A 111,667-nucleotide genomic window follows, 5' to 3' on the forward strand; every position below is an offset into this window, starting at 1 on the left:
ACGTTCACCGTCAACCGGATGAAACAGCTCGAGGAGCACATCACCGAAATCGCGCAACGGCAGCTCGACCATCTCGCCGCGTGCCCGAAGCCGGTCGATCTGGTGAAGGAATTCGCGCTTCCGGTTCCGTCGCTGGTGATCTGCGAAATGCTGGGCGTCCCGTATTCCGACCGGGAGACGTTCCAGAAGAACTCCGCACAGATGATGCTGCGGGACCAGAGCATCGAGGACAAAATGGCCGCCTGGACGGCGCTCACGTCGTATCTCGGGAAGCTGGCCGCCGAGAAGCGCGCGGTTCCCGGCTCCGACATCCTGTCCGATCTGGCGCGTGACGAGGACCTGAGCGTCGAGGAACTCGTCGGCATCGGCTTCCTGCTGCTGCTCGCCGGGCACGAAACGACGGCGAACATGCTGGCCCTCGGCACCTTCGCCCTGCTGGAGAACCCCGGGCAAATGGCCGCGCTGCGCGCCGATCCGGATCTGATCCCGGGCGCGGTCGAGGAACTGCTGCGGTATCTCGCGGTGGTCGACGTCCTGTTCCGTTATGCGTCCGAAGACCTCGAACTCGGCGGCGAGAAAATCAGCAAGGGATCGACCGTTCTCATTTCGATGCTGGCGGCCAATCGCGATCCTTCGCGGTTTCCCGAAGGCGACGACCTCGACGTCGAACGGAATGCGCGCACACATGTGTCGTTCGGGCACGGCGTGCACCAATGCCTCGGCCAGCAGCTCGCCCGGATCGAAATGCGCGCGGGATTCGCCGGGCTGCTGCGCCGCTTCCCGACGCTCGCGCTCGCGGTCCCGCCGGAAAAGGTCCCGCTGCGGACCGGCATGAACATCTACGGCGTGCACGAACTGCCCGTGACCTGGTGAGACCCAGACGTCAACGGATCAGTTGACGAACACTGGCGTCAACCTATACGTTGACGACCATGACCGACTCCGTGCAAGCAATGGCCACCCGCTACTTCCGGCAACGCGAGAACCCCTTCCTCGCCGAACTGGTCCGCGCGGCGAGATCCGGCCGCCAGCCCGGCGAGGACCTCAGCGCCGAGGACGCGGCGGAGGCGTTGCACCTGGTCCCGGACGTCCGGCAAGACCTGGACCGGGCCGAGGTCACGCTGATCGAATCGGTGCTCGACCGCGGCTGGACCTGGGAACAACTGGGGGCGGAGTACGGCGACCGGTCCAAACAGGCGATGCAGCAGCACTACCGGCGGCGCGGCGGGAACCGTTCCTGGCCCGGCAAGGAACGCCCGCCGCGCACCGGCTCGCCGCACCGGCTCGGCGACGAAGACTTGAATCCGGCCGACGTGGCGAAGGCGCGCGAGGCGATCAGCGCCTTGCTCGCCACCGCGCACGACGTCGCCGAAACCCACACCGTCGACGGGAAGTGGACCGCGGGCGAACCGATCCTGGAGGAGATCTCGGCAGTCGGCCTGGATCCGTTGCCCCGCTTGGAAGTCGCGTGCCGGACCGCGGCGAAGGCGATCGAAGACATGGTCGTCGCGGGCTGGGAACGCCGGGATCCGGGACGCGAGCAGCGGCGGCGCCGATCGTGGACGGTGCGGCTGGACGACGAGATGCGGGACATGGCGGCCTGGCTCGACCGGGAACCGCAAGGACGGCCCCTCCCCCGCGACGATCGCCCGCTGACCGTCGGGACGACCACCGCCGAACACGCGGATCACATCGAGATCGCCGCCGAGGACGTCGAACAGGTGCGGGAGTCGATCAGCCTGGCGCTCGCCCGGCTCGAAGCCCACCGCGCCGCGTTCGACCAGGTCATCGAGGAGCTGAAGCGGCATCAGGCCGAACTGCCCTGAGCAGGTTCACCGGGACTGCAGCCACCTGTCCCACGGCCGTTCCTTGTCCTTCGCGAACGGCGCCTCCGAGCGCAACCCACGCGGAATCAGCACCAGGGCTTCCCCGGCGAAGCTGACGCCGATCGCCAACTGGTACGGCCTCGCCTGTTCATGCATCCCTAATCTCACTGCCAGCACAGTGAATCCGGCCGACGCGGCGACACCGAGCACGAACAGCGCGAGGCTCGATTTCCGGTAACGCTGCCACAGTTCGCCTTTCTTCGGATACAGCCGGATCGTCGCGCCGCGCGCAGCACCGAAGGCGAGACCGATCACGCAGCTGCCGACGATCCACCACACATCGACACTGGTCAGCCCCTTGAAGCTGACGACCCCCGCGACGCCGATGGCGATCAGCACCACCGGCGGCGCCACGGTGTCGCGCCAGTTCAGCGGCTCCCCGAGCATCCGGAACACCAGCATCACCACGACGCCGACGGCCAAGCTCACGAGCACCCACCCGCTCATCGCGGTCCCCCTCACCCTGCGCCGGGGCCTCGTGCGCGGCAATACCGGTTCTCATCGGCATCACACTCACGAGCCCACCTATTTAGCACCTCCATGCCAAATCCATCGTGGCATCAGCGTGCTATAAACGCAACCATGCCGAAGATCGTGGTGCCGGAAGACCGGCGGAAGGCAGTCAGCGAGGCCGTGGTCCGGGTGGTCCGCCGCTGCGGCGTCGAAGGCGCGACCCTCGGCAATGTGGCCAAGGAAGCCGGCCTCGCGATCGGCTCGATCCGGCATTACTTCGCCGACCACGAGGCGATGATGATCTTCACGATGGACCAGCTCGGCCACCGGATCGGCGAGCGGGTCGCGGCGCGCGCGGACCGGCTGCTCGCCGCCGAAACCGGCCGCCGGACGCTGGTCGAAGACCTGCTCGCCGAGTTCCTCCCGCTCGATGACGAGCGCCGGGACGAGGCGATGGCGTGGCTGGCGTTCACCGTCGCCGCCCGCACCCGTCCGGCGTTCCGCGCCAGCGCCGACGCGCAGCACCAGTACCTGCGCGACCTGATCACGCGAATCCTGCGCGAAGCCGTCGCGCTCGGCCGGCTTCCGGAGGAACTCGACCTGACCGTCGAGTCCGTCCGGCTGTCCGCACTGCTCGACGGACTGACCATGCAAGCGGTGCTGCACCCGGAATCGATGCCGCCGGAACTGCTCCGCGACGCGCTGCGGCGAAGCCTGCCGTAACCCGGATCCCTTGTGGACCGACCCGCTTCAGCGCGATTCATCGCATGTGAACGCGCTGTGAATATTGCGAATTACCTGTCGCCGCGGTGAGCGAAACCGCGGCGGTGCCAGTCATTTTCCCGCAGAAGGCGCTGTGAACACTCACACCGCGTGCCGGAGCCGTTGCTCTGCGGGAGCGGGCGAGCACACAGTGATGCTCGGCCGGGTCACCCCGGCAAGCTCCCTTCCCCGTCTGGCACAAGGAGATTCGATGGATTACCGACCCACCCGGCGGACAGTCCGGATTACGGTGGCGACCGGGGCAGCCGCGCTTGCCGTGGCGCTGCTGCCGGGCACCGCGCTGGCCCAGTCGGCCAACGACGCGCACCAGCCGAACGGCCTCATCAAGACCGCCACGCACACCCAGGTGCGCGAGATCCAACCGGTCGGCGGCAGCATGCGCGCCGCGGCGCTGCCGGCGTCGAAGCAGCTCGAATACAACCAGCAGGTGCAGGAAAACGACCAGTGGTGCTGGGCGGCGGACGGCTCCAGCATCGAGCAGTCCCAGGGCGGCACCGCCTCGCAGGCCGATTTCTGCGCGGCGGGCAAGGGCACCCAGTCCGGGTACTGCCCGAACGAGGGCGGCCAGATCTACGAGATCGTGCAAGGCTTCCAGGGCACCGGGTTCTCCGCGCAGGACGCGAACGGGCCGATCAGCTACTCGTCGATCCAGAACCAGGTCAACTCCGGAATCCTGAACCTGACCGGCATCTACTGGACCTCCGGCGGCGGGCACGCCGAGGTGATCTACGGATACGACAGCTCGAACCAGTCGCTGATGGTCGGCGACCCGTGGCCGAGCTACGAGCGGTACCAGACCTGGGACTACAACTCCTACCGCAGCAACGCCCAGTTCACCTGGAACGACACCATCGTCAACATCAAGAAGGGCTGACGAGCCGCCATGGGTGAGATCTGCCGGAAGTTCGCCGCCGGCGCGGCGATCGCGGTCGCGGCGCTCCTGTCCGCCGGTCCCGCCGAGGCCGCCGGGGCCTCGTGGGTCGCGCCGCCGTCGGAGCAGGACGTCGCGGCCGCGGTCAAAGCCGCGGAAACGGCACGCGCGATCAGTTTCGCCAAGTCGAACTTCCGGCAGGTCGGGCACGCCGATCCGGGCCGGATCACCCTTGAGCACAAGGGTTTCCCGGTCTACACGCTCAATCCCGACTTCGTCTCCGCGAAGCCGGGAGCCCCCGCCGGGGTACTGCGGGCGATCGCGGTGACGGCTACCGCGGCCACCGGCGCGAAAGCCACCCTCCGCGCCGCGCCCGACCACACCGCGCCGACCGGCTGGTCGGTCGGGAACGTGTTGTCCGGCAACGACGAGGAGGCGCTCAGCGCCCGGCTGCGCCCGGGGTCGGTGCTGCTGAACGAGCCTCAGATCAACGGATGGTACGACCTCGGCCGCGACGGCGTCGTGCTGTTGCAGGCCAGTCTCCCGCAGTCCCCGGTCGGCCAGTTCACGCCGATCGCCGAGTACCAGCAGCAGGTGCGTTCCCGGTACGCCGACAAACAGCCCGGTTCGGATTACCAGCGCGGCGGCGGAATCGGGTTCAAGCAGACCGTCCTCCAGCAGCGCGACACCGGACCGGCCGGTTCGCTGGTCGTCGCGCTGATCGTGTTCGGTTCCGCGGTGGTGCTCGGCGGAGCGTTCCTGGTGTGGCGCTGGACGAAACGGCGGATCAGTCCCAAATGAGATCGACCCCGGCGATGCCTACGCCGAGTTCCTCGAAATAGGCGCTGACCGTGTTCCCCGGCCCGCAGAACAGCGGCTCGCGGACCAGCAGTTCCAGGTCTTCCCTCGGCCGGATGGTCCGCAGGCAGCGCGCGGGCAGCGCGGACGGGTCGAAGCGCAGCCGCAGCAGGTAAGCCGACATGCGGGAGCGTACGACCCGATGGAAATTCCCCGGCCGGACCGAGGCGGCGGGACGCAGCGTGAACCCGAACGTGTGCGTCTCCCCCTCGGCGAGGCCCCGGTCGAAGAGCAGCTCGAACACCATTCCCGCCGACCGCGTGCTGCGGCGCACCCGTCCGACCCGGCAGCCGTCGACCGCGATGATCTCGGTCGCCGTGACGTCGCTGCCCTCCTCGTCCTGGTGCGTCACCAGGAAGCTGTCCGGCCCGGATCTTCGGGCGCGCACCACCATGGTCGACGAGATCTCCGCGGTCCGGCCTTGCGGTCCGAGGGTCAGCACGTCGACCACCGTCGCGACGTCCAGATCCGCGTTCTCCTCGACGCCGGGCGTTCCGCTCAGCTCGTCGCGCAGTGCGAAGGTCTCCGCCCAGCTCTGCTGGAGTTCCGGCAGCGAGGGCCTGCGGTCGGCGTCCGCGGTCCGGTGCGGTCCGATCAGCACGACCAGACTGTCCGGCGGCAGGTTCAGCACCGACTCCAGAGCGCGCACGACATCGAGCGACCGGGGCGCGGACGGACTGCGCAGCCCGCGCTGCCAGTAGCTCAGCGTGGACTCGGCGACCGAAACCCCGTGCGCGGCGAGATGCGCGCGGAGTCGCGAAAGGGACAACCCGCGCCGGTCGACGGCCTCGGACAATGCGCGGTGAAACGGGCCGGACCGGACTGTTCGCGCCGACCACCGGACCGCCAAGCTCTGCTGCTGCATCTGGCTTCCCCTGCTCGTGCCGAATAGCTGTTCAGCATGAGCAGTTCGTGACCGGCCAACAACCGTCCATGGTCGAGAATCGGACAAATCCCCCCGCTTGTGCGGACTCAGCCGTCCCCGAGATCGCGCCAGACCGCGCCCAGTTGGCGCAGCTGCTCGTCGTCCAGCCGGTCGAAGAAGAGCGTCCGCAGGTCCTCGTGATGGCGCCGACGGGCTTTGCGCATCAGCGCGCGCCCCTGCGCGGTCAGCACCGCGTCGAAGCTGCGGGCGTCCACCTCCGATTGGCGGCGCGCGATCAGCCCGCGGCTGACGAGGCGGTCGGCCAGCCGGGTGAAGCCGCCAGTGGACATCAGGCGGCGCTGCGCGAGGTCGGTCATCCGCATGCCCGCGTCGCCCGCCTCGGCCAACAGGGCCAGCACGCCGTACTCCGCCATGCTCACGTTCAGCGGCGCGAGCCCGTCCGCCAGCGCGCGCCACAGCCGCTCGTGCGTGAAGAGGAACCCGCTCCACGCCTCCTGTTCCAGGTCTCGCAGACCGTCGCTCGCCATGCCGACACGGTAACCGGGCCCGGCAACCGGGTGAGCACGGCCTTCACCGGACATCATTGTCTGCACAGACAGGTTAATCCGGACAGGCTCGTCCGCGGCATGCGGCCGGGTGCAGGAAAAAAGCACCGACGATGGCTGAACCGCAGAATCCCCGACCGCCGGACCGCGGCCGTTCGAAATCGGCATCCTGACGTTCGCCGAACTCACCCGGGACCCGGTTTCCGGGGCCCTCCCCTCGCCGCACCAGCGGGCGCGCGAGTCGATCGAGCGGAAGAAGCTGACCTGCTGATCGCGGCGACGCCGGTGTTCCGCGGTTCGTACCAGGCATGTTCAAGCAGTTCTTCGATCCGGTCGGCCAGTACGCGCCAGCCGACAAACCCGTCCTGCTGGCCGCGACCGGCGGCGGGACCATCACGGCCTCGTGCTGGAACACGCGTTACGGCCGTTGTTCGGGTTCTTCCAAGCGTGCACGGGCGGATTCAGCCCGCGCTCTCGACCGCGGTCCGGTACCTGCCAGTGCTGAAGTAGGCAACCGCGAACTCCGTAAGGCGTTGTGCCGCAGCGGAAAGGTAGGCGTCCGCCCGCTGCACCACCGTCAAGGTCCGATGACAACCCGGAGCGTCCAGCTCCAGCCCGACGGCCGCCTCGTCCTTGGCGGCCCGTCGGGCCACCTCCGGGACCAGGCCGATCCCCAGCCCGCTCGCGATCAGCTGGCCGGTCGCGCCGGGTTCGTCGCTCTCGCAGGAGTAGTTCGGCGCCAACCCGGCCTCGGCGAAGAGGCGGTCGGCAAGGGCGCGCGGCCAGTAGCCGGGACGGGTGGTCACCATGGGCTCGTTCGCGAGGTCCGCCATCCGCACGCGTTTGCGCCGCGCGAGGCGATGCGTGCTGGGCACGGCGAGAATCACCTCCTCGCGCAGCAGTTCCCGCGCCTGGAGACCGGGTTGCCGCAGCGGCTGCGAGGCGAAGCACAGGTCCACCTCGCCCGCGCACAACTGCTGCGCCATGGTTTCCGCCGAAGATTGGTACAGCCGCAGCTCGATGCCGGGGTACTCCGTGCGGAAGGCGCTCATCAGGCCGGTCAGCGTGAGCAGCGTTTCCGACGCGACGGCGACCCGGCCGTGGTCCAGACCGGCCAGGTCGACGAGTTCCTGGCGGGCGTCGTCGAGCTCGCGCAGGGCCCGGTCGACGCGGCGCAGGAACGTCGTGCCGAAGTGGTTGAGCCGCAGTCCCCGCCCGGCCCGTTCGAACAGCGGCACGCCGAGATCCGCCTCCAGCCGCGCGATCGCCCGGCTCAGCGACGGCTGCGCGATGTGCAGTTCGGCCGCTGCCTGGCTGAGGTGGCCGCGGTAGGCGACCGCCTGGAAGTAACGCAGCTGAAGCAGGTCCATCTCATAGCTCCGAGGTCATGAGTACATGGCGATTTTGGTCTTGGACGGCATGAGAACTTCAGCTTAGCGTCGGAACGGGGGAATTCTTACGCGCACTAGGGGGAACGGTGGCCGAAGCGGCCCTGACACGCGGGCGGACGTTGCTGGTGGTGACGCGGGTCGTCGTGACGGTGCACGCCGTCGCGATCCTGGGTCAGCCAGTGTTCGCCGGACGGTATCTGATCGGCGATTACGGCATGCTCGCGATGCACGAACTCGGCGCGAACATCGTGTCGACGGTCGCGCTGGTGCAGCTCGTGCCTGCCGCGCTGTACTGGTGGCGAGGCGGGGTCCAGTGGCCGTTCTGGGCGAGCCTGCTGCTGGCCGGCGGCGAGACCGCGCAGTACTTCGCCGGCCAGGCCGGTGCTCTTGACCTGCACATTCCGCTCGGCGTCGCACTGGTCGCGATCGCGCTCGGGACGCTGTTCGGCATCTGGCGGACCGGGGCGCGGCGATGAGCGGGATGTCGCGCCGCCGGTTTCTCGGGCTGGCGGGCGGTGCCGGAGTGGTGCTCACGGCCGGGTTCGTCACCCCGCGGCTGTTCCGCCCGGCTGCCGCCACCGGCGAGCTGCTGACCAGCGAAGTGCCGCTGCCGCAACCGTTTCAGGTTCCGCTGCCATTGCCATCGGCGCTGAAACCGGTCTCTCGCGACGGCGGCGTCGACCGGTACGAGATCGTGCAGCGGGCGAGCACCGCGGAAATCCTGCCCGGACTGCGTACCCCGATCTGGGGCTACCAAGGCACGTTCCCCGGACCGACGATCGAGTCCCGCAGCGGCCGGACCACGATCGTCGCGCACCGCAACGAACTTCCGGTCCCGACCGTCGTGCACCTGCACGGCGGACGCACGCCGCCGGAGTCCGACGGCTACGCCACCGACCTCGTCCTGCCCGCCGACGGCCGGTATCTCGCCGGTGCCGGGCACGGGCACTCGGGGATGGCCGACCCGGACGCCGTCGTGACCACCGGCACCCGCGAGTACACGTATCCGTTGCGGCAGAAGGCCGCGATGCTCTGGTATCACGACCACCGGATGGATTTCACCGGCCCGGCCGTATACCGCGGACTCGCCGGACTGCACATCGTCCGCGACGACGAGGAAGACGCTCTCCCGCTGCCGCGCGGCGAGCGAGAGATCCCGCTGATGATCACCGACCGTGCGTTCGCCGAAGACGGATCGATGCGATACCCGTCGCTGGATCCTTCGCTGCGAACCGTTCCCGGAGTCGAAGCTGCTTACGCAGCAGGAGTTCTCGGCGACGTACTGCTGGTGAACGGCGCGCCGTGGCCGGTCGCGGAGGTGTCGGCGACCCGGTACCGCCTGCGATTCCTCAACGGTTCCAACGCCCGCCGGTACGACCTCGCCCTCAACCCACCGCCGCCGAGCGGGCCCGCGTTCACGCAGATCGGCTCGGATCAGGGTCTGCTGGACGCACCGCGCGGCCACGAACACCTGCCGATCGCGCCCGCCGAACGATACGACACGGTGGTCGACTTCGGCGCCTACCCGGTCGGCGCCGAGGTGACGCTGGTCAACCGCCTCGGAACCGGTACCACCGCACAGGTAATGCGTTTCCGCGTCACTCGCCGGGCGAAGGACGACAGCCGCGTTCCGGCAAAACTGTCCGAAGTGGAGCGTCTCGGCCGAGCACAAGCGACAGTGACACGCGAGTTCGCGTTCCGAAGTGGACAGTTCAACGGCAGGCACGGCTGGACCATCGGCGGCGAAGCCTTCACTCCGACGAAGATCGCGGCTGAGCCGAAACTCGGCGACGTCGAGATCTGGCGCTTCGTCGCGGATCTGCACCATCCGATCCACCTGCACCTGGTGCACTTCCAGATACTTTCCCGCGGCGGCAAGGACCCCGCCCCGCACGACGCGGGCCGGAAGGACACTGTGGACCTTCAGCCCGGCGAAGCGGTGGAGGTGATCGCGCGGTTCGACGGGTATCGCGGGCGGTACATGTTCCATTGCCACAATGCCGAGCACGAGGACATGGGGATGATGGCCACGTTCAAGACCGGCTAGGAAGGTGGTGCCGTCACCGCGTACCCCGGCGGTTGGGTGTTCCCGTCACCGTGACCTCGTGCGGGCGCATTCCTACGCTGGCCGCACGATTTCCCTTCCTTCCTGGAGGTGCGGCAATGGCGAATTCCGCAGGCCGGCTGGCCGGCGTGGCGCTGGGCCTTTCCGCGGTACTGGCGCTCACCGGCCAGACCGCCGCGACGGCCTCGCCCAGACCGGCGGCGGCTTCGGTGACCTGCAATTCCGGTCCGCTGCAGGTGAATTTCTCCGAATTCCCCGGTTCCCCGCCGAACGTGTTCTGGTCGCTCGGCGTCTTTTGTTCCGCTCCGGCGCAAATCTCCCTGTCCTCCCGGTTGACGACCGGGTTCGGCACACTGGCCTTCGGCACCAACCCCAGCGCGTTCACGCAGTTGCTCTTCACGACCTCGCCCGGCAACAAGTCGGTGTCGGTGCCGAAGGGCATTCCGGTGGAAGTGCTGGCCACCGCCACGATCGCCAACCGCACCGGCGGCGTCGTGACCATCGCGAGCCCCGCGGGCGGGAACTGCACCCGGAACAATTCCGTGCAGGTGACCTGCAACTACGTCAGCGGTTTCTTCCGGCCCTGACCGGAAGACCGGACGCCGGGCGCCGACGGCCGCGGCACCCGGCGTCATGGGCGGACAGACAGCGCGGCGAGAGCCAGATGCAGCAGATGCAGGTCGTGATAGCGGCTCACCGACAGCCCGGTGCGCTGCTCGATGTGCCGGAGCCTGCGGTCGAGAGTGTTGGGGTGGACGTGGAGCGCGGCGGCCACCCGCCGCCGGTCAGCGTTCCCGAGCACCCAGGCGCGCAAGGTATCCAGAAGTACCGGCGAATCGGCCAGCGGCGCGAGAATGCCGTGCAGTCTCGTCGCGATATCCGGTTCGCCCGAAACCAGCCGGTCGGTCAGCACGTGCGACAAGTCGTAGAACCCGGCTGGGTAGCCGCGGCTGCGCACGAGCTGCCAGACCGTCATCGCTTCCCGGAAAGCCCCGAGAAGTCCTTGCGTGCTGCCCTTGGCCAGCGCCACGTGGACGCCCGGCCCGAGCGAGTCGAGAGCCGATACGTGTTCCGGCACCCGCACTCCCGGCCCGTCGAACGCGGGCAAGGGATGCAGCAGAACAACGAACTGCTTGCGCGCCAGCACTAATGCACCGCTGTCGAGAAGAGTCCGTTCAAGCCGGGCCAGTTTGCCCGCCGGGTCACCGCGCGAGACCGCGGGCGACACCAACGCGACCAGATGAGCCGGTGCCCGCGTGCCCACCCCGGCGGCCGAACCGCTCAGCAGGCTGCGGACCACCTGTTCCCGGTACCGGCCGGTTTCCGCCCGTTGCTGATGCCAGTGGAAGAACGCGCCCAGTTCGGTGTCCTCGACCAGCGGCCCCAGCTGAGCCGACCACATGACCAGCGGCATCAGAGTCGCCCGATCGCTCACCGACGCTTCGGCGAGCGCGATGCGCATCGCGGCGGTGTAGCTCGTGGTGACGCCCAGCCGCAGCGAATCCGCGGAAAACCCGCCGTCGGCGACGACATGGCCGAACTTTTCGTACGGGGAAAGGGTTTCCTGGCCGATGAGCTGGTCTTCCCGTGCACAGTCGAAGGCGAGGTCCGCGCCGAACCGGATGAGCTCGACCGAACGCGGGATCAGCGCGAGCGCCCCCGGCCCGTGCACGGCCATCGTGGCGTTCAGCTCGTGCTGGACGCCGGTCAGCACCCGGGGCAGCAGCCGTTCCAGAACAGCCCTGGTTTCTCCGCTACGCATGGCGACGGTTTCCTGACGGCGAGGTGCCGCCCAGCATAGCGGCTGAGCGCGGCTCGCCGGAGCTACTTCGTCCAGACCCACAACCTGACGCGGCGGCCGGTCGCGAAGGCGCACACCAGCAGCGGCAGCAGCCAGTCCACGAAGAGGACGAATGCCACGACGAGAAGGGGATCCTGGTGCCACCCGTCGAGCACGCGGCTGCCGTCGACCCGGACGGACGCCGCGGCAAAGGCGACCACGACGATCAGCAGCCTGCTGCCCGCGCCAAGAAGAACGAAGGTCCGGCCGAGCGGGACGCGCAACGTCAGCAGCATCGCACCGGCCAAACAGCAGATTCCGCAGAAGACCTGGCTGACCAAACCGCTGAGCATGCTGACCGACATGGTCCCGTCGTCCGCCGGCACGTACCCCATGGTCAGCGACAGCGCGTCGATCGCGTCCCACCGGCTGCCCGGCGAGACGGAAAGCACTTTCTCGATCGGCCAGATCAAGAACGCCGTCTCACGCACGGCCAGCAGCACCGCGAACCCGATCGCGAGCACTACCCCAGCCGGTATCCGCTTAGTCCGCTGCGCCACCAAACCCTCCTCCGCCACCGAGGCGGTCAAGCTAATCCAGCTCGGGCGGGACTGGTCCCGAAATGCTCAGGCGGGTGCAGCCAGCCGATACCCGGCCCCGGCGACCGTCTCGATCACCGGCGGCGCCCCCAGCTTCCGCCGCAGCGTCATCACCGTGACCCGCACTGTGTTGGTGAACGGGTCGGCGTGCTCGTCCCACGCCTTTTCCAGCAACTGCTCCGCACTCACCACCGTCCCGTCGGCACGCATCAGCACCTCCAGCACCGCGAACTCCTTCGGTGACAGCGGCAGGAAGCGGCCGTCACGGGACGCCTGGTGCCGGGGCAGATCCAGGACCAAACCGGCCGCTTCCAGCACTGGCGGCAGGGCCGGACGCGCCCGGCGGGCCAGCGCGTGCACCCGGGCGACCAGTTCCGCGAAGACGAACGGCTTGGTCAGGTAGTCGTCCGCGCCGAGGTTCAGGCCTTCGATGCGGTCGGTGACGTCGGCGGCCGAGGTGAGCATGAGAACCCGGGTCTCGCCGCCCGCGTCGACTATTGCCGCGCAGACCTCGTCGCCATGGACGGTCGGCAGGTCCCGGTCCAGGACGACGACGTCGTACGCGTGCACGGCGACGCGTTCGAGAGCCTCGCCGCCGTCGTAGCAGACATCCACCGCGATGGAATGGCGGCGCAGCCCCTCGGCGATCGAATCCGCCAGGAGCGGTTCGTCCTCGACAATCAGTACCCGCATTCGATCATCATGCCCGGAACGCCGATAAAGGCGGCATAAGGATCAAGCGGGCAGCCGTACCTCGACGGTCAACCCACCGTTCGGATTCGCCCGTGCGGCCACGTCCCCATCGTGTGCCCTGGCGACGGAACGCACAATCGACAATCCCAGTCCGGAGTGATCCCCCGCGCCGGTGCGATCCGGCTTTCCCCGACGGAAGGGTTCGAACAAGCCCGCGACCGTTCTTTCGTCCACATCAGACCCGGAGTTGCGCACGCTCAGCGCGGGTGTCGCACCGATGGCGATCGACACCCAGCCGTCCGGGACGTTGTAGCTGATCGCGTTGCTCACCAGGTTCAGCACCAGGCGTTCGAGCAGCACGGCATCGCCGACGACCGTCCGCGCGCGCAGCCGGGTCTCCACCGTCACCCCGGCGTCCTTCGCTTGCGCGGCAGTGAGTTTCACTACCGAACGGACCACTTTGTCCAGTCGCACCGGTGCCCGTGCGCTCAGGCCGCGATCGCTGCGCGCGAGCACCAGCAATCCTTCGATCAGCCGTTCGCTGCGTTCGTTGGTCTGCAGCAAATGCGCGCCCAGCTTGGTCAGCACCGGCCCGGCTTCGGGATTTTCCAACGCGACTTCGATCAGCGTCCGCTGCACCGCGAGCGGCGTGCGCAACTCGTGTGAAGCATTGGCTACAAACCGTTTCTGGCTGTCGAATGAACCGGCGAGACGGTCCAGCATGCTGTCGAAAGTGTCGGCGAGTTCCTTCAGTTCGTCGCGCGGGCCGTCGAGGTTGATCCGCTCGTCGAGCTTCCCGGCCTCGAGCCGCCGCGCGGTCGAGGTGATCGTGTGCAACGGCCGCAGCGCGCGTCCGGCCATGAACCAGCCGAACAGCAACGCCAGGGCCGCGGTGACCAGCAGCGCGATCGCCGACGCGAGGACCAAAGTGGACATTGTCGAGCTGCGGTAGTCGGTGAGCACGGCCGTGGCCACCCGCTCCGCCGAAGCCGAAGCGGCATCCGCCGGGATCGCGCTGAAAGTCGCGTCAGCGGGAAGCGCATCGGCCGACATCGCCTGGCCCAGCCTCAGCGAAGCCCCGTCGCCGAGATATTGCGCGGGCGCGGGCAGTTCGTTGCTGACGACGATGTAGGTCACCACCACCAGCACGATTCCGGCCAGCAGGAAGAACCCGCCGTACAGCGCGGTGAGCCGGGTCCGCACGGACAGCCGCAGCGGCCCCCGGCGCGGGCCTGCGCTCTTCTCGGCCAAGGGATCCTCCCAGGTCGTGGCTGCCGGCAGTCTGTCGGATCCGGGCATAAGGAGAGGATAAACAAGATCGCTTAACGGGCCTGTATCGCCGCGTCGGTACTACTGGGCCACCGGCGGGAACGACCCGCCCGAGCGAAGGAGAATCCCGATGCGGAAAGCACGTCTGGCGGCCGTCGGGGCCGGACTGGCGCTGGCGCTGCTCACCGGGTGTTCGTCCGGGGACACCGCGCCGCAGGTGCCGTCGATCTCCGGCCCGAAAGCAAGCCCGGAACAGGACGCCGCCGCCGGAAAGACCGATCCCGCCGCGGACCGGGACGCGATGCGCGCCTACGCGAAATGCATGCGCGAACACGGCGTCGACACGCCGGATCCCGGCGAAAACGAGGCCCCGACCATCAACTTCTCCAACGATCCCAAGACCATGGCGGCGCTCGACGCCTGCAAGAAGCTGCTGCCCGGCGGCGGAATGCCGAAGAAGCTGACGCCCGAGGAATTGGACAAGGCCCGCAAGGACGCCAAGTGCATGCGCGAGCACGGCTTCGACCTGCCCGATCCCGACGCGAACGGCGGCGCGCGGGCGCTGCCGATGAAGGACGACGGGACCAAATTCGAGGCAGCGCTCAAGGCGTGCGGAATGGGAATGGCCGGAAAGTGACCGGGAAACGAGGGCGCTGGTTCATCGCCGCGGGAGCGACTGTCGTCGTGCTCGGCACGACCTCGGCCGTCGTGCTGACCCACGTCGCTTCCGGTGGCGAACCGGCCGCGGCGGCGAAGCCGGTGGCGACCGCCGAAGTGACCAAATCGGACCTGAAGGAAGAGGAGAACGCGACCGGGAAACTCGGCTACGGCAAGGAATCCACGCTGAGCGGCAAGAAGAACGGCACAGTGACCTGGCTGCCCGGGCGCGGCGACGTGCTCGGCCGCGGCAAGACGGCGTACACAGTGGACGCCAAGCCGGTGCCGCTGTTCTACGGGAGTCTGCCGTTCTATCGCGTGCTCAACGACGGCGTGGACAAAGGCCCGGACGTCAAAGAGCTCGAGGAGAACCTGAAAGCGCTGGGGTACGGCGGTTTCGGCACTCCGGACGAGAAGTTCACCTCCGCGACCGCCGCCGCGCTCAAACGCTGGCAGAAATCGCTCGGCCTCGAGCAGACCGGGTCGTTCGATCCGGCCGACGTCGTGCTGGTCCCCGGCGAGATCCGGGTGTCGTCAGTGGCCGGTCAGCTCGGCGGCCCCGGCGCGGGCGAGGTTTTCAAGTACACCGGCACCGCACGCGTCGTGGAGGCCGAATTGGACGCGACCAAGCAGAGTGTCGCGGTCAAGCGTGCGAAGGTGTCCGTGTCGCTCAACGGCCGCACGCTGACCGGCACCGTCACCGACATCGGCGGCACCGCGGCCGAGGACAAGGAAACCGGCAAGGCCAAGGTCACCGTCCAGATCCAGATGGACGACCCGGCCGCTGCCGGAGACGTCGTCGACGTTCCGGTTTCGGTGCGGTTCACCAAGGAGGTCCACCAGGACGTCCTGGTCGTCCCGGTCGGCGCGCTGGTCGCGCTCGCCGAAGGCGGATACGCGGTCGAGGTCGACGAGCAGGGCAAGCGGCGGCTCGTCGGCGTCGAAACCGGGCTCTTTTCTGGCGGACAGGTCGAGGTCAAGGCCGCCGGGCTGCACGCGGGCCAGCGGGTGGTGACCACGTCATGATCCCGGTGCTGGCCGCGTATCGGGTGTCGCGCACGTACGGCGGGAACGTGCCCGCGCTGCGCCAGGTCTCACTGTCCTTTTCGGACGGAGAAATGGCCGCCATCGTCGGCCCGTCCGGTTCGGGCAAATCCACGCTGCTGCAACTGATGGGCACGCTCGACCGGCCGACCGAAGGCCGGATCGAAATCCGCGGCCACGACGTCGCGCAGCTGTCCGACCGCAAACTCGCCGCGCTGCGCTCGCGGTGGATCGGCTTCGTGTTCCAGCAGTTCTTCCTGGACGACGGCGAAACCGCGGTGAACAACGTGTGCAGCGGGCTGCTGTACAGCGGAGTCCCGAAGCGGAAACGACGGGCGCAGGCGTTGGAGGCGCTCGACCGGGTCGGGCTCGGACATCGCGCCGGGCACCTGCCGGGCGAACTGTCCGGCGGCGAACGGCAGCGGGTCGCGATCGCGCGGGCGGTCGTGAACACGCCGCCGATCCTGCTCGCCGACGAACCGACCGGGAACCTCGACACCGGCAACGGCGCGGCGGTGCTGTCCTTGCTCGCGGAACTCAACGCCAGCGGCACCACGGTCGTGCTCATCACGCACGACCGGGAGATCGCGGCCGGAATGCCGCGGCGGATCGAGATCCTCGACGGGGAACTGCGCCTCGACACCGGCGCGGCCGATCTCGCGGGAGCACCGCGATGACCGCGCCCGCCCCGCCCAGCCCGAACCGGCTCGGTCCCGCCGACCTGCTCTCCCTCGGCGCGCACGGAATGCGCACCCGTCCGCTGCGCGCGATGCTGTCCGCGCTCGGCATCGCCATCGGCGTCGCGGCGATGGTCGCCGTGCTGGCGATTCCGGCGTCCGCGGACCAAGCGCTGCAGGACAAGCTCGCCGCGATGGGCACCAACCTGCTCCGCGCCGAAGCCGGGCAGACCCTCATGGGCGGCTCGGCGAAGCTGCCGGACTCGGCGGTCCCGATGGTGCGGCGGATCGCGCCGGTCGAGGGCGCGGTGGAGGTCGGCAAGGTCAACGCCAAGGTGTACCGCAACGACCGGGTCGGCAAGGACGATTCGGCGGGCGTCTCGGTGTTCGCCGCGCGGCCGGATCTGCTGCCGGTGCTCGGCGGAACGGTCCGGACCGGGACGTTCCTCAGCCCGGCGAACCAGCGCTTCCCTGCGGTCGTGCTCGGCTCGGAAGCTGCGTCGAGGCTAGGGATCGACCATCTCGATCCGGCGCGGCCGCCGCAGGTCCTGATCGGCTCGTCGTGGTTCAGCGTCGTCGGGATTCTCGCCCCGATGCCGCTCGCGCCGGAGGTCGAACGGTCCGTGCTGATCGGCTGGGACGTCGCCGAACAGGTCTTCGGCTTCGACGGCCATCCGAGCACGGTGTATCTGCGCGCGCGGGAGTCGCAGGTCAGCGCGGTCCGTTCGGTGCTCGCCGCGACAATCAACCCGGCCGCGCCGAACGAGGTCGCGGTCGAACGGCCGTCCGACGCGCTCGCCGCGCAGCAGCTGACGAAGAACACCTACGGCGCGCTGTTCCTCGGCCTCGGCGGGGTGGCGCTGCTGGTCGGCGGCGTCGGCGTGGCGAACACGATGGTGATCTCGGTGCTGGAACGACGGCGCGAGATCGGATTGCGCCGCGCGCTCGGGGCGACCCGAGGCCAGATCCGCGGGCAGTTCCTCGCCGAATCGGTGCTGCTGTCCGGGTTGGGCGGGCTCGTCGGGGTGGTGCTCGGGGTCGGCGCGACGGCGGGCTACGCGCTCAGCCAGGGCTGGCCCGCGGTGCTGCCGCCGGTCGCGCTCGCCGGCGGGGTCGCGGTCTCGGCCGCGGTCGGCGCGATCGCCGGTGCGTACCCGGCGATGCGGGCCGCGCGGCTTCCCCCTGCTCAGGCGCTGGCCTGATCCCGCGGACGGCCCGCACGACCGGAACGCGTGAACGCTACCCGGTCGTGCGGGCAATTATCACCACTGGACTCCCGTCTAGTGCTATCGTTCAACTAAGGTTACAAGCACTAACGTTCGATTAACTCCTTAACTCATGCTGGGCTGCCGAGGTATCGCAGGCACTACCGCGTCCCGGCAGCGCGGGGGATCGACCTCGCGCGCCGAACCGCGAATCCTCGGCTCAGCGGAGGATGCGGCGCGGCCGCCGGGAACGACTGGTCTGTGAGCTGACATGAGCGCATTGCCCGAACGAGTGGCGATCATCGCCAACGACCCGATCAGCGGCGAAGGCGCCGCCGCCTACCTGCGCGGCACGCCTCGCTACGCCGTGATGGCTCCCAGCGAGGTCCCGCGCGCGGACGTCCTGCTCGTGATCGTGCCGGAGGTCCGCGAGAAAACCCTGGCCGACCTGGCGCGGATCCGCCGGACCGCGCTCGTCGCGGATGTGCGCGTGGTGCTGGTCGCGGACCGGATCGAGAAGGCCGAACTGGGCAGGCTCGGCGGATTCGGCCTGTCCGCGCTGCTGTACCGCGGTTCCGCGACGCGCGAGAAGATCCTGGACGCACTGGCCGCGCGGGCGCCGTCGGCCGAACCGGAAGACGCCCGCGCGACCCGGTTGGCAGACGAGTTCCGCACCAGCGAGGGCGAGGCCCGCTACCCGCGGGGTTTCCTTGACCGGCACCGGCTGCAGAGCCGCGAGGTGGAAATCCTCGGCCTGCTCGCGGACGGTTTCGGCACGGTCGAAATCGCCGACCGGATGGCGTATTCGGAGCGGACGATCAAGAACATCATCAGCACGCTGCTGGTTCGGTTCGACCTGCGGAACCGCTCGCACGCGGTCGCGTACGCGCTGCGGACGGGCATCATCTGAACCGCCGCGCCCTGCCCGCCTCAGATCGCGCCGTTGCGGAGGGCGTAGGCGACCGCGTGCGTCCGGTTGCGCAACTCCAGCCGCTGCGACATGTCGTGGATGACCTTCTTCACCGCGCGTTCGGAAAAGTTGATTTTCTCCGCGGTTTCCGCTGTGTCGAGGCCTTCGGCCAGCAGGCGCAGCACGTCGATTTCCCGTTGGGTCAAACCGGAACTGTGCTTCGGGCGGGGTTCGATCGGGCGGCGGAAATGGCTGAGCAGCGTGCCCAGCGCGGCCGGGGGCAGGACCCCGCCGCCGCGCGAAGCGGTCAGCACCGCGGCGGCCAGCTGCTCGCTCGACGTGCGCTCGCGGTTCAGCAGGGCGACCACGTTGCACTCCACCGCGGTCAGCACCGCCGGGCCCGCGGCCTCCTCGTCGACGAGCAGGACCACCGGAGCGTCCACAGTGGCCTTGAGTCCGCGCAAGGCCGAGGTCACCTCCACCGACAGCAGCTCGGCCGCGACGATGATCACGTCCACCTCGTCGGCGACCACGGAAAACTCCGGCCGGGCCTGCAACCAGCTCCGGATCCCGGTGTCGGTAAGGGGATCCGAGGCTCGAATGAGCACCCGGACCGCTGTCTCGTGCACCGCCGCCCCGTTCATCCCCGCTCCCCCTGCCCGTCCGGTCCTCCCCGGTAGCCCGAACCTAAGGCCCCGGCGGGACGACCGGCGATCCCGCGCGGGGTAAAGATCAGGTACAGCCAGCTGTACCGCCCATGGTCCCGCGATACTGGAGCGGACGAAAGGACGCCGATGGCACGGACGGGACGCCGCCCAGGGCAGACCGAAACGCGCGAGGCCATTCTGGCCGCCGCGCGGGACCTGTTCGGCCGGAACGGGTACGAGGGCGCGACGATCCGCGCGATCGCCGCGGAGGCGGGCGTGAACCCCGCGCTCGTGCACCATTTCTTCGGCAGCAAGGACCAGGTTTTCGCGACCGCGCTGCACCTCCCGGCCGACCCCGGCGTCGTAGTGGCCGCGATCCTCGACGGCCCGAGAGCCGAGGTCGGCGAACGGCTCGTGCGCCTGTTCCTGACCCTCTGGGAAACCCCCGCCTCCCGCGACGCGTTCTTCGGCGTGCTGCGCTCGGTCTCCACCACCGAACAGGCCGCGGACATGCTGCGCGGCTTCATCCAGGGCGCGCTGCTGGACAAGATCGCGGACGCGCTCGACATCCCGCCGCTTCGGGTCACCGGGATCGCCGCGCACCTGGTCGGGCTCGCGATGGTCCGGTACGTCGTGCAGGTCGAGCCGCTGGCGCGGGCCGCGCATGAGGATGTGGTCGGGTTGATCGCGCCTGCTGTGCAGCAGTACGTCGACCAGGCCTGACCTCGGCTGATCCGCGCACACCCCCGCGCACCCGGGCTTGACACGAAAATTCCGCGCGCGCAGAATTAATCGCATGATTAATTCCGCGGTGGTCATCGACGGCCTGCGCGTCGTCCGCGGTGGCCGGGAAGTGCTGCGCGACGTGAGCTTCCGCGTCGAGCCCGGGTCGGTCACCGGGCTGCTCGGGCCGAGCGGCTGCGGGAAGACCACCTTGATGCGCGCGGTCGTCGGCGTGCAGGTGACCCATGGCGGCACGGTCACGGTGCTCGGCGAACCGGCCGGGAGCCGTCGGTTGCGCAAGCGGATCGGGTACGCCACGCAGGCGCCCGCGGTCTACGCCGACCTCACGGTCACCGAATCCCTGCGCTACTTCGCGTCCGTGCTGGGCGCGCCGTCCCGGTCGGTGCCCGAGGCGATCGAGCAGGTCGGCCTCGGTTCGCACGCCGACGCGCTGGTCGGCCGGCTCTCCGGCGGCCAGAGCAGCCGGGCGAGCCTCGCCGTCGCGCTGCTCGGCAAGCCCGAACTGCTCGTGCTCGACGAACCGACCGTCGGGCTGGATCCGTTGCTGCGCGAGCATTTGTGGAACGTTTTCCATCGTCTGGCCGCCGACGGCACCACGCTTCTGGTGTCCAGCCACGTCATGGACGAAGCCGCCCGCTGCACCCGGCTGCTGCTGATGCGCGACGGCGCGCTGCTCGCCGACGATTCGCCGGACGCCCTGCGCGCGGCCACCGGCGAACAAGACCTCGAACGCGCGTTCCTGCACCTGGTGAAGGCCCAGCGATGACTGTCTCGATCACTCTCGCCACCACCCGCCGCATCCTCGCCCAGCTGCGGCACGATCCGCGCACGGTGGTGATGCTCATCCTCGTGCCGACGCTGCTGATGGTGTTGCTGCGCTTCGTGTTCAACTCGGCCGAGACGTTCAGCCGGATCGCGCCCGCACTGCTCGGCGTGTTCCCGTTCGTGATCATGTTCCTGATCGCGTCGATCACGACCCTGCGCGAACGCACCGCCGGCACGCTGGAGCGGCTGATGACGCTGCCGCTGGGGAAATTCGATCTGCTCGCCGGGTACGCGCTGGCGTTCGGGCTGGTCGCGGTGCTGCAGGTGGCAGTCGCGACGGCGGTCAGCCTGTGGTGGCTGGGACTGTCGGTGGCCGGTTCGGTCTGGTCACTGCTGCTGATCACCGTGCTCGACGCGTTGCTCGGCATGGCGCTGGGCCTTTTCGTGAGCGCGTTCGCGACGAGCGAGTTCCAGGCCGTTCAGTTCATGCCGCTGTTCGTGCTGCCGCAAACCTTGCTGTGCGGGCTTTTCCAGCCGCGCGACCAGATGGGCTGGGTACTGCACTGGCTGTCGGACGTGATGCCGCTGTCCTACGCCGTCGAAGCGCTTACGCAGGTGACCCACAGCTCGGACTGGACGACGACGTTGACTCGCAACATCCTCGTCGTGCTCGGTTGCGCGGTACTGGCGCTGGGTCTCGGAGCGGCGACGCTGCGCCGTCGCACCCCTTAGAGCCGGCGCGCCGCCGCCTGGTAAGCCACGCGGTTGCGGTTGAGCCATTTCGCGAAGTACTGATCGGACTGCGCGTAGACATATCCCGGCGGGACGAACAAAACGATGAACACCACAAAAGTGCCGAGCCCGATGATTGCCAGTTTCAGCACGGCGTGCGGCGGATTGCTGGACATAAAGGACAGTCCACAAACGACAGCGGCTAAACAGCCCATCCCCGCTGCGGCAAAGAAAGCGCCTCGCACATTCCCCGGAGTACGACCGGCAGGCGGATGCGATCCCGGGTTCAACGCACGCTCGGTCGCGGGCCTGCCCCGCCAGGTCAGTACGCCGCCGAGCCACAGCACCGCGAAGAAAACACCGCCGCCCGCCAAACTGAATCCTCCCGCCGCGGAATGGGCCAGCAGTCCGGCCAAAAGCCCGCTGACGCCGAAAAGCCCGGCGAGGCTGGCCGTCATCACCCGGTACACCCGCCGCATGGTGACGATCGCCTGCAGCCGCGCCGTGTAGTCGCGCAGCCGCTGTTCGGGAGTGTCCGCGACCGCACGGACCTGGTATCCGCTCACGGCTTCCGGACGAAACCGGCGGCGCGGAGCCGTTCGGTCTCGCGAACGTCGATGCTCGTGCGGACCCCGTTCGTCACGGTGACGTCGCCGTTGAGCACGCCGAGCGCGATGATCACGAAGCCGAGCGTACGGATCAGCATCGCCCAGCCCGCCTTCCAGAGCCCGATCCGGCCGCCGTCGCGAAGCCGGACGAGGCGGATCCCGTTGAACAGCGCGCCGAGGCCGCGGCCGTTGCCGTAAAACCAGCCGTACAGCAGCGGCAGCACGAACAGCCCCGCGATTCCGATCACGCTCGCCCCGACCGCTGCGTCGACGCTGTAGGACTTGAAGTAGTACGTCACCGCCGCGGCCACCGACAGGCCGGTGACCAGGAGGAAGTCGACCAGCCAGGCCCAGATCGTGGAAGCGGTGCGCGCCTCGACGTACAGGTCGCCGTTCTCGAACGCGCGAATCCGCGCCGCCGCACCCGTGCCGAGCACGGGTTCGGCTTGCGCGCGGAGGCTGGCCATGACGTCTTGCTGAGTCTTCACGCCATCCTCGACGCCGATCGAGGGTTGGAGGTTCCCTCAACCGGCGCGCATCACCCGGGCCACCGGGGTCAAGGACCGAAGTGCAGGTGAGCGGCCCACAACGAAGGCAAGCCGGGAAACTCGTCCCGCAGCTCGCGGACTGCTTCGTGCAGTGCGCGCGCCGCGTCGCCGACACTGACGGTCGCGGTGGCCTGGTCGCGAAGGCCGCAGTAAAAGCGGCTGGCGATGACGGCGGCGAACTCGTCGTCGACCGCCCACAACGTGCCGATGACGTGGGGGAAACCCGTGAGCTGGAATGCGGCCGCGAGGTGGATCGCTTCGTCGAGGAAGGGCCCGGCTTTGTTCAGTGCGGATTCGCACGACGACAGGTAGGCCAGCTGGGCGTGGTCGAGCGCGAGCGGGACCAGGTGCGCGACCGTCAACGGCGCCTCGGCGTGATCGTGCAGCAGGAGCATGCTGGCTTCGGGCTGGGCCGGGTTGTGCGTCCCGTGGCAGGCGAAGTGCGCGATCGCGCTCGACGGCAGTTCGTCGAGGACCCGGCGGGCGGTGGGAAGGGCAGGTCCGGCGTCCGTCTGGTCAGGCGGTGCGCTCAGGACGAGCGGATCAGGCAGCAGGGCGGCGACCGTTTCGGCTTCCGCGCGGACATGCGGCAGGTGTCCGCCGCCGTACAGCCCGGGAGTGGTGGGCATGGCGACGACGAGCGAGCGGAGCGGGCGGCCGCTCGGCCGGGAACGGCGAGCGTGCCGCAGCGCACCGATCGTGGGCGTATAGGAGGACACCACGCGGTCGAGGACAGTGCGTCGCGCCGGCGTCGCCGGGTCGCGGTGGTGGCCAGCCGCGTGAAGCGGCAGCAGGGCGAGCTGACCGCACGGGATCCACCAGATCCGCGGCCACGCGCGGGCGCTCTCCGCCGGAGTACGGCACAACCCCAGATGGTCCAGCACCGGTCCGGTCACGTTGTCCCACAACCATTCGAGAACGGCGTGCAGTTCGGCTTGCCCGCCGGGCCGGGCCGCGGCTGGAGTCAGCTCCCGCATGCCGGGAGACCGGACAGCCCGGTGGAAAGCGTCGGCCCGCTCTGCGAGCGCTTCGGTGGTCAGTCCGGGCAACTCCACGCTCTCGATCCCGTCCGGGGTGACGATCAAGGCGTTGCCGCGGTCCGCGGTGACGGTGAAAGCCACCAATGGCCCGTTCTCGGCCTCCGCCAGCAGCTCTCCGGCGTCCGGAGGCAGGCCGAAGGACGCGAACCCGTCCACCTCGCGGATGCCGCGCACCGTTTCGGCCAGGTCTTCGGCCAAGCGAATCCGGTCGGCCCCCTCGTCGGCGCGGATCGCGCCGGGGCTGCCCGCGGCCTCGGACATGAGCATGAACCGGTCGAACGCCGATTCGCGGCGGCCCGGGTCAGTGTGCACCCGCTGGGCGGCGTGCTGGTTGAGAGCTTCGGTCAGCTCGGCGAACCTCGTCGCCAAGTCCGGCCGGACGGCACGCAGGCCGGTGAGGTCGCCGCGGGTCTCCAGGCTCTGGCTGATCAGGACCGCGCGCCCGGCCTCCAGAAGGGTCACTGCCCGCGCGGCACGCTCCGGCGCGGACCCGGTCGTGCTCGCCAATGCCGCCGAGGCGGCCCGGTTGGCCAAGCCAGCGATGGCGGAAAGCCGGGCTTGCTGATCGAAGCGGGGAAGACGGCGGGGAACCAGCTCGGGCAGCAACCGGACGCCGGTCTCCAGCAGATCGGCCGCACCAGCGGGGTCGTTGTTCTCCTCGGCGAGGATCGCGGCCGTCCGGGCAGTCCTGATCCGGTTGAGCGGCGGTGCGGCACGCACGCGGGTCGCCTCGGCGCACGCTGTCGCTGCGTGGTCGAGGTCTTCGGGGCGACCGTAGCGGAGGTAGCGCTGCCACAACGCCAAACCCAGGTTGTGCAGCCATCCGTTGCGGTCGGCATGGCCGGCCGGGACGACGGCTGCGGCTTCCGCCAGGACCGCCACGGCCTCGTCCGCGTCGTTCGCGGCTCCAAAGCGCTCGAACCGGCTCGCCAACGCGTTGCCGAGCCCGGACAACCGTCCGGCCCGCGCCGGATCGTCGGCCGGAGTCGCGGCCACCGCCTCGCGGCAGACGTTCACCACTTCGTGCAGTGCCTCGGGCTGATCGTTCCTTTCCGCCTGTCTGAGCAAGGAAGCCCCGAGGTTCGTGAGGTGCGGTGCCCGGTCACGGTGGCCTTCCGGGACGGCTGCCAGGGCTTCGCGGTGCATCCCCGCCGCGAGGTCGAGATCCTCCGGGTCGTTGAAGAACTCGCCTTGCGTCCGGAGCACCTCGGCGAAGCTCGACACGATGGCGGGATACCAGGGATGGCCGATGCCGCTGGCCGCGACGCCTTGGACGGAGGCGGCCCGGGCTTCGTGGAGGTCGGCCACCTGTCCAGTGACGCGAAACCGCGTGAGCAACGCGGCACACGCGTTCAGCAGGTACACCGCCTGACCGGGGTCATCGGGGGAAGTCGTGGCAACGGCCCGGCGGGAAAGCTCCACGGCCAGGTCCAGATCAGGTACCCGGCCAGTCCGGTTGAACCGGTCGAGCAAGGCTGCGGCATGGCTCGACAGGTATTTGCTCAGCTCTTCGGCCGCGACCGCCAGGTCGACAGCCTCGCCGAGCATTCCGATGGCCTCGTCCAGGTCGCGGATCGCGCCGGTCCGCGCGTAGCGAGCGCGCAAACTGATGCCCACGTTCTGCAGATGCGCTGCCCGCTCCGGATGGCCGGGCGGGGCCCCGGGCAAGGCAGCGCGTCCGGCGGTCACCGCGCGGTCCAGATCCGCGAGGTCTCCGTGCTTCTCGTAACGACTGCGGTACCTCAGATTGAGGTTCTGGAGAGCCAGCGTCCGCACTGGTCCGGCTGGCCCCGCCGCCGCTTCCTCGGTGGCACGGATCGCTTCGTCCGCGTCGGAATCCAGCCCGGACAGACCGAACCTGGTGCGCAACGCCTGTCCCAGATTCAGCGACCACGCCGCTCGAGCGACCGGGGAAATGCCGGGGACGTCCAGTGCGGCACGGTGTGCGTTCACCGCCGCGGCCAGTTCGTCCGGCGCTCCAGTCCGTTCGAACCTGGCCTGCATCGCCGCGCCGAAGGCGGCCACAAAGTTCGCCCAGTCGCACTGGGGCGCGGCGTGCAGGATCCAGGCCCACAGATCGAGCAACGAGGGCAGACTGCCGGCATCCGCTCGGATCGTGGACTCGATGGCAGCCCGGACCGCGCCTCGCATCGACGCTTCGCCGGCGCTCTCCGCGGTGAGCCCCACCGACCGCAGCATCTCGACCCCGGGCATCGCCACCGGGCCGCGCTCCCCGGTGATCCAGCCCAGCAGGTCCTCCCCCGATTCCCCGCTCACGCACCACACCTCCGTGCCGACCCGTCCCCTCGTTCTTTGACGGACGGCGCGAAGCGCACGCGGCAACGGCTCAGGCGAAGCTGTAATCCTCCAACGGGAATCGCGCCGCCTCCCGATGCGCGCTGATCGTCGAGGTCGGCCGGAGCAGGGTCGCCTCGCCGTGCTGGTTGAAGTAGTAGCTGTTGGCCGTCGCGCATTGGCCGAGCGCGAAGACCGAATGCCCGACCTTGTGCTTCATCCGGTCGAGGAACTCGTCGTTCGCCCGCTGGGTCACCTCGAACACGTCCGAACCGCGGGCACGCATGCCCTTGAACAGCCGGTCGATGTGCTTCATCTGGCATTCGATGGTCGTGAAATACGAGAGCCCGCTGTAGGAATACGGGCTGTTGAGCGAAACCAGGTTCGGGAACCCGGGCACGGTCACGCCCTCGTAGGCCTGGAACCGGTTGTCGCGCCACCACTTTCCGAGGTTCTTGCCGTCGCGGCCGATGATCTCGATCGCCGGGAAGTTCACGTCCCACAGGTTGAAGCCGGTGGCCAGCACGAGCGTGTCGATCTCGGTGCGCTTGCCGTCCGCGGTGACGATCCCGGTTTCGTCGATCCGTTCGATGCTCGTGGTTTCGAGGTGCACGTGCGGGCGGGTGAAGGCCGGGAAGTAGTCGTTGGAGAACGTCGGCCGTTTGCAGCCGAAGGAGTAGTCCGGGGTCAGCTTGCGGCGCAGTGCGGGGTCGCGGACCTGGCGGTACAGATGCGCGCGACACCAGCGTTCGGCGATCCGGTTGGCGCCGCGGAACTGCCGGTACTGCACGACGCCGGAGATCATCATCAGCTCCAGGACCGAACTGCCCGCCAGCCGCACCGCGCGCTGCACCAGCGGCAGCTTCGCGAACGCCTGCTGCAGCGGCTTCGGCACGGCGTAGTCCGGCTTCGGGCTGACCCAGATCGGCGTGCGCTGGTACACCGTCAGCTCCGCAGCGACCTTGGCGATCTCCGGGATGAGCTGGACGGCCGTCGCGCCGGTGCCGATCACCGCGGCGCGTTTTCCGGCCAGGTCGTAGCTGTCGTCCCACTTGGTGGTGTGGATGACCTTGCCCGCGAACTTCTCGATGCCCTCGATTTCCGGCATCTTCGGCTGCGATAGGAAGCCGGTAGCCGTGAGCAGGTACTTCGCGGTGACCGTCTCGCCGCCTTCGATGCTGACCCGCCAGGTGGAACCGTCCCACGTCGCGCCGGTCACGACGGCGCCGAAGCGCATCGAGGCGCGCAGACCGTACTTGTCGGCGACGTGCTCGGCGTACTTCTTGAGCTCCGCGCCCGGCGCGAACAGCCTCGACCAGTACGGATTGGGTTCGAACGAGTAGGAATAGGTGGACGACGGGATGTCGACGGCCAGCCCCGGGTACCGGTTCACGTGCCAGGTCCCGCCGAGGTCGTCCTCGCGATCGAGAATCAGCAGGTCGCGGTAGCCGAGGCGGCGGAGCTGAATGGCCGCCCCCATGCCGCCGAAGCCCGCGCCGACGATGACTGCGTCGTACTGCGCGTCCATGTCCGACCTCTCGTCCGGAACTACTTGTCAGTAACGGAACGGTATGTCACTCCGGCGGACTTGGCAATACACTGCACTGTGTGACAGCCCAGGAGAGCCCCCGCACCACCCGAGCCGAGCGCAAGAAGCAGGAACTGCGCCGCGAGATCATCGACGCGGCGTTCGATTGCTTCGCCGACCTCGGCTACCACGCCACGGGCATCTCCGACATCGCCACGAAGCTCGGCATCGGGCACGGCACCTTCTACCGCTACTTCCAGAACAAGCGCGACATCGTCGACCACGTCATCGACGACCTGGTCGCCCGCATCGTCACCGCGCTCACCGCGGAGAACGCACCGGACGCGGTGTCTACTTTGGCCGCCTACCGCGAGCAGACCGCCCGGATCGGCGACGCGCTGGCCCAGATCTTCGGTGAGGACCCGCGCGTGCCGCGGCTGCTGCTGTTCGAGGCCGCCGGTATCGACAAAGCGATGGCAGCGCGCGTACTGGACTTCTTCGAACTGGCCACGGAACTGACCGCGGCGTACCTGTCGCACGGCGTGGAACTCGGGTACCTGCGCGCGGATCTCGACATCGAGAACAGCGCGCGGGCGATCAACGGCATGATCCTGGCGTCGGCGATCGCTTCGCTGCGCAACCCGGATCCCGATGAGCAACGGCGGGTCAGCGAGGCCGTGCGCCGGATGATGTACGACGGGATCGCGGCCAGGCGAGAGTGATCCCGGTCAGCTTGTCGGGATTGCGCACGAAACACAGCGTCGACACCCCCGACTCGCCCGCCCGGACGGTGACGGTGGTCGTCGCCTTGCCGTCCTGAAGGAAGACCGCACCGGGGCCGCCGTTGATGATCGCGGGCACGATCGTCACCTCCTCCATCGTCGAGATCCCGATGAGGAACTGCGCGATCCGATCCCGCCCGAACAACGGCTTGCGCGCGGCCATCGCCTTGCCGCCGCCATCGGAGTACAAGACCGCGTCCGGTGCGATCAACGCCGCCACCCTGCCGATCTCGCCGGACCGCACCGCTTCCGCGAGCGTCGCCAGCGCCTCGGCGTCACGATTCCCCTGATCCGGCAAGGAATCCCCGATCGCCGAGGTCACCGCTCGTTGCGCGCGTGAGACGAGTTGCCGGGCCGCCGCGGGGGTCGTCTCCAGTACTTCGGCGACGGAGGCGTAGTCGACGTCGAGCACCTTGCGCAGGACATACGCCGCGGCCTGCTCCGGGGTCAACGTGCTGAGCACGAAGTCGAGCGCCTGGCCGAGACCGTCGCGATGCAGCACCTCCCACTCCGGCGAATCCCCCTCGACCACCGGATCCGGCAACCAGGGACCGGGGTAGTTCTCGCGCCGCCGACGCTGCGCGCGGACCGCGTTGAGCGCCAGCCGCGAGACCATCACCGACAGGAACGCGTGCGGCGTGCGGACCGTCTCGAGGTCCACCCGGGACCAGGTCTCCCACGCGTCCTGTACGACGTCCTCCGCGTCGTAACGCGATCCGGTGATGTGGAAGGCGGCGGCGAGCATCGTCGGCCGATGCGCGGTGAAGACGTCGCCGTGATCCATGCCGGCCAAGTCTAAGCACCGGCCGGCCACGAGTAGCGGCCCGCGCGATCCCGTTCCTGAGCGAGCCATCGCACGGTCATCCGGCAGATCGTCTCCTTGACGAGCCCGCCTGCCCGCCCGTCGATCGCGATCGCGCGCTCGGTGTCGTCCGGGTGCAGGAACTGGACGCGCCCGCGCCCGCCGCCGAGATCGGTGCACTGGAGGACGTAGCCCATCCGGAACGGTTGCCCGGCTCGTCCTTCGCGCCGCGCGGCGATGACGTCGGCGGCGTGCGCCCCCATCGGCAACGCCGTCGCGCACGCGGCCCGCAGGCAGCTGGGCGTTTCGATGTGCACGGCGTCGCCCGCGCCGAGGATGTCCGGGTGGCCGGGGACGGTCAGCTGCTCGTCCACCAGCAACCGGCCGAGGTCATCGACCGGCAGTCCCGAATCGGCGGCGAGGCTCGGCACGGCGAACCCGGTGGTGTCCACGACGAGGCCGTCGAGCCCGGCCGGATCGACGCGTCGGCCGAGCTCGATCTCGACGCCTTGTTTGGCGAGAAACCGCAGGTGCGCCTGGATCGCGCGGCGCTCGGGAGTGGTGGAGACCAGCTTGACCGCGCGTCCCGCCTCGCGCAGCGCCCCGGCCAGCTCGACTCCGGTCAGACCCGCGCCCACGACGGTGACCGGAGCGTCCGGCTCCTCGGCGAGAGCAGCGCGGAACCGTTCGGTCTCCTGCTCGGAGACGATCCGGTAGGTGCCGTTCTGGTCGCTGGCCCCGGAGCCGACCGCGTAGACGAGGGTGTCGTAGGGCAGGTTTTCGCCGGAAGCCAGCTGGATCTTGTCCTCGCCGACCTTGGTCGCGGTGTCCTGGACGACCTCGACGGCGGGGTTCAACACGGTCTCGAGATCGAGCCGGGCGTTCTCCCGGAGACCGGTTGCCACGCGATGGAGCCGGATTCGCTCGACAAACCAAGCGTTCGGCGTGACCAGCACCACTTCCTCGCCGCGCCCAGCGAGCCGGTTCGCGGCCATGACCCCGGCGTATCCCGCTCCGAGCACTGTCGTCGTCATGCTGTCCTCCTCCGCTTTCGGGGTTTTCAGCGGATGGACACCGGTCGCGGAAAATCTGTGACAGCTCAGACGCGCCGAGACAAGTACGTGCTGTTCGGATCGTCCCGGTAGCTTCCGAACGGCGCGCACGGGGTGAAGCCCGCCCGCAGGTACAAAGCGCGGGCCGGGGCGAAGAAGTCCATGCTGCCGGTCTCCAGGGAGACGCGTTCGATACCCCGGTCTTTGGCGTCCTGGAGCAGGTGGGCGAGGAGCGTGCGAGCGATGCCTTGCCCGCGCCGGGCGGGGTCGGTGCGCATGCTTTTCAGTTCCTCGTGCCGTGGCTCCAGCGCCGCGAGGGCTGCGGTGCCGACGATGCGCCGGTCGTCCTGGACGGTCCAGAGCCGGACGTGCGGCCGCTGAAGTGCGGCCAGGTCGAGAGCGTGCCGGCTTTCGGCGGGGGCGGTCGGGGCCAGGTCGTCCAGGTGGGCTTGAAGGAAGACCCGGAGTTGCGGGTCCGCGAAGTCGGCTCGCTCGATCAGCAGAGGCATGGCCCCAGGCTGCCCGTCGGATGTTTCGCGGCGGTTAGCGCCCGATGTGGCGTTGAGCGCACCCAACGCCACATCGGAGCGGCCTACAGCACCAACCTCGGCCAGGAAGCCGTGTCGCGCAACAACTGCCGGTCGTGGGTCGCCACCACCACCGCGGCCGGAGTCGAGTGCAGGGCTTCGGTCAGCTCGTCCACCAGCGTCGCGGACAGGTGGTTCGTCGGCTCGTCCAGCAGCAGTACCTGCGGGCGCGCGGCCAGCACCAGCGCCAGATCCAGCCGTCGCCGGGCACCGGTCGACAGCTCGGCGATCGGGCGGTGCCGGTCGTATCCGCTCAGCAAGCCCAGGTCGGCCGAACCCGGGAACCGTTGTTCGAGCAACTCGGCGGCCGTGCGCCGGGCCGGCAGGTCGGATTCCTGGCCCAGCCAGCCGATCCGCACCGAGCGGGCGTGCGTGACCGTGCCCGACGTCGGCTCCAGCGTCCCGGCCAGCACCGCCAGCAGCGTCGACTTTCCGGCTCCGTTCCGGCCGGTGACGACGAGCCGGTCCGCACCGCCGAGGGTCAGGTCGACCGGGTGGTCCAGCCGTCCGGCGACGGTCACTCCGGCGGCCCGCAGCGCGACAGTTCCTTGGTGCTGCGGCAGTTCCGGCATGGCGAACCGCGCCGGCGGCGGCGGAACAGCCACGACGTGCGCGCTCAACTCCTCCTGCCGCCGGTGCACGGCGCGGACCAGGCCCGGTGCCCGGGTCGCGCGGGTGTGCTTGCCGTGGCCCTTTTCCGGACGCCAGTTGTCGCGCAATCGGTTCTGTGCGGCGGAAAGGTCGTCCGCGAGGCGCTGCCGTTCCGCGAGTTGCCCGGCGTGCAGCGCCTCCCAGCGAGCCCGTTCGGCTTGCCGGGCCTCGACGTACGCCGCGTAGCCGCCGCCGTAGCCGCGCGGACGGCCGTCGCTCGACGGGTCGAGGTCCAGCACGGATGTGGCGACGTCGGCGAGCAACGCGCGATCGTGGCTCACCAGCACGACCACGCCCGGGTACGCGCGCAGCCGTTCGGTGAGGTGCGCGAGACCGGACGCGTCGAGGTGGTTGGTCGGCTCGTCCAGCAACAGCACGGAATGCCCCGCGCCGAGCAGGCACGCCAGCCGCACCCGATGCCGCTGCCCGACCGACAACGTGCCGAGCGGACGGCTCCGATCGTCGACCGCGTTCAGCGCGGCCAGCGAAACCTCGACCCGACGATCCGCGTCCCACGCGTCGAGCGCTTCGGCGTCCGAGAGCGCGGCGGCGAACGCGTCGTCCGCGCCGGGTTGTCCTTCGGCGAGCGAGGTCGTCGCGGCTTCCAAACGGGCCAACGCAGTCCGCACAGCCGTCAGCTCGAGATCGATCAGATCGCCGACGGTTTCTTGGTCTCCCAAGGGGATCTGCTGGTCGGCGACCCCAGTCGGGCCCGCGCGGCGAACCTCGCCGCGGTCGACCGGCTGAGTTCCGGCCAGTACGCGCAACAGGGTGGTCTTGCCACGCCCGTTCTCGCCGACGACGGCTACCCGGTCGCCGGCCGCAGCGACCAGATCGACCCCGGCGAGCACTGGACGGCCGCCGAAAGCGACATGGACGTCGGACAGCCGGACATGCGCCGTGCGCACGAGCGCAGGCGAAAGCGGAGATGTCATGAGGGAAATGCCTCCGATGAAACGTGATCAGCAACAAGGACGAGGGCCGGTGCCGCGAACGCGCGCGGTACCGGTGGAGGCGGTGCTCCCTCAGAGGTAGAGCTGGTGCTGTATCACGATCGCCAGGATAAAGATCTTCCCGGCGGCGCGCATCCGAATTTCACACGGTCAGCGACGCGAGCTTCGCGGCGGTACCGGAATCGGCGGGCAAGCAGGTGAACAGCTTCCGGCCGGACTCGTCCATAGTGGACAGTTTCACGTAGTCGAAGGCGAGCACGCCTGCCCTCGGATGATCGAAAACCCTCCGGTTGCCGGCGAACGGCGCGACGTCGTGCGCGGCCCACCATTCGCCGAACTCCGGACTGGCCTCGCGCAGCGTCCGCACCAGCCCGGCCGCGCGCGGATCCTCGGCCCGATGCGCGACGTCGGCACGGTACTGCGCGAGGAGATTCCGGGCCTGGCCGGGCCAGTCGACCAGCAGCGCACGAATCCGCGGCACGGCGAACACCAGCCACAGCAGGTTCCGCTCCCCGGCGGGCAGCAGCGCCGGATCGCCGATCAGCGCGGCCTCGGCACGGTTCCACGCCACGAAGTCCCAATGCGCGTCGAGCACGTACGCCGGGTTCGGGTCCAGTGCGTCGACCATGCCCTGCAGCGCCTGCGGCGAAGACGTCGCCTCGCGGTCCGGCGGCGGTTCCTCGGCGAGGGAGAAGAGATGCTGCCGTTCGGTCTCGGAAAGCCGGAGTTCCCTGGCGAGACTCGCCAGCACCTGCCTGCTGACAGTGATGTCCCGCGCCTGTTCGAGCCACGTGTACCAGGTGACGCTGACCCCGGCCAGCTGAGCGAGTTCCTCGCGGCGCAGGCCCGGCGCGCGCCGGCGCGGCCCCGCCGGAAGACCGACCTCCGCGGGGGTGAGCCGATCGCGACGCGAACGCAGGAAGTCCGCGAGAGCGCGGCGGCGCGACGCGGACCCCATGCGTTCCTCCCCGGTCCTGGTAGTGGCGATACCAGCATATTCGCCCGCTACCACCGCCTCCGGCCCGCTGCCGACGATCAAGACATGCACCCCGCACCTTGGCGCACGCTCGCGATCCTGTTCACCGGCGTCTTCATGGCAGTGCTGGACACGTTCATCGTGTTCGTCGCCGCGCCCGCCATCCGGACCGACCTCGGCGCCTCGCCCGCCGAACTCCAGTTGCTGCTCGCCGGGTACCAGCTCGCCTATGCCGTGGCACTCGTCACGTTCGCCCGGCTCGGCGACCGCTACGGCCGCAAACCGGTGTTCCTGGCCGGGCTGCTGGTGTTCACCGCGTCGTCGGCCGCGTGCGCCGCCGCACCGGGCGCGGGCTGGCTGGTCGCCGCGAGGTTCGTCCAGGGCCTCGGCGCCGCGGCGATGTTCCCGCAGGTGCTCGCGATGGTCCACGTCGTGGTTCCCGGCCCGCACCGGCCGAGGGCGTTCGCCGCGCTCGGCGCGGTCATCGGCCTGTCCGGCGTCACCGGCCAGCTGCTGGGCGGCGTGCTCGTGACCGCGAACCTTTTCGGCAGCCCGTGGCGGCCGATCTTCTGGGTCAACGTCCCCCTCGGACTGCTCACCCTCGCTCTCGCCGCCCGTTTCCTGCCCCGGACCCGGTCGAACGGCACCGCGCGACTGGACCTTCGCGGCGCCGCGGTGCTGACCGTCGCACTCTCCCTGCTCGTCGTACCGCTCGTCGCCGGGAGGGAAGCGGGCTGGCCGCTGTGGTCCTGGTGCAGCCTCGCCGGCGGCGGACTCGCGATGGCGGTCTTCGCCGCCGTCGAACGCCGCGTACCCGCGCCACTGGTCCGGCCAGGACTGGTGCGGCAGCGCGAGTTCAGCCTCGGCATGTGCCTCGTGCTGCTCACCTACGCCGGGATCAACTCGTTCTTCCTCGTGCTTTCGCTTGCCCTGCAAGACGGTCTTGGTCTCAGCCCGCTTGCCGCCGCGCTGACGTACGTACCGTTCGCCGCCGCCTTCCTCGCAATGAGCCTCCTCGGCGGCCGCGTTCGCCACGCCCCGTTGACCGGTGCGGCGACTGCCGGACTCGGCTACACAGTGCTGATCACGCTTTCGACCACCCCTTGGTCCTTCGTCCCCGCGCTAGCGCTTATCGGCGCAGGTCAGGGCCTGCTCGTACCGCCGCTGCTGAACCACGTCCTGTCCGCCGTCCCTCGCGCCGACGCCGGGATGGCCTCCGGCGTGCTCGCGACCGGCCAGCAGATCGGCGGAGCACTGGGAGTCGCGGTGATCGGCGCGGTCTACTACTCCGCGCTGCCCGGTTCTCCACTGCACGCGCTCGCGCTGGCGTGCGGCGGGATTCTGGCTCTCACGGTTGGCGCGATCGTGATTCTTCGGTTGCTTCCGCGTCGATGAACGCGCGCACCGCCAGCACGATCGGCAGCGGGGTCCCAGTCTCGGCGAACCGGTCGAACGACAGACCCGCGTCACGGAAACCGTTCAGCAATTCGGCCAACGGCCAGTGTGTGGCCCCGACCTTGTCGCGAATCCCCTGATCGGTCCACGATTTCTTGGTCCAGTGCCCGTCGAGATAGCCAGGACGGACAACCACTGCGGCCGGGTCGCCGCGGTCCGCGAATCCGCCGCAGAAGCACGGATGGACGCCGACGTGCACGAACACGCCGCCCGGCCGCAGCACCCTCGACACCTCGCGCAACACGGCGAAATACGCGGGCATGTCGGTGTGCACCAACACCGCGACGACCGCGGCGACGCTGTGGTCCCGAACCGGCAAGCGCGCGGCGTCGGCCTGCGCGATCGGCAGCCGGGCGCGGGCGTGCCGCAGCATCCCGCTGGACAGGTCGACGCCGAGCGGCGTCCAGCCCAGCTGCCGCACCAGGTCAGCGTGCACGCCGGTGCCGCAGCCGATCTCCAGGCACACGCCGCTGCCTTCGCCGAGAAGCTCCCGCAGCGCGCTCGCCCCCGGGCTCACCGGCTGGGCGCGGAGAAACTCCTCTTCGTACCAGTCCGCGATCTCGTCATAGGCCGCCACCGCTCCAGTGCACTACCGAATCGCTCCCGGCCGCCACTGATTACGCGTTGGGCGAAGAAACCTTGCGGGCACAGAGAATCGTGTCGTGCAATTCCCCGCCAGGCACCTTCCGCGTCCGGTTCTCGGCGACCGTGATCTCCCACTGCTCCGGAGCGAGTCCGACGTCGTGGACGGTGATCGTCGACTCCGGCGGATGCAGCTCACCGTGGTGATGTCCGACCACCAGCAACGTCCCGCCCGGCGCGACCCACTCCGCGAGCCGTTCGAACAGCGGACCCGCGGCGTGCACGTAGTGCGTGGCGACCAGGTCGAACTGCCCGTCCGGGGCCCAGCTCAGCAGGTCAGCGCACACCCACTCGACCGCGCTCGACCGTTCGCGCGCATGCCGCAGCACCTCCTCGGACAGGTCGACCGCCGTCACCCGCCATCCGTGCTCAGCGAGCCAGAGCGCCTCCGTACCCTCCCCGCAGCCGGCGTCCAGCGCGCGTCCGGGCGGGAGTTTCCCCGCCTCCTCGACCAGCTGCGGATGCGGTTCGAGCTGCGCGTGCCCGGCGGCACCGGCCCAGTGCTCGTCCCAATAGGACTGATCGAATGCATGCGGCACAACGATTCCTTTCCTGGCTCCTGCTCCCAGCTTGCAAACCCTCCGGCACGACTGGCAAGCAAACTTGCCAATCTGTCAAACTCGGGAAATGGACGACGACCGAGCCCTGGACGCAGTCGGCCCCCGGTTGCGCGAGCTGCGCCGGAAGCGGGAGGTCACGCTGGCCGAACTGGCCGCGCAGACCGGCATCGCGGCCAGCACGCTGTCGCGGCTGGAATCCGGCAACCGGCGGCCCACCCTGGAACAGCTGCTGCCACTGGCCCGCGCACACGGCGTGACCCTCGACGAACTGGTCGACGCCCCGCAAACCGGCGACCCGCGTATCCACCTCCGCCCGATCAGCTGCGCCGACGGAGTGACGATCCTGCCGTTGACCCGCCGTCCGGGCGGGATCCAGGCGTACAAGTTCATCCTGCCCGGGCAACGGAAGAAGCAGGAACCCGATCCCAAGACCCATGCGGGCTACGAGTGGGCGTATGTCCTCAATGGACAATTAAGGCTGGTGCTCGGCGAGCACGATATGACGCTTTCTCCGGGCGAGGCAGCGGAATTCGACACCCGGGTGCCGCATTGGTTCGGCGCGGCGTCGGCGGAACCAGTGGAGTACCTGTGCTTGATCGGACGGCAGGGGCAGCGCGCGCACGTGCGGGCCGCGCCTAAGGCATGACCGTGGCGGGCAGTCCGAATGCGGGGAAATGTTCTGCGCCGAGGAAGGACGTGAGGTCGCAGATCAGGCCCTCCCGCAGGGTCAGCACGGTGATGGACCACGCCTCGTGCGGGACAGTCCCCGAACCGCCGAGGTAAAACGCCACCGCGGGCTGGGCGTTCGCGCTGATCAGCCGGAAGCGCCAGCTCGGACAGCGCGTCATCGGGACCTGGACGGCGAACTCCGTCACGGCGGCGCGGCCGCGGTACCAGTGCGGCAGCGGCGGCATCGACCAGGTGACGTCCTCGGTCAGCAGGCTTACGAGGCCGTCGACGTCGCCTTCGGCAAGGGCGGTCGCGAAACCGGCCGCCAGCTCGTGGAGACGCGAGTCGCCGAGGATCTGCTGCTGCGTTCGGGCGGGAACGTGCGCCGAGATGGTCCGACGAGCGCGAGCCAGCGCGGAGTTCACCGAGGTCACCGACGTTTCCATCATCGTGGCGATCTCGGCGGCGGAGAAGCCGAGGACGTCGAACAGCAGCAGCGCCGCCCGCTGGTTGCCCGGCAGATGGCGGCACGCGGCGACGAAAGCCAGCTCAACCGCCTCGCGTTGTTCGCAACTGGCCTCGGGGAAATCAGGGCACGGACCCAGCCAGGCCACGTCGGTACGCGGAGCTGAGCCGAGGACGACCTGCTCGCTCGCCGGACCCAGGTCGACCGGCAGTGCGCGGCGGCCGCGCTGCTCGATGAGGTCCAGGCAGGTCCGCGTGGCGACCGTGTACAGCCAGGTGCGCAGCGTGCTGCGGCCCTCGAACCCAGGCAGCCCGCGCCACGCTCGCAGCAACGCCTCTTGCACGGCGTCGTCGGCGTCGTGCATCGAGCCGAGCATCCGGTAACAGTGCGCACGCAATTCCACTCGCAACGGCGCCACCGCACGGGTGAACGCAGCCGCTGAAGAAAATTCCCCCACGACCGACGATTCTGCCGCATCCGGCCGGTCTCACCTGGCAACGACTACCGAGGAGACCTGGAATGACCGCCACCTGGCCGCAGATCCACGCCGAACGCGCCGCGCTGGCCGACGACCTGTCCGACGCCGCATGGAACACGCCCTCGCTGTGCGAAGGGTTCTCTGTCCGGGAAGTGCTGGCCCACCTCACCGCGGGCGCTTCGCTCACGCCGCTGCGCTGGACGGCAGGCGTGCTCCGCTGCCGATTCGACTTCGATCGGCAGGTCGCGATGCGGTTGGCCGAGCACCTCGGCGACAGCCCGGCCGACACGTTGGCCCGCTTCCGCCGGGTCGTCACCAGCACGACGAAACCGCCGCTGCCGGTGGTGGCGATGCTCGGCGAGACGGTCGTGCACGGCGAGGACATCCGCCGTCCGCTCGGCATCCGCCACGAGTATCCGCTCGAAACGCTTACCGCGGTAGCCCGCTACTACCTCGGCTCCGACCTCGTCGTGCTCGCCAGAGGACGCGTCCGCGGCCTCCGCCTCGCAGCGACCGACAGCGACTTTTCCGGCGGCTCGGGACCCCTCGTGTCCGGCCCGACGCTCGCGCTGATCATGGCCATGACCGGCCGGTCCCGGTTCCTCGACGACCTGGACGGCGACGGCGTCGAGGTGTTGCGGCACCGCTGACGGGCTTGCACTCCGCCGCCAAGAGTTCTATAACAGCGGGGACAGTTATAGAACTCTAAGGAGATGCCCCATGCGCACCCCGACCCGGAAAGGACGCTTCGGGGAGTACGGCGGGCGCTGGGTGCCGGAATCGCTGGTGCCCGCCTGCCTCGAAGTCGCCGACGCGTTCGAGAAGGCCTGGGCCGACCCCGGCTTCCGCGACCAGCTCCAGACGATGCTCGCCCGGCACGTCGGCAGGCCAACGCCGGTGACGCCCGCCGAGCGGCTGTCCGCGGAACTCGGCGTAACCGTCGCGCTCAAGCGGGAAGACCTCACGCACACCGGATCGCACAAGATCAACAACGCGGTCGGTCAGGCGCTGCTCGCGAAACGGATGGGCAAGCGGCGGCTGATCGCCGAGACCGGAGCCGGGATGCACGGCGTCGCGACGGCCACCGCGGGCGCACTGCTCGACCTGCCGGTCACGGTCTTCATGGGCGAGCAGGACGTCGAACGCCAGTCGCACAACGTGTTCCGCATGCGCTACCTCGGCGCGGAGGTCGTCCCGGTGCGCACCGGCAGCCGCACGCTCAAGGACGCGACCAGCGAGGCGATGCGGCACTGGGTCAGCTCGACCGAGGAGGCGCACTACTGCCTCGGCTCGGTCGTCGGACCGCATCCGTATCCGTGGATGGTGCGGGAATTCCAGCGCGTGATCGGCGACGAGGCCCGCGAGCAGCACATGACCGTGCCGGATTACGTCGTCGCGTGCGTCGGCGGCGGATCCAACGCGGCGGGCACGTTCGCCGGATTCGCCGGCACCAGCGCGCGGCTGGTCGGCGTGGAAGCGATCGGCGGATCGGGCGCGACGTTCGGCCAGGCCGGGGTGCTGCACGGTTCGCGGTCGCTGTTCCTCCAGGACGAGCACGGGCAGATCCGCGAAGCCCATTCGATCGCCGCCGGACTGGATTACCCCGGCGTCGGGCCGGAACACGCGCACCTGCGCGACCTCGGGCGGGCTCGATATGTCGCGGTCGACGACGAAGCAGCGGTCGCCGCGGCCGCGCAATTGGCTCGTACCGAGGGGATCATCCCGGCGCTCGAATCCGCGCACGCGCTCGCCTGGGTGGCCGAAGCCGCCGGCACACCGGATCTCCCTGCTGGCTCGACTGTTCTGCTCACCCTGTCCGGCCGCGGCGACAAGGACATCACCACGCTCATCGCCCGCTCCGAGGAGTCCCGCGCATGAAAACCGACCGCAAAATCCTGATGCCGTACCTCACCGGCGGCGTCACTCCACAGTGGACTGACTATCTTCCGGCGATGGTCGAGGCCGGTGCGGACGCGATCGAAGTCGGCATCCCGTTCTCCGACCCGACGCTCGACGGCCCGACCATCCAGGAGGCGTCCAACGTCGCTCTCGCTGACGGAACGACTCCGCGAAGTGTCCTCAGTGCACTGTCAGAGACCACAGTGGACGTTCCGATCATCGTGAGCACCTACGCCAACTTGGCCGTCCGCAAGGGTTTCTGCACCGAACTGAAAGAAGCCGGAGTAGCCGGCCTGATCGTGCCGGACCTGCCGTTGGAGGAAGTGCCCGCGATCGAGGAGGGAATCGAACTGGCGTTGCTGGTCTCCCCCGCGACGCCAACCGACCGCGCACACGAGATCGCCGCGCGGAGCCGAGGTTTCGTCTACGCCGTCTCGTCGATGAGCACCACCGGCGAACGCGATCACCTGCCCGCCTCCGCGATCGACCTGGCCACCCGGCTGAAGGACGCCACCGACCAGCCGATCCTGGTCGGCTTCGGCATCTCGCGACCAGCGCATGCCGCCGAGGCCGCCAAGGTGGCCGACGGCGTGATCGTGGGCGCGGCGATCATGCGGCGGGTGCTCGACGGCGCCGGTCCGGCGGAGGTCGGCGAGTACGTCGCGACCCTGCGAGCCGCGCTGGACTAGAATCCGCTGGTCCCCGCAGAACCGGACCAGAACGGACGCGCATGGCCCGATACCGAGCGATCGCCGCGGATCTCGCCGCGAAGATCCGTGCCGGGGAGTACGCGCCCGGCGAGGCCCTGCCGCCGCAGCGGGAGCTCAGCGCGTCCTACGGCGTCACGCTCATGACGCTCCGGCAGGCGCTGCGCGAACTCAGCGACGAAGCCCTGATCGTGCAACAACCCGGCCGCGGCACCTTCGTGGCGCCGACACCGGCCTCGTACCAGCTGGGCTCCTTGCGCAGCTTCACCGAGGACTTGCGCGATCAGGGTTACGTCGTGCGCACCGAGGTCGTCAGCCAGTCGGTACGACGGCTGCCCGCACGCATCGCCGCCCGGCTGCAAGCACGGGCCGCGGATTCCGGTCTGCGGCTGGAACGAGTGCGCGAGTTCGGCGGCCGCCGGGCGATCCACCAGGTTTCGTGGATCGCTCCGCCGCACGGAGAACGCTTGCGGGACACCGATTTCACCACCACCTCGCTCTACACCGCACTGTCCGAACTGGACATCATGGTGGATCGGGCCGCGGAAACCATCCGCCCGGACGCCCTCGACGACAAGCTCGCCCGGCTGCTCGACGAACCGGTCAGCACCCCGGTCCTGGTCAGCGAGCGCACCACGAGCACCCCGGACGGCACGATCGTCGTCATCGACCGCGCGACCATTCTCGGCAGCATGATGCACATCAGCACCGAGCGCGCCGCCGACCGGCTGTCACTGCGCTGGGGCGCCGGAAGCTGAATCCCGGTGCCCGTGCGCCAAAACCGCCAGGTGCAACGAAAGCCGAGTGTCCGGATCGGACAAGTCCACGCCGAGCAACCGCTCGATCGTCGCCAACCGCGAATACGCCGCCGGACGACTCAGGTTCAACGCCTTGGCGAACTCCGTCATCGAGTACCCCGACTCGACAAACGCCCGCAACGTCGCGAACGCCCGGCTGGCCCGCGGTTCCGGCAGCGTCAGCAACGGCCGCAGCTGCGCCTCGGTGAACTCGTGCAGCCGCGGATGCTCCCGCAACCACCACAACAATCCGCGCACCCCCAGGTCGCCAGCCCGCCGAAGTCCAGGCGCACCAGGCGATTCGACGTCCGCGACATGCACCGCCTCTTGCAACGCCGCCGGTAGCTCGCCAAGCCGGCGCACCGGCCCGGCCGCCCCGAACGCCGCCGCCAGTCCAGCCGGGACCCCGGCGACCACGCGCTCCAGCAACGCTTTTTCGGCGGCCGCGGAGGAACACGGGAACACCGCCGCCACCCGGCCCTCCGCCAGCACACCGCCGATCCCGTCACTGGTCAGCACCGCGTCCAGCAGCGCCCGCTCCTGCCCAGCCTTGACCGGACGGCACACCAGCACCGCGTAGTACGCCGCCGCGGCCAGCCCCAACGCCCGCGCCCGCGCGCGGACCGAACCCTCGTCCGCGCCGTGCAGCAGATCCCGCAGCAAATCGCCCTGCGCCTCGATTTCCACCGACAGCGGCGAACGCTCCAGCAGCTTCCCCACGGTCAACGCCTCGGCCGCGCGTTCGAGCACCATCCACGCCGCCGGTTGCTCCGCCGACCGCGCGGGCACGACCAGCCGGCCCCAGCGTTCGCGCGGCGGCCCCACCGGCGTGCACATCCAGCCCTCCGGGCCGCCGACCTCGGTCGCCGCGGAAAACGGCACCCGCCGGGACCGGGCCGGCCAATCGCGCAGCAGCGATTCCGCCGAACCGACGCCGGCGAACGCGAGCGCCCGATGCGTCCGGTCTTCCAGCACGACCGGCAGCCCGATCAAGTCCGCCGCGTGCGCGAGGACCGCGTCCGGCGCCTGCGAAGCCGAGCCGACCGTGCTGAACGCTTCGTGCGCACGCTCGGCCAGCCGCAACCGCTCGTAATGCGCGTTGACGATCCGGGCGTGCACGATCTCGGTCACCTCGATGAAGCGGACCGTGCTGCGCAGCTCCACCAGCGGAAACCGCGCGGCGCGCGCGGCCTGCACCAGCGCGTCGGGCAACGACTTCAGATGCTGCCCCGGCTCCACGACCAGCCCGATCGCACCGGCGTCCCGCAGCGACCGCACGTACGCGACCGCGTCGAAGCCCGGCTCGGTGAACGCCCTCCCGATGGAGAGCACCAGAACGTCGCTGGTCAGCGTCCCGGCGACGTCGCTCAGCTCGCTCACGTGCACCGATCGCACCGGCACGTCGACCGCGTCCGCCGCCGAGCGCACGACCGGCGCCCCGGCGGCCATCACGGGCAGCTCGAGCACGTCTCGCAGGGTCAGGTGCACGCCGTCAGGATAACCCGACGATATGTAAAGCCAGACCCTGGCAAACCGACGGTTCGTCGGTTACCCGCGACCCGTCCGGGAGGCACCCTCAGAGGGCGAATACCAGGAAGAAAGGTGGCTCGATGAGCGATTCCGTGCCGACGCTGTCCCAGTGGATCGCCGGCGGCGAGGCAGCAGGCTCGCCGGACGGCTACGGGGACGTCACGAACCCGGCGACCGGGAAGGTCACCGCGCGCGTGCCGCTCGGCTCGGCCGCGGACGCCGAGGCCGCGATCGCCGCCGCGAAAGCCGCGTTCCCCGCCTGGCGCAAGACCTCGCTGGCCAAGCGCAGCCGGGTGCTGTTCCGGTTCCGCGAACTGCTCGACGCGCGCGCCTCCGAACTGGCCGAAATCATCACCGCCGAGCACGGCAAGGTGCTCTCCGACGCGGCGGGCGAAGTCGCGCGCGGCCTGGAGGTCGTCGAGTTCGCCTGCGGCATCCCGCAACTGCTCAAGGGCGCGGCGACGGCCAACGCGTCGACCGACATCGACGTCACGTCGCTGCGCGAACCGCTCGGCCCGGTCGCGATCATCTCGCCGTTCAACTTCCCCGCCATGGTCCCGATGTGGTTCTTCCCCATCGCGATCGCGGCCGGGAACACCGTGGTGCTGAAGCCGTCGGAGAAGGTGCCGACCGCCGCGAACTGGCTCGCCGAACTGTGGCGCGAAGCCGGTCTGCCCGAAGGCGTGTTCAACGTGTTGCACGGCAACAAAACCGCCGTCGACGCGTTGCTGCACAGCCCGGACATCGAGGCGGTTTCGTTCGTCGGATCGACGCCGATCGCACAGTACGTCTACGAGACCGGCACCGCGAACGGCAAGCGCGTCCAGGCCCTCGGCGGGGCGAAGAACCACATGGTCGTGCTGCCCGACGCCGACCTCGACCTGGTCGCCGACCAGGCGGTGAGCGCCGGTTTCGGGTCCGCGGGCGAACGCTGCATGGCGGTGTCGGTCGTGGTCGCGGTGGGCGACGTCGCCGACGCGCTGGTGCCGCGGATCGCCGACCGCGCGAAAACGCTGGTCACCGGCGACGGCACCCGCGGCTGCGACATGGGCCCGCTGGTCACCGAAGCGGCGAAGGACCGAGTGTCCGGCTACATCGCCGCCGGTGCCGAAGCAGGCGCGACGCTGGTGCTGGACGGCCGCGAAGGCGAATTCGACGCGGACGGCAACGGGTTCTTCGTCGGCCCGACGGTGTTCGACCACGTCCGCCCGGACATGCCCATCTACACCGACGAGATCTTCGGCCCGGTCCTTTCGGTGGTGCGAGTGGAGACGTTCGCCGAAGCGATCGAACTGATCAACGCCGGTCCGTACGGCAACGGCGCGGCGATCTTCACCAACGACGGCGGCGCGGCCCGCCGGTTCTCCGCCGACGTCGAGGCGGGCATGGTCGGCGTGAACGTGCCGGTGCCGGTCCCGGTGGCCTACCACTCGTTCGGCGGCCGCAAGAACTCGCTGTTCGGCGACACCCACGCGCACGGCGGCGAGGGCGTGCACTTCTTCACCCGCGCCAAGGTCGTCACCACCCGCTGGCCGGGCCCGGAGCAGGGCGGGCTCGACCTCGGCTTCCCGCGGAACGTCTGAGAGGGGATCAGCGATGGACACTCAGTCAGCAGCGGCCCGGCATCTCTGGATGCACTTCTCCCGCATGGGAAATTACCCGGACTCGCCGGTCCCGGTGATCACCCGCGGCGAGGGCGTGCACGTGTGGGACGACCGCGGCCGCAAGATCCTCGACGGGCTCGCCGGGCTTTTCGTCGTCCAGGCCGGGCACGGCCGCCGCGAACTCGTCGAGGTCGCCGCGCGGCAGGCGAACGAGCTGGCGTACTTCCCGATTTGGGGTTATGCCACGAAACCCGCGGCGGAACTGGCCGAACGGCTCGCGCACCTCGCACCGGGCGACCTCAACCGCGTCTTCTTCACCACCGGCGGCGGCGAAGCGGTCGAGTCCGCGTGGAAGGTCGCGAAGCAGTACTTCAAGCTGACCGGAAAACCCGGCAAGCACAAGGTGATCAGCCGCGCGGTCGCCTACCACGGCACCCCGCACGGCGCGCTCGCGATCACCGGGCTGCCCGCGATGAAGAAGGACTTCGAACCGCTCGCCCCTGGCGGTTTCCGCGTGCCGAACACGAACCTGTACCGGCATCCGGAGTTCGCCGACGACCTCGAAGCGTTCGGCCGCTGGGCCGCGGACCGGATCGAGGAAGCGATCCTGTTCGAGGGCGCGGACACGGTCGCCGCGGTCGTGCTCGAACCGGTGCAGAACTCCGGCGGCTGCCTCACGCCGCCCCCCGGGTACTTCGCCCGGGTGCGGGAAATCTGCGACCGGCACGACGTGCTGCTGGTCGCCGACGAGGTGATCTGCGCGTTCGGCAGGCACGGCACGACGTTCGCCAGCGAGAAGTTCGGCCTCCAGCCGGACCTGCTGACCTGCGCCAAGGGCCTCAGCTCCGGCTACAGCCCGATCGCCGCGATGATCGCGTCCGACCGGGTGATGGAGCCGTTCCTCGGTCCCAAGGTCGGTTTCCCGCACGGGTACACCTTCGGCGGGCACCCGGTGTCGGCCGCGGTCGCGCTCGCGAACCTCGACCTGATGGAACGCGAGGGTCTCAACCAGCGCGTGCTGGACAACCAGGACGCGTTCCGCTCGACGCTCGACAAGCTGCTGGACCTGCCGATCGTCGGCGACGTCCGCGGCGACGGGTACTTCTGGGCGGTCGAACTGGTCAAGGACAAGGCGACCCGCGAGACGTTCAACGCCGACGAGCGGGAACGCCTCGTCCGCGGCTTCCTGCCCGGCGCGCTGTTCGACCGCGGCCTCTACTGCCGTCCGGACGACCGGGGCGACGTCGTCGTCCAGTTCGCCCCGCCGCTCATCGCGGGACAGGCGGAGTTCGACGAAATCGAACAGATCCTGCGAGACACCCTGCTCGAAGCGCAAAAACTCGTCTGAGCCACCTGGCGAGGGAGGAGGCCGGGACCGTCTGGTCCCGGCCTTCTTCCGTGCCGTCGCTTATCATGGTGACAAGGAGTCCTAACCGCGAGGCGGCGCGCATGCCCGAGCACGAACCCGGCCTCGACCGGCGGCTGGCCGACGCCATCGAGCGGCTCGGGAACGGCCTGCGCGCGCTTTCCCAGCGCAGCGCCCGCACTCAGGGCCTTTCGCCGCTGCAGCAACAAGCGGTGCTGTCTCTGGCACGCCATCCCGCTCCGCGTCGCGAAGTGAACGCACTTGCCGCGGAGTTCGACGTGACCACGCCGACGATGTCCGACGCGGTCAGCGCATTGGAACGCAAAGGACTCCTCACCCGCTCACCGGGTTCGGACGGACGCCGCCGCCTGCTCACCCTCACCGCCCGCGGCTTCCAGGTCTCCGCCGAGTTGTCGGCATGGGACGAACAGCTGGTGGGCTCGCTGGCCGCGCTGCCGGAGCAGGACCGGGCCACGACGCTGCACACGCTGTTGCGGGTGATCGCGGACCTGCAGCGCAGCGGTGCGATCAGCGTCGCCCGGGTGTGCACGACGTGCCGGTTCTTCGGACCGAACGAGCACCCCGACCCGGAAGCCCCGCACCACTGCCACCTGATGCGGAAACCCTTGGCACTGACCGAATTGCGCACCGACTGCCCAGAACACGAGCAGGCGACGGCCTGACCTACCGCACAGCGACCGGTCAGAGCGCCTGCCGCGGCAGTCAACGAGTCGGTGTTGTCAGCGAAGGTCATCGCTCCTCTTTCCTCCGCGGGCGGGAGATCGACGCGTTCGACGTCCGGAAGCACACCGTAAACCGCTTGCCCGGAAACGGAACCGAGCTCCTCGCGGATGTGCTCGAACCCGGTGTAAATTACCGCAGGAATATTCCAGCCATAGTGAAGGCATTCGCATTCCGTCGCTAATTCTGGCTATTCCTCGCTGTCGCGCACTACGAGCGCGATCTGCACCCGGTTCACCACGCCGAGCTTCGCGAACAGGCTGCTCGTGTGCGCCTTCACGGTCGCCACGCTGATGTGCAGCCGCGCGCCCACCTCGGCGTTCGACAGCCCTTCCGCGATCGCCCGCGCGGTGTCCCGTTCGCGTTCGGTCAACGCGGCCAGCCGCGCCTGAGCCGCTTCCCGCGCGGCGCGCCGGGTCTCCGACGACTGCGGCCCCATCGCCGCGGTGATCAACCGGCTGGTGGCGGCCGGGGACAGCGCGGGGTTCCCGTCGGCGACCGCGCGCACCGCGGCCAGGATGTCCGGCGGCGGAGTGTCCTTGAGCACGAACCCGAGCGCGCCGGCCCGCAGCGCGCCGAGCACCATCTCGTCGGAATCGAACGTGGTCAGCACCAGGATCCGCGGCGGGTCCGGCCAGCTGAGGATCGCTTCGGTCGCGCTCAGCCCGTCGCGGCCGGGCATCCGCACGTCCATCAGCACCACGTCCGGCCGGAGCCGGCGGACCTCGGCGATCGCGGCGTCGCCGTCCGCGGCCTCGCCCGCGACCTCCAGGTCGGCTTCACCGTCGAGCATCAGCCGCAACGACATCCGCACCAGCTGATCGTCGTCGACAATCACGACCCGCACCCGGTCCACTCACTCGCTCCCTTCGCCGCGGGCAGGCCACGGCAGCCACGCGGTCAGCACGAACCCGCCGTCCGGGTCCGCGTGATGGTCAAGTTCACCGCCGGCGAGCTCGACCCGCTCGGAAAGCCCCAGCAACCCGAACCCGGCCGACGGCGGCGGCGTCACGCTTTTCGTCGCGCCGGAATCCCGCACCGTCACGCGCAGCCCCTCGCCCTCTCCTCCCGCAACGGTGACACACACTTCGGCTCCAGGCGCGTGTTTTCCGGCATTGGTCAGTCCTTCTTGGACGATCCGGTACACCGTGCGCGCAAGCAGATCCGGCGGCGTCCCGACCGACTCCGGGGTATAGGCGACGTTCACCCCGAGCGCCCGCGCGTCCGCGACCAACGCGGGCAGATTCGCCAGCGACGGCTGCGGCGGCTCAAGCCCGCCCGGACTGGCCCGCAGGACCCCGAGCACCTCCCGCAGCTCCTCCAGCGCCTGATGTGCGCCGTCAGCGATCCCCCTGGCCAGCATTGACGCCTGCGCAGGCGGCAGATCGGTGCGATGCCCCAGCACCCCAGCCTGCATCGCGACCAGCGAAACCCGATGCGCGAGGACGTCGTGCATCTCGCGTGCGATCCGGTGCCGCTCGACGATCCGCGCCTCAGCCGCCCGCGCGACCTGCTCGCGTTCCGCGCTCTCCGCACGTTCCCGCAGCGACTGCAACTCCTCGCGCCGCGCCCCGATCGCCGCCCCGATCGCCACGACGATGCCGGTGATCAACACGATGAACGAAAGGGACAGCCACCACGGATCCGGATCGGAACCGCGCGGGTAGAGCCCTTCGGTGACCGCCGCGGTACCGACGCACGCCAACGCCATAAAGGTGGTCTCGAGCGGCCGGCGCCGGGTAGCGAGCGACCCGAGCACGAGCAGCGCGGCTCCCCCGGCGGACGCCGACACCGCCGAGACGATCACCACTCCCGTCGCGACCGAGAGCGGATACTTCCGCCGCCACATCGACGCGACCAGACAGCCGAGCCCGATGACCGGATCCCCGAAGAGCAGCCACTCGGTCCGCAGGTCCTCGTATCCCGGCGGCAGCGAGGAAGCGACCGCCAGCCAGGCAACCGCTCCGAGCAGCGCGGCCACGACCAGCCGCCACCCGTGCTGCCACGGCTTGAGCTTGACCTGCGAAACGATCACCAGCCCATCTTCGCCGATCGGCCGTCGCTGTGCAGCCACCCACGGCACACTCCGCGCCCTAGACCAAAGTAGTAACCCTCGACTTTGGTCGGCCCAGGTTGACTCCGCAGGTCCGATGCGCACCGCAGCCGCGGCCGACACACTGAGGGCACCACGAACTCAGGGAGAACACATGAGCAAGGGCGGCTACTCAGCAGTGCAGATCGTCGGAATGGTCATCACCGTCGTCTCCGCACAAGCCGCGATCCGCAGTTTCTTCGACCACGACGCGCGCCAATTGTGGGGCATCATCGACTGGGTCCCCGGCGGCTGGGGCGGGCAGCTCGCCGCATTGGTCGTGCTGACCCTGGCCGGAATGGCCCTGGCCGGCTGGGCCCACGACCGCACCAAGGCGAAAAGCTGAGTCCACTTCAGACTCAATGCACTTCCGGCCCAAGCGCCGCATAAGTCTCCGGACGCTTCCGCCGCAGATACTCCGCCATCGCCAGCCCCGCGACAATCAGGATCGGCAGCAACCACGGCAGCAACCCGATCCACGCCGCGTCGGACCCCGCCATCGTCGGAAAGTTCAGGACCGCCAGCACAATCACCCCGATCAGCCCCGCACCGCCCAGCCCCGGCGCGACAAACGTGCTCCACCAATGCGGATCCCGCCGCTGCCGGAAGAACACCACCACCGCGATCGACGCCATCGCCTGCAACACGAGGATCGCCAACGTCCCGAACCCAGTCATCGACGACGTCAGAAACGCGACCGGATCCAGCCCGAGCACCGCGAAGACCGCGGCCACCAGTGTCGCGAACCCGATCTGCGCCGCACTGGCATTACGCGGCGTACCGGAAACCGTACGCCCCAACACCTTCGGCAGCACACCGTCCCTCGCAAGCGCGTAGATGTACCGGCTAGCGGAGTTGTGCAACGCCAGCAACGCGGCGAACAAACTCACCACGAGCAACAGTTGCATGGCATCGGTAAGCACGGTCCCGAGAACGTCCTGCGAGGTAGCAAGGAGCAGGTCGCCCGCCGCGAGATGATCCTGCGCCACGGATTTCGCGTTCTCCACCCCGATCGCGCTCACCAACGCGAGCGAGGTAACCGCCGCGAACACCCCGATCGCGATCACGGCGATGTAGGTAGCCCGCGGCACCGACTTGTTCGGGTCGCGCGCTTCCTCGCTGAACAACGCAGTCGCCTCGAACCCGATAAAGCAGGTGGCAGCAAACAACAACCCAAGCCCAATAGATCCCGACGTGACGACCGCAGGCGACAACGCACTGAGCGAATACCCGGACTTCACGAGCACCGCGACGTCGAACACGACCAGAATGCTGACCTCGAGGATCAGCGACACCGCAAGCACCTTCGCCGAAACGTCCACCCCGCGCCGGCTCAGCAAAAACACCGCGACGACGGACAGCGCAGCCCAAAACTCCCACGGCAAGTCCAAATGAAAGACCCGGTTGACCACGCCCCCCGTCAACGCACCGGAAGTCCCCACCGCCCCCGCCACGAAACAGTTATACCCAGCCAACGCCACAAACGCCCCGGACAGCCCCGCCGGACGCCCTAACGCCGCGGTAAGATACGCGTAGAATCCACCAGCGTTGGAGACGTACCGGCTCATCCGCGCGTACCCGACACCGAACAGCAGCAACACAATCCCAGCGATCAGGAACGACGCAGGCATCCCGCCGCCATTGCCCAGCGCGATCCCGAGCCCCGCGATCACCACCATCCCGGTCAACGGCGCGACCGCGGCGAGCACGAGAAACGCGATCCCGCCAGTGCCAAGCGCGTTAGCGCGAAGCTGCCCTCCGACAGCCTCCGGTGTCGACTGCTGTGCCATCCAGGCCTCCCGATCCGCACGAGGCTCCCGTTGCCCCGCAGCGTCCCAGTGTGCTTGCCGAGCACCCGATCGCCCTTGTCGCCGCAGGCAGAGGTCTTGCCAATCCGCGCACCCCCGCCGCCTCCCCGAGGTCCGTGCGGGGAACCCTCATCGACTCTGATCGCCTCAGGGTTCCCCGCACCGACCCGCCACCGCGCGTGAAGGCCCCCTTCCCGACCCTAGATTCCCTCAAGGGGCCCCTCACGGAACAGGATTCCCTCAAGGACCCCTTCACAGACCGCCGCCCAACACCCGCCCGCCGGGATCCGCCCCAATGTGGCATTGGGTGCGTCCGACGCACCGAACGCCACATTGGGTGCATCCCACGCACCCAATGCCACATTGGGGCGCTAACCGCACCCCGCCCCCCTCACGCACCCACACACCCAAGCCGCGCAACAAACCGCAGCCGCTGCACCCACCCATCGAGGCACCCAGCCCTCCCCCAACCCCGATACAAAGCCGCCCTGCGGTTCGGGGGTGCTTGTCAAGGCATCTTTCCCGCCTTGACAAGCACCCCCGAACCGTCAGCACAATGAGCTAACGGGGTGCCCCACGCAACCACCCCACAGCAATGTCGCCGCCAGGCGACGAGCAATCACCCCAACACCTCCCGCAACCGAACAGCAAACGCCTCCGGCTCCCCCGCATACCCGTGCTCCCCGCCAAGAAAACCACCGTGATGACTGGGAAACACAGTCACCCCGGACCCGACCCGACCGGCAAGAGCCCGGACGGTCCGCCCGGTAAACGTATCCCCAGTCTCCTCCCCCACCGCGAACACAACCCGAGTAGACGCGTCCCGCAAGGCAGCGACATCCGGCACGTAATCAATAACCGGCCGGGACCGCTCAGACAGCAACGGATCATCCCGTTTGCCGTCATCCGCCGCAGGCATCCCGAACTGCCCGGGCTCGGCGACCGGTTGCGCGAAGTACTCCTCAGTGAACTCCCCGGTCCAACTGGTCATCGCGATGAACGCAGCCATCCCGTATCCCCATCCCCGGGCCAGATACACCTCAGTCATCGCATCGCAGGCCCGCTTGGCCGCCTCGACATCCGGCAACGCGAAAATCGCCGGCGGCTCGTGCGCCACCAAGGTCACGACATCCCCCGGAAACCCGGCAACCAACGCCAACGCGGTAACCGCCCCGCCACTGCTGGCGAACAAGTCAACCGGCCCCACTCCAAGAGCCTCGATCACCGCATGCACATCCCCGGCCTGCACCTCGGGCCGGTTCTCCGTGCCGCCGTCGGACCGGGTGCTCCGGCCGAGTCCCCGCGGGTCGTAAGTGACCACCGTCCGATCCGGAAAGAACGACAGCAGCGTCGTGAACCCGCTGGCGTCCATCGGCTGCCCGATCATCATCAACGGCCGCCGTCCCTCCGAGAGCGGCTGGTTGTGCACGTCGTAAACGATGTCCGCGCCGTCAAGCACAAGATGATGACTAGCCACAGCAAGCTCCCCTGCCTCGTAAGACCCGTGCGAGCAGCCTACCCGATCATCTCGCCATAAGGTCCACAATGGACTGAAACGCGCCGCGAACCCCATCAGCTATGCTTGAGCCGTGGCGAATTCGGCAGGCAGCAAAGGAATGCCGCGTCCTGAACGGGAGCGGCTGATCCTCGATGCCGCCGTCCAGGAGTTCGGCTCCCAGGGCTACGCCCACGCCTCGGTAGCCGCCATCGCCCGCCGGGCGGAAATTTCCAAACCGCTGGTATACGGCTACTTCGAGTCCAAAGACGGCCTCTACCTGGCCTGCCTCCACCGCGGCGCGGCCCCGCTCGTCGACGCCGTCACCGAAGCGCAAACCGGCACCGGCCTGGACCGCGCCCTCGGCACCTTGGAAGCGATCTTCCGCACCCTGGAACCCCGCCGCCTGGACTGGGCCGTCCTCTGGGACCCGACGCTGCCCCCGGGCTCCGCAGTGGACGAAGCGGCCCGCGCCTACCGCCGCAAACTCTCCACACTCGGCGCGGAAGGCACCCAGGAAGCCTTGGCCTCAGCCGGTTTCGCCGACCCCGCCGACGCCTCTCTGTTCGCCCGCATCTGGTACGGCGCGGTCGCCGCTACGGTCACCTGGTGGCTCGAGCATCCCGAAGAACCCGCCGAAACCACCACCCAGCGCTGCGCCCGCATCCTCACCTCCCTGCGCGGCTGATTTCGCAGTCCACCCACTCGAAATACCCGCTCCCCGACACTGGCCGCCCCCGAAACGCGCCAGAATACGTGTAAGCACCGACATAACCGCGCCCATGGCCGTACCGCAGCGGACTGTCCACAACCGCCTCCACCGCCACGACCTCCTCCGCGCCATCCCGCACCGTCCACCGGAACCGCTCCGGAACCCGCATCTCGCGCCCCCGCGGATCAACCTCCGGCTCGGCCCGATGCGCTACCTCGACCCGCACCTCCCGGTACACCGCCGCGGCGCCGTCAAGGGTGCGCAAGTGCGCGAGCCGGCAAGCCGTCGCCCCGGCCGCGCGAACATCGGTGAGCAACAGTTGCGTCCGCTCATCGAGATTGATGATCTGATACGTGAAGAAGTCGATCGGCAACTTGAACCGCTGCGGCAATGGCGAACGCCGAAGTGCTTGCGGCGAAAGAGATCGCGCGTACTCAACAGTGCAAAGGCCGCCGATCTCAGTCTCACCGGTGTCGTCAGTGATCATCCCGGTGAAGCTGGCGAGCAAGCTCAAGTGGTCGTACGCCGGATTGCGCACGAACCACGAGACCTGCGGCGTCGCGGTGATCGCCAAGTCCGCGGAGAATCCGGCGTACCGCGCGTGGACCTGATACGACGGATGCGCTGCTTCGACAGCCAGATCCGAATCCCACTCCAGTCGCGAACCGTCCTCGGCGAAGCGGCATTCGGTGCGGGAATCGTAAGCCTGGTAGTGATGGTGCCCCGGCGCGGCAGTGGAGGAGAGCACGGTCGTGGTGCGGCGGGCGTCAGAGGTCGCGAGGTAGTCGTTGTCGAAACAGACCGCGCCGGTGCTGCCGATCAGCGTCATGGTGTTGAGGTAGCGGTGCGGCCGCGGCAGTTCCGGCACGAAAATGCCGTAGTGCGTCCACGCCCAGGTCCGCGAGCCCGCATGCGGCCGCAGCAGACCGGGGCGGTCGAACGGCTTCGCGGACTCCTCGATCCGCTGGTCGAAGCGAGGGAGCACCTTGTTCACCACGAACGGGGCGGCAGCGGTCAGCATGCTCATCTTTCCTCCTCAACAACTATTACCCTAGAGTAAGTTACCCAAGGGTCAATTCGGAAGGGAGCAGACGGATGACACGGTCCTGGTGGGGTTGGGGCGACGTCGAGGAAGCGCTGACCGCCGAAGAGACAGCGGCGCTGGTCGCGCGCACCGCCGCCTTCCTGCCCGCCCACGACTTCACCGACCACACCCCGCCGGCGCCGGACGAGCTGCCGGTGCCGCCGTCCCGTCTTCGCCCGCCCACCGCGCTGGCCCGGCTGTGCTCGACCGACCAGGCCGACCGGCTGTCGCACGCGCGCGGCAAGGCGTTCCGCGACGTCGTGCGGAACCTGGAAGGACGGGTCGAAGCAGTGCCGGACGTCGTCGCGCGACCGGAGTCCGAGCAGGACGTGCTCGACCTCCTGGACTGGTGCTCCACCGACGGCACGCCGGTAATCCCGTACGGCGGCGGCAGTTCCGTCGTCGGCGGGATCGAACCGCGGTTCCCGGCACCCGCGGTGTCACTGGATCTCGGCCGCCTCGACCAGGTCGTGGAGATCGACCGGACGAGCCGCGCCGCGCGCATCCAGGCCGGGGCGTACGGACCGGCGCTGGAGGACCAGCTCCGCCCGCACGGGCTGACCCTGCGGCACTACCCCCAGTCGTTCACGCACTCCACGCTCGGCGGCTGGCTGGCGACCCGCGCCGGCGGCCACTTCGCCACGCTGGCCACGCACATCGACGACCTCGCCGAATCCCTGCGCGTCGTGACCCCCGCCGGTGTCAGCGAGTCGCGGCGGCTGCCCGGTTCGGGGGCCGGACCGTCGCCGGATCGGATGTTCCTCGGCTCGGAAGGCACGCTCGGCGTGATCACCGAAGCCTGGATGCGCCTGCAAGAACGCCCACAGTGGCAAGCGAAAGCGTCAGTCAGCTTCGCCCGGTACTCCGACGCGGTCCGAGCGACCCGGGCGATCGCCCAGTCCGGCCTGTACCCGGCGAACTGCCGGCTCCTCGACGCCGCCGAAGCGTTCCTCAACACCGGCGTCCAGGCAGACGGTTTGCTGCTGCTCGCGTTCGAGTCCGCCGACCATCCGGTGGACGTCTGGCTGGACCGCGCGCTCGAACTGACTGCGGACCACGGCGGCACCGTCACCGCCCGCCGCGGCGAGTCCGGTTCGACGTGGCGATCGGCGTTCCTGCGGATGCCGTACCAGCGCGACGCCCTCGCCCGCCGATCGATGGTGGTGGAGACCTTCGAGACCGCCTGCACCTGGGACGCGTTCGAGTCCCTGCACGAGGCGGTCACGACAGCCGCGAACGCGGCGATCGCCGAGATCTGCGGCGCGGGCGTGGTGACCTGCCGGTTCACCCACGTGTACCCGGACGGCCCCGCGCCGTACTACGGCATCTACGCGACCGGCCGCTGGGGCAGCACCGTCGCGCAGTGGGACGAGCTGAAAACCGCGGTGTCCGAAGCGATCCTGACCCACGGCGGCACGATCACCCACCATCACTCGGTCGGCCGCGACCACCGTCCGTGGTATGACCGGCAGCGCCCGGACCCGTTCGCCGCCGCCCTGTCCGCGGCGAAAGCCGCCCTTGACCCAGCCGGAATCCTGAACCCGGGCGTCCTTCTCCGCTGACCCGTCACCGCCGCAGGTACCGCAACGCCCGCGTCGCCGCGTGACTGCCGCACATCCCGTGCGCGCCCGGTCCCGGCGGCGTGGCCGCGGAACACACGAAATGCCCGGGAACACCCGCGTCATACGGCTGCAACGTCGTCCGCGGGCCGAAGACCAGCTGCCGCAGGTCTTTCGCGCCGGTGAGGATGTTTCCGCCGACGAAATTCGGGTTTCCCGCAGCGAATTCCGCCGAAGACGTGGTCACCGAACCAATGACCCGCTCCCGGAAGCCCGGCGCGAACCGCTCGATCTGCGCGGTGATCGCCTCGGTGGCGTCACCGGTGTATCCGTGCGGCACATGCGCGTACGCCCACACCGGATGCACATCACCGACCGAACGCGACGGGTCAGCCAGATACTGCTGTCCCAGCAGCACAAACGGCCGCTCCGGCATCTGTCCATTGTGTACTTCACGTTCGCCGGCGGCGACCTCCGCCGCCGAGCCTCCCAAGTGGACCGTCCCGGCCGCACGCGCTTCCGGCGACCGCCACGGAATCCCGTCCTGCACCGCGAAGTCCACTTTGAACGCGCCGGGACCGTAACGGAATCTCTCGTACTCTCGCCGGATCCGCGGCGGCAACCGGTCACCGAGCACCTGCGCGAGAGCGCTCGGTCCGACGTCCCACACCACCACGTCCGCCCGCGGCAGCTGCGAAACCGACTCCACCCGCACCCCGGTCTCGATCTTCCCGCCGAAGTCGGCGATCAGCGCGGCCAAGGCGTCGCCGATCGCCCGCGACCCGCCCTCGGCGACCGCCCAGCCGTGCCGATGACCAGCGGTGAGGATGCCGAGCCCGATCGCCGACGACAGCGGCCGATCCAGCGGACGGAACGCGTGCGCCGCCACCCCGAGCCATAGCGCGCGGGCCTGTTCGGTGCGGAAGCAGCGGGCCAGCACGGTCGCCGGCACGACCGTCGGCAGCCCGAACCGGCCCAGCAGCAACGGATGTTTCGGCACTCGCAGCAGCGGCCCGAGAATGTCCTCGCTCAGTGCGTCGTAGTTCTGCGCGGGCGAAGAAAACAGCGCTGACCAGCGACATTCGTCCGGACCGAGTCCGGCGGCGGTGCCGGAGACCGAGCGGCGCAGGACCCCGGCGGTACCGTCGTCGAGCGGATGCACGCAGTCGATCTCCGGCAGCCGCCAGCGCAGGCCGTACCGGTCGAGTCCAAGGTCGGTCAGCACCGGGGAGCCGACCGCCATCGGATGCGTCGCGGAGCAGTGGTCGTGCCGCAGGCCGGGGACGATCGCCTCGTAGGTGCGGGTGCCGCCGCCGATCTCGTCGGCGGCCTCCAGCACCGTCACGTCGACCCCGGCGCGAGCCAGCACGGCCGCCGCGGCGAGCCCGTTGGGCCCGCTGCCGACCACCACCGCGGCAGTCATGCCAGCACGCTGCTCGTCGTCGCCGGGCTCGCGGTCCAGGTGACGGTGAGCGGAATCGGGCCGTTCGGCAGCCACGGCTGTTCGCCAATCGCGTCGGCCACCGTCCAGTGGCCGCGCTCGATCACGCCCAGCGCCGCGTCAATCACCTGGTAATGCTGCACCTTCGAGTGGATGGCCTGCGATTCGACCCAGACCACGATCCACTCGCCAGGCGCGAACCCGACCCGTTTCTGCACCGCGTTGACGAAGTCGAGGTTGTGCAGGTGCCCGTCGCCGAAGTTGAACCCGAGGATCGAGTTGCAGCCGAATTCCGCCTCGCGCACCGTCCGCGTTTCGAGGTCCGGCAGGTTCTTCGCGAGCACCGAGAACAGCCCGCGGCCCTGGCTGTGCATCGACCGCCACGCGATGGTCTGCTGCATGGTGATCTCCGCGATTTCCGCCGGATAGCCCATCGCCTGCAACTGGTCGACCTGGTTCTTCGTCGGCCGGTGCGGCAGCGTGTTCAGCTTCGCCTCCGCACCCGGCGCGAACGCCCACAGCGCTGACGCCCAGTTGCCCGCGTACTGCCGCATCGACGGCAGGAACGAGACCAGATCCGGCCGCAGATTGCCCAGGATCGGGAAGAACAGCAGCGCGGCCGCGATCACGACGGCGAGCCAGCCCGGCGTCAGGTCGCCGACGCCGTACCCCGCGCTCGCCGGGAAGCCGAGGAACAGGAAGATCGCGAGGTAGCCGAACAAAATGTTCCACTCCAGCGGCACCGCCAGCGGGAACGTGGACGTGATGAACAGGTGGAACACCACCATCAGCGCGACCCCGGCGAGCGTGACCCAGTGATTGGTGGAGAACAGCAGCACCAGCGGGGTGATGATTTCCACCGTCGTCCCGCCGACGTGCGCCATGAACGTCGCGAGCTTCGACGGACGGATGTCGTCCGGGAAATTCCGGTAATGCGCGCGCTTCAGCCACTTGAACGGAACACACGGGCTGTTGGACACCATCGGCGGCACCACATTCGTGAAGTGCTTGCCGAACTTCGAGACGCCCGCGCCGATCCAGACAATGCAGATCAGCAGTTTCGCGGCGATGATCATGTTCACGAACGGAAGGAAGGCGAAGAACACCAACGCGGGCAGATACTGTTCACCGCGAGCGGCGAGAAAAATTGTCTTGTCCCGCAAGCCATTCAGCACGTACAGCACGATCGGCGCGATCAGCAACGCCGGACGCACGAGACCCGAGGTGTTGCCCGGCAACGCAGCCGACAGCGCGGCGTCCGGGACACCAGGCAGCACGATCGCGGTCAGCAGCGTGGCGAGGAAAGCCAGGTACAGCAGCACATCGAAGCCGTTCCGCCGATCGCCCGCGGTGAACGGCACCCGCTTCCACGGCCGCAGCCGGATCGTGCCGGGCCGCGCCCAGAACAGGATCCCGCCGGTCATCGGCTTGAACTTGCCCGCGATCGGACCCCAGGAACCGGCGACGCCGACCGCTTCCAGGAAGACCGTCCACAGCACGAGCTTTTGGTAAACGACTGGTTCGCGCCACCACGCGGCGACGTCCCAGAACGGGCCGACGCCGGACGTCGCGGTCGCCAGCGCCACCCCGGCCAGCACGTAGAGGAAAACCAGTTTCACCACGTACGTGGCCGGGATCATCTTGGGCGAGCCGAATCCGAACTGGACCCAGTGCAGCGCGAGCGCCTTGGTTCGTTCGAACAGTGGCTTCCGCAGGAAGGTTTCCGGATCGACCGGGGGAAAGTCCCCTGTCTTGAACCCCATTGTTCTCCGCCTTTCTCCGGGCAGCATCGACCGGACCCGGCAATGCGGGCACGGATGGTCTTCTTTCAGCAGGGAGGAATCAGCCCGCCGCGGCGAGTTCGCGGCGCAGCGCGGGCTTGTCGATCTTGCCGACCGGGTTGCGCGGCAGCGCGGGCACGATGTCGATCCGTACCGGCACCTTCACCCGCGTCAGCCGGGCCCGGCAATGGTCAAGCAGTTCGGCCTCGCTCACGACCGCGGCCGGGTACAGCGTCACAGTCGCCACGGGCAATTCGCCGAGCACCGGATGCGGCGCGCCGACCACCGCGGCTTCCAGCACCGCCGGGTGTGCGTGCAGTGCGTTCTCGATCTCCTTGGGGTAGAGGTTCTCCCCGCCCCGGATGATCATGTCCTTGATGCGGTCGACCAGGACGAGGTAGCCGTCCTCGTCGAACCGCCCGACATCGCCGGTGTGCAGCCAGCCGTCGACGATCGCCGCGGCGGTCGCCTCGGGCCGGTTGAGGTAGCCGCGCATCACGTTCGGGCCGCGGACCACGACCTCGCCGGGACCGTCGGCCAGCCTGCCCTGCGGATCCATCAGCGCGACTTCCTGCCCGGGCAGCGGACGCCCGACGGTGCCCGGTTTACGCGGCCCGGCCAGCGGATTCAGCGTCGACGCACAGGTACCTTCGGACAGTCCGTAGCCTTCGACGACCACCACACCGAACCGTTCCTCGACGCGCCGGATCAGCTCGGCTGGCATCGGCGCGGCCCCGCAAACCACCAGCCGCAGCGACGAAGTGTCCGGCCGCACGGTGTCCGGAAGGCCCGCTAGCCGAGCGTAAATCGCTGGCACGGCCGAGAAATACGTCGGACGGACGCGTTCGACTGTGTCGAAGAAGTCGTCGGCGCGGAATCTCGCGGTGATGGTCGAGCGACCGCCGGCGAGCAGCGGAGCGAGCACGCTGACCACGATGCCGTTGACGTGGAACAGCGGCAGAATCAGCAAACTGTGGTCTGCCGGGCCGAGTTCGAGCGCGTCGACGATCATCTCGGTCATCGCCCGCACGTTGCCGTGGTCGAGCACCACGCCCTTCGGCTGGCCGGTGGTGCCGCTGGTGTAGATGAGCAACGCGACCGCGTGGTCGTCGTCGGCGACCGGACCGTCGTCGGGCGCGGCGGTCGCCAATTCCTCGAGCCGCATCGTCACCAGGTTCGAATCACCTTGTCCCACCACGACTTTCGCCTGCGCGTCGGCGATCTGGAACGAGGCTTCGCCGTCGGTCAGCTCCGGATTCACCGGCGTCACCGTGGCGCCGAGCCGCCAGGCAGCGAACAACACCACCGCGAATTCGACGCGATTCGGCAGCAGGACCGCGACGACGTCGCCCGCACTGACCCCTCGGGCCCGCAACGCGGCGGCCGCGCTGCGCACTCGCACCGCGAATCCGGCGTTGCCGAGTTCGCCGTGTTCGTCGGCGAGGCACGGCCGGTTCGGGTTTCGCCGGGCCCGTTCTTCAGGCAGCGCCGCGAGATGCATCGTCGAAGTCCTTTCCCAGGGCGGCTCAGGTGGGAAATGACGGTAAGGACGGGAAGTGACCCAGGCCATAGGCCGCAGAACCGAAGGCTCCGCCGGTCGTTGTGCCGGGGTCACAACCGCCTGCACCGAGGGGGTGAACGGCACCGCTCGCCTGTCGCCGAGGCGGTCCGGTGGCTACCCTGACCGCCATGTCCGACGCCGTCGACGCCGTCGTGGCCGAGATCGCGCACGCCATCGACGCCGACCTCGCCGCCCGCACCACCGAGCTCACCGACTGGTTCGTCGAGATGATCCCGGAATTCCGGCACGACGAGACGGTCCGCAAGCTCATGATCGCCAGCACGTCGGCGAATCTGGTCGCGATCCTCGACATGCTGTCGCATTCCATCCCGCTCGACCGGATCACCGTCCCGCCCGCCGCGGCCGAGTACGCGCGCCGGTTCGCTCAGCACGAGTTGTCGCTGGAAGCCCTGCTGCGCGCATACCGGCTCGGCGAGCACCGGTTCGAGCAATGGGCGATCGAGGCGCTCGAACGACAGCCGAACATCGACACCCAGCTCGCGCTCGGCGTGCTCGCCGAACTGGCGCGGCGCACCAATCGCTACATCGACCAGGTCATCGAGGGCCTGATCGACATCTTCGAAACCGAACGCCGGCGCTGGAGCAGCCGCACCGGGGCCGCCCGGGCGGCGCAGATCCGGCTGGTGCTCGATTCGGACACGCTGACCGAGGACGCCGCCCAGCAACTGCTCGCCTTCCCGATGCGCCAGTGGCACTGCGCGGCCGTCGCGTGGCTGCCCGCCGAAGGCGCGGGCGAACTGCAGGCCGCCGCCCGGTTGCTGCAGGAGGTGTGCGGACGAGGCCCAGCCCTCACCATGCTGGCCGACGACCGCACGCTGTGGAGCTGGACGGTCAGCACGGAACGTGACGACATCGAGGTAGAACGCCTCCGCTCCGGCGTGGCCGACATCGGCGGCGGCCTGCGACTGGCCCTGGGCGCACCGGGCTACGGACTGGCCGGATTCCGCGGCTCCCTGCGCGAGGCAGTCCGGGCGCGAGCAGTCGCGGAAACCAACGAGGACCAGAGCCAGAACGTCGTCCTGTTCGACGACGTCGCGATCGCCGCCCTGCTCACCGAACAGTCCGACGACGTGTACCGCTGGATCGCGCGAGTCCTCGGCGACCTCGTCGCCGACGACCCCGGCACCGAGCAACTGCGCGAGACGCTGCGAGTCTTCCTCGACACCGACGGCAGCTACACGCACGCCGCCGCCCGGCTGCACCTGCACAAGAACACCGTTCACTATCGCGTCCGCAAGGCCGAGGAACTGTGCGGACGGCCGCTCGCCGAACACCGGCTGGAAGTGGAAGTCGCCCTGCGTGCGGCCACTTTGCTGCGCAAGCGCCTGCCGTGGAACGAGCCCGGCTGAGCCGACGGTCCATTGTGGATTCTTTTGCCTTCGCGCGACGCCGTGTTAACCTGTCGCCGTGCTGCGCCTCATGACGTCCGAGCGACTCGTAACCCGGCGCGCCGGCTGAACCAGGCTGCCGGCGCGCGATGCCGGTATGCGGTTTTTGCTTCGGGACCTGGCCCTTCTCTTTCCCGCCAGCTCTTCTTCCCGGAGTACGCCATGTCCTTGAGCACCTTTTCCTCCGCCCCGTACACCTCCGCGCCCGCCATGCTGGTCCGCCGCCGGATCGCGACGTACTTCGTCGGCGGCATCGACCAGATCCCCGCCTTGGTCGCGACGCTGAGCCAGCACGGGAAGCTGATCCACGAGCTGTCCGTCGACGTCCGCGAGGGCGTCCGGGAAAGCAGCATGGTCAGCACCGTCCTGGTCAGCCCCGACGCACTCGAGGACTTGCTGGACGGCCTGCGTGCCCTCTCGTCGGTCGTCTCCGCCGAACTGGCCTGATTCGGTCCTTCGCGCGGCCGAACGTCAGACTGGGGTCCCCACCAGCGAAAGGCACCCCACATGCGATTGGCCGACAAGATCGCCTTGATCACCGGCGCTTCGAGCGGCATGGGCAAGGCAACCGCCCTGACCTTCGCCCGCGAAGGCGCGACGGTCGTCGTCACCGACGTCGAAGACGCTGACGGCACCGCCGTGGCCGAGGAAATCCGCGCCAACGGCGGCCAGGCCGAATACCGCCGTCTGGACGTCACCGACGAAACTTCCTGGACCGCGGCCATCGCCGACCTCCTGGACCGCCACGGACGGCTCGACGTACTGGTCAACAACGCCGGCATCAGCGGCACCTTCGACCCCGACCTGACCAGCACGGCGTTCTATGACCGCCTGCTGCAAGTCAACGCCCGCGGAGTGTTCCTGGGCATCAAACACGGCGCAGCGGCGATGTCCGGCCGGGGCGGAGGTTCGATCGTGAACCTGACCTCGATCTCGGCGTCCATCGGGCAGATCGGCGTACACCTGGGCTACGCCGCCTCGAAGGGCGCGATCAAGGCGATGACGACCACCGCGTCCGTCCACTACGCGGGCGACGGCATCCGAGTCAACGCGGTAGCACCCGGCTTGCTGCCCCCGATGCGGACGTCCCGAGGCTCCACGGATCCGGTGTGGCGCGCGAAGCAGGTCGAGGGCGTGCCGATGGGGCGGACTGGGGAGGTGCAGGAGGTCGCGGATGTGATCCTCTTCCTGGCTTCCGCGGAATCCTCGTATGTGACCGGGGTGGAGATCCTGGCCGACGGGGGTTATACGGCCCAGTAGACGCTTCTTGGGTGCGCTGGGGCTCCCGCGGAACTCGGCGGGAGCCCCCGCGCACGGGGGATGTCATCGTGTCGAAGTCGGCCCCTTCTTTGCGCTGACTCCCACTGGGCTTCCCCTCCCCACCGCCTCCGGCCAGCCCTCCATCTCGCGCCGACTCCCGCAGCCACTCTGTCCGGACTCCCTGATCCGCCTTCGGTTCGCCGTGGGCCCTCCCCCATCCCTTCCGGACTCAGCCACGCCTCGACTCGCCCTGGGCCACCACCGACCCCGGCTCGGTGACCGCTGCCTGCCCTCCGCGTCGCGCCAACTCCGTCAGCCGCGCCGTCCTCACCCGGCCCCGCCCGCCGTCGAACTCCGCTGGGCCGTGATCCCCGCCTCTGCCTCGATCAGCCGTCACCGACCGGCCCGCGCGGTACGTTCACCGGACCACTCCCGGGTGGCGAGACGGAGGCGAAGCCGGTGGAACTGAGGCAGGTCGAACACTTCCTGGCCGTGGTCCGGCACGGCAACTTCACCCGCGCCGCCCAGGACGTGCACGTCGTGCAATCCGCTCTCAGCGCGTCCATCCGGAAACTGGAAACCGACCTCGGCGCGGACCTGTTCGACCGCACCACCCGCCGCGTCACCCTCACCCCCGCGGGCGAGGCCCTGCTCCCGCTGGCCCGCCAGATCGCCGCGGACGTCGACTCCGCCCGAGGCGAGGTAGCCGCGGTGACCGGCCTCGCGCGCGGCCGGGTGTCGATCGGGACCATCCAGACCCTGACCGTCATCGACCTGCCCGCGAAGCTGGGCGAGTTCCGCGCCCGCTACCCGGGAATCCGGCTGCGCGTCCGGGAAGGCACCATCCCCGGACTGACCGCCGCGGTGTCCGACGGCGAACTGGATCTGTCCTATGTGGGCGGTCCGCTGCCGGAGGAGCTGGCCGAATTCGCCAGCTGGCAGCAAAACTTGGTCCTGCTCACCCACCCCGGACATCGCCTGTCGACCCGCCGCCGAGTCCGGCTCGCGGAACTGGACGGCGAACCTTTCGTAGATTTCACCGGCAGCGGCCTGCAAGCCATGGTCGACCGCGCCTTCACGGAGGCCGGAGTCCGCCGTGACCAGGTCTGCGAGGCGACCAACGTCCCGCTGCTGGTCGACCTCGTCGCGGCAGGACTGGGCGTCACCGTGGTCCCGGAACAGGTCGCCGCCCGATCCGGACTGCCGTTCGCGCACCTCATCCAGCCGACTCTGGCCCGCACGATCTACCTGACCGGCCGCTCGGCAAACCTCACCAACCCGGCGGCACGGGCGCTGCTGGCCCACCTCCTCGCCTGACCCCGCGCACCGGTGCGAGCACCAACGCGAACCCGGCCAGCCCCAACACCAACGCGACGGTCGTCAGCCCGGTAATCCCGGCAACGAACGCCAACGCGAACGCCCTGCCGCCAAACCGCCGCAACAACCGGACAACATCCCGAGTCGCTTCGTCGACCGGCTCGACGTCGGCTGCCGGGTTGACGTTGACCGCCCAGCCGACATCGGTCGCACCCTCGACGCTAGCCGCCGACTCGACATCCGCCGCAGCCCCGACCCCTCGGTTGACGGCGGCCACAGACTCGACGTCGACTTCCGGGTTGGCGCTCGCCGCCCAGCCGACATCGGTCGCACCCTCGGCGCCAGCCGCCGACTCGACACCCACCGCCGACTCAACCCCGACCACCGGGTTGACGCTCGCCGCCCGGCGGGCGCTCGTCGCCGGCTCAATGCCCACCGACAGGTCGACGTTGGCCGACGGATCGACGTCGACTGCCGACCCGTCGCGCACCACCTCATCGGCGCTGACCGCCGCACGATCGCCCGCCGCGTCGAGGGCGGCGTTCTCGGCTGCGCTCCCACGATCGACCGTCGAGCCGAGGGCAGCACCGTCCGAGATGATCTCGCGAGTGTCCAGCCCTCCCGCACTGCCTAGGCCAGTTTCGGTGTCGGCGGGCCGGTCCGCCGACACGTCACCGTCGAGGTGCCGGTCCTCGCTTCGGCCGGAGTTCTCGGCGGGATCGCCGGGCGCAGACATCATGGGCTGAGTATTGGCTCGCGTCGACCTCCCAGTCCAACACCTGTTTTCGCTGCGATTCAGCGATGAAATCGATCGCCCGTGCGGTGGCGTATCGACGTGACAGTCGCCGTCGGCTCGACGGCACCGGCGTCAGGCAAAGACCACCTCCTCGCTTCCGACCAGTTTCACACCAGCCGTCGACAGTTCCTCGTCTACGCGGGCGCTCTCCTCAGCGGCGGAGAGTTCGTCGTCGTACGTGGCATGGGCGTCTTGGACCAGCGTGACCTCATGACCGCGGTCGAGGGCTGCCAAGGCGGTGGCTCGGACGCAGAAGTCGCTCTGCATTCCGGCCACGATCAGCGGGGCCGACTCTGGCAACAGGGAGCCCAGCTGGGTGTCGGCGAAAGAATCGGGTGCTTGTTTGTCGACTACGTGCTCGCCTGGACGGACGTCGTGCACCAGTTCCCAGCCGGAGGTTCCTGGCACGTCGGGGTCATCGCCGGTGCCGTTGTTACGGACGTGCACCACCTGGGCGCCCGCGGCCCGCGCCCGTTCCAGGACACGGGAGATCGCGGCGGCGACTCGGTCGGCATCGGGGACCGGGGTGGGCGGGAGAAGCATGTTGTTCTGGACGTCGATGAGGAGCAGCACGGGAACCATGCCGGAAGCATCTCAGCGGGCACCGACAAAAACGGAGCCTCGGCGTTCGCCCACAGGGATGAACGCTGAACGAGGTCTTCGAAGTGGTCTGACGGAGTAGGCACCAGGCGGCGCTGCTGAGGCGACTCGTCGTGCTGGCTCTGGCGCTCGGACCTACGAGTCTCGCCGTTCCCGAGCGGACTCCTGCTGGGGCGACGGCCGTGGATGCCGCATCGGGCGCTGCCGGGCGACTGGGTAGCGCGCAAGGGGATGCGCCTCGTCCAATCGGTGGCGGGCGCGGCGGGGCACGTCGTCCGAGGGGGAAACCCAGCGGCGCGTCGAGTCGTCCGGAGGGGAGGTCGGAGCAGCTTTCGGCGGCGGAACGGCAGAGCGACGCCGGGCGGCGCGGCGCAGGAACACTACGGCCAGCACCACGAACACCGCGGCGACGGCCACCAGGAGCCACCAAGCTTGCATTCGTCCTCCCGTCGTGGGTGGGTCGCACGCAAGGGTGCCCGTTCAGCCCGAGGACAGCGCGATGTCCACACCGCCGGGTGTCACCGGAACGGGGGTTGTTTGCTGGATGATCGCGGAGGGCCGAGCGGGGTTCTGCGGCACCGACGCTAGCCGGGTTGCATAACGACGGGGCTTCACAGCGAGGCATGCGGACGGTGCCAGAACTCGTCGCGCGGCAACGCACGTCGAGGCTGGAGCCAAGGGCGAGCCGCCACGCAACAAAGGATGTCGGCGGGAATGGCTAGGCGCGTGGCGCAAATAGCCTCAGGCCAACCACGGCGAAGCCGCACTCACCCAGCGGCAACCTCACCGGCTGAGAGGCTCACTTCAGCCTCCCCACAGCGCCAAAAGCCGAACGCCCCATCGGCAAAGGCTCACTTCACCCCGTCCCGCAGTGCCGAAACCCGATCCACCGCAGCAGTGAAATCCGCGCTCGGCAGGGATCCGTCCGACAACCCGCCGGCCAACGCCGAAGCAGCATCGTCCCCCTGGCTCACGTCTCGAGCCGATGCCAGGATCAGATCCATTCCCGCCTTCGCGGCCAGCACCGCGCGGCTTCCCGGTCCGCCATAGGACTTCAGGGCACCCGCCTCCAAAGCGTCCGTCACGGTCACCCCGGCGAAGTTCGTGCTGGTTCGGAGTTCCCGCACGGCCGCCGGGGAAAGTCCGGCGGGACGGGAGGGGTCGAGCGCGGGATAGACAGCCCACGAGAGCATCACTAGCTTCACGCCGGCGTCGACGACTGGGCGGTAGGGAGCTTCGTCCTTGGCGCGCAGTTCGGGCAAGGGCACGTTCAGCGTCACCGGGCCGACGTCGGTGTTGCTTCCGGCGGGAACGGCACCCAGGCCGGGGAAGTGCTTGGCTGTCGCGGCGACGCCTGTTGCCTGCTGGGCGGTGACGAAATCCCGGCCCAGTGCACCAGCTACCTGGGGGTCCTGGCTGTAAGAGCGGCCGTATTTGTCGATGAAATTGCCCGGTTGGCGGTAGACATCCAGAACCGGCGCGAGATTGACGTTCATGCCTGTCCCGCCGAGGTTCTGGCCGGCACCGGTGCCCGCGGCTTTCGCCGCGGCAGCAGGATCCGCGGACTGGGCCACCTGCTTCTCCGACAAAACGGGCTCGCCGGGCAACCGGCGGACCTTCCCGCCTTCCTGGTCGGTCATCAGCAGTAACGGGCGGTGGACCGGGCTCTGCGCGTTCGCGTCCCGCAATTGTCGTACCACGTCGGTAATCTGCTGGGAGCTTGAGATGTTCTCGCCGAAGAAGATCACGCCTGCCGCCTCGCCGGCGCGGATTCGTTGCAGCAACGAGGCGGGCGGCGTCTGGCCAGGATAGGAGTAGATCACCCGCTGTCCGGCCAGTTGCCGCGGCGTGAGACCAGCGGGGGTGGCGGCGACCGTGCTCATCGCGAGCACCGTCACGGCCATGGCCAGCAATGCCTTCCGACGCTTCATGCGACCTCCGTTCGCGAGCCGTGGGACAACGCTAACCCCCGGCGGGCGGGTGTGCTCAGCTGCCGGGGGCTAGAACCAGCTCCCGCGGCCATACCGAGAACACGGGCAGCAACGGGCCGACGCTGACGAGACCGCGGCGGGAACGGGGCGAGGGCGAGGGCGAGGGCGAGGGCGAGGGCGAGGGCGAGGGCGAGGGCGAGGGCGAGGGCGAGGGCGAGGGCGAGGAAATGGTAGGCAAAGCGATGTTCGGCAGGTTCGGGTGCGCGGCGAGGTGTCCCGAACGGCGTTCGGCGACGGTGCGGGGCTCACTGCCGCCTGCGCTCGCGAAGGTCAGCCCGGCGCCTGGCCACCACGGCGAAGTCGAGTCCTCAGTGGACAATCAAACCCAGTAAGCGACCCGCGCCCGGTAATTGCGCAGCACCAGCATCGCCAGCGACCAGCCGGCCACGGTCACCACGCCCGCGACCAGCCAGTGCGTCCAGCTTTGCTGCTGCCCGACCAGCGGTGCGCGCACGATCTCGACGAAGTGATAAACCGGATTGAGCTGCAGCAGATTCACCGCGATGGAGCCGAATCCTTCGTGCGAGGCTTGGTTCATCGCCCGCACCTGGTCCATCGACCACATGATCGGCGTCGCGTAGAAGAGCATCGTGATGAAGCTCTGGATCACCGGCGGGATGTCGCGGAACCGCGTGGACACCACGCCGAACAGCAGCACCACCCACGCACCGTTCAGCAGGACCAGGGCCAGCGCGGGCACGGCGAGCAGCATTCCCCAGCCGAGTCCGGGGTGCAGCAACGCGTATTCCTTGTCCACCAAGCGGTACGGGTGCGAGAGCTTGCCGAAGAAGATCGCCAGCACCAGTACGTACACGACGAGGTTGTGCGCCAGGTACAACGCCTGTCGCCACACCGTGCGCAGCGCGTACACCGACACCGGGGCGGGGAGCTGCTTGATCATCCCTTCGTTCGCGATGAACGTTTCCGAGCCCTCAACGATGCAGCCGTTCATGAAGTTCCACAGGATGAGCCCGGTGGTGATGCTCGGCAGCAGGGTCGAGATGGAAGTGCCGAACAACGCGGAGTTCACGACGCCCAGCGCGAGCGCGGTGACTGCCATCCCGACGGTGATCCACAACGGCCCCAGCGACGAACGCCGGTAGCGCTGCTTGATGTCCTGCCACGCGAGCAACGCCCACAGTTCCCGGGCACGCAACCCGGCCTGCAGATCAGCGAAGGCTCGACGCCAGCTTCTCGGGTCCGCGTCGATCGCGGGCGGAGCGGTCATGGCAACGAACCTAGCCGCGATCACCGTTCTCGGCCAACACACGACTACGGTGTGCCGGGTGAGCTTTTTCCTGTCCCGCGTCCTTTCCGCACTCCGCGACGGTGGCGACACCGTGCTGTTCCACCACGACGACACCACCATGACGTACCGGGCGGCGTCAGAGCTGCTGTCGCGACTGTGCGGCGGGCTCGCCGAGGTGCGCGGCATGGTGGCGATCGACGCCGCCAACCGGCCGGAAGTGGTGCTCACCCAGCTTGCCGCGCAGCTGCGAGGGCTGGAAGTCGTGCTGATCGCGGCGTCCGCGAGCCGTCCGGCGCGGGCGGCGACGCTCGCGGCGACCGGGGCGACCTTGCTCACCGACGCCGAACTCGACACGCTCGCCGCGGCGCGTCCGTCCATTCCGGACACTTTGCCGAACAGCGTCACGGCGATTTTCCCCAGCGGCGGTACCACCGGGGCTCCGAAACTGATCCGGCACAGCGGGATCTACGACGGCGTGGCCCACATCTTCCAGCCGGACGGCACCAAAACCGCTCTCGTCACCGCTCCGCTCACGCATATGACCGGCAACGCGGCCGTTTTAGGCGCGCTCTGCTGCGGCAACACCGTGGTACTGCACCGGGAGTTCAATGCCGAGCATCTTCTCTCCGATGTGGAGCGTCATCGCGTCACCACGTTTTCCCTTACCCCGCCCCGGCTCGCCGCCGTACTCGACCATCCACGGCTGTCCACTACGGACGTATCCAGCGTGCAGCAGCTTTCCCTCGGTGCCGCGCCGCTGCCGCCTCGCCGGCTGGCCGAGGCGCTCAAGGTGTTCGGCCCGGTCGTCGGGCAGGGCTACGGGCTCACCGAAGCGCCGATGATCGCCAGCATTTCCGCGGACGAAGTCCTCGCCCGGCCGGGACTTCTCGGTTCCGTCGGCCGCATCGTGCCCGGCATGCAAGCCCGGATCGAGGACGGCGAAGTGCTCGTCCGCGGACTGTCCATGATGGACGGCTACCTCGGGCAACCGCCGATCGGCGACGGCTGGCTGCGCACCGGCGACCTCGGCCGCTTCGACGAGGACGGCTACCTCTACCTGGAGGACCGGATCGACGACGTCATCGTCACCGGCGAGCACGGCACGAAGGTCTCCTCGACCACCGTGGAGCACGCGCTTCTCAGTCACCCCAAGGTAAAAGCCGCCGCGGTCGTTCCCGCACCAGGGCCGGAGGGAACCCTGTTGCACGCCGTGGTGGTCGCTGAGAAGGCCACCGCTGACGAACTTCGCGACCAGGTCCGCGAAGAACTCGGCGGCGAGCATTTCGTACCGTCCACTGTGGAGTTTCGCGACGAGTTGCCGCTGACCCCCGTGGGCAAAGTGGACAAACAACGCCTCAAGCGTTGACCGACCGGCCCAGCAAGCGTTCCCGGTGATGTTCCTCGTGCAGATCCCGCCGCCGGGCGTGCAACAGTTGCGCCAGCGTCACCTTGCCGAGCACCCGCGACGGATCGTGCCGGTCGACCACCAGCGCCTGCGTCGTATGCCCGAGTGCCAGTTCGTTCGCGACGTCGCGCAGAGTGTCGTCCGAGTACACGACGACATCGGCCGACATCTGCACGTCCGGTTCATGCGTCATCACTTCATGCACGAAGAACGTCTCAAGCGGATCAGTCGTGTACTCGCGGGTGAGGTGCAGACGTCGCCGCGCGATCTTCTCCGTGAGCACCGAACGTTTGAGCAGCAGCACCGAAAGCGCGTACGCCGAGAACGACGCGACGACGAGCGGCAGCAGATAGCTCCACGCGTGGGTCAGCTCCAAAGTGAACACAATGCCGGTGAACGGTGACCGCATCACGCCGCCGACCACAGCGGCCAGCCCGCACGTCGCCCAGAACCCGGGTGCGACCTGCGGCAGCAACCCGCCTTCCGCGGCGCCCAGCGCGGCACCGATCATGAACACCGGAGCCAGCACTCCTCCGGAAGTCCCGGATCCCAGCGAAAGCGCCCAGATCAGCGTCTTCACGACCAGGATCCCGACGATCAGCGACGCGGTCGCGTGTCCGGTGAGCAGCGTGTCGATCACGTCGTAGCCGACGCCGAGCGCGTGCGGTTCGATCAGGCCGCCGATGCCGATCACGAGACCGCCGATCGCGGGCCACCACATCCAGTGCACGGACAGCCGCCCGAAAAGATCCTCGGCGAAGTAGACGAGTGCGGTCGCGCCGATCGCCAGCAACCCGCCGGTCAGGCCGGGGACGAGCGCGAGACCGTCCGCGGCCGGGCCGGGGCTGGCCCCGGTGAACGGGACGCCGAAGACCGGTCCGGTGCCGAGCAGGAACCCGCGGCACACGGTCGCGACCGCCACCGCGGCAGCCACCGGAACAAGACTGCGCGGCCGCCATTCGAAGAGCAGCAACTCGACGGCCAGCAGGACGGACGCGAGCGGCGCGTTGAACGTCGCCGCCATCCCGCCCGCGGCACCGGCGACCAGCAGCGTCTTGCGTTCGTCCGCGGACAGCTTCAGCAACTGCGCGAGGATCGAACCGACCGCACCGCCGGTCATGATGATCGGCCCCTCGGCGCCGAACGGGCCGCCGGTGCCGATGCTGACCGCCGCCGACACCGGTTTCAGCACCGCGACGCGCGGGGCCACCCGGCTGCCGCCGGTGAGGATCGCCTCGATCGCCTCCGGCATGCCGTGACCGCGGATCTTCTCCGAGCCGTAGCGCGCCATCAGGCCGATCACGAGCCCGCCGACGACCGGCGCGAGCAGCACGAGCCACCACGGATGATGCTGTGCGCCCGGCGCGACGAGATCCGTGGCGACGCGTTGGTAGAAGACCAGGTTGGTGATCAACCCGATGAGCTTGAGCAGCGCGAACGCCGCCACCGCCGCCGCTCCGCCCACTGGCAGCGCGATCGCGGTGATCAGCAGCATCCGCGGATTGACTGCGAAGTCGCCGAGGTGCGCGGCCCGCGCCGGAACCTTCACAGCCGGCCCGGCCCTGCCGTGGGCACGCCCGGTGCCGATTCCGCCGCGAGGACCAGGTCGCGGACCGCCGTCGAAACCGCCTCGTTCCGCGCGGCAGGCACTTCCGCCAGCAGCTCGGACAGCGCGCGCTGACGTCGGCCGACGACCCCCGCCACGACCTCGCGCCCGGCCGCGGTGACCTCGATGGTCACCACCGTGCGGCGGTGCTCGTCTTCGCCGCGCACGACGTACCCGTGCGCCTCGAGCTTGTCGGCCAGCCGCGTGACCGAGGACGCGTTCACGCCCATCGCCTCGGCGAGCCGCGAACACGGAACGCGTCCCAGGCTGTCGAGCACCACCAGCAATCGCACCTGCGGGAAGGTGACGCCGCGCGGGGCGGCGTGCGCGCTGTCCCAGGCCACGGCCACGAGCACGCGAGTCAGCCGCTCGAGTTCGGCCACGTCGTCCGGCAAACCTTGCATAGTGCAAAAGTTGCTATAGACAAGGCTTCAGGTCAAGAGTGTGCTCGGTCACCAGGGGTTCCTTCCCGGGCGCCGGTTTTGTCGGTGATCTTGGCTAGGGTGGGTTTCGGCGACGCGGAGGTGAGCCGGTGGAGGACCACCCACTCCGGGGCAACCCCGGGGAGCAGCACGACACGTACCCACAGCGCCCCGCGCAGCGGCGGCACGCTCCGCGTGCGAGACAGCGCGGATGAACGGAGAACGAGTCGCCTCCGCGTCGCTGCTCGAACCGATGCCGGTGTGGCGATGGCAGGTCGCCCGCTGGACCACGTTCGACGAATGCGCCGCCGCCCTCGACCTCACGCCGGGCGAGCTGTCCTGGTTCGCCGACGAACGCGGCTGGCACCGGCGATCCGGGCCGGTGCTGCGGCATTACAGCTACCGCTGGATCCCCACGGCCACTGGCGGCGCGCGGCTGATCGAGCGGCCGAAACCGCGACTGGCCGAGGTGCAGCGACGGATCCGCAGGCAGGTACTCGACGCGCTGCCGGTCCACGAGGCCGCGCACGGTTTCCGGCGCGGCCGCTCAATTCACACCTGCGCCCGCCCGCACGCCGGACAAGACGTGGTGGTCCGGCTGGATCTGGCCGGCTTCTTCCCGACTGTCTCCGCGTCGCGGGTGCGCTCGCTGCTCGACCTGGCCGGTTACCCGAAAGCGGTCGCGGCCGCCATCGCCGGAATCCTCACCACGCGCACGCCGGTCGACGTCCTGCGCAGCGCCCCCGCCCGGTCGGCCATGCTGAGCCATCTCGCTGGCACGCACCTCCCGCAAGGCGCGCCGTCGTCGCCCTCGGTAGCCAACGCCGTCACCCATCACCTGGACCGCAGGCTCTCCGGCCTCGCCGCCGTGCTGGGCGCGAATTACACCCGCTACGCCGACGATCTGGCCTTCTCCGGCGACGCGAGCCTGCCGCTGCACCGGCTGCTGCCAGGCGTCCGGCGGATCGTGACCGACGAGGGCTTCCGCCTGCGCGACGACAAGACGTCAGTGAAACCGGCTTACCGGCAGCAGCGCGTCGCCGGGCTGGTGGTGAACGCCGCGCCTGCCGTCGCCCGCGCCGAGTACGACGAACTGCGGGCCGTGCTGCACAACTGCGCCCGCACCGGCCCAGCGCAGCAGAACCGCGCCGGGCACCCGGACTTCCGGGCGCACCTGATGGGCCGGATCGCGTGGATCAGCGCCACCAACGCGGCCCGCGGCACGAAATTGCGCGGCCTGTTCGACCGGATCGACTGGTCGTGAACGCGGCCGTTCAGACCGATAACAGACTGAGATTCCGCTCCATCTCGGCCCACCATCCAGCCGCCGGAACATCCCGCGGCTGAATCAACGAGGCTTTGACCAGAATGTCGGGCCGGTTTTCTCGCCAAGCGTAGGAAAAAAGCTCGTCGTAATGCGCCCGCGGAAGCCATCCCTGTTCCCGTCCCGCTTCCAGCCGCATGAGCTGACGCGCGAGATCCATGCTGCTTCGCTCACAACTGCGAAACGCGTTCGAAAATCTTTGCACGGCCGCCGTGTCTCCCCGCCGAACCGCCTGGCAGGCAAGGAAAAGCGCCGTCACGGCAAGGACGTCCGACCGGTGCACCCCGCCCTCCGCCGCCAGATGTTCCGCCAGTTGAAAACTGCGCTTCCGCCGTCCCCGGCGCACCATTTCCGCCAGCGCTCGCTGCTGCCGAATGAGATATTCGTCTTCCCGCAGGTACTGCACAGCGTTTCCTCCCCTGCGCCCGGTCCCGACCCAGGCCGCTTCCCGGTACAGGATGCTCCGCCAGGGTGACAGATACGTCGGCGACACTCAGCCGTTCGGAGCAAAATATCACCCAGGGGCATCGACAGTACCCGACCGCGCAAGTCCGGGAATCCTTGTTGTGCCTCAGGAATCGGGCGTCTCAGCTCGATGGGCGGAAGTTCGCGACGCGGGTCGGTTTTCGCATCGAACTCGCGCGTTGAGTTGGCTTGCCGGTGCAGACGGGGTGACTTGCTGCGGAATCCGCATTCTGGAGGCGACTGGCCTCAGTGGACACCCGGCAGCGAGCGGGTCGGTGGTTGCGAAACGCTTTCACGCCAAGGGCTTGTTCCATGCAAGCGGAGCGGACCTCCGGGCGGTTCGTGGCCCGGTTGCCTTGGGCGGTGTGGTTTTCGAGTGCGCTTTCCGGGCGCGATTTCACCCGTTCGGCCCAGTCGGGAGCGATGGATTGAGGCGGTTGACTGCTCTGCGGCGAGCGACGGAGCGCTGAGAGAAAGCCCGCGCAGGGAGGGAGCCCGGCAGGCGGTTGCCGGGTGGCTCGGTTCCGAGCGGGCAAAACGGAGAGCAGCCAATCTCGCGCACGGAGCGCCCGACAGGGGCAATCGCTCGCACGCCGAACGTCTGACTGACGCAACCGCCCGCACGCAGAACACCCGGCAGACGCAACCACTCGCATGTGGATCATTCGACAGAGACGAGCTCTCACGCACGGAAGCCCGAGAGAGACGGCCCCTCACCCGCCGAACGTCCGATAAGGGCAACCGCTCACAACCGGAGCACCCGAGTGCGACCCCGCTCGCCCGGAGCGTCTGGAAGGGGCGACCGCCCACACGGAACGCTTGGGAGGGGCAACCCGCTCGCACGGAACGCCCGAGAGCGGCGACCGCTCGCACAGGGAGCGCGCGAGAGTGGCAATCCCTCGCTGGAGCGCCCTCTCGCACGCGCAGCGTGCAGAAGCGCCCGATGGGCGATTTCCCGCACGAGGAGCAGGCGGCGGGCGGGTGCCGCCGATCGCTGCGCTGGCAGCGCGGTTGAGGGGCTGCCGAGGCAATACATTCCGGAGTCCCGGCCGCAGTTCACAGCCAAGACTTTCGCGTACGCCGAACTAGACCGTCGTGAAGAAGTCCGCGAGACCAGCCTGGATTCGCTCAGGCAAGGCGCAACCCCGCCGAGGTCCCGGGCATGCTCACCTAACCGGTCAGCCCGCCGTCTGTCGCCAACCGAAGTCCTGGCGGGTTACCCCATCCGCCAGTGTCGAAACCCCGCACCGCAGCCCAAGTCGTCCACAACCGCTCAGCCGCGACCAGCCCGGTCCTCCCCAGGACCAGGCTGGCACATCAGCTGGCAAACCCCGCGACTGGTCCGCACACCGGCCGCGGCGTGTTCTCCCCCGCAGGCCAGGCACCGAAGTGCCTCAGGCGACCTCGGTCCGGCTGCCGCCCGGGGCGTGCAGCCCCAGCATGTCCAGCAGCAGGGCGCATTCCTGCGCGTCCTTGGCCCGCGACGCGACGGCCAGCGCTGCCTTGCGGCGGCGCTCCTCCTGCCGGGCCGCGTCCGTGTCGTCCACGAGGTCTGGCGCCGGGTGCAATCCGGTGGTCAGGTCTCGCATGGTGGCTCCTCCCCGATTGGCGTGGGCGCGGGTTTTCCGCGCTCCCTGCACACCCCTTCAACGGACGACCCGCACCGGATGTTCCGATGACTCCGATCACGTCCGCCCGCCAGGCCAGAATGGCACACGGCGGGGGCCGCCGGTGCGGCACCAGAAAATGAACCGTGCGCAGGGCGGGAAGCTCCATCGTCCTAAGTGGACACAACGGGAAAGCGCCCATTCGGGTGGCGTGAGTGGCCTCACCCGGGCGGGCGAGCCACTATCCACGCTGTGCATCCCGACCGGCGCCCCGTGCGCACCGCTCTCGCCGGGATGACTGTGCTCGTCCTCGGCGTCCTCGCCGCGCTTCAGGCGCCGAATCTGCCGCTCATCGGCGACGGCACCGCGTATGCCGCGGAATTCAGCGAGGCCGCGGGGCTCCAGACCGGCAACGACGTCCGGGTCGCGGGAGTGAAAGTCGGCCGGGTGTCGGAGGTTTCGCTCGACGGCGCGTCCGTCCGGGTGGCGTTCCGCGTATCAGGGGCCTGGCTCGGGGACCGGACATCCGCGGCGATCCGGATTAAAACGTTGCTGGGGCAGAAGTATCTCGCGCTTGATCCGGTCGGCGTCGGCTCGCTGGATCCGGACACGCCGATCCCGCGCGACCGGACCACGGTTCCGTATGACGTCCTGCCCGCCTTCCGGCAGCTGGCCACGACCGTCGACGCCATCGACACCACCCAGTTGGCGCAAAGCTTCCGCGCCATTTCCGGCACCTTCGCGCACACCCCGGCCGACGTCCGAGCCACACTGACCGGACTGTCACGGCTGTCCGATTCCCTCTCCGCCCGCGACACGAAACTGGCTCACCTTTTGGCTCAGGCGCGCACAGTTTCCGCCACGCTCGCCGACCGCGACACCCAGCTGACCCGGCTTCTCACCGACGGCAATCAGTTGCTGGACGAGGTGCGGAAACGCGAATCGGCCATTCAGTCGCTGCTCGCCGGAGCCCGCCGGTTGAGCAGCGAAGTGTCCGGGCTCGTCGCCGACAACGACCGCGAACTCGGCCCGGTGCTCACCCAGCTCGACCGGCTCACCGCGCTGCTCGAACGAAACCGCGCCTCGCTCGCGGACGGAATCCGCGCACTGGCCCCGCTCGTCCGCTTCGCCGCGAATCTCACCGGCAACGGCCGATGGATCGACGGTTACCTGTGCGGCCTGATCCTTCCCGCGCTCGGACCGGTCAACGAGCACGGCTGCTTCAGTCCATGAGCCCCGGCCCGCCGGTGATCCGCACGGTGACCTGGTTGTCGTTGTACGTATAAGCCTCGTAGGCGAACTCGACGCCGGTCTTCGCGACGTGCTCGGTCCACGCCCGGTACTCGTGCCGTTTCCAGCCGGGGAAGTTGAAGAACTCGTCGAAGTGCACGATGCTGCCGACGCGCAGCCGCGGGCCGACGTTGTCCAGCACCGTCTTCGCCGAGCTGTAGAGATCGCCGTCGACGTGCAGGAAATCGACCGGGCCGGGGTGCTTCTCCAGGAATCCGGGCAGGCTGTCGGAGAACAGGCCGACGACGAGTTCGGCTCCCGGCACGTCGGGCAGGTCGTCACGGGCGAAGGCGCCGGCGGGCATGCCGTTGAGCCACGCCTCGGGCAGGCCGTCGAACGAATCGAAGCCGTACACCTCGGTCGCCTCGCGCGCGGCGGTGATGGTGCGCAACGTGTTGCCGGACGCGACGCCGAACTCCAGCGCCATCCCGCCGGTCGGCGCGAGGGAAAGCGCGTACTCCAGCGTTTCCTTCGGGCTGCCGAAATGCTGTGCCCCGATCAGGCTTTCGCGCGCGAAGACGTTGCTCTCCAACGCCGCGTCCTGATCGCCTGCGTACACGATGTCGCGGCGGCTGCGGATCTCGAACTCGACCACGCGGTCCAGCAGGCGATCCCCCTGCCGGACGATCTCGGACCGCAGATCCTCGCGCGTCCGTTCCAGTTCCGCGCGCAGTTCCGAACGCAATTCGGCGAGCTGCTCGGCGTGCGGATCGTGCAGGCGGGCCGCGGCCCGGCGCAGCACCAGGCCGGCCTTCCGGCGCAGCGCAGGGCCCAAAGTCCTTGTCGTCAGCCGATCTTGGCTTTCCTGGTTCATCCCGGGACGATAGCCGACAACCGGACACCGTCCCGCACTGCCCGGTCTACCCGGGAGTAGCCGATCGCCTGACCACCGCGGATCCCTGTGCGGCCGCGCATAACGCCGAGTTTCCTTCTCTGTCCACTGTGTACAGATCGCAGCGGCACGTTGCCCGCGAACGGCTCGCTTGGACGACCACCGCTTCCGCGCGCAGCAGTACGCCGTCGGCGGGCACGAGGTAGTCGATCGAGAAACCGCTCGTGAGCAACTGCGGGCCGAGCACGGTTCCGGCGGCGAAGGTGAGCGCGTTGTCCGCGGCGTAGGCGAGGACGCCGCCGTGCAGGTAGCCGTTCTGCTGCCGGAGGTCGTCGCGGACGTCCAGTTCCAGCACCGCGCGTCCGTCTCCGAACTCCTCGACCCGCGCGCCGAGCAGGACGCTGAACGGTTGCGCGGCGAGCCCGGCGCGCGCGAAGTCTAAGTCCATTTTCAGCCCTCACTTCAGTAGTGAAGTACTTCAGTAGTGAAGTGAGGATGGCGGCGAGAAGAGAACGCTGTCAAGATCCCCGCATGGCCGCCGACGAACGACTCTTCTTCCTGCTGCAGAGCGCGGCCCACCGGCTGCGCGTCGAGGGTGACCGGCGCTGCCTCGCCGCGGGCGGCGTGACGACCGCACAGCTCGGCGCGCTGCTCGCGGTGTACGACCAGCCCGGGCTCACCCAGCGGGAACTGGCCGCCGAACTGGGCCAGCGCGAATCGGCAATCACGGCGATGACCGGGCGGTTGATCGACGCGGGACTGATCGTCCGGCAGCCGCATCCGGAACAGCACCGGGCGCTGGTGCTGGACCTGACCGCGGAGGGGACCGCGACGATCGCCCGGTTGCGGCCGGTGATCGAGTCGTTCAACCGCGAACTGCACGCGCTGCTCGGAGACGCGTTCGGGCCGACCAGCGAGGCGCTGCGGTATCTGGCCGGCTGGCCAGGCTGAGTCCTGATCCCCCTGACCGCGGCGCGTGCGGGCAGCGACGCCTAGGCGTTCGTGAGGGGCCCTGTCCGGGTACCCGGCCAGGCGCGGACCGGCTAGCTTCACCAGATGTCACCCGCCACACCCGCCCCCGCTGCCTCGCGGCAACGTGCGAGCCCCATCATGTCCGGGGTGGCGATCATGACGGCCCGGCTCTGGTGGGCCTGGCAGACGGTCCGATCCGCAGGCGTTGCTTACCTCTCGGCTCAGCGTTCGGAGCCGTCCCCGCCCTGTTCGGCGAGAAACCGCTCGAACTGCGAGCCCAGTTCGTCCGCCGTCGGCATGTGCTCCTGTGATTCGGCGAGCAGGCTGTGCGCGGAGGCTTCGGTGAACGTGTCGTACTGACGTTCCAGCGCGCGCACCACGTCGGCGGATTCCTCGGATTCGGCGACCTGGCGGTCGATCTCCGCCTTGGCCACCTCGGCCGCGGTGCGCAGTTCGCCGTCGGGCAGGCGCAGGCCGGTGGCCTTGCCGACCGAGTCGAGGATCGTCAGCGCGGCGGCCGGGTAGGTCGACTGCGCCAGGTAGTGCGGCACGTGCGCGGCGAAGCCCATCGCGTCGTGGCCCCATTCGCCGAAGCGGTACTCCAGCATCGCGGCGGCGCTGCCGGGGACCTGCATGCGGTTCGGCAGCGGCTGATGCTCGCCGACCAGGTGCTCGCGGGTCGCGTGCGCGGTGACGCCGAGCGGGCGCGTGTGCGGGGCTCCCATCGGAATCCCGTGGTATCCCACGGTGAGCCGCACGCCCCAGCGTTCCACCAGCTGCCGCACGGCGGCCGCGAACAGCTCCCATTCGCGATCCGGCTCGGGGCCGGACAGCAGCAGGAACGGGATGCCGTCGTCGTCGTGCAGCAGGCGCACGACCAGCTCGGGGGCCTCGTATTCCTCCCAGTGGTCGACCGCGTAGATCATCGACGGGCGTCGGGACCGGTAGTCGATGAGCCGGTCGACGTCGAACCGCGCGACGACCCGGTTCTCGACCTCGCCGGTGAGGTGGTCGGTGACCAGCCGCCCGGCCGAGCCCGCGTCCATGAAGCCCTCGAAGAAGTGCAGAAGCACCGCTCCGTCCAGGTCGGGGACGTCCGAGTCCACCTCGTACAGTTCCTCGGGATCGAGTCCCACCGGATCCTCCTGCTGCTCGCTTGCACGGACGTACGCGATACAACGCCGCCCGGCTGCGTTTCCATCCCGCGCGCGGCAGAAATAGTAACGCCCTGCACTCGCCACCCACCCCGGATCGGGGCATCGTGACACTTGTCGTGGGCATCGACGCCTCCGGTCGGGCACTCTGAGCAGGTGAACACCGAGGAATCCACCACGCTTGAACTGCGGCTGCGTCCGCCCGAACACCGGGTGAGCCGCCGGGCGATCGGCCACTGGGCGGCGTCGGCGGGGGCGGGCTGGCTGCTCGTGCTCGCGGTGCAGGCGGTGGTGGTCGCGACCGCGGACGACCCGCCGTCGTGGCTCACGGTGACACTGCTGCTCTCCTGCGTGCTGGCCCCGCTTCATCTGCTCGTCATGCCGCAGTGGCGCTACCGCGTGCATCGCTGGGAAGTCACCGGCGAGGCCGTCTACACCCAGTCCGGCTGGCTGAAGCAGGAGTGGCGGATCGCGCCGATCTCGCGGATCCAGACGGTGGACGTCGAACGCGGCCCGCTGGAGCAACTGTTCGGGCTGGCCCGGCTCACCGTCACGACGGCGTCCGCCGCCGGTCCGCTGCGCGTCTCCGGACTCGACCGGGACGTCGCGGTCGCGCTGGCCGACGAGCTGACCCGCACCACCCAGGCCGTTCGCGGGGACGCGACGTGAACGCGACCGCACCCTCCCCGCCGGTCGCCGCCGAAGGCACCGGCGACGCGCCCTGGCATCGTCTCGATCGCCGGATGTTGCTGATCCGCCCGGTTCTCGACCTGGTGAAGTCGCTGCCGGTGCTCGTTGGCGCGCTGGTGCTCGGCCACGGGAATTACTGGCAGTGGATCGGTCTCGCCGCCACCGCGGTGACGATCGGCGTCGGCATTTCGCACTGTCTCACCTCGCGCTACCGCGTCACCGCGACCCAGATCGAATGGCACACCGGGTTGCTGCTGCGCAAGCAACGCGCCATTCCGCGCGATCGAATCCGTGCCGTAGACGTGCTTTCGGAACCGAAACATCGGCTTTTCTCGCTGTCGGCAGTACGAATCGGTACCGGAAGGCACGATCACGGCAAGGGACCGGGCAAGGACCAACTGGTGCTCGACGCGGTCACTCGCGCGGAGGCCCAGCGGCTGCGGACCTTGCTGCTGCACCGGAAACCGGCCGAAACGCAAGCGGCGCAACCGCCGGAGTCGCTCGTCGCCGAGGTCGACAAGCGCTGGGTGCGCTACGCGCCGTTCACGCTGTCCGGACTCGCGGTGGTCGCCGCGATCCTCGGCACGGTCTATCACTTCGCGCACGAACTGCATTTCGATCCGACGAGTTTCGGGCCGGTCCGCGACCTCACCGCCCGCGCGCTCGAACAACCGGTGTGGCTCACCGTGGTGCTGGCGGCGGCCGGGCTGCTCGTGCTGGTGTCGGTGTTGTCGGTCGGCGGATACGTGTTGTCGTTCTGGAACTTCCGGCTCACCCGCGAACCAGGCGGCACGCTGCACATCCGGCGCGGGCTGATCACGACGCGGTCGGTGTCGATCGAGGAGGACCGGCTGCGCGGGGTCGAGATCAAGGAACCGTTGCCGCTGCGGATGGTCGGCGGCGCGAAGTGCGTCGCGGTCGCGGCCGGACTGCGCGAGGGCAAGGGCGCCGACCGCGGCGGCGGCCTGTTGCTGCCGCCTGCTCCGGCCGGGAAGGCCAGGGAGATCGCGGGCGAGGTGCTCGGCGAGGACTTCGCGAATGTCCCCCTCGTCCGGCATTCCCCGCGCGCGCGGACCCGCCGGATCACCCGTGCCGTCTTCTCCGTGCTGGCGCTCTCGGCCGCGCTGTTCGCCCTGGCCTGGCTCGATGTCCTGCCGGAATGGCCGTGGCAGGCCGCGCTCGTGCTGCTGCCGTTCGCGGTCTTGGTCGGCTTCGACCGGTACCGCTCGCTCGGCCACGCGATCACCGGCCGGTACCTCGTGACCCGTTCCGGGTCGCTGGCCAGGGCGACGGTCGCTGTCCGGCGCGACCGGCTCACCGGGATCGTCGTGCACCAGTCGCTGTTCCAGCGGCGGGCCGGGCTGGTCACCGTCACCGCGCCGATCGCCGCGGGCCGCGGGCACTACCGCGTGCTCGACGTCGAACAGGGCACCGGGCTCGCGCTCGCCGACGCCGCCGTCCCCGGATTGCTGACCCCGTTTATTGCTGTGTCAGAAAAACCGTGACCTGTGGTAATTTACCGACGCGTTCGTGACTGAATTCGGTGCTCTCACGAAGAGGTTTCAGGATGTCTGAACCCGGGCTCCGTCGCACGGCCGGTGCCAACAGTTCCCGGAAAGTGCTCCAGTTGCTGTTGTCGTTCACCGAACAGCGCTGGGAGGCCAGCGTGGCGGAACTCGCCGGGGTGATCGGCAGCCCGGTCGCCACCACCTATCGCTACGTGCAGCTGCTGAAAGAGCTGCAATTGCTCGAGGAGTCGCGGTCCGGGCGGTACCACGTCACCAGCCGCGTGATGCCGCTCGCGCGCGCCGCCCGCCTCGCGAACGACCTGGCGCGGATCGCGCGGCCGACGATGGAGGAGGCCGCGCGCGAACTCGGCGAGACGATCCTGCTGTTCCAGCACTTCGGCGACTTCGCGGTGTGCAGCGACCGGGTCGAATGCGACCGCGCGATGCGGTTCACGTTCCAGCCGGGGCATTCCATCCCGCTCGGTGTCGGAGCGACCGGGAAGATGCTGCTCGCGCTGCTGCCCGACGGAGAACGCGAACGCCAGGTCGCCCGGATCGCCGATGAGCGCGGCACCGAGGTCCGCGACGCCCTCAAACACGCGCTGGCCAACCGCTACGCGCAGAGCTGGGGCGAGATCGAGGACGGCGTGTGGGCCTGCTCGGTGCCGGTCGACGCGGACCGGCTCCGGCCGAGCGTGCTGAGCCTGGTCGGACCGGCCACCCGCGTCGGCGACGCGGAGCGCGAGCGGGCCATCACCGCGCTGCGTGCTTACGCGGAGCAGATCGGAAAAGCGATTTCCGAGTACTCCGTGTAGCCGTAAGGTCGGGCCAGTGATCCGTCTCGCCGCCCCTGCCGACCTTACGGTGCTGCCTGACCTCGAACGTGCCGCCGGAGAACCGTTCCGGTCCGTCGGCATGGCCGAGATCGCCGACGACGCACCGCCCTCGGTCGAGGAGCTCTCGGTGTTCCAGTCCGCCGGCCGATGCTGGGTCTGGGACGACGACGGGACGATCGCCGCGTACGTGCTCGCCGAGGAGGTCGACGGTTTCGGGCACGTGGAACAGGTTTCGCTGCTGCCGAGCCACGCGCGCCGCGGAGTGGGGCGGGCGCTGATCGAGACTGTCGGCGAGTGGGCCGCGGAGCGCGGGTTGTCCGGGCTGACGCTGACGACGTTCGCCGAGGTGCCGTGGAACGCGCCCTACTACGAGCGGCTCGGGTTCCGCGTGCTGGCCGACGATGAGCAGGGACCGGCGCTGCGGGAGATCCGGCGGGCGGAGATCGCGCGAGGGCTGGACCGGTGGCCGAGGGTGGCTATGGTTCGGATTTCCTTGTAGCACAAGCGATTTCGCGGCCGCTCAGGCTGATTCCGCCAGGATCGTCCGGGCCTGCGTCAGCGCGAAGCCCAGCAGGTTCAGCCCGCGCCATCGCGCCGGATTCTCCGCGTCCGGATCGTCCGCGGTCAGCCCGATGCCCCACACCCGGTCAAGCGGGCTCGCCTCCACCAGCACCCGCTTCCCCGTGCTCAGCAGGAACCGACGCAGCTCCGGGTGCTGCCCGAACTTGGCGACGCTGCCGGCGAGCACGATCTCGCCGCGGCGGGCGTCCCACTGATCCTGGTCGAAGCCCGCGACGCCGCGTCCCAGCTCCTTGGCCTGTCGCGGATGCCGGACTTCCAGGATCCGCTCGGCGTTCGTTTCGTCACCGAACAGCAGTGCCTTCCGCCACATCATGTAGTGCTCGGCCGTAGCGAACGTCCGGCCGTCCACAGTGAAGGGCGCCGGCCACCACTGGCTCAGACAGCCCCGCCCGGCGCTTCCGTCGCTCTCCGGCCGGTGTCCCCAGAAGAACAGGAACTTGGCTCGCTGTCCGCGGCTCATCCGGTCGGTCAGCTCGGCGACGTCCCGCGGGTTCTCCTCCATGAGACGGCAGTCTCGCAGCGCCGATCCCTGTCGAGGAACCGATTTCGGCCGCCGCCCCGCGGCCGCGGCCGCCCGGTCCCGGCCAGGGTCGCTCGGGAGGGGGACCTGGATTGCCGCCGGAATCGAACACGTGTTCTACTGGTCGGGCCGGCCCCGGAGGGGGAAGCTCCGCGGGCCGGCACCCAGGCAGAACGTGTCCGTCGATCGATCCCCAGGAGGCAGTGTGGCGGTCAAGATCACCCACCTCGCCAGTGGTCAGCAGGTCCGCTTCGCGAACGCGGACGGTGCTCGCCGCTATGCCGAAATCATGGGCGGCGGGGTGGACAAATGGCGGTTCACGGTCGTTCCCGGGGACAGCGGGGCACCCGGCATGCCTGCGGCGGTCGTGAACGTGCCGGTGTGGCGGACCGTCGCCCGGTGACGTCCGCCCGATGCCCGTCGTGCGACACCCGGTGCTTGCCGCACGACGGGCGACAGGGCATCCGCGACCGATGGAGATCACCGGAGAACCCGTTTGCCCGTTGACACCACGGTGATCGGCCCGGCGCGCAACCGCCGTGCCGATCACCGGAACAACGTCACCTGCTGTTTGTTGCTTACCGGCCACGCGTTGTGCTCCACTGTCGATCACCCACTGCTGTAAGTCCCGCTTCAGCGGGACCGCCGCTTGTCAGCAGCGACCACCTCGGCACGGCCCTGCACCCGTGCCCGACGGACAGAAGGAGCGGCTCCTTTGCTTGCGCACCAGCGTGGAACACATCGGCGTGGAAAAATCCGGGTCACCGTCGCGTTGTCGGTCCTCGCGCTCGCGGTCGGGGCCGGTGCGGCCCACGCGGCGCCGGCGGCCACCCCGAAGGCCACGGCGTGGCCCGGCGGGTCGAAAGTGGCCATCGCCGACGACTCCGGGGTTTTCGGCAGCAACCTCAGCGGCGTGTCGTACGAATCGCCCACCGTGCTGTGGGCGGTGAAGAACGGCCCGAGCACCCTGTACCGGCTCGTCCAGGACGGCAAGAAGTGGCGGCCCGACACCGCCAACGGCTGGTCCGAGGGCAAGTCCATGCGCTACTCCGACGGCAGCGGCGACCCGGACGCCGAAGGGGTCGTCTTCACCCCGGACGGGGTCTTCACCTCCACCGAGCGAGACAACGACGACGGCGACACGAGCAAGCCCGCCGTGCTCCGGTACGCGACTTCCGGATCGGGCAAGTCGCTGAACGCGACCGGGGAATGGGACCTCACCGCCGACCTGCCGTCGGTCGAGCCCAACAAGGGGCTCGAAGCCATCTCCTGGGTCCCGGACTCGGCGCTCACCGCGCACAAATTCCGGGACGAGCACACGAAAGCCGCCTACAACCCGGCGAGCTACCCGAATCACGGGACCGGCCTGTACTTCGTCGGGCTCGAGGCCAACGGGAAGGTCTACGCGTACGCGCTCGACCAGTCCGGCGGCAAGTACACGCGCGTCGCCACCATCGACAGCGGGTTCCCGGCGGTGATGGACCTCGAGTACGAGCCGTCGACCGGTCACCTGTGGGCCGAATGCGACAACACCTGCAAGGGCCGCACCACCACGCTCGACGTCAACTCCCAGGGCGCGTTCGCGGTCACCGCGCAGTACGACCGTCCGTCCGGGATGTCGAACTACAACAACGAGGGTTTCGCGATCTCGCCGACCTGCGCGAACGGCACCAAGCAGGTCGTGTGGTCCGACGACGACAACGACGACAACCACGCGCTCCGCACCGGAACGCTCGCCTGTAAGTAGTCCTTCGCAGACAGACAGCTGCGGCGGCACCGGAAACCCGGCGCCGCCGCAGTGTCATGAGAACGTCAGTTCTTCAGCAGCCGGTCCAGCGCCCGGGGAACAGCCGCGGCCAGCAGGTCCAGTTCCGCCTCTTCGGCGACCAGCGGCGGCGACACCGCCATCCCCTTGCCGAGCGAGCGCACGATCACGCCCTCCTCGAGCAGGAACTTGTGCAGCCGCCCTGGCGCGCCCGGGTCCGCGGCCAGCAGGTCCGGCGCGAGTTCCACCGCGGCCAGGAATCCCAGCCCGGCGCGGACTTCCGCCACCGCCGGATGCCCGACCGCGCCGGAAAGCGCGTCCGCGAGCGGCTTCTCCAGCGCTTTGCCGCGCGGGATGATGTCGTCGCGCTCGTAGATGTCGAGCGTCGCGTTCGCCGCGGCGCAGGCGACCGGGTGCCCGGCGTACGTCGCGCCGTGGCGCAGGATCGGCGCGCCCGGGCGGCCGGTGAAGAACGGCTCCGCGACGTGCGGCGCGACCAGCAGCACGCCCAGCGGGATCGTCCCGCTCGTCACGCCCTTCGCCGTGGTCACCAGGTCCGGCTGCACCGACCAGCGGTCGATGCCGTACCAGGTGCCGAGCCTGCCCCACGCGCAGATCACGCAGTCCGCGACGAACAGCACCTCGTGTTTGCGGCAGATCGCCGCCACTTCCTCGATGTAGCCGTCCGGCGGCAGCAGCACGCCGCCCGCGCCGATGACCGGTTCGCAGAAGAACGCGGCGACCCGCTCCGGTCCGACGCGGAGGATTTCCCCTTCCAGTGCCGCCGCGTTGTCATACGGCACCTGGGAGAAATCCGCGGCAGGCGGGCCCCAGCCCTCCGCGTTCACCGGGATCCCGGCCGCGGCGGTGCCGAATCCGTGAGTGCCGTGGTAGCCCTGGGTCCGGCTGATGACGTGGGTCTTGTCCGGGCGTCCCGTGTGGACGAAGTAGGACCGCGCGATCTTCACCGCGGTGTCCACCATGTCGCCGCCGCCCGAGCCGAGGAACACCTTCGACCCCGGCACCGGAGCCAGCTCGGACAGCCGCGAAGCCAGCTTCAGCGCCGGTTCGTTCGCGACGCCGCCGAACAGGTTGTACGCGTCGAGCTTCTCCAGCTGCTCGGTCACCGCGCGGGTGATCTCGGGACGGCCGTGGCCGAGGTTCGAGTACCACAGCGACGCGGAGGCGTCGAAGTAACGACGGCCCGCGTCGTCCCAGACATAGGACCCCTCGCCGCGGGTCACCACGAACCGGTTTCCGTCGACCGCGCCCATGTCCGCGAACGGGTGCCACAGCGGGTTCGGCTGCTGGTCCGGCATTGCTCCTCCTCGGGGGTCGGCTCAACCGGCCGGTGCCGCGGGGAGCGGCGACCGGCCGCCGCCGCCCTTTCTACCCGCCCGGCCGGGGATCGGCGAACCGCGACCCCTCGACGCGCGCCATCGCGGAATTCCGCGGTCCGGAGTCCCGATGGCTCCGATGGCGCTGTCCCCGGCCGGGCAGACTAGGCGCCGGCCGCCGCGCCGGACGACGCCATGCCAGCTCGCCCTTGTACAGCTCGGCGGCACGGACCAGATCGGCGTAGGCCTCGACGTGGATCCGGTTGATCGCGTCGTGCGCGTCCCGGGCGGCCGCGTCGAGCCACGCGCAGTAGTCGCTTCGGGTCTGGGTCCGCATCGCGCGCCCCCGCTCAGACGTTTTCGACGGTGGTTGCCTGTGCGTTCGCGGGCGCGGAACTGAGCGACGCGCCCTTCCGGTCCTTGACGAAGAAGCTGGTGACCAGGCCGATCAGGGTCATCGCGGCGAGGTAGCCGCCGACCGCGTAGACCGTGCCGGTGCTGGTCTGCAGTGTTTCGGCGATGGTCGGCGCGAACGCCCCGCCGAGCACCGCGCCGATCGCGTACGAGATCGCCGCGCCGCTGTAGCGGACGGTCGTCGGGTACATCTCCGCGTACAGCGCGGACTGCGGGCCGTAGGTGAGCCCGAGCCCGACCGAGAACAGGAACAGCGCCACCAGAAGCAGTCCGACGTTGGCCGTGTTGAGCAGCGCGAAGAACGGGAACATCCACACCAGCTGGATGACGAACCCGATCTGGTAGGTGCGGACGCGGCCGATCCGGTCCGCGAGCCAGCCGCCGAGCAGCGTGCTCACCAGCCAGGCGACCGCGGACAGCATCACCGCGATCAGCACCGTCGAACGGCCGAGGTGCAGGGTCTTCGTCGCGTACGACTGCACGTATCCGCCGGTGGTCATGTATCCGACGGCGTTGTTGGCCGCGAACAGCAGCGCACCCGCGATGACCAGCTTCCAGTGGTGCCGGAACAACTGCACCAGCGGCATGCTCGACCGCGCCTTCTTCTCGCGGACCTCCTCGAACACCGGGCTTTCCGCGACCCGCGACCGGATCATCAGGCCGGCGACGATCAGCACGACGCTCAGCAGGAACGGGATCCGCCAGCCCCACGCCAGGAACTGCTCCGGCGAGGTCAGCGCGGTGACCAGCGCGAGGACGCCGTTGGCCAGCAGCAAGCCGATCGGCACGCCGATCTGCGGGAACGCGCCGTACAGCCCGCGCCGCTGCGCGGGCGCGTGTTCGACCGCGAGCAGTGCCGCGCCGCCCCATTCGCCGCCCGCGGAAAGCCCCTGCACGATGCGCAGCAGCACCAGGATGATCGGTGCCCACACCCCGATCGACGCGGTGTTCGGCACCAGGCCGATCAGCACCGTCGAGATCCCCATCAGCAGCAGGGTGAGGATCAGCATCGCGCGCCTGCCGAGCCGGTCGCCGAGATGTCCGGCGATGATCGCGCCGACCGGGCGGAAGAAGAAGCTGATGCCGACCGTCGCGAACGACACGATCAGCGCGTCCTTGCCGAGCACCGCGAAATACTGCGTCGCGAACACCAATCCGGCGCAGATCGCGTAGATGAAGAAGTCGAACCATTCGATAGTCGTGCCGACCATCGCCGCCAGTACGACCCGGCGGTGCTCTCTGCTGATCCCGGACGTGCGCGTCATCGCGCCTCCCCTGCTGCTGACGGTGCTTCAGGCCGCGTCAGATCGTATATAATTAGTCACGATCCTCACAAGCCTCAATCAGGTAACTGAGCAGGCCTTTTGTCTACATTGGTCGGAACTGGCCGCGTACCTGCGGATTCCGGCCAGCGGCCGCAGCGGGCAGATGGTATATTATTTAGCACGGCGAACGGACCGGTTACGGTTGCCTGGACACCCCGCCCCGGCGGGTTGCGAAGGGGAGGCGAGGGATGTCCACAACGCACGAACAGGCGGGGCTCAGCAAGAGCCAGCACACGTACCAAGTGCTGAAGTCCCGGATCACCGCGGGCGAATACCCGGCAGGGCACCGGCTCGTCCTGGGTTCGCTGGCCAAGGAATTCGACGTGAGCACGGTCCCGGTGCGGGAAGCGGTGCGGCTGCTGCAAGCCGAGGGACTGGTGCACTTCGAGCGCAACGTCGGCGCGACCGTCGCGGCGATCGACCCGGTCGGCTACGAGCACACGATGCAGATGCTCGCGATCGTGGAAAGCGCGGCGACCGCGCTCGCCGCGCCGCATTTGACGGCCGACGACCTCGCCGAGGCTGGCGAGCTCAACGACCGGATGCGCGCCGGTCTCGACCAGCTCGAACCGGTCGAATTCACCCGGCTCAACCACGAGTTCCACGAGGTGCTCTACACCCGCTGCCCCAATCCGAGCCTGGTCGACCTGGTCAAGAAGGGCTGGGCCCAGCTCGCCACGATCCGCGATTCGACCTTCTCGTTCGTGCCCGCCCGCGCGCTCGCCTCGGTCGCCGAACACGACCAGTTGCTGGACCTGATCCGCTCCGGTTCCGGAGCCGAATGGATCGAGCACTGCGCGCGGGCACACCGGTCAGCGACGCTGGACGCGTTCCTCAGCTGGGAGGCGGACGCGCACCACAGCTGACCTCACGCGGTCATGCGCGCGAGGATCGTCGCGAAATCCTGCTGTGGCACGGGAAACAGGCCGCGGCGAAACGGCAAACCCCAATGCGCGGGGTCGGTGACAAACGACAACTGACCGACCAGCGGCTTCGCGTCCACTCGCTGGCAAGCGTGGAAGGAAGCCGCGAGCCGCCACGGCTGGAAGTCGTCGCTGACGTAGGCCTGGTACGGTTTTTCGCCGGTGATGGTGGCCCACGCGGTGAACTGCCGGACGGGCGAGCCGCCCTGCAAACTCGTACGCGGCGAGTAGAAAATCATCTCGTCGCCGGGACGCGGCCGGCGAAGCCGTTTGCCCGCACCGTGATCAGCCTGGGTGAAGCCGCCCTCGATGGCGGCTTCCACGTGGTCCAGGCTCACGGTGTTGATCCAGAATCGCTGGCCAGAAGGGCTCACTTTGCGGTCAGCCCTTCGACGAGGCCAGTCGTCGGCCTGCCGAGGAGCCGGGACAGATCGTCGCCGACCCGCGCGAAAACCCCGGCGGCGATGGTTTCGTCGAGACTGACCAGGAAACTCACCAGTTCCTCGTCCATTCCCGTTTTGCCGAGCAGCGCCCGCAATTCCTCGGGAGCGACCGGCCGATAGGCGACTTCCCGCTCCAGCACAACCGACATCGCTTCGGCAATGTCGGCGTAGGTGAAGTCCGTGTCGCCGGAAAGGCTGTACGTGACGTTGTCGTGCCCATCGGTGGCGACCACGACGGCCAGCGCCTCGGCCAGGTCTTTCCGGCTCGCCGCCGCGACAACAGCGTCACCGGTCGCCGCGGCGAGAACTCCGGTGAAGCGGGGGCCGGCCAGCGACTGGACATAGTTCTCGATGTACCAGGTGTTCCGCAGGATCGTGTACGGCACGCCGGAAGCGGCAAGGGCCTTCTCGGTCGCCCGGTGGTCGGCGTTGATCTCGAACCGGTCGTCGTCGGCGCGGACTCCGCTGGTGTAGTAGACGTGCCGGGCGTTCTTCGCGGCTTCGATGACCGATTCGTGCTGGGCAAGGCGATTCTCGTCGCGTCCGGAGATCAGCACGATGTCCGAATGCCGCCTGACCAGCTCCGCGACGCCAGCCGCGTCCGACAGGTCGACGGTCGCGGCACGGAACCCGGCGGACGCGAGTTCCGCGAGGCGCGCCGGGTTCCGCCCGGCCGCGGTGATCGTCTCGGGACTCATGCCCCGCACGGCCAGCGCGTCCAGGACGTGCTGGCCGAGTGCCCCGGTAGCCCCGAAAACGAGGGTGCTCGCCTCAGCCACGGTCGTGGAGGGTGACGTGGTAGCCGTCGGGGTCGGCGAAGGTGAACGTGCGGCCGAAGGGACCGTCGATCGGCGCGGAGACGATCCGGTGCCCGTCGGCGACGAGCGCGTCGTGAACGGCCTGGACGTCGGTGGCGAGCAGCCAGATCGCGGCGCCGATGCCGGGCTGGGCGACGGAGGCGAGATCGGTGCCGGGAACGACCTCGCGGAGGGCGAACGCGATCGGCTTCGTCTCGAAGACGACGGCGTGCGGCGGCCCGGCAGGCGAGCGGACGAGACCGAGGTAGCGCTCGTAGAACGCCTGGGAAGCATCCAGGTCACGCGCCTGGAGCGAGAGGAAATCGGGGCCGATGGCGGGCACGGTACTGCTCCTTCTCTTCGTGTCAGGTTCCTGACACGAGCCACTGTATGTCAGAATCCTGACATGAGTCAAGACGGTGGTGTCGACCTGGACAAGTCGTTGGGCTACCTGCTGAAAGAGACGTCGAGCGCGCTGCGGGCGGCCATGGAGGAGGTGCTGCGCCCGCTCGGGATGACGGTGACGCACTACTCGTGTCTCGAACTGCTGGCGCAGCGGCCCGGCCTGTCGAACTCCGAACTCGCGCGGGGGACGTTCGTGACCCGGCAGTCGATGAACGTGCTGCTCCAGGCCCTGGAGCGGGACGGCTACGTGACCAGGCCCGCGGAAGCGCCCGTCGGGAAGGCCCTCCCCACCCGGCTCACGCCGCGCGGACGGCGGAGCCTGGAGAAGGCGAGCGCCGCGGTCCGGGCCGTCGAGGTCAGGATGCTGTCCGGGCTGACCGAGGCCGAGCAGTCGGACGCGTTCCGGATCCTGCGAAGCATGGCCAGTTCGCTTCGGGACGGCGGATAGCTCAGCGCGGTTTCCGGTACCACCGCGGCGAAGTGTTCAGCGGCGGCTTGAGCTTCGCGCGCACTACCAGCACGTTCGGCTCGTCCGATTCGACGAATTCGCTCAGCAGACGGCGAAACGCCCGGCCGAAGCCGGACACCCGGTCCGCGTGCACGCCGAACGAACGGGCCAGTCCGACGAAATCCGGGCTGTCCCAGTCGACTCCGCGGTGCGGCAGGCCTTCCTGGTCCTGGTCGAAGCGCAGCATGCCGTAGCCGCCGTCGTCGACGACCACGACCGTCACCGGCAGCTGTTCCTCGGCGAGCGTCGCCAGATCCCCTACCGCGTAAAGGAAACCGCCGTCGCCGGTGACGCACAGAACGCGGCCGCCGCCCGCCGCCTCGGCCGCCGCGCCCGCACCGAGCGACGCCGGGAAGCCGTAGCCGAGCGTGCCCCAGCCCATCGGGTACGCCAGCCGCCGCGGCGCGCGGACCCGGTGGAAGCCGCCGATCCAGTACCCGGCGACGCACATGTCCGCGACGATCGTCCCGTCGGCGGGGAGCACTTCCTCCAAAGTGGACAGAAAGTCGGCGGCCTGCGGTTCCTCGTCGCGGATGCGCCTGCGCACCCGGCGGCCGATGCCGGCCAGCCGCGCGGTGAGTTCGTCCAGGCCGGGCCGCGTTTCCGGGTGCAGGGATTCGACGACGCGGCGGGCGTCGCCGACCAGGGTGACGTCCGGCCGGTAGTTCTTGGCCGCGTCCCCGGCATCGACGTTGATCGCGATCAGCTTCGGCGGCGCGGGCATCTGCCAGTTCTGCGTCATCAGGCCGTCGAAGTCGGTGCCGATGCCGAGCACCACGTCGGCCTCGTCCCACAGCTGCCCGACCTCCGGCGCGTGCACCGGATTCGGGGCCAGACAAGGATGTTCGGGCGGAAGCAGACCGCGGGCGCCGAAGGTGGTGAGCACCGGCGCGGCCAGCCTTTCGGCGAGATGCCCGATCGCTTCCCCGGCTTCGGAGCGCAACGCGCCGCCGCCCGCCCAGATCAGCGGACGGCGCGCGGACGCCAGCAGCTCGGACGCGCGAGGCAGATCGGGCAGGTCGAGCACGCGTTCGGCGGGCGGCGCGGGCGGTTCGCGCGGCGGCGTGGTCTCGCGGAGGAAATCGGTCGGAATACCCAAATACACCGGGCCGCTTTGCGGCATCAGCGCGAGCCGGGCGGCACGGTGCAACGTCGCGCCGATCTGGTCCGCGCGGTGCACCGTGAACCCGGCCTTCGTCACCGGTGCGAACATCGCCTGCTGGTCCGAGGTTTCGTGCAGCACACCGCGCACGACACCCGGACGGCGCAGCGTCGACGGAATGTCGGTGGCGATCACGAGCACCGGGGCCGCGGATGCCATCGCTTCGCCGACCGCACCGAGCGTGTTCGCCGCTCCGGGGCCGGTGGTCACGAGCGCGACGCCGAGTTTTCCCGTCCTGCGCGCATAACCGTCGGCGGCATACCCCGCGGTCTGTTCGTGCCGGACGTTGACGAGCCGGATCCCGGTGTCCGCCAACGCCTCCCACAGCGGCAGATTGTGGACTCCCGGCAGGCCGAACACCACCTCGGTCCCGAGAGCCGTGAGCGCGTCCCCCAGCTGCTGAGCTCCAGTCCGTCCTGCCACGCCAGCGATGGTATCCGCCTCGCGTAAGCAGCTGCAGACACGTCACCGGACAGGGTTTGTCATCGCCGCGCGGCCCGGTTGTCCCCCACCTGGCCGCGAGATCTGAGGCACCGCCTTTTTCGTGCGTACACTCCGGGTGCCGGGGACGCCGAGGTACCCGGCGCGGCGGAAAGGGGTGGCGCGATGCCGTTGATGCCGGTGACCGACTCGATGTTCCTGATGGTCGAGACCCGCGAGCACCCGATGCACGTCGGCGGGCTCCAGCTGTTCCGCAAACCCGACGGCGCGGGCGAGGACTATCTGCGCGATCTCCGCCGGTCCCTGCTCGAATCGGACAACATGCGCGGCGTGTTCCGGATGCGGCCGAGCCGTCCGGTGAACACCGTCGGGCACGTGCGCTGGTCGCGCGACACCGATCTGGAACTCGACTACCACTTCCGGCATTCCGCGCTGCCGCAGCCGGGCCGGATCCGCGAACTGCTCGAACTCACCTCGCGCTGGCACAGCACGCTGCTCGACCGGCACCGGCCGCTGTGGGAAACGCACCTCATCGAAGGACTGCGCGACGGCCGGTTCGCGGTGTATTCGAAGATCCACCACGCGCTGATGGACGGCGTTTCGGCGCTGCGGCATCTGCAGGGCACGCTGTCCGACGACCCCTACGACCTGGACTGCCCGCCGCCGTGGGGTTCGCGCGAGAAGCCAGCCGCGCACCACAACAACAAGGCCCCGGCGTCGCCGTTCGCGCTGGTGGGCAAGACGCTCGAGCAGGTCGCGGGGATCGCGCCGGCCGCGGCGAAGGTGGCGCGCGAGGCGTTCCGCGAGCACCGGCTCACGCTGCCGATGCAGGCGCCGAAGACGATGCTGAACGTGCCGATCGGCGGCGCGCGCCGGTTCGCCGCGCAGTCCTGGCCGCTCGACCGGGTGCGCGAGGTCGCCACCGCCGCGGGCGTGTCCCGCAACGACGTCGTGCTCGCGATGTGCTCCGGCGCGCTGCGCGACTACCTGATCGAACAGAGCGCGCTGCCGGACGCGCCGCTGGTCGCGATGGTCCCGGTGTCCCTGCGCCGCCGCGACTCCGGGGACGCGACCGGCAACAACATCGGCGCGCTGCTGTGCAACCTGGCCACCGACCTGACCGACCCGGCGCAGCGGCTGGCCGCGATCTCGGAGTCGATGTCGAACGGCAAGAAGCTGTTCTCGCAGCTCTCGCCGCTGCAGACGCTGCTGCTGTCCGGGATCAACGTGGCCCAGCTTGGCGCGTCGCCGATCCCCGGCGTCGTCGGCAACACGCGGCCGCCGTTCAACCTGGTGATCTCGAACGTGCCCGGCCCGCGCAAGCAGATGTACTGGAACGGCGCGGCGCTCGACGGCATCTACCCGGCGTCGGTGCTGCTGGACGGGCAAGCCCTGAACATCACGCTGACCAGCAACGGGGACAATCTCGACTTCGGCGTCACCGGATGCAGGCGCAGCGTCCCGCACCTGCAGCGGATCCTGACGCATCTCGACACGGCGCTTGCCGAGCTGGAGTTCGCGACCCGGGGGTAGCCGGGTCAGTCGATGCCTTCCGGGCTGGCCCCGCCGACGGGCACGGCTGGAGCGACGATCCGGTCGATCTCAGCGAGGTGAGCTGAAGGCCGGTCGCGCTCTTCTCGATGCTGGCCGGGCGGCGGGCGCCGACGAGGGCAACGTCGGCCTTCGCCAGCGTCCACGCGATCGCCAGCTGGCTCACGGCCGCGCCTCGCTCCGCGGCGAACGCGGCGAGCCGGTCGACGATCTTCAGGTTGTGCCGCAAGGACTCTCCTCGGAAAGCGGACGCCCGCGACCGCCAGTCCGCCGGATCGAAGACCGTCTCGGCGGTCAGCGATCCGGTGAGCAGACCGCTGCCGAGCGCGCTGTAGGCGAGCACGCCGAGGTCGCGGGCGCGGGCGTACGGGAGCGGATCGGCTTCCGCGCCGCGGCGGAAGAGGTGGTAGGAGCACCGGTACGGTTTCCACTGTCTCGTTCACCGCGCTGAGCTGCACGGAGTCGTAGTTCGAGACTCCGGCGTGGCGGATCTTGCCCGCGTTCACGAGCTCCTGCAGCGTTCCGGCGACCTCGGCCGCCGGCGTCCGCGGATCGGGCCAATGGATCTGTTAGAGGTCGAGATGGTCGACGCCGAGCGCGCGCAGGCTGTCGTCCACCCCTTGTGTGAGCCATTCTCGACGCGAATCGCGGATGCGCGTGGAACCGGGATGAGTCCCGCCCCTTGTCGCGATGACGACGCTGTCGCGCCGGTGGTCCAACTCGCTGCACAACGCCTTGCCCAGGAGAGTTTCGGCGGTGCCGTAGGCGCGGGCGGTGTCGAAGAGGGTGATGCCGAGTTCGTGCGCTCTCCGGATCGCCGCGATCGCGGTGTCCTCGTCGAAGCTGCCCCACTGCCCGCCGAACCCGCCGGTGCCGAAGGCGATCCGGGAAACTTCGAGGCCGCTGCGGCCAAGAGTCGTCGTCCGCATGCGTCGAGCACAGCACCGCCGCCTGGCCGCGGCGAGTGCTCTCAGCTGCTGATTATTCGGTTGACAACCGCGGGAGGCTCGGCCGGTGAGCCTCCTGGAGCCGTTGCGGCACCGCAGTTTCCGTGCCCTCGCCGTCGGGCGGACGCTCGGCACCTTCGGCAATTCGGTCGCTCCGGTCGCGCTCGCGTTCGCGGTGCTCGACCGCACCGGGTCGGCGGTGGATCTCGGGCTGGTCGTCGGGGCCCGGTCGCTGGCGAATGTCCTGCTGCTGCTTTTCGGCGGGGTCCTCGCGGACCGGCTGCCGCGCGCGGTGATCCTCCAGGGCACCGAGATCGCGGCCGGGCTCAGCCAGGCGCTCATCGCCGCGAGTGTCCTTTGTGGATTCTCCTCGATCCCGTTCCTCGTCGCGCTGGGCGTGGTCAACGGGGCGGTCTCGGCGATGTCGCTGCCCGCCGCGGGGGCGATCACTCCGCAGACCGTGCCGAGGGAACTGCTCGCGCCGTCGAACGCGCTGCTGCGGTTGCTGATCAACGGCGGCCGCATCGCCGGGGCCGGAGTCGCCGGGGTCGCGGTGGCGGCGACCGGATCCGGCTGGGCGCTGGCGCTGAACGCGCTGCTGTTCTTCGCCGCCGCGCTCGCCTATCACGCGGTCCGGTTGCCGCGGACCGAACGGGCATCGGGCAGCAGGCCGATCGCCGACCTGATCGACGGGTGGCACGAGTTCCGGTCCCGCACCTGGGTGTGGGCGGTGGTCGCGCAGTTCGGCGTCGTCAACGCCGCCGGGTTCGGCGCGCTCTCGGTCATCGGGCCAGTCGTCGCGGACGAGACCTTCGGACGGTCCGGCTGGGGCCTGGTGCTGGCGGTGCAGACCGCGGGCGCGTTCCTCGGCGGGATCGTCGCCGCGCATTGGCAGCCGCGGCACGCCCTGTTCATCGGGGTGGCCCTGGTGACGATGGACGCGCTGCCGGTGCTGACGCTCGGCTGGTGGCCGTCGCTCGTCCCGCTGCTGATCGCGATGCTGGCGGCCGGACTCGCGATGGAGCAGTTCAGCGTCGCGTGGGACGTTTCGCTGCAGGAACACATCCCGCCCGACCGGCTCGCCCGCGTGTACTCCTACGACATGGTGGGTTCGCTCGCCGCGATGCCGCTCGGGCAGATCGCGGCGGGACCCCTCGTGCAGCACTTCGGCCGCGAGCCGGTGCTCGTCGCGTGCGGGGTGCTGGTCCTCGTTTCGACCGGGCTCGCCCTGTGCAGCCGCGAGATCCGGCAGCTCACGAACCGGCCGTCGGCACCGGCCGCACCGACAGGAAGTTGACCGCGCTCGCGCTGAACACCAGCTCGTCGTCGCCGTTGAACAGTTCCATCCGGGTGCGCACGAGGCCGCGATCGGGCTTCGACTTCGACAGCCGCGCCTCGGTGACGGTCGCCCGCATCCGCAGCCGGTCCCCCGGCCGCACCGGGCGCGGCCAGCGCAGCTCGTCGACGCCGGGGCTGCCGAGGCTCGCTACCGACGACAGGTAGTGGTCGGCGAACATCCGCATCATCAGGCTCGACGTGTGCCAGCCGCTCGCGATCAGCCCGCCGAACGGGCCCTCCTTCGCCGCCACCGGGTCGACGTGGAAGCTCTGCGGGTCGTACTTCCCGGCGAACTCGATGATCTCCGCCTCGGTGACGGTCGTGTCGCCGAACTCGTACACCGATCCCTCGGGGTAGTCCTCGAACCAGCGGTCGTCGATGGGCGCGGTGAACTCGGTCATACGCGACAGCCTGCCACAGCCAGCCGCCCCGGAAACGTGCCGAGAGTCTCCCGGGCGAACGTCACGGAGCGGCCCAGGGCCGGACCTCCTCCAGCAGCTTCGCCACCGCCAGCACCAGGTCGTCCGAATGCCGCGGGCCGACGATCTGCAGGCCGACCGGGAGGCCCGATTCGGTGCGTCCGGCCGGGACGCTGATCGCGGGCTGCTGCGTCATGTTGAACGGGTAGGTGAACGGCGTCCACTCCGGCCATTCGGTCATCCCGCTGCCCGGCGGCACGTCATGGCCTGCCTCGAACGGCGGGATCGGGACGGTCGGCGTGAGCAGCACGTCGTAGCGGGTGTGGAACTCGCCCATCAGGATGCCGAGCGCGGCGCGTTCCGCGGTGGCGTCGAGATAATCGCCCGCCGAATAGGTGCGGCCCTGTTCCCACACGCGGCGCAGGCCCGGATCGATCCGCGACTCGCTGCCCGGCGGGAACGCTTCGAGCGACTTCGCCGCGCCTGCCGACCACAGCACGTCGAAGGCGTCCTTCGGATCGGCGAATCCGGGGTCGGCCTGCTCCACCTGCAGTCCGGCGTCGGCGAGGGACTGCACCGCCGACTGGACGATCGCCGCGACTTCCGGGTCCACGTCGGCGAAACCGAGCGCCGGCGAGTACGCGGCGATCAGCCCGCGCACGTCGCGCCGCACGGCCTCGCGGTACGCGCTGATCGGCGGCGCGAGCCCGGTCGGGTCGCGGTGGTCCGGGAGCGCGAGGACGTCCAGCAGCAACGCCGTGTCGTCCACGCTGCGCGCCATCGGCCCGGCGTGCGCGAGCGGGCCGAACGGGCTCGCCGGGAACAGCGGGACCCGGCCGTGGGTCGGCTTCATGCCGACGATTCCGCAGAACGACGCGGGAATCCGGATCGAGCCGCCGCCGTCGGTGCCGACGGACAGCTCGCCCATCGCCGCCGCGACCGCGGCCGCGCTGCCGCCGCTGGACCCGCCCGCCGTCATCCGCGGGTTCACCGGATTGCGCGTGATGCCCGCGAGCGCGCTGTCGGTGACGCCCTTCCACGCGATCTCCGGCGTGGTCGTCTTGCCCAGCACGACCAGGCCCGCCTCGCGCATCCGCGCCATCACCGGGCTGTCGACCTCCCACGGCTGGTCGGCCGGGATGCTCGTGGAACCGCGCAGCGTCGGCCAGCCCTGGGTGAGGAAGATGTCCTTGATCGACGCCGGGACACCGTCGAGCGCGCCGATCGGATTCCCGTCGCGCCAGCGCGCCTCGGCCGCTTTCGCCTGTTCGAGCGCGCGTTCGGCGTCGACGAGGCAGTAGGCATTGACCTCGCCGTCGCGGTCCTCGATGTTCTGCAGGGCGCTCTTCGTCGCCTCGACCGGCGACAGTTCCCCGGTGGCGTAGGCGGCGACGAGTTCGCTGGCGGTCAATTCCCGGTCGCCCATCCGGCGCCTCCCTGCGATTCGGACGGCACGTAGCCGAGCCGTTTGTCCACGACGTTCCACAGCGGTTCCCCGGCGAGCCAGCGCCGGAAGTTCCCCGCGAACACCTCGACCAGCGTCCGCCGCCAGCCGATGAAATCGCCCGACATGTGCGGGGACAGCAGGACGTCCGGCATGGTCCACAGTGGACTCTCGGCGGGCAGCGGCTCGGTTTCGAAGACGTCGAGCGCGGCGCCGGCGAGTTCCCCCGCCTGCAGCGCCGCGATCAGATCGGAGGTGACCACCAGTTCGCCGCGGCCCACGTTGACGAACCGCGCGGACGGTTTCATCGCGGCGAACGCGGCGGCGTCGAACATGCCCTTGGTCTGGTCGGTGAGCGGCGCGACCGCGACGACGTAGTCGAACTCGGGCAGATACCGCGTCAGCGCGGCGGATTCGTGCACGACGCCGAAGTCCGGGTCCCCGACCCTTGCCCGCCGTCCCGCCCCGGACACACGCATCCCGGCCGCGCGCAGCATCCGCGCGATGGCCCTGCCGATCGGGCCGGTGCCCACCACCAGCACCTCCCGCCCGGCGATCCGCTCGGTCTCGCGGTGCTTCCACGTGCCGGCGCGCTGCAGGTCGAGCGAGCGCGCGAAGTCCTTGGCGAACGACAGCACGACGCCGAGCACGTACTCGGCGATGGCGTCGTCGAACACCCCGCGCGAGTTCGTGAGCACGACGTCGCTCTCGCGCAGCCCCGGGAACAGGACCGGGTCGACGCCGGCGCTCGCGATGTGCAGCCACTTCAACCGGTCCGCGGCATGCCAGGCGCCGGGGACGGCTCCGGACAGGAAATCGTAGACGAAGAGCGCGTCGGCACCGGCCAGCGCATCGGCGAGGCCGCGCTCATCGGTGTAACGAACTACCGCCGCGTCTTCGATAGCGGCCATGTCCGGTGGATGGTCTGCCCCGCAGAGCACTGCCAGTACGGGGTTTTCCGGGGCGATCACGATTGACACGGTAAAAGTGGCTCGTATGATTGTCAACAATCCGAGGACCACCCCCGGAGCACCGGACGGGCATCGGCACAGCGTATTCCGGAGGCTGAACCTTGGATCTGGACTTCCTCGCGTTCGAGGGCCCGCTCGCCCAGCGCGGCATCGGCGTGATCGCGCCGTTCGACCTCGCGCTCGAGCGCGAACTGTGGCGCTGGGTGCCGATGGAGGTGTCGCTGCATCTCGCCCGCACCCCCTACGAACCGGTTCCGGTGAGCATGGAGATGGCACAGCTGGTGAGCGACAGCAGGCACCTCGCCACGGCCACGCGCGACGTGCTGCACGTGGAGCCGGAGGTGGTCGCGTACCTGTGCACCTCGGGCAGCTTCGTGAACGGCATCGACTACGAACGCTCCCTCACCAAGGCGATCTGCGACGCGGGCGCGCCGGACGCGGTCACCACCTCCGGCGCCCTCGTCGAGGTGCTGCACCAGCTCGACCTGCACCGGGTCTCGGTGCTCACGCCCTACGACGCCGACCTCACCGGCAAACTCCACGATTTCCTCGGAGAGGTCGGCGTGACCACGGTGTCGAGCGACCATCTCGGACTGGGCGGCGGCATCTGGAAGGTCAGCTACCGCACCATCGCCGAGCGCATCCTGGCCGCGGACCACCGCGACGCCGAGGCGATCTTCGTCAGTTGCACCAACCTCCCCACGTTCGATCTGATCGAACCGCTGGAAAAGGCGCTCGGCAAACCCGTGCTGACCGCCAACCAGCTGACGATGTGGGCCTGCCTGCGCCGGATGCAGCTGCCCATCGTGGGCCCCGGCCAGTGGCTGCGGGAGGTGTCTTGACCCGTCCCGCTAATATTGTCGACAATTTGCGCATCCCGGAGGTTTCGTGACCACGATCGGCTTCATCTACCCCGACCACGCGGCCGAGGACGACTACCCGCTCGCGGAACAGCTTCTCGGCGGCTCCGACGGCGACATCAGCCTGCCGGTCGCGCACATCTACGGCACCGACCTGCACGCCGTGCCGGAACTGCTCGACCTCGGCAGCGAAGCCCGCCTCGCCGAAGGCGCCCGGCTGCTCGCGAAACACCAGCCGGAAGCGGTGGTGTGGGCGTGCACGTCCGGCAGCTTCGTGTACGGCTGGGACGGCGCGCGCACCCAGGCCGACCAGCTCGCCGCGGTCGCCGGGGTCCCGGCTTCGAGCACGTCGTTCGCCTTCGTGCACGCGGCGAAAGCCCTTGGCGTGCAACGAGTCGCGGTGGCCGCGAGCTACCCCGACGACGTCGCGCGGCTGTTCGTGGACTTCCTCGCCGCGGGCGGCGTCGAGGTGGTCTCGATGTCGAGCGCCGACATCGACACCGCCGCCGAGGTAGGCCAGCTCGCCCCCGAGGCCGTGGTGGACCTCGCGGTAAGCCACGACCATCCCGACGCCGACGCGGTTCTGGTGCCCGACACCGCGATGCGCACGCTCGGCGAGATCACCGACATCGAAGCGAAGCTCGGCAAGCCGGTGCTGACCGCCAACCAGGTGACCGTGTGGGAAGGCCTGCGCCTGACCGGGTCGACCCGGCTGGTGCGCTCGCTGGGCGCGTTGTTCCGGACGAGGGGCTGACCCGTGGTCGCACTCCCTGACATAGAACCGGTCAGCCGCGAATCGACCGCCGCCGTGATCGCGCGCCAGTTGCGCGACGCGATCATGACCGGCGCGCTGCCGCCGGGCACCCAGCTCGGCGAAACCGACCTCGCCGCCCGCTTCCAGGTCTCGCGCGGCCCGCTGCGCGAGGCGATGCAGCACCTCGTGTCCGAGGGTTTGCTGCGCAGCGAACGCCACCGGGGCCTGTTCGTGATCGACCTCGAACCGGCGGATGTCTTCGACATCTACCTCGCCCGCTCGGCGGTCGAACGGGCTGCCCTGCTGTGCGCGTTCCGCGGAGACCGCGAGGCGGTGGCGACGACGCTCGAACAGAACGTGGCCGACATGGCTGCCGCGGCGGACGATCCGGCCGCGTTGTCGGAGGCCGATCTGCGGTTCCACGAAGCGCTGATCAATGCGTCCGGCAGCAAACGCCTGGTGCGCATGGCCCGGACGCTGCTGATCGAGACGCGGATGTGCCTGACGCTGCTGCAGAGCACGTATCAGGGCGTGGAGGACCGGCTGGAGGAGCACACAAGGATCATTGAAGCCCTTCGGTCGGGTGACGAGGAAACGGCGCTGCACTTGCTGGACGCGCACATGGAGGACGCGATCAGCCGGTTGCTTCCGGGGCGGAGTTTGAAGGACGGAGTCGCGGCCGGGGAGTGAGGCAGGCGGGATTTTCGGGCGGCTGCCGCTTGACCCTCGCACCGCACAGAGCGCACCGCCGGAAATCACGCCGCACTGCCCGAGTACCGCATGGGCATCCGCAATCCGCGCTTGGCCTGGGGCGGCTCGGGTGTCTCCGCGCCCGGCTTGGATCCTTATCCCCGTGGTATCGAACCGCGCGATGGCCCGTTCCTCATGGGCGAGCCGGTGCACCGCCACGAAACCGAAAGTGCCGCAAGCCAACGCGAGCAGCAGCAGCGGAACGGCTGAGTTTTCGTCGAGGTCTCGATAGCTCAAGGCCGGGCCCCCACCGCTCCGCGATGGCGAACAGCAGGTGCGCCTCAGAGCACTTCGAGCGTGATCCAGTACCGCCGCACCGGCCCGTGGCCAGTCTGGCGGACCTCCTCCAGCACGCCGCCCGCGCGTTCGATCGTCCTGGCGGACGCCAGGTTCTCGGTCGCGCACACCAAGAGTACGCGAGGCAACTCCAGACGCCGAGCCTCGGGCAGCATCTGTCGCAACGCCCAGGAAGCGAGACCCCGGCCGCGCGCCGAGGGGCGGATGCCGAAGCCTAGGTGTCCGGCCCATTCGACATATTCGGCCGGCCCAGTGCGCAGAGCGATTCCGCCGAGGACCTGTCCGTCCTCGACCAGCCAGCGGTAGACGGCGTGGTCTCCCGGCAAGGAAGCGACCCAGGCGGCGAAGCCAGCCGGAGAATCGACCTGGTCCGACGCGGACAGGCCGAACCCGTCCTCGTGCAAGCCCGGTCCCCATTCGCGATGCGCTGCCAGCCACGGGCGGTGCAGGCGGACAGTGGGGGCCAGAAGTTCGGGCATGCTTCGACCTTACCGGCCACCAGCGAAGAAAACCCTGGCACAGCAGGGAAAACTCAGCCATGCCGCACCCCCAGCACGGGCTGCCCGCCGCGGCCGGAGTTGTATTGCGGAGACCACGGGAACCAGCCCGCGGAGTCGGCGTAGACCAGCTGCCTGGCTTCGATTCCCGTGCCATAGCAGCACACCGCGATGTCCAGGTGCGCCGCGGGATCGCTGAGCTGGACGATTTCCAGCCGGGGCAACCGGGGCAGCAGCCACTGTTCCCCGGGCACCGGCGGACCGGTGTGCAGCGACTCTTCGGCCGCGGCGCTGAGCAGCCGCACCGCCTGGTGCGGCAGCAATCCGGTGACGACCAGCTCGGGCAGGCCCTGCACGGTCAGGCCCGCGGTGTACGCCCAGGGCGGCCGGGAACCCGTTCCCAGCACGCCCTGGACGCACCAGCCGTTCTCCCTGATCTCGTCGAGCACCTCGATCAGGTACTGCTCCTCCGGTCTTCCCGGTTCCTCGCACCTCTGGCACATCGGCGCCTCCTCCCCTCGGGGACCCGTCGGCGGGTCAGGGAAGAGTCAACCGCGCGGCACCGACGAAAAATCAGCGGAGCGAAGCGGCCACCGCGGTGCCGAGCGCGGTTGTGGTAGCGGTTCCGCCGAGGTCGGGGGTGAGCGTTTCGCCCGCGGTCAGCACCTCGTCGACCGAAGCGCGGATCGCTTGTGCGGCAACGGTTTCCCCGAGGTGATCGAGCAGCATCGCCGCGGCGAGGATCTGCGCGACCGGGTTCGCGATGCCCTGTCCGGCGATGTCCGGAGCACTGCCGTGGACCGCCTCGAACATCGACGGAAACTCACCTGATGGGTTGATGTTTCCGGACGGGGCCATGCCCAGTCCGCCGGTGATCGCGGCCGCGAGATCGCTCAGGATGTCGCCGAACAGGTTCGACGCCACCACCACGTCGAGCCGGTCCGGAGCCTGCACCATCCGCGCGGCGAGCGCGTCCACATGGCACTGTTCCGCGCGGACGTCCGGGTACCGCGCCGCGACCTCGGCGAAAATCTCGTCCCAGTAAGGCATCGAGTGGATCAGCCCGTTGGACTTCGTCGCCGAGGTGACGTGCTGAGACCGCGTGCGCGCGAGTTCGAAGGCGTACCGGATGATCCGTTCCACCCCGACCCGGGTGAACACCGATTCCTGCAGCACGAACTCGTCCGGCCGCCCGGCGTTGTGCCGTCCGCCGATCGCCGAGTACTCGCCCTCGGAGTTCTCCCGGACGATCACCATTTCCAGCTCGTCGGCCTTCCGCCCGGCCAGCACCGAGGACGTCCCCGGCAGCAGCCGGACCGGACGCAGGTTGACGTACTGCTGGAACGCCCGCCGCAACGGGATCAGCAGGCCCCACAGCGAAACGTGGTCCGCGACGCCGGGGAAGCCGACGGCGCCGAGCAGGATGCCGTCGAAACCCGACAGCTGCTCGACCCCGTCCTCCGGCATCATCGCGCCGGTCTTCGCGTACCGCTCGCAGCTCCAGTCGAATTCGGTCCACTCCAAGGAGAATCCGTACTTGTCCGCGGCCGCGTCGAGGACCCGGCGCGCCTCGATCGTGACGTCGACCCCGATCCCGTCGCCCGGGATGCTGGCAATCCGGTGTGTCACAGGCTCACCGCGATGTACTTGGTCTCCAGGAACTCGTCGATGCCGACCGTGCCGCCCTCGCGGCCGAGACCGGACTGCTTGACGCCGCCGAACGGGGCCGCCGGGTTGGACACGATGCCCTGGTTGAGGCCGATCATCCCGGCCTCCAAGCGTTCCGACACGCGCAGCGCGCGCTTCAGGTCGCTGGTGAACAGGTAGGACACCAGGCCGAATTCGGTGTCGTTGGCCTTCTCGACCGCCTCGTCCTCGGTGTCGAACGGCGTGATCGGCGCGACCGGGCCGAAGATTTCCTCGCTGGCCAGCCGGGCGTCCACCGGCACGTCGGTGAGCACGGTCGCCGGGTAGAAGTGCCCCGGACCGTCGACCCGCGAGCCGCCGGTGAGCACCCGCGCGCCCTTGTCCGTGGCGTCCTTGACCAGTTCGGTCACCTTCTTCACCGCGGCCTCGTCGATGAGCGGGCCGACCACGACGCCTTCGTCGGTGCCGCGGCCCATCGGCAGCGCCTGCATCCGCTCGGTGAGCCGGCGGGAGAACTCCTCGGCGACGCCGCGCTGCACGTAGAACCGGTTGGCCGCGGTGCACGCCTCGCCGATGTTGCGCATCTTGGCCTGCATCGCGCCCTCGACCGCGGCGTCCAGGTCCGCGTCGTCGAACACGACGAACGGCGCGTTGCCGCCCAGTTCCATCGACGTGCGCAGCACCTTCTCCGCGCACTGCTCCAGCAGCTTGCGCCCGACCCCGGTCGAACCGGTGAAGGACAGCTTGCGCGCGCGGCCGTCGCGGATCAGCGGCTCCATCACGCCGCCGGCGTCCTTGGTGGTGACGACGTTCAGCACGCCTTCGGGCAGTCCGGCGTCGGCGAGGATCTGGGTGAGCGCGAGCATCGACAGCGGCGTCTGCGCGGCGGGCTTGATCACCATCGTGCAGCCCGCGGCGACGGCCGGGCCGATCTTGCGCGTGCCCATCGCCATCGGGAAGTTCCACGGCGTGATGAGCAGCGTCGGACCGACCGGCTGGCGCGCGATCAGGAACCGGCCCGAACCGTTCGGGGCCACCGCGTAGCCGCCGTCGATCCGCACCGCCTCCTCGGCGAACCAGCGGAAGAACTCGGCGGCGTAAGTGATTTCCCCGGCGGCCTCGGCCAGTGGCTTGCCCATCTCCAGGGTCATCAGCAGGGCCAGCTCGTCGCGGCGCTCGATGAGCTTGTCGTACGCGCGGCGCAGGATCTCGCCGCGCTCCCGAGGGGCGACCGCGGCCCAGTCGGCTTGCGCCGCGACCGCCGCGTCGAGCGCGGCGAGACCGTCTTCCGGTGCGGCGTCCGCGACCTGGCACAGCACCTCGCCGGTGGAGGGGTCCTGCACGTCGAAGGTCTTCCCGCTGCGCGCGGCGACCCACTTGCCGCCGATGAAGAGTTCCTTGCCGACCGCGTCCACGACGCCGTTCTCGGTGATCCCGCTCATCCAGCTCGCTCCTGTTCCTGTTGTCCCGAACTCATGCTATGGATATTGTCAACAATCGACAACCGTCTCCACCCGCACCCAGGAGGGCGCCGCATGGCCCAGCTTTCCCCGCTGCTCAAGCAGGCAACGCCCGTCGTCGTCGACCACGGTGAAGGGGTTTACCTCTACGACGTGGACGGGAAACGTCACCTCGACTTCACCGCGGGCATCGGGGTGACCAGCACCGGGCACTGTCACCCGCGCGTCGTCGAAGCCGCGCGCGAGCAGATCGGCAAGCTCGTGCACGGCCAGTACACGACGGTGATGCACCAGCCGCTGCTCGAACTGACCCGCAAGCTCGGCGAGGTGCTGCCGTCCGGGCTCGATTCGCTCTTCTACGCGAACTCCGGCAGCGAGGCCGTCGAGGCCGCGCTGCGGCTGGCCCGGCAGGCGACGAAGCGGCCGAACGTCATCGTGTTCCAGGGCGGTTTCCACGGCCGCACGGTCGCCGCGGCGTCCATGACCACCTCGGGCACGCGGTTCAGTGCGGGCATCTCGCCGCTGATGTCCGGCGTGCACGTCGCGCCGTTCCCCTACGCCTACCACTACGGCTGGGACGAGGAGACGGCGACGAAGTTCGCCTTGCGCGAGCTGGACTATCTCTTCCAGACCGTCTCCGCGCCGAACGAGACGGCCGCGTTCTTCATCGAGCCGGTGCTCGGCGAGGGCGGCTACGTCCCGGCCAACACCGAGTTCATGGCCGGGCTGCGCGAGCGCGCCGACCGGCACGGCATCCTGCTGGTGCTCGACGAGGTGCAGGCCGGGTTCGGCCGCACCGGCAAGTTCTGGGGCCACGACCACTTCGACGTCCACCCGGACGTCGTGCTGATCGCGAAGGGCCTCGCGAGCGGCTTCCCGCTGTCGGGCATCGCCGCTTCGGAAGAGCTGATGGCGAAGGCGTACCCGGGTTCGCAAGGCGGCACGTACGGCGGCAACGCGGTGTCGTGCGCGGCGGCGATCGCGACGCTCGACGTCATCCAGGACGAAGGCTTGGTCGAGAACGCCGCGGAGCGTGGCCGTCAGCTTCTCGAGGGCGCGCGCGTCATCGCGGACAAGACGCCGGCTATCGGCGACGTACGCGGTCTCGGGCTCCTCGTGGGCACCGAGTTCACTACCGCGGACGGCGAACCGGACACGGCCACCGCGCAGGCCGCGCAGCAGGCAGCCGCGAAGAGCGGACTGCTGCTGCTCACCTGTGGTGCGTACTCGAACGTCGTGCGCATGGTGCCGCCGCTGGTCGTCAACGCGGAACAGGTCGACGACGCCCTGCGCATCTGGGGCGAGGTCGTCACGTCGGTCACGGGGAGCTGAGGCATGGCGCGCTACATCACCATCAGCCTCGACAAGCGCGGCGTCACCTGTCGCGCCCGGCTGCTCGACGACGAAGCACCGCGCACCTGCAAGGCGGTGTGGGACGCGCTGCCGCAGAGCGGTTCGGCCTATCACGCGAAGTACGCGCGCAACGAGGTTTACACGCTCGTGCCGCCCTTCGCGGAGCCTAAGCCGGGGCGCGAGAATCCGACCATCACCCCGATTCCGGGCGATGTCGTCTACTTCGGATTCGAGGCGTGGGAAATCGGCAATCCGGCGTACGGCTACGACGAAGGCAGCGAGGCGCACAGCGACCAGGGTGCCACGGATCTCGCAATTTTCTACGGACGCAACAACCTGCTGATCAACGGCGACGCGGGCTGGGTGCCCGGCAACGTGTTCGCGACGATCGAGGAAGGCCTGTCCGAGATGGCAGCGGCCGCGCAGGATCTGTGGCTGCGCGGCGTAGAGGGCGAGACGCTGTCGTTCGCGCGGGCGGACTGACAGTCAGACGGCATCGCGCAGGTGGGGTCGTGAGTGTTCATGCCGGTTAGAAGCGTCACGAACACTCACGACCCCCGGCCGCCGAGACGGGCCACCGGCAGGGCAGAACTCTCGCGCACCGCCGACTCCGCACCCGCTGCAGGGAAACCCCCATCGGGCCAAAATGTTCCTCCAGAGTGAATCCGGGTTGACCCTCCGCGATCATGATCTGGACCCGATATTCGCCGCCGGACAAGGGATTCAGCCCTGTTGATCACCCAGCGGTGTGAACCTCGGCAACTCACCAATCGTGGCTTCGCATTCACCGTTTCGAGGGCCCGCTCCGCCCGGTTGCCGCAGTGCGCGTCTGCTACCCAGGGTGATCGGAGCCGGGGTTCGCTACGAACCGTGGCGAAGAGTCCACAATGCACCCCCGGCGACAAACCCGAAAGCCTTACATGTTTAACATGGGAAGATTCTTCGGCCGCCGATCCCTTGCCAGCACAGGGAAAACCGCGTTTTGACACCGCGGCAGCGCCGGTGGAAATCTGCGATGGCTCCTCGCGAGAGCACCAAGGAAGAACAATCCGAACAAGGAGCCCCTCAATGCAGATGTTCACCCAGCACGTGCACCACGGCCACGACCTGATCTCGGGTCTGCTCGCGCACCTGGCGCACGTGCTCGGCTGGCTCGTCTGACCGGCACCGAGGATTAACCCAGGGGCCGGCCTGTTGGCGCGGGCCGGTCCCTGCTTGGGTTCTCCCCCCCTTCCCGGCCACGCGCGCGGCGTGGCCTTTTTCGTGCCCGCGTGCGCTAACGTGAAACTTATTCATGGCCAGTCCGGCGGCAGAACGGCTAGGCTTCGGCCACGACGTACGCGCGCGCACGAGGGAGTGGCATGAGCGAGATCGCAACACAGCTGGCAGGGGCCGTCGGAGCGGGGAACCTGCTGACCGGTGACGCGATCTCCGACGACTACGCGCACGACGAGGCGCTCAGCACGCCAGGCCAGAAACCGGCGTACGTCGCGAAGCCTGCCACTGCCGAAGAGGTCTCCGAGCTGCTGAAGATCGCCGCTGCCGAGGGCATCCCGGTGACCGCGCGCGGGTCCGGCAGCGGGCTGTCCGCCGCGGCGCGTCCGGTCGAAGGCGGGCTGGTCGTCTCGTTCGAGCGGATGAACTCGGTGCTCGAGATCGACACCGGCAACCACGTCGCCGTCGTCCAGCCGGGCGTCACGCTGGCCGAACTCGACGCGAAGACCGCCGAACACGGCCTCACCTACCCCGTTTATCCCGGCGAACTGAGCGCGAGCGTCGGCGGCACCGTCGGCACCAACGCCGGCGGCATGCGCGCGATCCGCTACGGCATCACCCGCGGCAACGTCTCCGGCCTCCAGGCGGTGCTCGCGACCGGCGAGATCATCCGCGTCGGCGGCCGGATGTCGAAGATCTCCAGCGGCTACGACCTCACCCAGCTGATCATCGGCTCGGAGGGCACGCTCGCGCTGGTGACCGAGGTGATCGTGAAACTGCAGCCGCGGCTGCCGCACGGCGCGACGGTGCTCGCCCCGTTCGACGATTTCGCCCAGGTCATGGCGGCCGTGCCGAAGATCGCCGCGAGCGGTCTCGCCCCGCAGATCCTCGAGTACATCGACAACATGACGATGGCCGCGATGGTCTACAACGACAAGCTCGAACTGGGCGTCCCGGCGGAAATCCGCGACCGGACCCAGGCGTATCTGGCCGTGGCGCTGGAAAACCGGGTGGCCGACCGGCTCGGCGAGGACGTCGAAGCGCTCGGCGAACTGCTGGTCGAACTCGGCGCTGCCGATGCGTACGTGCTCGAAGGCGGTGCCGCGCGCAAGCTCATCGAAGCCCGCGAAAAAGCCTTCTGGAACGCCAAAGCCGCGGGCGCGGACGACGTGATCGACGTGGTGGTGCCGCGGACCGCGATGCCGCTGTTCCTGGACAAGGCCCGCGAGCTGGCGATGGCCACCGGCGGCGGCGCGATCGGCTGCGGGCACGCCGGCGACGGCAACGTCCACCTGGCGATCTTCTGCAAGGACCCGGACACGCGCTCGCAACTGCTGACCGACATCTTCGGTTACGCCTATGAATTGGGCGGCGCGATCTCCGGCGAGCACGGACTCGGCCGCACCAAGACGAAGTACTACGCCAAACTCGAGGACCCGGCGAAGCTCGATCTGCTGCGCCGGGTCAAGGAAAGCTTCGACCCGGCCGGGATCCTGAACCCCGGCGTTCTGTTCGCTCAAACCGGAAAGTGAGCACAGTGAGCACGCTCAACGGCGCCCAGTCCCTCATCCGCACGCTCGTCGACAGCGGGGTCGACGTGTGCTTCTCCAACCCCGGCACGTCGGAAATGCATTTCGTCGCCGCGCTCGATTCGGTGCCGGAGATGCGCGGCGTGCTCGCGCTGTTCGAGGGCGTCGTGACCGGTGCCGCGGACGGGTACGCGCGGGTCGCGGGCAAGCCCGCCGCGACGCTGCTGCACCTCGGCCCCGGGCTCGGGAACGGCCTGGCGAACCTGCACAACGCGCGGCGCGCGCACACGCCGGTGGTCAACGTGATCGGCGACCACGCCACGTATCACAAGCAGTACGACGCTCCGCTGGAGTCGGACATCGACGCCATCGCGGGCTCGCTCGAAGGCTGGGTGCGCCGGTCCGGGCACACGAAGGATGTCGGCGCGGACGCCGCGGCGGCGGTCGCGGCGGCACAGGACGCACCGGGCCGGGTCGCGACCCTGATCCTTCCCGCCGACGCGTCGTGGGGCGAGGGCGGCGAAACGTGCGAGCCGATTCCGCCGCGCGTGCCGCAGACGGTCGATTCGACGACCGTGCAGAAGATCGCGGACCTGCTGCGCGGCGGCGAGCCGGTGGCGTTGCTGATCGGCGGATCCGCTTGCCGCGAAGCGGGTTTGCGCGCGACCAGCCGGATCGCGGCCGCGACCGGGGTGAAGGCGTTCGCCGAAACGTTCCCTGCGCGGCTGGAGCGCGGCGCCGGGCTGCCCGCCATCGAACGGCTGGGTTATCTCGCCGAGCACGTCAAATACCAGCTGGACGGGATCAAGCACCTGATCGTCGCGGGCACGAGGGCGCCGGTGTCGTTCTTCGCCTACCCCGGCATGCCGAGCGAGCTGACCCCGGAAGGCGCCGACGTCCACGTCCTCGCCACGGCGGGCCAGGACGTCTCCGCCGCGCTGGAAGCGGTCGCCGCGCTGGTGGCCGCGGACACCGAGCCGGTCTTGCAGGAGGCCGGGCGGCCGGCACTGCCCGCCGGTCCGCTCACCCCGCAGAACTGGGTCGACGTCATCGGCGCGCTGCTGCCGGAGAACGCGATCATCGTGGACGAGGCGAACACGTCCGGGCTCATGCTCCCCGCCGCGACCGCGGGCGCGCCGCGGCACGACGTGCTGACCCTGACCGGCGGCGCGATCGGCTACGGCATGCCGGTGGCCGTCGGCGCGGCGATCGCGGCTCCGCAGCGGCCCGTGGTCAACCTCGAATCCGACGGCAGCGCGATGTACACGATCTCCGCGCTGTGGACGCAAGCGCGCGAGAACCTCGACGTCACCACAGTGGTGCTCAACAACAACGCGTACGCGATCCTCCGGATGGAACTGCAGCGGGTCGGCGCGGCCGGAGACGGGCCGCGCGCGAAGGACCTGCTGGACATCGGCCGTCCGGACCTGGACTTCGTGAAGATCGCCGAGGGCATGGGCGTCCCGGCGACCCGGGCGACGACCGCGGAAGAACTGGCCGAACAGTTCCGGCGCGCGATCGCCGAACCGGGGCCGCACCTGATCGACGCGG

At 69.3% G+C, this 111,667-nt stretch carries 111 protein-coding genes and 2 pseudogenes (2 of these 113 cut by a window edge); 54 read left to right on the top strand and 59 right to left on the bottom strand.

Annotated elements, in window-relative coordinates; all coding sequences use genetic code 11:
- On the top strand, positions 1-873 hold the 3' portion of the coding sequence (locus L3Q65_RS28025) for a cytochrome P450 (RefSeq protein WP_237597092.1). 336 nt of this gene lie to the left of the window's left edge; only the last 873 of its 1,209 coding nucleotides appear in the window; its start codon lies beyond the left edge, outside the window; the stop codon is at positions 871-873.
- 59 nt (positions 874-932) lie between these two features.
- A complete protein-coding gene (locus L3Q65_RS28030; RefSeq protein ID WP_237597093.1) occupies positions 933-1,826 on the top strand; it encodes a hypothetical protein in 894 nt (297 codons plus the stop codon).
- A gap of 6 nt (positions 1,827-1,832) precedes the next feature.
- Here the strand turns inward: L3Q65_RS28030 and L3Q65_RS28035 are convergent, their stop codons facing one another.
- Positions 1,833-2,333: a DUF1453 domain-containing protein gene (locus L3Q65_RS28035; RefSeq protein ID WP_237597094.1), complete on the bottom strand. Its 501-nt coding sequence runs from the start codon at positions 2,331-2,333 to the stop codon at positions 1,833-1,835.
- A gap of 135 nt (positions 2,334-2,468) precedes the next feature.
- Here L3Q65_RS28035 and L3Q65_RS28040 point away from each other — a divergent pair, with 135 nt between their 5' ends.
- The 3 genes from L3Q65_RS28040 (at position 2,469) to L3Q65_RS28050 (ending at position 4,794) form a co-directional block, all read left to right on the top strand.
- Positions 2,469-3,062 (top strand): TetR/AcrR family transcriptional regulator, encoded by a 594-nt coding sequence (locus L3Q65_RS28040; RefSeq protein ID WP_220506785.1) that lies wholly within the window; start codon positions 2,469-2,471, stop codon positions 3,060-3,062.
- A 250-nt stretch (positions 3,063-3,312) separates the two neighbouring features.
- Entirely contained in the window at positions 3,313-3,996 is a 684-nt protein-coding gene (locus L3Q65_RS28045; protein ID WP_182890176.1) for a papain-like cysteine protease family protein, read from the top strand.
- Between the two features lie 9 nt (positions 3,997-4,005).
- Complete coding sequence (locus L3Q65_RS28050) at positions 4,006-4,794, top strand: hypothetical protein (protein WP_182890175.1); 789 nt, start codon at positions 4,006-4,008, stop codon at positions 4,792-4,794.
- On the opposite strand, the gene L3Q65_RS28055 is transcribed toward L3Q65_RS28050, so the two are convergent.
- The 3 genes from L3Q65_RS28055 to L3Q65_RS28065 all read right to left on the bottom strand — a co-directional run bounded on the left by L3Q65_RS28055 (position 4,781) and on the right by L3Q65_RS28065 (position 7,652).
- Entirely contained in the window at positions 4,781-5,716 is a 936-nt protein-coding gene (locus L3Q65_RS28055; RefSeq protein WP_182890174.1) for a helix-turn-helix transcriptional regulator, read from the bottom strand. The genes L3Q65_RS28050 and L3Q65_RS28055 overlap by 14 nt on opposite strands.
- 107 nt (positions 5,717-5,823) lie before the next feature.
- Positions 5,824-6,264 (bottom strand): MarR family winged helix-turn-helix transcriptional regulator, encoded by a 441-nt coding sequence (locus tag L3Q65_RS28060; RefSeq protein ID WP_220506784.1) that lies wholly within the window; start codon positions 6,262-6,264, stop codon positions 5,824-5,826.
- A 479-nt stretch (positions 6,265-6,743) separates the two neighbouring features.
- The gene (locus tag L3Q65_RS28065; protein WP_182890173.1) at positions 6,744-7,652 is read right to left on the bottom strand and encodes a LysR family transcriptional regulator; all 909 of its coding nucleotides are present in this window, start codon (positions 7,650-7,652) and stop codon (positions 6,744-6,746) included.
- Positions 7,653-7,759: 107 nt separating this feature from the next.
- Here L3Q65_RS28065 and L3Q65_RS28070 point away from each other — a divergent pair, with 107 nt between their 5' ends.
- The 3 genes from L3Q65_RS28070 (at position 7,760) to L3Q65_RS28080 (ending at position 10,325) form a co-directional block, all read left to right on the top strand.
- Positions 7,760-8,149 carry a hypothetical protein gene (locus L3Q65_RS28070; RefSeq protein WP_182890172.1) on the top strand — a complete coding sequence of 130 codons (390 nt, stop codon included), beginning with the start codon at positions 7,760-7,762 and terminating at the stop codon, positions 8,147-8,149.
- A complete protein-coding gene (locus L3Q65_RS28075) occupies positions 8,146-9,720 on the top strand; it encodes a multicopper oxidase family protein (protein ID WP_237597095.1) in 1,575 nt (524 codons plus the stop codon). Before L3Q65_RS28070 ends, L3Q65_RS28075 begins: the two co-directional genes overlap by 4 nt.
- A gap of 116 nt (positions 9,721-9,836) precedes the next feature.
- Positions 9,837-10,325, top strand: coding sequence for a hypothetical protein (locus tag L3Q65_RS28080; RefSeq protein WP_182890170.1), 489 nt, complete (start codon positions 9,837-9,839; stop codon positions 10,323-10,325).
- A 44-nt stretch (positions 10,326-10,369) separates the two neighbouring features.
- Here L3Q65_RS28080 and L3Q65_RS28085 read toward each other — a convergent pair whose 3' ends face one another.
- From L3Q65_RS28085 to L3Q65_RS28100, 4 genes are all read right to left on the bottom strand, one after another.
- Positions 10,370-11,500, bottom strand: a complete 1,131-nt coding sequence (locus tag L3Q65_RS28085) for a CdaR family transcriptional regulator (protein ID WP_237597096.1) — start codon at positions 11,498-11,500, stop codon at positions 10,370-10,372.
- Positions 11,501-11,562: 62 nt separating this feature from the next.
- On the bottom strand, positions 11,563-12,078 hold the full coding sequence (locus L3Q65_RS28090) for a hypothetical protein (protein WP_237597097.1): 516 nt from the start codon (positions 12,076-12,078) through the stop codon (positions 11,563-11,565).
- Between the two features lie 66 nt (positions 12,079-12,144).
- Entirely contained in the window at positions 12,145-12,810 is a 666-nt protein-coding gene (locus L3Q65_RS28095) for a response regulator transcription factor (protein ID WP_182890167.1), read from the bottom strand.
- A gap of 42 nt (positions 12,811-12,852) precedes the next feature.
- On the bottom strand, positions 12,853-14,109 hold the full coding sequence (locus L3Q65_RS28100; protein ID WP_237597098.1) for a HAMP domain-containing sensor histidine kinase: 1,257 nt from the start codon (positions 14,107-14,109) through the stop codon (positions 12,853-12,855).
- A gap of 100 nt (positions 14,110-14,209) precedes the next feature.
- Here L3Q65_RS28100 and L3Q65_RS28105 point away from each other — a divergent pair, with 100 nt between their 5' ends.
- From L3Q65_RS28105 to L3Q65_RS28125, 5 genes are all read left to right on the top strand, one after another.
- Entirely contained in the window at positions 14,210-14,716 is a 507-nt protein-coding gene (locus tag L3Q65_RS28105; RefSeq protein WP_237597099.1) for a hypothetical protein, read from the top strand.
- Complete coding sequence (locus L3Q65_RS28110) at positions 14,713-15,762, top strand: peptidoglycan-binding protein (protein WP_237597100.1); 1,050 nt, start codon at positions 14,713-14,715, stop codon at positions 15,760-15,762. The genes L3Q65_RS28105 and L3Q65_RS28110 overlap by 4 nt, the downstream gene beginning before the upstream one ends.
- The gene (locus L3Q65_RS28115; protein ID WP_237597101.1) at positions 15,759-16,457 is read left to right on the top strand and encodes an ABC transporter ATP-binding protein; all 699 of its coding nucleotides are present in this window, start codon (positions 15,759-15,761) and stop codon (positions 16,455-16,457) included. Before L3Q65_RS28110 ends, L3Q65_RS28115 begins: the two co-directional genes overlap by 4 nt.
- Complete coding sequence (locus tag L3Q65_RS28120; protein WP_237597102.1) at positions 16,454-17,659, top strand: ABC transporter permease; 1,206 nt, start codon at positions 16,454-16,456, stop codon at positions 17,657-17,659. Before L3Q65_RS28115 ends, L3Q65_RS28120 begins: the two co-directional genes overlap by 4 nt.
- 274 nt (positions 17,660-17,933) lie before the next feature.
- On the top strand, positions 17,934-18,572 hold the full coding sequence (locus tag L3Q65_RS28125; protein WP_237597103.1) for a LuxR C-terminal-related transcriptional regulator: 639 nt from the start codon (positions 17,934-17,936) through the stop codon (positions 18,570-18,572).
- A gap of 20 nt (positions 18,573-18,592) precedes the next feature.
- On the opposite strand, the gene L3Q65_RS28130 is transcribed toward L3Q65_RS28125, so the two are convergent.
- The gene (locus L3Q65_RS28130; RefSeq protein WP_182890160.1) at positions 18,593-19,216 is read right to left on the bottom strand and encodes a response regulator transcription factor; all 624 of its coding nucleotides are present in this window, start codon (positions 19,214-19,216) and stop codon (positions 18,593-18,595) included.
- Between the two features lie 150 nt (positions 19,217-19,366).
- Between L3Q65_RS28130 and L3Q65_RS28135 the strand changes: the two genes are divergently transcribed.
- From L3Q65_RS28135 to L3Q65_RS28145, 3 genes are all read left to right on the top strand, one after another.
- Positions 19,367-19,942, top strand: coding sequence for a TetR family transcriptional regulator (locus tag L3Q65_RS28135; protein ID WP_182890159.1), 576 nt, complete (start codon positions 19,367-19,369; stop codon positions 19,940-19,942).
- 73 nt (positions 19,943-20,015) lie between these two features.
- Entirely contained in the window at positions 20,016-20,729 is a 714-nt protein-coding gene (locus L3Q65_RS28140; RefSeq protein ID WP_237597104.1) for an ABC transporter ATP-binding protein, read from the top strand.
- Positions 20,726-21,460 carry an ABC transporter permease gene (locus tag L3Q65_RS28145; protein WP_237597105.1) on the top strand — a complete coding sequence of 245 codons (735 nt, stop codon included), beginning with the start codon at positions 20,726-20,728 and terminating at the stop codon, positions 21,458-21,460. Before L3Q65_RS28140 ends, L3Q65_RS28145 begins: the two co-directional genes overlap by 4 nt.
- Here the strand turns inward: L3Q65_RS28145 and L3Q65_RS28150 are convergent.
- The 4 genes from L3Q65_RS28150 to L3Q65_RS28165 form a co-directional block, all read right to left on the bottom strand.
- Positions 21,457-22,026: a hypothetical protein gene (locus L3Q65_RS28150; protein WP_237597106.1), complete on the bottom strand. Its 570-nt coding sequence runs from the start codon at positions 22,024-22,026 to the stop codon at positions 21,457-21,459. The genes L3Q65_RS28145 and L3Q65_RS28150 overlap by 4 nt on opposite strands.
- Positions 22,023-22,556, bottom strand: coding sequence for a hypothetical protein (locus L3Q65_RS28155; RefSeq protein ID WP_237597107.1), 534 nt, complete (start codon positions 22,554-22,556; stop codon positions 22,023-22,025). The genes L3Q65_RS28150 and L3Q65_RS28155 overlap by 4 nt, the downstream gene beginning before the upstream one ends.
- 68 nt (positions 22,557-22,624) lie before the next feature.
- Positions 22,625-25,933 carry a CHAT domain-containing protein gene (locus L3Q65_RS28160; protein ID WP_237597108.1) on the bottom strand — a complete coding sequence of 1,103 codons (3,309 nt, stop codon included), beginning with the start codon at positions 25,931-25,933 and terminating at the stop codon, positions 22,625-22,627.
- A gap of 70 nt (positions 25,934-26,003) precedes the next feature.
- Positions 26,004-27,479, bottom strand: a complete 1,476-nt coding sequence (locus L3Q65_RS28165; protein ID WP_237597109.1) for an NAD(P)/FAD-dependent oxidoreductase — start codon at positions 27,477-27,479, stop codon at positions 26,004-26,006.
- Positions 27,480-27,559: 80 nt separating this feature from the next.
- Here L3Q65_RS28165 and L3Q65_RS28170 point away from each other — a divergent pair, with 80 nt between their 5' ends.
- Positions 27,560-28,201 carry a TetR/AcrR family transcriptional regulator gene (locus L3Q65_RS28170; RefSeq protein WP_182890153.1) on the top strand — a complete coding sequence of 214 codons (642 nt, stop codon included), beginning with the start codon at positions 27,560-27,562 and terminating at the stop codon, positions 28,199-28,201.
- Here the strand turns inward: L3Q65_RS28170 and L3Q65_RS28175 are convergent.
- The 5 genes from L3Q65_RS28175 to L3Q65_RS28195 form a co-directional block, all read right to left on the bottom strand.
- Positions 28,146-29,045 (bottom strand): sigma factor, encoded by a 900-nt coding sequence (locus tag L3Q65_RS28175; RefSeq protein ID WP_237597110.1) that lies wholly within the window; start codon positions 29,043-29,045, stop codon positions 28,146-28,148. The genes L3Q65_RS28170 and L3Q65_RS28175 overlap by 56 nt on opposite strands.
- Positions 29,046-29,056: 11 nt before the next feature.
- Positions 29,057-30,097: an NAD(P)/FAD-dependent oxidoreductase gene (locus tag L3Q65_RS28180; protein WP_237597111.1), complete on the bottom strand. Its 1,041-nt coding sequence runs from the start codon at positions 30,095-30,097 to the stop codon at positions 29,057-29,059.
- 65 nt (positions 30,098-30,162) lie between these two features.
- The gene (locus L3Q65_RS28185; RefSeq protein WP_182890150.1) at positions 30,163-30,624 is read right to left on the bottom strand and encodes a GNAT family N-acetyltransferase; all 462 of its coding nucleotides are present in this window, start codon (positions 30,622-30,624) and stop codon (positions 30,163-30,165) included.
- An 83-nt stretch (positions 30,625-30,707) separates the two neighbouring features.
- Positions 30,708-32,288, bottom strand: a complete 1,581-nt coding sequence (locus L3Q65_RS28190) for an ABC-F family ATP-binding cassette domain-containing protein (protein WP_237597112.1) — start codon at positions 32,286-32,288, stop codon at positions 30,708-30,710.
- A 160-nt stretch (positions 32,289-32,448) separates the two neighbouring features.
- Positions 32,449-33,264 carry a helix-turn-helix transcriptional regulator gene (locus L3Q65_RS28195; RefSeq protein WP_237597113.1) on the bottom strand — a complete coding sequence of 272 codons (816 nt, stop codon included), beginning with the start codon at positions 33,262-33,264 and terminating at the stop codon, positions 32,449-32,451.
- 84 nt (positions 33,265-33,348) lie between these two features.
- On the opposite strand from L3Q65_RS28195, the gene L3Q65_RS28200 reads away from it, so the two are divergent.
- The gene (locus L3Q65_RS28200; RefSeq protein ID WP_182890147.1) at positions 33,349-34,677 is read left to right on the top strand and encodes an MFS transporter; all 1,329 of its coding nucleotides are present in this window, start codon (positions 33,349-33,351) and stop codon (positions 34,675-34,677) included.
- Here L3Q65_RS28200 and L3Q65_RS28205 read toward each other — a convergent pair.
- Together L3Q65_RS28205 and L3Q65_RS28210 are read right to left on the bottom strand one after the other, a co-directional pair.
- Complete coding sequence (locus tag L3Q65_RS28205; RefSeq protein WP_182890146.1) at positions 34,631-35,314, bottom strand: class I SAM-dependent methyltransferase; 684 nt, start codon at positions 35,312-35,314, stop codon at positions 34,631-34,633. The two genes, L3Q65_RS28200 and L3Q65_RS28205, sit on opposite strands and share 47 nt — an antisense overlap.
- 40 nt (positions 35,315-35,354) lie before the next feature.
- Positions 35,355-35,918: a trans-aconitate 2-methyltransferase gene (locus L3Q65_RS28210; RefSeq protein ID WP_237597114.1), complete on the bottom strand. Its 564-nt coding sequence runs from the start codon at positions 35,916-35,918 to the stop codon at positions 35,355-35,357.
- Between the two features lie 88 nt (positions 35,919-36,006).
- On the opposite strand from L3Q65_RS28210, the gene L3Q65_RS28215 reads away from it, so the two are divergent.
- On the top strand, positions 36,007-36,585 hold the full coding sequence (locus tag L3Q65_RS28215; RefSeq protein WP_237597115.1) for a helix-turn-helix domain-containing protein: 579 nt from the start codon (positions 36,007-36,009) through the stop codon (positions 36,583-36,585).
- Here L3Q65_RS28215 and L3Q65_RS28220 read toward each other — a convergent pair.
- Complete coding sequence (locus L3Q65_RS28220) at positions 36,575-37,531, bottom strand: sigma-70 family RNA polymerase sigma factor (RefSeq protein ID WP_237597116.1); 957 nt, start codon at positions 37,529-37,531, stop codon at positions 36,575-36,577. The genes L3Q65_RS28215 and L3Q65_RS28220 overlap by 11 nt on opposite strands.
- Before the next feature lie 62 nt (positions 37,532-37,593).
- Here L3Q65_RS28220 and L3Q65_RS28225 point away from each other — a divergent pair, with 62 nt between their 5' ends.
- From L3Q65_RS28225 to L3Q65_RS28240, 4 genes are all read left to right on the top strand, one after another.
- Positions 37,594-38,202 carry a maleylpyruvate isomerase family mycothiol-dependent enzyme gene (locus L3Q65_RS28225; RefSeq protein ID WP_237597117.1) on the top strand — a complete coding sequence of 203 codons (609 nt, stop codon included), beginning with the start codon at positions 37,594-37,596 and terminating at the stop codon, positions 38,200-38,202.
- A gap of 70 nt (positions 38,203-38,272) precedes the next feature.
- Complete coding sequence (gene trpB / locus L3Q65_RS28230; RefSeq protein ID WP_237597118.1) at positions 38,273-39,430, top strand: tryptophan synthase subunit beta; 1,158 nt, start codon at positions 38,273-38,275, stop codon at positions 39,428-39,430.
- On the top strand, positions 39,427-40,140 hold the full coding sequence (gene trpA / locus L3Q65_RS28235; RefSeq protein WP_237597119.1) for a tryptophan synthase subunit alpha: 714 nt from the start codon (positions 39,427-39,429) through the stop codon (positions 40,138-40,140). Before trpB ends, trpA begins: the two co-directional genes overlap by 4 nt.
- Before the next feature lie 41 nt (positions 40,141-40,181).
- Complete coding sequence (locus tag L3Q65_RS28240; RefSeq protein ID WP_182890139.1) at positions 40,182-40,916, top strand: GntR family transcriptional regulator; 735 nt, start codon at positions 40,182-40,184, stop codon at positions 40,914-40,916.
- Here L3Q65_RS28240 and L3Q65_RS28245 read toward each other — a convergent pair.
- The gene (locus L3Q65_RS28245) at positions 40,890-42,443 is read right to left on the bottom strand and encodes a PucR family transcriptional regulator (protein ID WP_237597120.1); all 1,554 of its coding nucleotides are present in this window, start codon (positions 42,441-42,443) and stop codon (positions 40,890-40,892) included. The two genes, L3Q65_RS28240 and L3Q65_RS28245, sit on opposite strands and share 27 nt — an antisense overlap.
- 122 nt (positions 42,444-42,565) lie before the next feature.
- Between L3Q65_RS28245 and L3Q65_RS28250 the strand changes: the two genes are divergently transcribed.
- The 3 genes from L3Q65_RS28250 (at position 42,566) to L3Q65_RS28260 (ending at position 46,138) form a co-directional block, all read left to right on the top strand.
- A complete protein-coding gene (locus L3Q65_RS28250; RefSeq protein WP_237597121.1) occupies positions 42,566-44,068 on the top strand; it encodes a CoA-acylating methylmalonate-semialdehyde dehydrogenase in 1,503 nt (500 codons plus the stop codon).
- Positions 44,069-44,081: 13 nt separating this feature from the next.
- Complete coding sequence (locus L3Q65_RS28255; RefSeq protein WP_182890136.1) at positions 44,082-45,437, top strand: aspartate aminotransferase family protein; 1,356 nt, start codon at positions 44,082-44,084, stop codon at positions 45,435-45,437.
- A 101-nt stretch (positions 45,438-45,538) separates the two neighbouring features.
- Entirely contained in the window at positions 45,539-46,138 is a 600-nt protein-coding gene (locus tag L3Q65_RS28260) for a MarR family winged helix-turn-helix transcriptional regulator (protein WP_182890135.1), read from the top strand.
- Positions 46,139-46,386: 248 nt separating this feature from the next.
- On the opposite strand, the gene L3Q65_RS28265 is transcribed toward L3Q65_RS28260, so the two are convergent.
- Positions 46,387-47,004, bottom strand: coding sequence for a response regulator (locus L3Q65_RS28265; RefSeq protein ID WP_220506923.1), 618 nt, complete (start codon positions 47,002-47,004; stop codon positions 46,387-46,389).
- 48 nt (positions 47,005-47,052) lie between these two features.
- Entirely contained in the window at positions 47,053-48,270 is a 1,218-nt protein-coding gene (locus L3Q65_RS28270) for a sensor histidine kinase (RefSeq protein ID WP_237597122.1), read from the bottom strand.
- A 133-nt stretch (positions 48,271-48,403) separates the two neighbouring features.
- On the opposite strand from L3Q65_RS28270, the gene L3Q65_RS28275 reads away from it, so the two are divergent.
- The gene (locus L3Q65_RS28275) at positions 48,404-48,634 is read left to right on the top strand and encodes a hypothetical protein (RefSeq protein WP_182890133.1); all 231 of its coding nucleotides are present in this window, start codon (positions 48,404-48,406) and stop codon (positions 48,632-48,634) included.
- Between the two features lie 13 nt (positions 48,635-48,647).
- Here L3Q65_RS28275 and L3Q65_RS28280 read toward each other — a convergent pair whose 3' ends face one another.
- Both L3Q65_RS28280 and L3Q65_RS28285 read right to left on the bottom strand, forming a co-directional pair.
- Positions 48,648-50,078 (bottom strand): APC family permease, encoded by a 1,431-nt coding sequence (locus L3Q65_RS28280; RefSeq protein ID WP_237597123.1) that lies wholly within the window; start codon positions 50,076-50,078, stop codon positions 48,648-48,650.
- 637 nt (positions 50,079-50,715) lie between these two features.
- On the bottom strand, positions 50,716-51,555 hold the full coding sequence (locus L3Q65_RS28285) for an alpha/beta fold hydrolase (protein WP_237597124.1): 840 nt from the start codon (positions 51,553-51,555) through the stop codon (positions 50,716-50,718).
- Between the two features lie 130 nt (positions 51,556-51,685).
- Between L3Q65_RS28285 and L3Q65_RS28290 the strand changes: the two genes are divergently transcribed.
- A complete protein-coding gene (locus tag L3Q65_RS28290) occupies positions 51,686-52,279 on the top strand; it encodes a TetR/AcrR family transcriptional regulator (RefSeq protein ID WP_237597125.1) in 594 nt (197 codons plus the stop codon).
- Here L3Q65_RS28290 and L3Q65_RS28295 read toward each other — a convergent pair.
- Entirely contained in the window at positions 52,260-53,330 is a 1,071-nt protein-coding gene (locus tag L3Q65_RS28295) for a DUF6670 family protein (RefSeq protein WP_237597126.1), read from the bottom strand. The two genes, L3Q65_RS28290 and L3Q65_RS28295, sit on opposite strands and share 20 nt — an antisense overlap.
- Before the next feature lie 68 nt (positions 53,331-53,398).
- On the opposite strand from L3Q65_RS28295, the gene L3Q65_RS28300 reads away from it, so the two are divergent.
- Positions 53,399-54,949, top strand: coding sequence for an FAD-binding oxidoreductase (locus L3Q65_RS28300; RefSeq protein WP_237597127.1), 1,551 nt, complete (start codon positions 53,399-53,401; stop codon positions 54,947-54,949).
- A gap of 4 nt (positions 54,950-54,953) precedes the next feature.
- Here L3Q65_RS28300 and L3Q65_RS28305 read toward each other — a convergent pair whose 3' ends face one another.
- The 3 genes from L3Q65_RS28305 to L3Q65_RS28315 form a co-directional block, all read right to left on the bottom strand.
- Positions 54,954-56,369, bottom strand: a complete 1,416-nt coding sequence (locus L3Q65_RS28305; RefSeq protein WP_237597128.1) for an NAD(P)/FAD-dependent oxidoreductase — start codon at positions 56,367-56,369, stop codon at positions 54,954-54,956.
- Entirely contained in the window at positions 56,366-58,150 is a 1,785-nt protein-coding gene (locus L3Q65_RS28310) for a DUF3556 domain-containing protein (protein ID WP_237597129.1), read from the bottom strand. Before L3Q65_RS28310 ends, L3Q65_RS28305 begins: the two co-directional genes overlap by 4 nt.
- Positions 58,151-58,229: 79 nt before the next feature.
- Positions 58,230-59,669 carry a class I adenylate-forming enzyme family protein gene (locus tag L3Q65_RS28315; RefSeq protein ID WP_237597130.1) on the bottom strand — a complete coding sequence of 480 codons (1,440 nt, stop codon included), beginning with the start codon at positions 59,667-59,669 and terminating at the stop codon, positions 58,230-58,232.
- Between the two features lie 188 nt (positions 59,670-59,857).
- Between L3Q65_RS28315 and L3Q65_RS28320 the strand changes: the two genes are divergently transcribed.
- The 4 genes from L3Q65_RS28320 to L3Q65_RS28335 all read left to right on the top strand — a co-directional run bounded on the left by L3Q65_RS28320 (position 59,858) and on the right by L3Q65_RS28335 (position 63,715).
- Positions 59,858-61,099, top strand: a complete 1,242-nt coding sequence (locus L3Q65_RS28320; protein ID WP_182890125.1) for a CdaR family transcriptional regulator — start codon at positions 59,858-59,860, stop codon at positions 61,097-61,099.
- Between the two features lie 201 nt (positions 61,100-61,300).
- The gene (locus L3Q65_RS28325; protein WP_182890124.1) at positions 61,301-61,585 is read left to right on the top strand and encodes a hypothetical protein; all 285 of its coding nucleotides are present in this window, start codon (positions 61,301-61,303) and stop codon (positions 61,583-61,585) included.
- 60 nt (positions 61,586-61,645) lie between these two features.
- Positions 61,646-62,398, top strand: coding sequence for an SDR family NAD(P)-dependent oxidoreductase (locus tag L3Q65_RS28330; protein ID WP_182890123.1), 753 nt, complete (start codon positions 61,646-61,648; stop codon positions 62,396-62,398).
- A 459-nt stretch (positions 62,399-62,857) separates the two neighbouring features.
- Entirely contained in the window at positions 62,858-63,715 is an 858-nt protein-coding gene (locus L3Q65_RS28335; protein WP_237597131.1) for a LysR family transcriptional regulator, read from the top strand.
- Here the strand turns inward: L3Q65_RS28335 and L3Q65_RS28340 are convergent.
- The 5 genes from L3Q65_RS28340 to L3Q65_RS28360 all read right to left on the bottom strand — a co-directional run bounded on the left by L3Q65_RS28340 (position 63,669) and on the right by L3Q65_RS28360 (position 68,330).
- On the bottom strand, positions 63,669-64,454 hold the full coding sequence (locus tag L3Q65_RS28340; protein WP_237597132.1) for a hypothetical protein: 786 nt from the start codon (positions 64,452-64,454) through the stop codon (positions 63,669-63,671). The two genes, L3Q65_RS28335 and L3Q65_RS28340, sit on opposite strands and share 47 nt — an antisense overlap.
- A gap of 129 nt (positions 64,455-64,583) precedes the next feature.
- Complete coding sequence (locus tag L3Q65_RS28345) at positions 64,584-65,093, bottom strand: isochorismatase family protein (protein ID WP_237597133.1); 510 nt, start codon at positions 65,091-65,093, stop codon at positions 64,584-64,586.
- Between the two features lie 153 nt (positions 65,094-65,246).
- Positions 65,247-65,549, bottom strand: coding sequence for a hypothetical protein (locus tag L3Q65_RS28350; RefSeq protein WP_237597134.1), 303 nt, complete (start codon positions 65,547-65,549; stop codon positions 65,247-65,249).
- Between the two features lie 413 nt (positions 65,550-65,962).
- Positions 65,963-67,042, bottom strand: coding sequence for a glycoside hydrolase family 3 N-terminal domain-containing protein (locus L3Q65_RS28355; protein ID WP_237597135.1), 1,080 nt, complete (start codon positions 67,040-67,042; stop codon positions 65,963-65,965).
- 379 nt (positions 67,043-67,421) lie between these two features.
- Positions 67,422-68,330: an ABC transporter permease gene (locus L3Q65_RS28360; protein ID WP_237597136.1), complete on the bottom strand. Its 909-nt coding sequence runs from the start codon at positions 68,328-68,330 to the stop codon at positions 67,422-67,424.
- A 58-nt stretch (positions 68,331-68,388) separates the two neighbouring features.
- Here L3Q65_RS28360 and L3Q65_RS28365 point away from each other — a divergent pair, with 58 nt between their 5' ends.
- Complete coding sequence (locus tag L3Q65_RS28365) at positions 68,389-69,717, top strand: class I adenylate-forming enzyme family protein (protein ID WP_237597137.1); 1,329 nt, start codon at positions 68,389-68,391, stop codon at positions 69,715-69,717.
- Here L3Q65_RS28365 and L3Q65_RS28370 read toward each other — a convergent pair.
- Positions 69,707-71,251 (bottom strand): chloride channel protein, encoded by a 1,545-nt coding sequence (locus L3Q65_RS28370; protein WP_237597138.1) that lies wholly within the window; start codon positions 71,249-71,251, stop codon positions 69,707-69,709. The two genes, L3Q65_RS28365 and L3Q65_RS28370, sit on opposite strands and share 11 nt — an antisense overlap.
- A gap of 50 nt (positions 71,252-71,301) precedes the next feature.
- The gene (locus L3Q65_RS28375; protein ID WP_182890116.1) at positions 71,302-71,766 is read right to left on the bottom strand and encodes a MarR family winged helix-turn-helix transcriptional regulator; all 465 of its coding nucleotides are present in this window, start codon (positions 71,764-71,766) and stop codon (positions 71,302-71,304) included.
- 229 nt (positions 71,767-71,995) lie between these two features.
- On the opposite strand from L3Q65_RS28375, the gene L3Q65_RS28380 reads away from it, so the two are divergent.
- Positions 71,996-73,048: a reverse transcriptase family protein gene (locus tag L3Q65_RS28380; protein WP_237597139.1), complete on the top strand. Its 1,053-nt coding sequence runs from the start codon at positions 71,996-71,998 to the stop codon at positions 73,046-73,048.
- 10 nt (positions 73,049-73,058) lie between these two features.
- On the opposite strand, the gene L3Q65_RS28385 is transcribed toward L3Q65_RS28380, so the two are convergent.
- On the bottom strand, positions 73,059-73,514 hold the full coding sequence (locus tag L3Q65_RS28385) for a hypothetical protein (protein ID WP_237597140.1): 456 nt from the start codon (positions 73,512-73,514) through the stop codon (positions 73,059-73,061).
- 1,453 nt (positions 73,515-74,967) lie between these two features.
- Positions 74,968-75,162 (bottom strand): hypothetical protein, encoded by a 195-nt coding sequence (locus L3Q65_RS28390; protein ID WP_037715467.1) that lies wholly within the window; start codon positions 75,160-75,162, stop codon positions 74,968-74,970.
- Between the two features lie 312 nt (positions 75,163-75,474).
- Between L3Q65_RS28390 and L3Q65_RS28395 the strand changes: the two genes are divergently transcribed.
- Entirely contained in the window at positions 75,475-76,413 is a 939-nt protein-coding gene (locus L3Q65_RS28395; RefSeq protein ID WP_182890272.1) for an MCE family protein, read from the top strand.
- Here L3Q65_RS28395 and L3Q65_RS28400 read toward each other — a convergent pair.
- Positions 76,403-77,284 carry a class I SAM-dependent methyltransferase gene (locus tag L3Q65_RS28400; RefSeq protein WP_237597141.1) on the bottom strand — a complete coding sequence of 294 codons (882 nt, stop codon included), beginning with the start codon at positions 77,282-77,284 and terminating at the stop codon, positions 76,403-76,405. The genes L3Q65_RS28395 and L3Q65_RS28400 overlap by 11 nt on opposite strands.
- Positions 77,285-77,330: 46 nt before the next feature.
- A complete protein-coding gene (locus tag L3Q65_RS28405; RefSeq protein ID WP_237597142.1) occupies positions 77,331-77,750 on the bottom strand; it encodes a PaaI family thioesterase in 420 nt (139 codons plus the stop codon).
- Positions 77,751-77,833: 83 nt separating this feature from the next.
- On the opposite strand from L3Q65_RS28405, the gene L3Q65_RS28410 reads away from it, so the two are divergent.
- Complete coding sequence (locus L3Q65_RS28410) at positions 77,834-78,253, top strand: MarR family winged helix-turn-helix transcriptional regulator (RefSeq protein ID WP_220506782.1); 420 nt, start codon at positions 77,834-77,836, stop codon at positions 78,251-78,253.
- A 242-nt stretch (positions 78,254-78,495) separates the two neighbouring features.
- Here L3Q65_RS28410 and L3Q65_RS28415 read toward each other — a convergent pair whose 3' ends face one another.
- Complete coding sequence (locus L3Q65_RS28415; protein WP_237597143.1) at positions 78,496-79,410, bottom strand: proteasome assembly chaperone family protein; 915 nt, start codon at positions 79,408-79,410, stop codon at positions 78,496-78,498.
- A gap of 174 nt (positions 79,411-79,584) precedes the next feature.
- On the opposite strand from L3Q65_RS28415, the gene L3Q65_RS28420 reads away from it, so the two are divergent.
- The 4 genes from L3Q65_RS28420 to L3Q65_RS28435 all read left to right on the top strand — a co-directional run bounded on the left by L3Q65_RS28420 (position 79,585) and on the right by L3Q65_RS28435 (position 82,961).
- A complete protein-coding gene (locus L3Q65_RS28420; protein ID WP_182890111.1) occupies positions 79,585-80,097 on the top strand; it encodes a PH domain-containing protein in 513 nt (170 codons plus the stop codon).
- Positions 80,098-80,171: 74 nt separating this feature from the next.
- The gene (locus L3Q65_RS28425; RefSeq protein ID WP_220506918.1) at positions 80,172-81,623 is read left to right on the top strand and encodes a PH domain-containing protein; all 1,452 of its coding nucleotides are present in this window, start codon (positions 80,172-80,174) and stop codon (positions 81,621-81,623) included.
- 62 nt (positions 81,624-81,685) lie between these two features.
- Entirely contained in the window at positions 81,686-82,441 is a 756-nt protein-coding gene (locus tag L3Q65_RS28430) for an IclR family transcriptional regulator (protein WP_182890109.1), read from the top strand.
- A 16-nt stretch (positions 82,442-82,457) separates the two neighbouring features.
- A complete protein-coding gene (locus L3Q65_RS28435; protein ID WP_182890108.1) occupies positions 82,458-82,961 on the top strand; it encodes a GNAT family N-acetyltransferase in 504 nt (167 codons plus the stop codon).
- Between the two features lie 21 nt (positions 82,962-82,982).
- On the opposite strand, the gene L3Q65_RS28440 is transcribed toward L3Q65_RS28435, so the two are convergent.
- Entirely contained in the window at positions 82,983-83,546 is a 564-nt protein-coding gene (locus L3Q65_RS28440; protein WP_237597144.1) for an NADAR family protein, read from the bottom strand.
- A gap of 223 nt (positions 83,547-83,769) precedes the next feature.
- On the opposite strand from L3Q65_RS28440, the gene L3Q65_RS28445 reads away from it, so the two are divergent.
- A complete protein-coding gene (locus L3Q65_RS28445) occupies positions 83,770-83,967 on the top strand; it encodes a hypothetical protein (RefSeq protein WP_182890106.1) in 198 nt (65 codons plus the stop codon).
- A gap of 369 nt (positions 83,968-84,336) precedes the next feature.
- Positions 84,337-85,311, top strand: coding sequence for an esterase-like activity of phytase family protein (locus L3Q65_RS28450; protein ID WP_237597145.1), 975 nt, complete (start codon positions 84,337-84,339; stop codon positions 85,309-85,311).
- A gap of 65 nt (positions 85,312-85,376) precedes the next feature.
- On the opposite strand, the gene L3Q65_RS28455 is transcribed toward L3Q65_RS28450, so the two are convergent.
- The 3 genes from L3Q65_RS28455 to L3Q65_RS28465 all read right to left on the bottom strand — a co-directional run bounded on the left by L3Q65_RS28455 (position 85,377) and on the right by L3Q65_RS28465 (position 88,345).
- Positions 85,377-86,648, bottom strand: coding sequence for an aspartate aminotransferase family protein (locus L3Q65_RS28455; protein ID WP_182890104.1), 1,272 nt, complete (start codon positions 86,646-86,648; stop codon positions 85,377-85,379).
- A 70-nt stretch (positions 86,649-86,718) separates the two neighbouring features.
- Positions 86,719-87,003, bottom strand: coding sequence for a hypothetical protein (locus tag L3Q65_RS28460; protein ID WP_182890103.1), 285 nt, complete (start codon positions 87,001-87,003; stop codon positions 86,719-86,721).
- 13 nt (positions 87,004-87,016) lie between these two features.
- Positions 87,017-88,345: an MFS transporter gene (locus L3Q65_RS28465; RefSeq protein WP_182890102.1), complete on the bottom strand. Its 1,329-nt coding sequence runs from the start codon at positions 88,343-88,345 to the stop codon at positions 87,017-87,019.
- Positions 88,346-88,593: 248 nt separating this feature from the next.
- Here L3Q65_RS28465 and L3Q65_RS28470 point away from each other — a divergent pair, with 248 nt between their 5' ends.
- On the top strand, positions 88,594-89,271 hold the full coding sequence (locus tag L3Q65_RS28470) for a GntR family transcriptional regulator (RefSeq protein ID WP_182890101.1): 678 nt from the start codon (positions 88,594-88,596) through the stop codon (positions 89,269-89,271).
- Between the two features lie 2 nt (positions 89,272-89,273).
- On the opposite strand, the gene L3Q65_RS28475 is transcribed toward L3Q65_RS28470, so the two are convergent.
- From L3Q65_RS28475 to L3Q65_RS28485, 3 genes are read right to left on the bottom strand one after another with little or no spacing between them, the layout of a single operon-like run.
- Positions 89,274-89,702: an EVE domain-containing protein gene (locus tag L3Q65_RS28475; RefSeq protein WP_182890100.1), complete on the bottom strand. Its 429-nt coding sequence runs from the start codon at positions 89,700-89,702 to the stop codon at positions 89,274-89,276.
- Positions 89,699-90,550, bottom strand: a complete 852-nt coding sequence (locus L3Q65_RS28480) for an NAD(P)H-binding protein (RefSeq protein ID WP_182890099.1) — start codon at positions 90,548-90,550, stop codon at positions 89,699-89,701. The genes L3Q65_RS28475 and L3Q65_RS28480 overlap by 4 nt, the downstream gene beginning before the upstream one ends.
- The gene (locus L3Q65_RS28485; RefSeq protein WP_182890098.1) at positions 90,543-90,911 is read right to left on the bottom strand and encodes a VOC family protein; all 369 of its coding nucleotides are present in this window, start codon (positions 90,909-90,911) and stop codon (positions 90,543-90,545) included. Before L3Q65_RS28485 ends, L3Q65_RS28480 begins: the two co-directional genes overlap by 8 nt.
- Positions 90,912-90,974: 63 nt before the next feature.
- On the opposite strand from L3Q65_RS28485, the gene L3Q65_RS28490 reads away from it, so the two are divergent.
- Positions 90,975-91,421 (top strand): MarR family winged helix-turn-helix transcriptional regulator, encoded by a 447-nt coding sequence (locus tag L3Q65_RS28490; RefSeq protein ID WP_182890097.1) that lies wholly within the window; start codon positions 90,975-90,977, stop codon positions 91,419-91,421.
- Between the two features lies 1 nt (position 91,422).
- Here the strand turns inward: L3Q65_RS28490 and L3Q65_RS28495 are convergent, their stop codons facing one another.
- On the bottom strand, positions 91,423-93,066 hold the full coding sequence (locus L3Q65_RS28495) for a thiamine pyrophosphate-binding protein (protein WP_237597146.1): 1,644 nt from the start codon (positions 93,064-93,066) through the stop codon (positions 91,423-91,425).
- A 183-nt stretch (positions 93,067-93,249) separates the two neighbouring features.
- Between L3Q65_RS28495 and L3Q65_RS28500 the strand changes: the two genes are divergently transcribed.
- A complete protein-coding gene (locus L3Q65_RS28500; protein WP_237597147.1) occupies positions 93,250-94,617 on the top strand; it encodes a wax ester/triacylglycerol synthase family O-acyltransferase in 1,368 nt (455 codons plus the stop codon).
- Here L3Q65_RS28500 and L3Q65_RS47680 read toward each other — a convergent pair.
- Together L3Q65_RS47680 and L3Q65_RS47685 are read right to left on the bottom strand one after the other, a co-directional pair.
- Positions 94,523-94,990, bottom strand: a pseudogene (locus L3Q65_RS47680) (aldo/keto reductase); the annotation flags it as partial. The gene L3Q65_RS28500 and the pseudogene L3Q65_RS47680 overlap by 95 nt on opposite strands.
- Before the next feature lie 136 nt (positions 94,991-95,126).
- Positions 95,127-95,564: pseudogene (locus tag L3Q65_RS47685) on the bottom strand (aldo/keto reductase); the annotation flags it as partial.
- 85 nt (positions 95,565-95,649) lie between these two features.
- Here L3Q65_RS47685 and L3Q65_RS28510 point away from each other — a divergent pair.
- Positions 95,650-96,879 carry an MFS transporter gene (locus L3Q65_RS28510; RefSeq protein ID WP_182890094.1) on the top strand — a complete coding sequence of 410 codons (1,230 nt, stop codon included), beginning with the start codon at positions 95,650-95,652 and terminating at the stop codon, positions 96,877-96,879.
- On the opposite strand, the gene L3Q65_RS28515 is transcribed toward L3Q65_RS28510, so the two are convergent.
- From L3Q65_RS28515 to L3Q65_RS28525, 3 genes are all read right to left on the bottom strand, one after another.
- Complete coding sequence (locus L3Q65_RS28515; RefSeq protein ID WP_182890093.1) at positions 96,836-97,321, bottom strand: MaoC family dehydratase; 486 nt, start codon at positions 97,319-97,321, stop codon at positions 96,836-96,838. The two genes, L3Q65_RS28510 and L3Q65_RS28515, sit on opposite strands and share 44 nt — an antisense overlap.
- A 61-nt stretch (positions 97,322-97,382) precedes the next feature.
- A complete protein-coding gene (locus L3Q65_RS28520) occupies positions 97,383-98,765 on the bottom strand; it encodes an amidase (RefSeq protein WP_182890092.1) in 1,383 nt (460 codons plus the stop codon).
- The gene (locus tag L3Q65_RS28525) at positions 98,747-99,694 is read right to left on the bottom strand and encodes a D-2-hydroxyacid dehydrogenase (protein ID WP_220506781.1); all 948 of its coding nucleotides are present in this window, start codon (positions 99,692-99,694) and stop codon (positions 98,747-98,749) included. Before L3Q65_RS28525 ends, L3Q65_RS28520 begins: the two co-directional genes overlap by 19 nt.
- A gap of 161 nt (positions 99,695-99,855) precedes the next feature.
- Between L3Q65_RS28525 and L3Q65_RS28530 the strand changes: the two genes are divergently transcribed.
- Genes L3Q65_RS28530 through L3Q65_RS28540 form a run of 3 tightly spaced genes read left to right on the top strand, consistent with a single transcriptional unit; the run spans position 99,856 to position 102,058 of the window.
- Positions 99,856-100,596, top strand: coding sequence for an Asp/Glu/hydantoin racemase (locus L3Q65_RS28530; RefSeq protein ID WP_182890090.1), 741 nt, complete (start codon positions 99,856-99,858; stop codon positions 100,594-100,596).
- Positions 100,597-100,642: 46 nt separating this feature from the next.
- Complete coding sequence (locus L3Q65_RS28535) at positions 100,643-101,368, top strand: maleate cis-trans isomerase (RefSeq protein WP_237597148.1); 726 nt, start codon at positions 100,643-100,645, stop codon at positions 101,366-101,368.
- Between the two features lie 3 nt (positions 101,369-101,371).
- Positions 101,372-102,058, top strand: a complete 687-nt coding sequence (locus L3Q65_RS28540) for a GntR family transcriptional regulator (protein ID WP_182890088.1) — start codon at positions 101,372-101,374, stop codon at positions 102,056-102,058.
- Between the two features lie 341 nt (positions 102,059-102,399).
- On the opposite strand, the gene L3Q65_RS28545 is transcribed toward L3Q65_RS28540, so the two are convergent.
- From L3Q65_RS28545 to L3Q65_RS28560, 4 genes are all read right to left on the bottom strand, one after another.
- Positions 102,400-102,894, bottom strand: a complete 495-nt coding sequence (locus L3Q65_RS28545) for a GNAT family N-acetyltransferase (protein WP_237597149.1) — start codon at positions 102,892-102,894, stop codon at positions 102,400-102,402.
- Between the two features lie 53 nt (positions 102,895-102,947).
- Positions 102,948-103,415, bottom strand: coding sequence for a DUF4262 domain-containing protein (locus tag L3Q65_RS28550; protein ID WP_182890086.1), 468 nt, complete (start codon positions 103,413-103,415; stop codon positions 102,948-102,950).
- A 70-nt stretch (positions 103,416-103,485) separates the two neighbouring features.
- On the bottom strand, positions 103,486-104,541 hold the full coding sequence (locus tag L3Q65_RS28555; RefSeq protein WP_182890085.1) for a tartrate dehydrogenase: 1,056 nt from the start codon (positions 104,539-104,541) through the stop codon (positions 103,486-103,488).
- Positions 104,538-106,001 carry an NAD-dependent succinate-semialdehyde dehydrogenase gene (locus L3Q65_RS28560; protein ID WP_182890084.1) on the bottom strand — a complete coding sequence of 488 codons (1,464 nt, stop codon included), beginning with the start codon at positions 105,999-106,001 and terminating at the stop codon, positions 104,538-104,540. Before L3Q65_RS28560 ends, L3Q65_RS28555 begins: the two co-directional genes overlap by 4 nt.
- Positions 106,002-106,094: 93 nt before the next feature.
- Here L3Q65_RS28560 and L3Q65_RS28565 point away from each other — a divergent pair, with 93 nt between their 5' ends.
- The 4 genes from L3Q65_RS28565 to L3Q65_RS28580 all read left to right on the top strand — a co-directional run.
- Positions 106,095-107,351: an aspartate aminotransferase family protein gene (locus tag L3Q65_RS28565; RefSeq protein WP_182890083.1), complete on the top strand. Its 1,257-nt coding sequence runs from the start codon at positions 106,095-106,097 to the stop codon at positions 107,349-107,351.
- Between the two features lie 3 nt (positions 107,352-107,354).
- On the top strand, positions 107,355-107,855 hold the full coding sequence (locus L3Q65_RS28570) for a DUF3830 family protein (RefSeq protein ID WP_009082826.1): 501 nt from the start codon (positions 107,355-107,357) through the stop codon (positions 107,853-107,855).
- An 878-nt stretch (positions 107,856-108,733) separates the two neighbouring features.
- Positions 108,734-110,119 (top strand): FAD-binding oxidoreductase, encoded by a 1,386-nt coding sequence (locus L3Q65_RS28575; RefSeq protein ID WP_237597150.1) that lies wholly within the window; start codon positions 108,734-108,736, stop codon positions 110,117-110,119.
- 5 nt (positions 110,120-110,124) lie between these two features.
- Positions 110,125-111,667 carry the 5' portion of an acetolactate synthase large subunit gene (locus L3Q65_RS28580; RefSeq protein ID WP_182890081.1) on the top strand. Its footprint extends 20 nt past the window's final position, so 1,543 of the gene's 1,563 nt are visible here — the first part of the coding sequence; the start codon lies at positions 110,125-110,127; its stop codon lies off the right edge, out of view.

It is taken from the genome of Amycolatopsis sp. FU40 (assembly GCF_021903635.1).
GTDB lineage: Bacteria > Actinomycetota > Actinomycetes > Mycobacteriales > Pseudonocardiaceae > Amycolatopsis > Amycolatopsis dendrobii.

Excerpts from the sequence above, each read along its gene's own strand:
- L3Q65_RS28465 (WP_182890102.1), bottom strand. The coding sequence starts at position 88,345 with ATGACGCGCACGTCCGGGATCAGCAGAGAGCACCGCCGGGTCGTACTG.
- L3Q65_RS28200 (WP_182890147.1), top strand. The coding sequence starts at position 33,349 with ATGCACCCCGCACCTTGGCGCACGCTCGCGATCCTGTTCACCGGCGTC.
- L3Q65_RS28255 (WP_182890136.1), top strand. The coding sequence starts at position 44,082 with ATGGACACTCAGTCAGCAGCGGCCCGGCATCTCTGGATGCACTTCTCC.
- L3Q65_RS28085 (WP_237597096.1), bottom strand. The coding sequence starts at position 11,500 with ATGCGTAGCGGAGAAACCAGGGCTGTTCTGGAACGGCTGCTGCCCCGG.
- L3Q65_RS28250 (WP_237597121.1), top strand. The coding sequence starts at position 42,566 with ATGAGCGATTCCGTGCCGACGCTGTCCCAGTGGATCGCCGGCGGCGAG.
- L3Q65_RS28380 (WP_237597139.1), top strand. The coding sequence starts at position 71,996 with ATGAACGGAGAACGAGTCGCCTCCGCGTCGCTGCTCGAACCGATGCCG.
- L3Q65_RS28135 (WP_182890159.1), top strand. The coding sequence starts at position 19,367 with ATGGCACGGACGGGACGCCGCCCAGGGCAGACCGAAACGCGCGAGGCC.
- L3Q65_RS28080 (WP_182890170.1), top strand. The coding sequence starts at position 9,837 with ATGGCGAATTCCGCAGGCCGGCTGGCCGGCGTGGCGCTGGGCCTTTCC.
- L3Q65_RS28355 (WP_237597135.1), bottom strand. The coding sequence starts at position 67,042 with ATGAAGCGTCGGAAGGCATTGCTGGCCATGGCCGTGACGGTGCTCGCG.
- trpB (WP_237597118.1), top strand. The coding sequence starts at position 38,273 with ATGCGCACCCCGACCCGGAAAGGACGCTTCGGGGAGTACGGCGGGCGC.
- L3Q65_RS28515 (WP_182890093.1), bottom strand. The coding sequence starts at position 97,321 with ATGACCGAGTTCACCGCGCCCATCGACGACCGCTGGTTCGAGGACTAC.
- L3Q65_RS28175 (WP_237597110.1), bottom strand. The coding sequence starts at position 29,045 with ATGGATCACGGCGACGTCTTCACCGCGCATCGGCCGACGATGCTCGCC.
- L3Q65_RS28430 (WP_182890109.1), top strand. The coding sequence starts at position 81,686 with ATGTCTGAACCCGGGCTCCGTCGCACGGCCGGTGCCAACAGTTCCCGG.
- L3Q65_RS28120 (WP_237597102.1), top strand. The coding sequence starts at position 16,454 with ATGACCGCGCCCGCCCCGCCCAGCCCGAACCGGCTCGGTCCCGCCGAC.
- L3Q65_RS28340 (WP_237597132.1), bottom strand. The coding sequence starts at position 64,454 with ATGATGTCTGCGCCCGGCGATCCCGCCGAGAACTCCGGCCGAAGCGAG.
- L3Q65_RS28030 (WP_237597093.1), top strand. The coding sequence starts at position 933 with ATGACCGACTCCGTGCAAGCAATGGCCACCCGCTACTTCCGGCAACGC.
- L3Q65_RS28560 (WP_182890084.1), bottom strand. The coding sequence starts at position 106,001 with ATGAGCGGGATCACCGAGAACGGCGTCGTGGACGCGGTCGGCAAGGAA.
- L3Q65_RS28360 (WP_237597136.1), bottom strand. The coding sequence starts at position 68,330 with ATGACCGCTCCGCCCGCGATCGACGCGGACCCGAGAAGCTGGCGTCGA.
- L3Q65_RS28180 (WP_237597111.1), bottom strand. The coding sequence starts at position 30,097 with ATGACGACGACAGTGCTCGGAGCGGGATACGCCGGGGTCATGGCCGCG.
- L3Q65_RS28390 (WP_037715467.1), bottom strand. The coding sequence starts at position 75,162 with ATGCGAGACCTGACCACCGGATTGCACCCGGCGCCAGACCTCGTGGAC.
- L3Q65_RS28165 (WP_237597109.1), bottom strand. The coding sequence starts at position 27,479 with ATGGACGCGCAGTACGACGCAGTCATCGTCGGCGCGGGCTTCGGCGGC.
- L3Q65_RS28060 (WP_220506784.1), bottom strand. The coding sequence starts at position 6,264 with ATGGCGAGCGACGGTCTGCGAGACCTGGAACAGGAGGCGTGGAGCGGG.
- L3Q65_RS28275 (WP_182890133.1), top strand. The coding sequence starts at position 48,404 with ATGAGCAAGGGCGGCTACTCAGCAGTGCAGATCGTCGGAATGGTCATC.
- trpA (WP_237597119.1), top strand. The coding sequence starts at position 39,427 with ATGAAAACCGACCGCAAAATCCTGATGCCGTACCTCACCGGCGGCGTC.
- L3Q65_RS28215 (WP_237597115.1), top strand. The coding sequence starts at position 36,007 with ATGGACGACGACCGAGCCCTGGACGCAGTCGGCCCCCGGTTGCGCGAG.
- L3Q65_RS28550 (WP_182890086.1), bottom strand. The coding sequence starts at position 103,415 with ATGTGCCAGAGGTGCGAGGAACCGGGAAGACCGGAGGAGCAGTACCTG.
- L3Q65_RS28325 (WP_182890124.1), top strand. The coding sequence starts at position 61,301 with ATGTCCTTGAGCACCTTTTCCTCCGCCCCGTACACCTCCGCGCCCGCC.
- L3Q65_RS28190 (WP_237597112.1), bottom strand. The coding sequence starts at position 32,288 with ATGACATCTCCGCTTTCGCCTGCGCTCGTGCGCACGGCGCATGTCCGG.
- L3Q65_RS28050 (WP_182890175.1), top strand. The coding sequence starts at position 4,006 with ATGGGTGAGATCTGCCGGAAGTTCGCCGCCGGCGCGGCGATCGCGGTC.
- L3Q65_RS28345 (WP_237597133.1), bottom strand. The coding sequence starts at position 65,093 with ATGGTTCCCGTGCTGCTCCTCATCGACGTCCAGAACAACATGCTTCTC.
- L3Q65_RS28455 (WP_182890104.1), bottom strand. The coding sequence starts at position 86,648 with ATGCCGGACCAGCAGCCGAACCCGCTGTGGCACCCGTTCGCGGACATG.
- L3Q65_RS28395 (WP_182890272.1), top strand. The coding sequence starts at position 75,475 with ATGACTGTGCTCGTCCTCGGCGTCCTCGCCGCGCTTCAGGCGCCGAAT.
- L3Q65_RS28140 (WP_237597104.1), top strand. The coding sequence starts at position 20,016 with ATGATTAATTCCGCGGTGGTCATCGACGGCCTGCGCGTCGTCCGCGGT.
- L3Q65_RS28565 (WP_182890083.1), top strand. The coding sequence starts at position 106,095 with ATGGCCCAGCTTTCCCCGCTGCTCAAGCAGGCAACGCCCGTCGTCGTC.
- L3Q65_RS28500 (WP_237597147.1), top strand. The coding sequence starts at position 93,250 with ATGCCGTTGATGCCGGTGACCGACTCGATGTTCCTGATGGTCGAGACC.
- L3Q65_RS28035 (WP_237597094.1), bottom strand. The coding sequence starts at position 2,333 with ATGAGCGGGTGGGTGCTCGTGAGCTTGGCCGTCGGCGTCGTGGTGATG.
- L3Q65_RS28295 (WP_237597126.1), bottom strand. The coding sequence starts at position 53,330 with ATGAGCATGCTGACCGCTGCCGCCCCGTTCGTGGTGAACAAGGTGCTC.
- L3Q65_RS28520 (WP_182890092.1), bottom strand. The coding sequence starts at position 98,765 with ATGGGCGACCGGGAATTGACCGCCAGCGAACTCGTCGCCGCCTACGCC.
- L3Q65_RS28320 (WP_182890125.1), top strand. The coding sequence starts at position 59,858 with ATGTCCGACGCCGTCGACGCCGTCGTGGCCGAGATCGCGCACGCCATC.
- L3Q65_RS28240 (WP_182890139.1), top strand. The coding sequence starts at position 40,182 with ATGGCCCGATACCGAGCGATCGCCGCGGATCTCGCCGCGAAGATCCGT.
- L3Q65_RS28105 (WP_237597099.1), top strand. The coding sequence starts at position 14,210 with ATGCGGAAAGCACGTCTGGCGGCCGTCGGGGCCGGACTGGCGCTGGCG.
- L3Q65_RS28400 (WP_237597141.1), bottom strand. The coding sequence starts at position 77,284 with ATGAACCAGGAAAGCCAAGATCGGCTGACGACAAGGACTTTGGGCCCT.
- L3Q65_RS28375 (WP_182890116.1), bottom strand. The coding sequence starts at position 71,766 with ATGCAAGGTTTGCCGGACGACGTGGCCGAACTCGAGCGGCTGACTCGC.
- L3Q65_RS28490 (WP_182890097.1), top strand. The coding sequence starts at position 90,975 with ATGAGTCAAGACGGTGGTGTCGACCTGGACAAGTCGTTGGGCTACCTG.
- L3Q65_RS28410 (WP_220506782.1), top strand. The coding sequence starts at position 77,834 with ATGGCCGCCGACGAACGACTCTTCTTCCTGCTGCAGAGCGCGGCCCAC.
- L3Q65_RS28405 (WP_237597142.1), bottom strand. The coding sequence starts at position 77,750 with ATGGACTTAGACTTCGCGCGCGCCGGGCTCGCCGCGCAACCGTTCAGC.
- L3Q65_RS28095 (WP_182890167.1), bottom strand. The coding sequence starts at position 12,810 with ATGCGGGTACTGATTGTCGAGGACGAACCGCTCCTGGCGGATTCGATC.
- L3Q65_RS28350 (WP_237597134.1), bottom strand. The coding sequence starts at position 65,549 with ATGCAAGCTTGGTGGCTCCTGGTGGCCGTCGCCGCGGTGTTCGTGGTG.
- L3Q65_RS28440 (WP_237597144.1), bottom strand. The coding sequence starts at position 83,546 with ATGGAGGAGAACCCGCGGGACGTCGCCGAGCTGACCGACCGGATGAGC.
- L3Q65_RS28470 (WP_182890101.1), top strand. The coding sequence starts at position 88,594 with ATGTCCACAACGCACGAACAGGCGGGGCTCAGCAAGAGCCAGCACACG.
- L3Q65_RS28525 (WP_220506781.1), bottom strand. The coding sequence starts at position 99,694 with ATGGCCGCTATCGAAGACGCGGCGGTAGTTCGTTACACCGATGAGCGC.
- L3Q65_RS28305 (WP_237597128.1), bottom strand. The coding sequence starts at position 56,369 with ATGACTGCCGCGGTGGTGGTCGGCAGCGGGCCCAACGGGCTCGCCGCG.
- L3Q65_RS28280 (WP_237597123.1), bottom strand. The coding sequence starts at position 50,078 with ATGGCACAGCAGTCGACACCGGAGGCTGTCGGAGGGCAGCTTCGCGCT.
- L3Q65_RS28370 (WP_237597138.1), bottom strand. The coding sequence starts at position 71,251 with ATGCTGCTGATCACCGCGATCGCGCTGCCAGTGGGCGGAGCGGCGGCG.
- L3Q65_RS28300 (WP_237597127.1), top strand. The coding sequence starts at position 53,399 with ATGACACGGTCCTGGTGGGGTTGGGGCGACGTCGAGGAAGCGCTGACC.
- L3Q65_RS28310 (WP_237597129.1), bottom strand. The coding sequence starts at position 58,150 with ATGGGGTTCAAGACAGGGGACTTTCCCCCGGTCGATCCGGAAACCTTC.
- L3Q65_RS28075 (WP_237597095.1), top strand. The coding sequence starts at position 8,146 with ATGAGCGGGATGTCGCGCCGCCGGTTTCTCGGGCTGGCGGGCGGTGCC.
- L3Q65_RS28570 (WP_009082826.1), top strand. The coding sequence starts at position 107,355 with ATGGCGCGCTACATCACCATCAGCCTCGACAAGCGCGGCGTCACCTGT.
- L3Q65_RS28100 (WP_237597098.1), bottom strand. The coding sequence starts at position 14,109 with ATGCCCGGATCCGACAGACTGCCGGCAGCCACGACCTGGGAGGATCCC.
- L3Q65_RS28065 (WP_182890173.1), bottom strand. The coding sequence starts at position 7,652 with ATGGACCTGCTTCAGCTGCGTTACTTCCAGGCGGTCGCCTACCGCGGC.
- L3Q65_RS28265 (WP_220506923.1), bottom strand. The coding sequence starts at position 47,004 with ATGTCGTTGCGGCTGATGCTCGACGGTGAAGCCGACCTGGAGGTCGCG.
- L3Q65_RS28055 (WP_182890174.1), bottom strand. The coding sequence starts at position 5,716 with ATGCAGCAGCAGAGCTTGGCGGTCCGGTGGTCGGCGCGAACAGTCCGG.
- L3Q65_RS28225 (WP_237597117.1), top strand. The coding sequence starts at position 37,594 with ATGACCGCCACCTGGCCGCAGATCCACGCCGAACGCGCCGCGCTGGCC.
- L3Q65_RS28315 (WP_237597130.1), bottom strand. The coding sequence starts at position 59,669 with ATGCATCTCGCGGCGCTGCCTGAAGAACGGGCCCGGCGAAACCCGAAC.
- L3Q65_RS28195 (WP_237597113.1), bottom strand. The coding sequence starts at position 33,264 with ATGGGGTCCGCGTCGCGCCGCCGCGCTCTCGCGGACTTCCTGCGTTCG.
- L3Q65_RS28545 (WP_237597149.1), bottom strand. The coding sequence starts at position 102,894 with ATGCCCGAACTTCTGGCCCCCACTGTCCGCCTGCACCGCCCGTGGCTG.
- L3Q65_RS28115 (WP_237597101.1), top strand. The coding sequence starts at position 15,759 with ATGATCCCGGTGCTGGCCGCGTATCGGGTGTCGCGCACGTACGGCGGG.
- L3Q65_RS28145 (WP_237597105.1), top strand. The coding sequence starts at position 20,726 with ATGACTGTCTCGATCACTCTCGCCACCACCCGCCGCATCCTCGCCCAG.
- L3Q65_RS28425 (WP_220506918.1), top strand. The coding sequence starts at position 80,172 with ATGTTGCTGATCCGCCCGGTTCTCGACCTGGTGAAGTCGCTGCCGGTG.
- L3Q65_RS28130 (WP_182890160.1), bottom strand. The coding sequence starts at position 19,216 with ATGAACGGGGCGGCGGTGCACGAGACAGCGGTCCGGGTGCTCATTCGA.
- L3Q65_RS28045 (WP_182890176.1), top strand. The coding sequence starts at position 3,313 with ATGGATTACCGACCCACCCGGCGGACAGTCCGGATTACGGTGGCGACC.
- L3Q65_RS28125 (WP_237597103.1), top strand. The coding sequence starts at position 17,934 with ATGAGCGCATTGCCCGAACGAGTGGCGATCATCGCCAACGACCCGATC.
- L3Q65_RS28460 (WP_182890103.1), bottom strand. The coding sequence starts at position 87,003 with ATGCGGACCCAGACCCGAAGCGACTACTGCGCGTGGCTCGACGCGGCC.
- L3Q65_RS28260 (WP_182890135.1), top strand. The coding sequence starts at position 45,539 with ATGCCCGAGCACGAACCCGGCCTCGACCGGCGGCTGGCCGACGCCATC.
- L3Q65_RS28185 (WP_182890150.1), bottom strand. The coding sequence starts at position 30,624 with ATGCCTCTGCTGATCGAGCGAGCCGACTTCGCGGACCCGCAACTCCGG.
- L3Q65_RS28575 (WP_237597150.1), top strand. The coding sequence starts at position 108,734 with ATGAGCGAGATCGCAACACAGCTGGCAGGGGCCGTCGGAGCGGGGAAC.
- L3Q65_RS28330 (WP_182890123.1), top strand. The coding sequence starts at position 61,646 with ATGCGATTGGCCGACAAGATCGCCTTGATCACCGGCGCTTCGAGCGGC.
- L3Q65_RS28040 (WP_220506785.1), top strand. The coding sequence starts at position 2,469 with ATGCCGAAGATCGTGGTGCCGGAAGACCGGCGGAAGGCAGTCAGCGAG.